Here is a 110,283-nt window from a genome sequence, read left to right as displayed (position 1 = left end):
TAACGGTGTCCGCAACAATACATAAGATGGTAGACATACATCAAATCTATGGGTGATAATAAGTTTCCTAAGGTGTAAAAACCAACTTTTACGGAATTCAATTGCACGAAAAAGTGGCGCTCAGAGGGAAGGACAGGCGTTCTAATTGATTGAAAATAATGCAAAAAAAGGCTTGACAGGTCGAATAGGATTTGTTTGCGTATTACCATTTATAATCAGTCACTTACGCTTAAATAATGTCAAAAAGATTAGATAGCTTGCAATCCACACTGATGGATAACACCGTTTTGGGAGAATGGTTCTTGCCCATGCAAAAAGCCCTAGATAAAGTTCGCTTTTCACGCCAAAAATATTCTGTACTCTCTGCTGAGTTTTTTATTTTATTAGGCTGCTTACGTCAATTTCAGGGAACAAAGATACTACGAGAACAAATTCAATCTTTATTCGACATTGATGACACCGCTGAAAAAGCCCCCTTAGCCCGCTCAACATGGTCAGATGCATTAGCCAATTCATCACGCAGCAAAATATTGAAACAGGCTGTCCAAGTCTTGGTGACTTCTGCAAGAAATGAACTGCCCGACAGGTTTTCGGGAAAAGAAGAGTTGGGGATGCGCTCTATTTTTGCCATAGATGCGAGTTATCAAAATGAATCAAGTCATTATCAACCGATTTATCCAGGCCAGGGTGGGACTGATAATAAGAAAGGGCACATGAATATGACGACCTATGATATGCGAGCAGGGATTGCCATTGATAGTCAGACAGAAACTCGCTCTATTGATGAAATGCGCTTTATCAAAGAAAGCTGGGAAGGTTCTCACTGGACTTGCAAAAAAAATGCACTTTTTGTGGTTGACCGCGCCTTTATTGAAGCGCGTTATTGGGATTTACGTAAAACAAAATACGATGTGACAGTGATTACACGAATGAAATCGACTTTCAAATATCAAATTCTTGAGGAAAGTCATGTTGAACAGTCGGCAGTTAATGAGAATATTGTGTCTGATAGGAAAATTCAACTTAATAGCTCAAAACAAGTTTGGCGATTAATACAATTCGTATCGCCTGACGGCAAAGTTTATGAATATCTCAGTAATGATTTTACATTGTCACCTGGTATGATTGCTTTTCTTTATCACCGACGCTGGGATGAAGAAAAATATTTTGATAATTACAAAACAGATATGGCTAATGCCAAAGCATGGGGGAAATCACCTATTGCTATTGAGCAACAAGCTTTATTGGCATTGGTTACACATATACTCATGCGCTTATTTCTAAATAAAAAGGGACAGGAGATGGGCTTGGAAGAAGACCATCAAACACAACAAAAACGCCATGAAGCAAAAGAAACCGCATACTGTATTGACTGGGAAGGCAATTATAATCGTGCTTTTTTTAGAAAACTATCTAAGATTACCAAACAAGCTTGGCGGTTCTTAAAAAACAATTTCCTAAAGAAAAGCGCCACATGGCTCTTTGAGCGCAAGCTCCGACCTGTTTTGATGGCATATCTGTAATAAAATGTCGGACACCGTTACCCTATTAGTGGCCAGGGCATTGTATCGCGACGGAGTTTTAATGCCGGCACAGGTAATGGAGGTGCATCCGGTATTTTAGACCCACATACTTTAGATGGCATTCGCTATCACGTAACCTATCGAGGCACCGTAAATACCCCATCAGATATTGATGAAGGCTATAGCATAGAGGTTGCTATTCCTTGGGAATTACTACCCAATACTAGCCATAACGACGGCGATAGCATTGGTATTAATACTATTATTGTTTCTGATGACAGTGGCAGTACGCGTGATTATTCTGACAATAGAAATATTAGCCCCCCTGCTTTACTCTTTACTTTACCTGTCCTGATTGATGAGTATGTAGAATTAAAACATAGCCCTCAAAGCAGTTCTCAGTCTGGCTTGAGCGGCCCTTCCGCCTATACACGATTGCTGTTTCAAACGAATAATGATGTGCAAGCTCCAAGTATGGTTGCTAACTTTATTGCCGCACACCCACGCCCATACTCTGTTAGGCTACAGTGGAATAACCCTGGCGATAGTTTTAACACAGGCATGGCTTCTGGTTTTGATATACGTTATTCAACCCAGCCTATTACTGAAGATAACTTTCAACAAGCTAGGCAGTGGCCCTTTAATCAGCAAGCCAACTTTGATTTTTATGCGACGACTAATATCCGCGTCATGGGCTTACTCCCAAGTACTCAGTATTATTTTGCTGTCCGCGCCTATGATGAAGTCAATAATTTTGGACCTATTGCTTATTCTAAGCCTTTATCTACGACCTCTATTAGCGCTTTAAAGAGTGCAATTCCAGCTGATAAATATCAAGGACTTGCCGCAATAGCCCCTGGCGGACGTTATTTTATTAAAGAAAATGGTCAGGCCTTAATTCCTATTGGTACGCAATATTTACATCAAGACGATGCTATCCGCTATCTGTACAATGACGATATCTGGACAGGCAAGCAATGTCATAATTTTACAAAAAATCCAGAGGCTAGACAAAAAGTAAGCGACTATATGGCTCAATTAAAAGCGAATGGCATTACTGTTATGCGCCTCTTTTTAGAAGATTTCTCCTTAAATGTACCCAATAATGCCCCGTTTAATCAAGCTAATTGTGCTTATTGGCTAGAAAGTCCCCGTGGTACCTTTAATGCTAAAATGGCTGATTTTATTATTGATATTTTACGCCTTAGTGCCGAAAACGGTATCTATGTATTAATTAGCCCTTTTGATACTTTTTTCTATGACAACTATTTACCGCGTACGGCTTGGCATACCAGTCAAGGCGGACCACTCACTGATATTAATAATTTCTACACTAACCCTGATGTACTCACTATGGCAAAAACGCGCTGGAGCTGGGTCATTAATACGATCAATAATAGCGGTTATGGCGATGCCGTCTTTGCTTATGAAATTTTAAATGAATGGGACTCATTTGAGTGGACTCGCCCAGATATCGATGCCAATAAAGATGCTCAAATTCGTCAAAAGTTCATTACCGAGTTAGCCGCACACGTCCGTAGCCTAGATGATGAGCACTTGCTAGTTTCTAGCTCCACCGCTCTTGATCCACGCGGGGCCTTAGGTAGCTTTATTTATGATAGCCCTACCTTTGATGCCGTATTACCGCACCTTTACCTGCCCAATAATCGTGAGCCTTGGAATAATCCTGCCTCTGACATAGGAACTGCAACGGTAACAGAGCAAGCAAATATCCTTTCTTGGTGGACAAGTAACCAGGCAAGCGCTAAGCCGGTCTTGAATGGTGAGTGGGGGCCTTCTGATGCTTGGTTGCCCAACCCTAACCAGCCGGGCTATTTTTTCGGTTTCACTCAAGAAGATGATGAACTATTAACCCGCAAACTTTGGTTTACTGAGTTAGCCAGTGGTGCAGCTGGCCCAGGCATTCGAATGCCTGGTGGTGTTCGTGGCGGCCCTGCGCTCGGCTTACATTTATCAGAGACTATGTTTAGTACCGCCAGTACAATAAGCTCATTTGTGAGTCACGGAATTGATTTTACTAACTTTACTAGTATGAACTTACAAAAATCAGTTTTCGTTAGCAATAGCCTCGCCCCTTTAATAGTAACGGGAAGTAGTGATGCTAAACAGGGCTTAATTTATATTCACCAAGACCGCAATAAAAGTACCGCAACCGTTAGCAATGCTCAACTCAATATTGGTTCTTTATTAGGCGGTGCTGCTAGACAGGCTGAATTCTGGAGTACTGCGCCCAATCAAACGCAGGCACAGCATATTGTTATGGCTAAGGCCGCAAATATAGCAACACCTAATGACAGTAACTTTACCATTCCAGACTTTAACGACGATTGGATGATTAAATTCTCGGAGCTATACAGTACACGATTAATTACTTGGCGCAATCAAGGTCAACAAGTACTTGCTTTGGCCTATGAAAACATGGATAAAGCGGGTGCTGTTGATGTTTATATTGTGTATATTCTGAACGGTGAAACATTCTCTTTAGTCAGAAATGCGCAAGGTCAACTAACGTCAGTTTCTGGTATTGCTGCTTGGCAAGTAAATGCCTCTTATAGTAGTGAGATATCTGAATTAATCAGCTTACCTATTTCAGGAAATACAAATATTGATGTCTATGTTGCGACTCTTAGTACAGGTACGCCTGTTGAGAGTCTTGACTTTAAAACACTACAATTACTAACACTGCATTTATAATGCCCAGGTGCTGACAAAGAAAATTCGAGCCAATATTGTTAGTAAGGCTTTCACTCCAAACCTTTACTTAGCTCTACGCAAAAGACTATGACTGAACTTGCAATGATTAACCATACAATTGAAAGTGCCCTTCCTATACATTGTATATTGAGTCTAGCACAACAAGGTCAGTTACCTTTAAACTGGCGCAACTTTTTGGCCCAACAATCTATGCGTATTGGGTCTGAACCTAAAGATAATAGTTTTTTTTTAAATTTTACACATTTGAATGAGCGCATACCTTGTGCGGCTCCCAATTTATTAGAACAAATGACTTGGGCATTATTGGCGCACCCTGAATATAACACAATCATCTGGCCATTATTTACGTCTATTAATATAAAATCACCCCTGCAATTATTAGCACTTGATGCACCGGCAGAGGCTATTCAACAAGGGTTTATTAGTCTTAGCCGTAAATCAGGCATAGAGTCAGAAATACATTTATCCTATAAAACACTCTGCTTTTCGCACGCACTACTGACGAGCGAGACGGCTAACACCGCTCCCCCATTATCTTTCTTACGCACACTAAAAAATAAGCTATCTTTAGAGCAAAAGTTATTTTTAAAGCGTAAAGTCGATGCGTTACGTGAGTTAGCGACTTTTCCGAAAAAAGATAAAGCCTCCTTAAATAAAAATGCTCTCGCCCTTAAAAGATCATGGCCTGCTAAATTTATACGCCCAGAACTTCACTTAAATGCAGAGGTGATTAACCATAAGCAACGCATTCCCATATTAATTGCGACACACTGGTTGGAACTGGGAGGCGCGGAAAAATTTGCGATTGATTTGATTAAGTCTCTTCCTAAAGAACATTATGCAATCTATGTTACGACGGATATTCCTTCGTTTAATCATTGGAGTAGTGAGATTGCCGATCAAGTTGAAGCTATTTTTCACTTACCAAGTTTTTTACCTCAATCAATGATGGCAATTTTTTATGAATACTTAATTCGTAGTCGACAGATTCGCCTTATGCATTTACATCATGCAGCTCAAGCATACGAAGCACTTTATCATATTCGCCGATTCCACCCACAATTACAAATACTCGATTCATTACATATTATTGAGCTACCACCTAATGAAGGGGGATATGTTGAAGCTTCCGCTAGAAATTTTGAAGCCTTTATTAATCATCATCATATTATCAGTTATTATTTAAAAAACTTTCTAATGCAGCGCTGGTGCATACCTGAGAAAAAAATTTCGGTGACCTACCTTAATGTTGATAGTGATTATTTTAATCCTGGATTAATCGAAAAAGGTCAAATGAAGAAAGCCCTAAATATTCCTGATAATGCTTGCGTTGTCGGTTTTATTGGCCGTTTTAGTGAGCAAAAACAACCTCTAGAATTTATTAAGTCGGCGCAACTGTTACAGCAACGCTGGCAAGAAACACAACAAACTCAAGCTCTTATTTTTGTCATGACCGGTAGTGGTTTATTAGAGCAAGAGATTAAGCAGGCTATCCAGCGTGCAGCAGATACCTGCATTCTATTACATCCACAGGTGAATGATACTCGCCCCATTTATCAAGACTGTGATGTCCTTATGATGCCATCGGCTAATGAAGGGCTAGCCTTAGTCAGTTATGAAGCAATGGCCATGCAAACTCCGATATTTTTTACTGATGTTGGAGCGCAAAATGAGTTATTACCCCCAGAGTTTCTCATCCCCAATACTGCGCCACTTGCTCAAAAATTTGCCGATGCTATTTGGCCTTATCTTATTGATTCTGAGAAAAGGCTACAAGCTGGCATAAATATGCGTCACTATATACGTACAAATCACCATCACCAGCAAACGTATACTGAGCTACTTGCCTTGTATCAACAGTTATTAAACTGCGAATAATGAACCTGTTTCGTAAACTTTTTTTGCGCCTAAATGATCCATTATTAAAACAATGCCTTTGGCATCGCGGCTACAATCTAAGTACTGGCAGATCAACTAGCCCCTCGTGGTTAAATAAATTAATGTATTGTGACTGCGCTTATACCGTGCAGACTTATCAAAGTGCGGATCCCAACTATACGCGCTATCTATGGAAGCATAGTTTTTTAAGTTGTATAGAAAAACGCCAGCGACAACGAAGCATTAAATATTGGTCATATAAACCCTTAATAAGCATACAGCTCACTGTTTTTAAAGTGGAAATAGAACAGCTGCACGCTTGTTTAGACTCTGTTGCAAGACAATTATACCCACATTGGCAACTTTGCATTGTAGAAGATGGTAGCGAGATGCCCGCTATCAAAGAAGCACTCACTGCCTTTAAAAATCGCTTTCCTGATCAAGTTAAATTAATTTTACGCGATGATAATCAAGGCATTACTGCCACGAGTCAAGAAGTATTTTCCCTAAGTGAGGGCGAGTATATCGCCTTACTTGATCATGATGACTATTTAGCACCTGAAGCATTATATGAGGTGGTTAAACTGCTCAATCAACAGCCTGACACTGACTGGGTTTACTCCGATAATGACAAGCTTGATAGCTCTGGCTTGCGCTGTTGTCTACATGCAAAGCCTGCTTGGTCTCCTGAATTACTGCTGACTTATAATTATATCCTGCATTTATCAGTGATTCGGCGCAGCTTAATAGAGCAAGCAGGAGGTTTTCGAATGGGTTTTGAAGGGTCTCAAGACCATGATTTATACCTACGTTTAGCAGAACTCAGCTCTAACATCAGGCATATTCCACGTATCTTATATTCATGGCGTCAATCAGCTGATTCGGTCGCTCTAAATCCTGAAAATAAAACTTATGCTTATGATGCTGCCTTACGCGCCTTGAACTCGGCACTGGTAAGACGAGATGAACATGGACTAGCAAGCCACCCTAAACATTCTTGGCTAGGTAGCTACCAAATTATTAGAGCCATAGGGAAGCCTAAGATTGATACTATTTTTCTCTCCACACAAGAAAATGCCTCACATAATCTAGCGCTACAACAAGGAGTGACGATAACATCACAGCTATCCCTACCCGCCAACGAAAAGGCGGGGTGTGCATTACATCGCCTGATTAAGCACTGCCAATCAGATTATATTTTACTGCTATCGCCTTTAGTACAGTTTACTGAGACTAAACAATTATTTAACCTGTGCAATAACTTAATCCCTTCTGGTGTCGCCTTAAGTACCGCAAAAATTAGCCACAAAAATAACCAAGTCGATCACTGTGGCTTGGCCTACCAACATAGTTTATGCTGCTACCCATTACGTGACTGGCCCAAAGATCTAGATGGTATGGGGGCTTATGGAGCATTACCCAGAAATATCTCAATCAATTCGCCATTAATCAATTTAGTTAAAGCAAAAAAAATACGCCCCTATTTAGAAAAACTTGAGCACTATGCCAGTATTCAAGCCTGGTTGATAGGGCTGGCATTAGAACTAAAAACACATCAGCTACGACTCGTGGCTGATGGCGGAATTTCCTTATTATATTTACCTATGGAACCTTACCAACTAATTTTACCTGAGAGAGATAAGGCCCTACTAATGCAAAATTATCCTTATTTTTTCACAACCCGTGACCCCTTATACCATCATCAGATGAACTAAAATAGAGGCTCCCCCTAGCGACACATCAAATACAGCCAAACCCTGGCCTTACACAAAACTTAGATAGTTAAGTCTCCTTGTGCGGGCCCTAAAATGATAGCAGCTCTACCGAAAAACTGAAAGTATGTAACTTAAGGTCTGAGAATTTTATCCCCCCAAAAAAAACTGACTTGTCTTTTTGTCGCGTTTCGGGTTTTATTTCATCCCCGGCCCTTAGAAATAAACGTAGGCTATCAGCCATACTTTAGAATTAGCCTACTTTTCTTTGCAAACTTAAAGAACAACTCTAAAACGCGAATAAATAATACACCTTATCAATTTGTCGATGAAGATACAGGCTGTTTACTAGGCTCCTCTTCCCATGGCTTTATCCTATGCTCTAAAGGCTCTGTTCTTTCTTCTTTTGTTTGAATCTCAAGCCCATCGTAACCTCTTAATAATTGACTCGCGCTAGGAGTAAACTCATCTTCATCATAATATATCCCCGTCAGTTTACGTTTAAATTCATCGGTTACTTTTCTGGCATCAAACTCATTCACGACGACCCTTGGAGTGATAACAACAATTAATTCATTTTTCTCAATCTTTTTCCCTTGCGTACCAAATAGCCAGCCTATATAAGGAATATCTTTTAAGAAAGGCACACCTGTATTAGAAAAGGTGTGTGTTTCAGAAATTAACCCACCTAAGACTACGCTTTCACCATTAACAACGGCAACAGTACTTTTTATCTCTCGCTTCAAAATAGCAGGGGAATCAATATTCGAAGCGCTATTTGTTTTCGGCGTATTCACACTTTGTTCAATCTCTAAAATAACGACGCCTGTTGCATTAACTCTTGGTTTTATTTTTAAAATAACACCTGTATCGACCATTTGAATTGGGCTAGTTTGAATGGGATTTACCCCCCCTCCATTGGTATTCGTAGACTGAGACGTTCTAATAGGGATCTGGTCTCCCACCTTAATACTTGCTTCCTGGTTATTAAGCACCATTATCGAAGGTGCGGATAAAACATTTAATTTATTATCTTCCGCTAAAGCATTAAACACCATACGAATATCATCTGTACCCCGCGTTAGACCATAAGATAAACCACCCGTAGCCGCTGCAGTAGCTCCCTGTGCAACAGTTCCTATAATACCTATCCCTTCTAGCCCATCCGGTCCACTATTTTTAAATAGCCACTTCACTCCATATTCTAAATTTTCAGTTAAATTCACAGCAACAATCGTTGCGTCCAATAAGACCTGCAAAGGCATCACATCTAAATGCTTAATTACTTTTCGTAACATCCGATATTGCTGTGGCTGAGCCATAATAATTAAAGCATTATTAGGTTCGTCTGCAATAATCGTTACGCCATCTAGTGAGGTATTGCCATTGCTACTGCTCCTTGTGACTTTTGCTACTTGCCTCGATTTTGAAGATTTATTCGTAATAGAGCCAATTCTTTGGCCAGGAGCCACGGACACTGCTTTACTTTGGGTTGGTGCGATACCACTAATCACCGAAGTGAGTGTCGTGGCCAACTCAGTTGCATCAACATGCTGTACTCGGTAAACAATAATACCGCCCTCACCAATAACACCATTTTGCTTGTCTAGTCTATCAATCCATTTTTCAGCTTCTCTTAGATACGCTTTTTGCTTGGTTATAACTAAAATTGCATTCAAATGCTTAATGCTAATAAAACGCAACATACCAGAGAGCGGGTTTTTTTCTCCTTCATTAAAAATTTTCTCTATATCGGCAACGGTACTCTCAACTTCTGTATTTTCTAAGGGGTACAAACCAAATGACATTCCCGCTATAAAATTGACATCGAATGTATTGACTAAATTAATTATTTTTTCTAATTCACTGCGTGTTCCTGCGACTAATAATAAATTACGCGCGGGATCAACTTTAATAATAGATTTACTTGGCAGAACAGGCGTAATAATCTCAGCCATATCAACGGCACCGACATATCTCAGCGGGATTATTTTTATTTGAAAACCAGCACCTATTTTTTCACTCCCTAACAAAGAGCTATCAGCTACATGAACCCCGCTAACATCAGGCTCAATTCTATAGAGCCCATCACGTTTAATAAGCACCGCACCATTGACTCGCAATAGCATTTCTAGTGTGGGTAGAAGGTCCTCTTTAAACAAAGGCTTAGTGGTTTGTAAGGTGACGGTTCCTTTCACTTTAGGACTTAGCAGATAATTCTCTTGCAGCATATCGCTAAGAATGATTTTACAAACTTCACTTAGATCAGCGGCATCAAAATTAATTGAGTACTTACCTTTACCTGCAGCTTGAATAGCGGTTTTTTTAGAGCCTTGCTTTATAAACCGACCGCTACCTATAAAGGTCTTTTTGGTAATTGTCTGTGCATCAGTTTTGATGTCGTCGCTATTATCTAATTGCGCAAATACCACCTCTTTTTTTATAGTGCTATCCGTCGCACTTGAAGATTTAGAGCGCTCTTGATCTGTTTTTTCTTCAATGGGTATTTTAATGCCTAATCTTGGTCCTAAATGAATTTTATCTAAGGTCTCACAAGCTGTTAAAGAGACACTACCAATAACTAATAGGCTGAGAAAATTTATGCGCTTTAAGGAGAAATTCATGCTTACTTTTTAGTTTGTCTATTAAAAGGGTTAGCTCTACGTCGTTTTGTTTTTTTTGCTGGCGTATGGGGGCGTGGTTTAGATAAAAGAAGCACTTTATCTTCCCCACCCGCAATAATAATAACGCGATCATTTTGTATTTCTTTAAGCTGCCAGCCGTTGATTTCATCACCTTGAGCAAGCCGCTGAAATTTTTCTGCATGGGATTTAGCTTTAGGGTTTTGGAATAAAGCGAATTCGCCTTCAGGTGTTTTGATAATACCCACTAAATCTATACCAATATCCTCAAGTGCCTCAGCCTTAGCCTTTGCTTCTTCAGCAGACTCGGCCTCAATTTCTTCAATAACAATAGGCTCTCGGCTTTTAAAAAATAAAGGACGTTGCACAATCTCAGTATAGTCACCTATCACTTTGTAGTTAAAGTGATAACTGGGGATATCCTCGACATTGAAGCCTGCGCTCGGGATATTGCGTAACTCCTCTAGTTTTTGAGCGCGGTAATTTTTTCCTAAATTAATTTGTAAGGCGATTAAGAGCAGAAATATAACTGCAAAAGTCAAAAACACGGCTGTTAACATGTATTCCCATTTTAAGCGCATTATAATGTTTCCTTCATCATATAGCCCACCACATCAAGTGTAATCGTGACTGTACCGCTTTTATCGGCACTTAGCCTTTTTCTCCCAAATCGCTTGCTACTCGGTACTATCCTAATATGTTCAATACTCATCAAAGGCTTTTCAATATCAATTTCATACAAAAGGCTGCGTAGCATTTCCATGTTTCCTACCACTTTGACTTTCACAGCAATAGAGACGAGGCCATTTTCTTCTTTCTGAGGCAAAACTTGAGTGCTACTGAGTTCACCGCCAGCATTATTAACAATTTCTTTCAGTCGTTTTTGTAATTCAGCTGCTGCTAGTGGAAATGTTTCTTGGGTATACAGATAGCCCAAGGCATGAATATCTGTACGCCCTTGCTCAATCGCGCTTAAAACTTGATCTCGGCTGGATATAACGCGCTCATAGCGTTTAATACGAAAGACTAAGTCATCAATATCTTCCATGGTTTTATTAATAGCGCCATACCAAGGAATAAAAATAGTCGCCGCAATAAGCGTAATAATACTTATTAGTAGCCCTGCCGCGACCCACCTTTGTTGCTTATCGTTCAACTTTTGCATGCGTTTGTTTTTTAATAACGTCTGTTGAAATTTGAAAGCGCTCTAAACCACTACGTCGATCTTTTGTGACGGGGGATATAAAGGTAACATTATGGAAAAAAGGAACGCCTTCTAGCGAGGCGATTAGGCTTGAAGCACTCCCTGATTGACCGGTTAATTGTAACGTTTTTTTACTATAACGTAGCTGCGATATCCAAGTATCATCGCCTAATACTTTACTCAGCGTATTAATCACTTCAATCATGGATGGCGAGCTATTTTTATGATCAATCACTTGTTGAGTGGCTTGATAAGGATAGTCTATTGCCTTTTTAGAGTCTTCAATGTCTAATGCACTTTTTTCCGCACTCCGGGCATGTTTTTTGAGTTTATCTAAACCTTCATTCCCCATTTTTAAAGGCAGTACCAGTAAGGCAATAAACAAAGCAAGCATAATAAAAAGAGAGCCTAGCATAATGAATAAAGGCTTTTTATCCGCCTTCAAACATAATGCTTTAGGTAGCAAATTATAAGCAGAACTTGCCTCAGCCAAATTGACTCTTAGTATCTCTGAATCGGCAAAAGAAGGTTTTAAACCTAAATTAAGGCATTGCTCATACATCGCATCTAATGTTGCCTTTTTCACCAAGACTAAACGAATAGGTAGCTGTACCTTATTTTTTTTAGAGCCTTGCTTAATATAAGAAAAATAAACTTCTTCCTTAGTAAAGGGGGTATAACGATCTAATTCATAGCTGATGACCTGGGCTAAGTTTGATTCAGCCGCAGCAGGTAAAACAATATCTTGAATAACGGATAAATTGTCAGGTACACGCAAGACGACTTGCGCATTTCTATATTGAGCTTTACTTTGAATTAAATTCTGCAGCTCTTCTTTTGCTAGCGCATTACACTCAAATTTACCCAGTAGCTCTTGCTGCTCACCAGACTCATAACTTACCGTCGCACTGAGACCGCTCACCTTGACGACGAGCAACCCTTTCGCTTTAAAAGCGTCACGTACTTTTTGCGGCAATAAAAATGCTAACTCCTGCCCCCACCATTTAAAAAATTGCGTTACATCAATTTCACTATCAAGTTTAAACATCTGAATTTATAATCCATTGATCATTCTCAGGCAAAAATAAAGAACGCACAGAGTAGTCCTTAACCCATTTTAAAATTTGAAAGGGCAAACCATTTTTTGCTTGTCCTTTTCTAATAACAGCCATTGTGGCTGCGGTACTACCTCTCTCTATCATGGCCTCGGAAATAATCATATAAACATTGCTAGTAGCAGTCGCAGAATTATACCAATCAGGCGCTACAACTGCTTGCTTATTACGCTGATTTTCTGCTCTTTGTTGCATATATTCATCAACTAATGCCTCGGTCGCATCAGGCAATGTGAGTAATACAGAGCGTGACGCAGTTGCGGGGTTAATAGCTGCTTTTTTAGTGTATACGCTGATCATATCTTCTATTTGTTGATATATCTTGGGGGTCATGCCCAGCACCATTTGTAATTCTTCCACGCTGTTAAATAAATTATTACGCGGTCTATATTTAAGCCCTGCATCCTTATATTGTTGTTCTTCAGCCCCATTCAACCCTATTAAATCATCTTTATCGCGCCAATCAATAATCGCATCACTTAGACTATCCGCCTGTGCCTCCTCAACTTGGGCAAAGTTTAATAAGTCTAATAATTGCTGTTTATCTGCATAATTAATATTTACTTTTCCCGATTCATCGGCGATCAGGATACGAATATTTTTACCTGCATAATTCACCTCATATAAACTATTAGTACTTTGCCATTGCTGCTCGGCATTAGTATTAAATAGCATGACAACTGCATAATTTATACCCGCTTCAGCCAAGGCTTGAGCTTCAGCCTTTTCCTTTATTCCAGAAATAATGGCACTTTCTCGCTGTATTGTTAACGCAAAACTACTGGCCATAATCGTTAATAAGGTAATCACCCACAAAACGACAATTAATGCTAAGCCTTTATTCGACTTCATGGCGAGGTAAATTTGCCATTCACAATACCAAAAGGGTTACGCCCTCTCTTTCCTACCGCAGCCCCACCCGCAGCAACGTCATCCACCTTCAATTCAACAACTATTTGTGGCCACAGCTCACCATTCATAAGCTCTATATCAACACTAATCAAGTCAGGAAGCTCAAACTTATCTAGCCACTCCTTCTGCCAGCCCGCGTCATCCTTAGTATCGTCAGCATTAAAATAGGCAAAATGAAGACGTTGCACATTCTTTAAGATAACCACCTGCTCTTCTTTCCAGCTTGTCTCATCACTTTGTCCAAAAAATGGTTTAATATCAACCATTAACTCTTTACCTTGATTGTTTTTGCTCGGTATAAGGCTGAGTTTGAATATCTGCAATCCTAGCCGTGCTGCACTTGCGGGCATGGCGGCAACAAACTCCAGTGTATTTATATCACCACTAAAGGAAAACTGTTTGCCATCTTCCGTGTCAACATCTAAAGGCAACACCGTCTGTAATTTATTGTACAAAAAAGTCTGCACAGTCGCGGCTTGGCTGACTTGGGCAATTTTTTTCTCACCAGCATTCCAGTTTTGCACGCAAACACGTAGACTTGCGAACAGTAATAACATCATAACGCTCATAATGCTCATACCAATCAACACTTCTAATAAAGTAAACCCTGTATGCCTGTATTGAGCTTTTATCATTCTTTTTTAGATAACTTAAGCGTAATCAACTCAACCAGCCGATCATTGTCTCCGGCCATCCACTGTACACGAGAAATGACTTCGTAAACCTGAACCCCCATGGCTTCAGATGCGGCAGCAACATCATCCGTATTAAGGGGCTGCATAATAAGAGACCAATTGTATTTGTCTAATACCTGCCCTTGTTTTTGTCCTTCATTCAGGGGTAATTCAACACCTGCTGCTGCCATCTTTGCTTGCGCAATTATCACCGCTTGTTGATACTCTTCAGAAACAATCGTCCGCCTTAATCCACCGGAAAAAATGTTCAATAAAATACCTAAAGACAATGCCAAGATAGAAAAAGCAATTAAAATTTCCAGCAAAGAAAACCCAGCTTGTAACTGTCGTTTACTGGTCATTTATTTCCACATGCCCTGTCAACCAATTAACATCTAGTTGTCGTTTATTACCCGCGACCTCTAAAGTAACTCGGCCCCCCGTTGATGAGCCATCAGGGAAAAAACGAATACTACCCTGTGTCTCATCAATAATCTGTGATTGTGCTAAATCTAAGGTCACTTCTATTTCTTTCGCTATCCGGTATGTTTTTGTTTTACCGGTAATCTGATAGGTATTATCTTGTAAATTAAATAAGACGCGGCTTTCTTTATGTTGGCTCAGCGCATGCCCACGAGCAAAGCGTAGCGCTGATGCAATATCCCGCATCGAACTCTTCAACTTAGCCGTTTGATTTCCAGAGCCAATATTAGGTGCCACGACTGCAGCACTGATAGCAATAATCACAATCACCAACAGTAGCTCTATTAAAGTAAACCCTTTTGTGCGCACAATACTTAAGTTTTACTCCCAGCTATTAACATCTTGATCTTCACCCTCACCACCAGGCGCATTATCAGCACCCAAAGAATAAATATCAAAACGTCCGTGCTCACCAGGAGACGCATAATGATAGTCATACACCCAAGGATCTTGAGGCACATTATTTTTGCGTAAATAAGGACCGTTCCAAGAACGTGCATTTGCAGGTTTTTCTACTAATGATTTTAAGCCTTCTTCGGTACTAGGGTAACGGCCAACATCCATACGATACATATCCAATGCACCTGCTAAATCTTCAATTTGTACTTTAGCAGCTTTAGTTTTTGAGCTACCTAAATGTTTCATTACTTGCGGTCCAACCAAACCAGCTAATAGACCTATAATTGCAAGTACCACTAATAATTCAATTAAAGTGAATCCTGACATTGGTTTTTTAAAGTGTTTCATTTTCTCTCTCAGTTTTAGGATTTGTTATTTTGTGTTAAAAGGCTAAATCATTAACACTTAGAATAGCCGATAAAATAGAAATAATAATACCCGCAATTAGCAGCCCTAAAGTAACAATTAAAATAGGCTCCAGCATCGCCAGCATACGTTCAATGGTTATTTTAAGCTGTTTATCATAAGTCTCAGCTGTCCTTGCTAACATTTCTTCCATTTTTCCCGTTTCTTCACCCATTTTGATCATTTGGGTCGCCATTTTTGGGAATTGTCCAGACTCTATTAACGCGCTGGACATATCTTTACCTTGCTTTAAATTATCCTCAGCAAGCGTCAAAGCATCAATTAACACCAAATTACTCAATGTCCCCTTAACAATGCCTAGTGCTGTTAATATAGGAACACCATTAGATAATAAGGTGCCTAAAGTACGGGTAAAATTAGTCGTGCTGGTATTACGGATAATTTCCCCAAATAAGGGCAGCGATAAAATAATACCGTCCCATTGTGCTTTTCTAGGGCCTACTGTTAATTCATAGCGCATGATAAAAAAGGTAGCAAACCCACCGATTAATAAAATCCACCAGTAGCTTTGTAGCCACTCCGCTGTGCCGACGACAATTTGGGTAGATATTGGCAACTCCTTACCCGCACTTTCAAACATCTCCGTAAATTGTGGAACCACAAAAGTCAGTAATAAAAATACCGAGCCTAAGGCCATAACAACAAGCACGGTGGGGTAAATTAATGCTGTGCTAACAGTATCTTTTAATTCCTTAGATTTCTCTAAATATTCAGATAACTGGCCTAAAACAATATCAACGCTACCACCCGCCTCACCTGCACGCAGCATATTAATATAAAAGCGTGAAAAAGCACTCGATTCAGCCTCTAAAGCATCCGCCAAGTTCACCCCACCTTTAACGCGCTCCAGCACTTTTTTAATTAAGTCATGTATTTTAGAATCAGGGTCTATTAATTCCATTAATACCACTAAAGACCTATCTAAAGGCAATCCTGCTTGCAATAAGGTCGCCAATTCTTTAGTAAATAGATTCACTTCTTTTTGTGACAGCCCTTCCTGAGACCGTTTAAAAGAAAACAAATGTGACAGACTAGAGCCTGACAAAGATATTTTGAGCGGAATTAAACCTTCAGACTGCAAATAATCAATAAGATGGGCTTCATCTTTTGCTTCTTTAGTCCCTTCTTGAACAGTGCCGTCATGTGCTACCGCCTTATAAACAAATAAAGTCATTTTAGACTTCCGTTGTGACGCGTAAAACCTCTTCTAAGGTCGTCATGCCTTTTGCTGCCTTTGCTAAGCCATCTTGATAAATACTTAACATGCCGCCTTTTACCGCTTCTTCTTGAATCAATCCCGATTCTTTATGTTCCATGACCATTTTCCTTAAAGCATCATTCATCACTAAAAACTCAATAATCGCCAAACGTCCACTATATCCAATATCACCACATTCTTTACAGCCTTTAGCATGATATAAGGTCAATTTCCCTTCTTTCAAGAACCGCGTCAAACCTTTTTCTTTAATTACTTCAGGAGGAGGCTGATAAGGCTCACGACAATGCATACACAGTTTTCTAACCAGCCTTTGCGCTAAAATACCATTCACTGTCGAAGTTAATAAATAGTCATCCAACCCCATATCTAATAAGCGTGCCAGCCCGCCAGCGGCATCATTGGTATGCAATGTAGATAAAACCATATGCCCCGTTAATGCGGACTGTACAGCAATTTTAGCCGTTTCTAAATCACGCATTTCACCAATCATAATAATATCGGGATCTTGCCGAACAATAGAGCGTAAAGCGCTGCTAAAAGTTAAGCCTATTTTAGGTTTTGCCTGAATTTGGTTAACCCCTTGCAACTGATATTCAACAGGATCTTCAACCGTGATAATTTTTTGTCCTGGCGTATTTAAGTAACTTAACGCGGTATATAAAGTCGTTGATTTACCACTACCTGTTGGCCCAGTAATTAATATAATGCCATGCGGTTTATTTAAAACCTGAATAAACTGCTTTTCATTAGCCTCTTCAAAACCTAATGATGCAAAATCAAAGACCACATTTTCTTTATCCAGTAAGCGTATCACAACACTCTCACCATACATGGTCGGCGTGGTCGATACACGTAAATCAATTTCCTTGCCTTGCATTTGTATTTTGATACGTCCATCTTGAGGCAAGCGGCGCTCTGCAATATTTAACTTTGCCATCAATTTAATTCTGGAAATGATGGCCGCTGTCGCACTAACCGAAGGACCTTCTATTTGTTGTAACACGCCATCAATACGCAAACGAATGATTAAAGCATTTTCAAAGGGTTCAAAATGAATATCCGATGCTTTACTCTCTAGTGCGCGTTGAAAGACTAAGTTCACCATACGAATAACCGGAGCTTCACTGGCTAAATCCTTTAAATGCTCGATATCATCCAGGGATTCACTGGCATCCAAATTATCAGTAATTTGTCCCATCTGTGACTTGCCGCCACCATATTGGCGCTCTATAGCTTTATCTATGTCAGATAAAAGGCCAATTTTTAGCTCTATCGGTAACTCGCATTTTAAGCTCAATGCCTGTTTAATAAAGCTATTCTCAGGATCTAAAACGGCAATAACCATTTTATGCTCATCCGCTGAAATGCCAACAACATGGAACTCCTTTAAGAAACGTAAAGAAATATCATCGGGCAATACTGGACTATCAGGATAATCAGCAGGTTCTAGGACACTTAAGTCAGACACTTTTGCTAAAGCCCCCGCGACATCTTTTTCAGAACATAACCCTAATTTCACCAAGAGTAAAGGCAACCCTGTTTCTTGCATTTGTTGCTGAATTTTATTGACTTTATTTAAGTCACTTTCACGCAATGATTGTTGCGTAATAAGGGTATTGATAAATGTCTGGTAGCTCATAAATTTTGGGGCAAATGACGTGTTTTAAATTTGTCTTTAGGCTGTAGTAAGGAAGATATGAATCATTCGGAAAGTAATTGCAGTTAATTTTGGCTATGACCTTGGTATTTAATTACTTTAATGCGAATTAAGAGCTAAATTTATAGATAATTGATATCAAAAGGTTAGGTATCAGCGCTTGCTCTTCAGTCGCTTGCAATATTCTAAGCATTTGATTTTACAATTCCGGTTTAGTTCTTAATTCATATTTTAACTGATTTATATTATGAAATGATGAATCTAAGAATTTTTAGGGGTAAGGATAGCTTGTAAAGGTACAATTTATTAAATACTTTTTAACAGGTACAAAGAGTGTCATAGGATATGCTGAAGAATAAAGCGCATCCTCTATATCAAATACCTGTGCATAATGAGAAGTTACGAGAATTATAGTACACTAACCAATATTTTATTGCATTCTCTATTCTAAAAATAGGAAGCCTGCACCCACTCAATAACCTGATATTTTTACACATAATTTGAACCAGGCCGAGGCAACCCTTGCTGCTCTTCCTCCTGTAATTAAGCACCACTTACCTGCTTCTAAATATCATAAATACGCATAGTTTTAAAGGTTGGATGTAGTTTGCAAGCAATTTAACTTAGTTTAATGATAGCTCGCTAGTAGAAATAAAAGGCATTCTTTAAAAACACCAGCTTTAGTTTATACCTACTCTAAGTGATGCTAAAATACAGCCATGCATAATTTAACCACTTTAAAATTAATTGAGCGCATCAGCACGCTACTAAGAGCTGAGCAGCGTAAAAAATATTCTGCGTTAGGGCTACAACCCGTCCATGTGCAAACGCTAGACTATTTAGCCAGTTGCAATCGGTTCAGTGACTCTCCAGCCGCTGTCACAGATTACTTAGGCTTAACTAAAGGTACCGTTTCACAAACTTTACAAGTTTTAGTGCGTAAAGGATTTATTGAAAAAAAACAAGATGATGCTGATAAACGTATCGTACACCTGAAGATCTTACCTGAGGGACAAGCGCTTTTACAAAACATTACTCCTTTTGATGTCTTTACTAAAGCAGAGCAAGCTATTGAGAATAAACAGTTTGACTCCATTAGTGCCGCACTTTATGAGGCGCTCGTTGCCTTACAAAATGTCAATGGCACCAGTAGCTTTGGCCAATGCAAAAACTGTATTACTTTCAGTGAAGAAAATGATCACTATTATTGTTTATTAATGCAGCAGCCATTGAGCCAAGCAGATATTGAAAAGATTTGTCGCGAATATGTCTCTGTTACCAATTCTGGCTTAGTTTAAGCTAAGCTTTATTTACAACACTACTGGAATTTTTTATGTTTGATCCAAAATCAATTGATGATATCGCTAGCCGTTTAAGCGATGCTATTCCTCCCGGCTTAAATAACTTTAAAGAAGACCTAGAGAAGAATTTTCGCGCTATTTTACAAAGTGCTTTGGGTAAAATGGATTTAGTGACTCGCGAGGAATTTGAAGTACAAAAAGGTGTCTTAGCTAAAACTCGCACTAAGCTAGAAGATCTAGAAAAACGTGTTGCTGAAATGGAAAAACATATTTCAAAATAGCCTCAACATCAAGCTAATAGCTTGAGCTTTCATCTCAAGCTATTTTCTTAATCCTCTCTGCAAGCCCACTAAAACGCTCAACTTTACGTTTAATTGTTTGTAAGAATACCTCTTTATTAGTCACCATTTTTAGCGTGGTTTTAGCGCGCGTTATTCCTGTATAAATAAGCTCTTTAGTTAATATTGGGTTAATCACTTCTGGTAATACCAATAACACCTCATCAAACTCTGAGCCTTGACTTTTATGTATGGTCATAGCAAAAACAGTTTCACAATAAGGCAAGCGAGCAGGTAAATACTTCCTAACAGCACCATCAGCATGTAAGAAAAAGACCATTAATTGTCCGCTATTTTCAGTATCAGGCATACAAATACCTATATCGCCATTATATAACTGCAGAACTGCATCATTTTGCGTAATCATGATAGGTCGACCGCTATACCAATCACCCGAGCTTTTGATAAGTCGTTGCTCTATCAGCGCTTGAACCACTCGAAAATTAATATCATCGACACTATATAAGCCCTCCCGCGTTGCACATAGCACTTGAAACTCACTAAAAGCTGCGTAACATTCTGTAAAGCTGGCATTTTCAGAAATAAGCTGTAAATAAGCGACTTGCTTATTAGCGATATAGTCAATTAGATCCTCTTTTAAAAAACAAACTTCTGCGTAATTCTTTGTTAATAATTCCCAAGCTAAATCAGCTTCCTGATGATTAATTGCTTCGGCGAAAGTTTTTATATGTCCAGAAAAACGGTAAGAAACTTTCAGCTCCTGCGTGTACTCAGGCAAAGCATTCGTTAAGTCAGCCAATACCGTTCCTGTTTCCACCGATGCTAGCTGATCTTTATCACCTAATAAAATAAGCCGTGCATTTACTTTTAAAGCGTTGACCAATTTAGTCATTAAAGGTAAATCAATCATCGATACTTCGTCGACCACAACAATGTCACAGGCTAGAGGTAAATCAGCATTATATTTAAAATAGGGCGATGGCGGCCTTGCTCCAAGTAAGCGATGAATCGTGACAACCTGTTCAGGAATCATTTCCTTTAACGCCTCAGAACAATCTAAATCATGTTTACTTTGCCCGATAGATTCTTGCAGCCTCATAGCAGCTTTTCCAGTAGGTGCTGCAAGCATGATATTTAAAGGAATTTCTGAAAATTCCTGTAACAAAGCTAGAATTTTAACCACTGTTGTTGTTTTTCCTGTGCCCGGCCCACCTGTTATAATAGTGAACGGATACTTTATAGCTGTAATCGCCGCTTCCTTTTGCCAATTAATACTGTCAATAACAGGAAAATATCGATCAAATACCTCAGAAGAACCACTCAGTAAAGAATCTGCCCCCATCAAACTAACTAATTTCTCCGCTAGTTGACACTCATAGCTCCAATAACGCTGTAGATATAGTTGCTTGTCTTCCAATACCAAAGGTAACGTACCAGTTTCATCAGCCATACCTGAGTTCAGCACTACAGTTAGCTCAGCTTCACTTAACTGAAAACAACTATGCCCTTGGCTCTGAGCATACGATAACTTAGCCACTATTGCTGCAAACTGTTTGCCTTGCTCATCTTTTAGTCCACTTTTCTGAGTTAAGAAGCGAGCAAAAGCATAATCTAAATGACTAAGAGTTATTTCATTTAGCATGAGCTACCTATTAATAAGTTAAGAAGATATTTAGACATTTTACCTTTCCTAGCAAAATAAAAAGTAAAAAAAAACCCAACCTATGACTAGATTGGGTTTTAGAATATGAGCTTGGCAATTCCCTACTTTCGCATGGATAAATCCACACTATCATCGGCACTAAACGGTTTCACTTCCGAGTTCGAGATGGGATCGGGTGGTTCACGCTCGCTATGGTCACCAAGCAAACTGGTTTGATTGTTACTTTCTTCCTCTTGCTTTCGCTGGATTCGTCTTGGTATCAATCGTCTCTCCTTTAGGGTTCGGCTTTAGGCCTGTTGTCTAAAGGTTTGGAAATCTGTTGTGTTTCGAGTCTCTTTCTTTGTTTCGTTCTCTCGCAGTGAAAGCGATTGTTAGCTTCACATAACACGACCTTTCTTGTGTTGATTTTCTCAACACTTGAAACGCATTTGGTGTTATATGGTCAAGCCTCACGGGCAATTAGTACAAGTTAGCTTCACACATTACTGCGCTTCCACATCTTGCCTATCAACGTTGTAGTCTTCAACAGCCCTTCAGGGAACTTTAAGTTCCAGTGAGATCTCATCTTGGGAGGGGCTTCCCGCTTAGATGCTTTCAGCGGTTATCCTGTCCGAACGTAGCTACCGGGCAATGCCATTGGCATGACAACCCGAACACCAGGGGTTCGTCCACTCCGGTCCTCTCGTACTAGGAGCAGCTTCCCTCAAATCTCAAACGCCCACGGCAGATAGGGACCGAACTGTCTCACGACGTTCTGAACCCAGCTCGCGTACCACTTTAAATGGCGAACAGCCATACCCTTGGGACCTGCTTCAGCCCCAGGATGTGATGAGCCGACATCGAGGTGCCAAACACCGCCGTCGATATGAACTCTTGGGCGGTATCAGCCTGTTATCCCCGGAGTACCTTTTATCCGTTGAGCGATGGCCCTTCCATTCAGAACCACCGGATCACTATGACCTACTTTCGTACCTGCTCGATGTGTCTATCTCGCAGTCAAGCGTGCTTTTGCCATTACACTCATTGCATGATTTCCGACCATGCTGAGCACACCTTCGTGCTCCTCCGTTACTCTTTGGGAGGAGACCGCCCCAGTCAAACTACCCACCATACACTGTCCCCAACCCCGATAAGGGGTCTAGGTTAGAACTTCAAACATACCAGGGTGGTATTTCAAGGTTGGCTCCACCACAACTAGCGTCATGGTTTCAATGCCTCCCACCTATCCTACACAAATAGGTTCAAAGTCCAGTGTAAAGCTATAGTAAAGGTTCACGGGGTCTTTCCGTCTAGCCGCGGGTATACGGCATCTTCACCGCAATTTCAATTTCACTGAGTCTCGGCTGGAGACAGTGTGGCCATCGTTACGCCATTCGTGCAGGTCGGAACTTACCCGACAAGGAATTTCGCTACCTTAGGACCGTTATAGTTACGGCCGCCGTTTACCGGGGCTTCGATCAAGAGCTTCTCCGAAGATAACCCCATCAATTAACCTTCCGGCACCGGGCAGGCGTCACACCCTATACTTCCTCTTGCGAGTTTGCAGAGTGCTGTGTTTTTGATAAACAGTCGCAGCCACCAATTTAATGCTGCCTTCTTCAGCTCCACGAGCAAGTCGCTTCACCTACAAAAGGCGTACCTTCTCCCGAAGTTACGGTACAATTTTGCCTAGTTCCTTCAGCCGAGTTCTCTCAAGCGCCTTAGAATTCTCATCCCACCCACCTGTGTCGGTTTGGGGTACGGGTCGTTATAACCTGAAGCTTAGAGGTTTTTCTTGGAAGTATGGCATCAATCACTTCGTCTCTCACGAGGAGAAACTCGTCATCACGTCTCAGAATTAACAAGAGTCCGGATTTACCTAAACTCTCTCCCTACACGCTTAAACTTACATTTCCAACCGTAAGCTGATCTAGCCTGCTCCGTCACCCCATCGCAGTTATAACAAGTACAGGAATATTAACCTGTTTTCCATCGACTACGCCTTTCGGCCTCGCCTTAGGTCCCGACTAACCCTGCGTCGATTAACGTTGCGCAGGAAACCTTGGGTTTTCGGCGAGGGGGTTTTTCACCCCCTTTATCGTTACTCATGTCAGCATTCGCACTTCCGATACCTCCAGCCAACTTCTCAATTGACCTTCGCAGGCTTACGGAACGCTCCTCTACCACCTCCGTTAATAAATTAACGTCGATCCGTAGCTTCGGTACACTACTTAGCCCCGGTAAATCTTCCGCGCAAACCGACTCGACCAGTGAGCTATTACGCTTTCTTTAAAGGATGGCTGCTTCTAAGCCAACCTCCTGGCTGTCTGGGCCTTTTCACATCGTTTCCCACTGAGTAGTGATTTTGGGACCTTAGCTGACGGTCTGGGCTGTTTCCCTTTTCACGACGGACCTTAGCACCCGCCGTGTGTCTCCCGTGCTAAAACTTGTTGGTATTCGGAGTTTGCAACGGTTTGGTAAGTCGGGATGACCCCCTAGCCGTAACAGTGCTCTACCCCCAACAGTTATACACGAGGCTCTACCTAAATAGATTTCGAGGAGAACCAGCTATCTCCGGGCTTGATTAGCCTTTCACTCCGATCCACAGCTCATCCCCGCATTTTTCAACATACGTGGGTTCGGTCCTCCAGTAGGTATTACCCCACCTTCAACCTGGCCATGGATAGATCGCCCGGTTTCGGGTCTAATCCTAGCGACTATACGCCCTATTAAGACTCGCTTTCGCTACGCCTCCCCTTCTCGGTTAAGCTTGCCACTAAGATTAAGTCGCTGACCCATTATACAAAAGGTACGCAGTCACGGAACAAGTCCGCTCCTACTGCTTGTACGCATAGGGTTTCAGGATCTATTTCACTCCCCTCTCCGGGGTTCTTTTCGCCTTTCCCTCACGGTACTAGTTCACTATCGGTCGATAAGTAGTATTTAGCCTTAGAGGATGGTCCCCCTATCTTCAGACAACGTTTCACGTGCATCGCCCTACTTAATACGTTCCTTTTTGATTTCGTGTACGGGACTATCACCCTGTATCGTCAGACTTTCCAGACTGTTCCACTATCGCAAAAGACTCGGCTATTCCCCGTTCGCTCGCCGCTACTTAGGGAATCTCGTTTGATTTCTTTTCCTCGGGGTACTTAGATGTTTCAGTTCCCCCGGTTCGCTTCTTACTCCTATGTATTCAGAGCAAGATAATCTGCTTATGCAGATTGGGTTTCCCCATTCGGAAATTCGCGGATCAAAGTTTGTTTGAAAACTCCCCGCGACTTATCGCATCCTACAACGTCCTTCATCGCCTCTTATCGCCTAGGCATTCACCCTATGCGCTTATTCACTTGACCATATAACCCAAATACGTCTTGAGTTTATGGTTTCGCTGACATTTTCGCTTTTTTCTGCTTGAGAACTCATTTTCGTTTCATTTGTGACACTTGCGTGTGACATTTGTTACGTTAACTCGTTTTTTACTATCAACAAACGCGTTTTCGGTGTTTGTTGACTTTACAGATTTCCAAATTTTTAAAGAGCTTATTAGTTAAAATCACTAATGCTATAAGTTCTGTTTTTTAACTTTAATAATGAATCATTAAAGTCTTGAACAAAATTTATAGAATTAATTTTTCTCGCTTTTGTTTTTTACTTGTTTTGTACTTGTTTTGTGCTTTCTTATTTTCTTGCTTTTCTTATTTTTACTTTTTTCTTTTCTACATCAAGTATGGTGGAGCCAAGGAGGATCGAACTCCTGACCTCCTGCGTGCAAGGCAGGCGCTCTCCCAGCTGAGCTATGGCCCCATAACTGGTTTGCGGGCTTTTACGTCCCCTGTTAAGTCTAGCTAGCTATTGAGAAACACGTTATTCCAGAAATAAAAATAAAATCTATTTTATTCTTTCTTTCCTTGTTTTCCCTCTTTATATATCTAGCTAGAATTTTGTGTTAATCAAGGAAAAATTCAATGAAGTGTGCGATAAGCACATGAGTTGAATTTTAACGAAGAGTAACGCAAAATTTGGTGGGTCTGGGTGGATTCGAACCACCGACCTCACCCTTATCAGGGGTGCGCTCTAACCAACTGAGCTACAGACCCCATAAATAGGATCAGACTCGATGTTTTTCTAATCAAAATAATTTGTTGTGGATACTTGCACAGCATTGACATGCTTTGTAAGGAGGTGATCCAGCCCCAGGTTCCCCTAGGGCTACCTTGTTACGACTTCACCCCAGTCATGAATCACAAAGTGGTGAGCGCCCTCCCGAAGGTTAGACTACCCACTTCTTTTGCAACCCACTCCCATGGTGTGACGGGCGGTGTGTACAAGGCCCGGGAACGTATTCACCGCGACATTCTGATTCGCGATTACTAGCGATTCCAACTTCATGCAGTCGAGTTGCAGACTGCAATCCGGACTAAGATCGGCTTTCTGGGATTAGCTTACTCTCGCGAGTTTGCGGCCCTCTGTACCGACCATTGTAGCACGTGTGTAGCCCTACCCATAAGGGCCATGATGACTTGACGTCGTCCCCACCTTCCTCCGGTTTATCACCGGCAGTCTCCCTAGAGTTCTCAACTTAATGGTAGCAACTAAGGATAGGGGTTGCGCTCGTTACGGGACTTAACCCAACATCTCACGACACGAGCTGACGACAGCCATGCAGCACCTGTCTCAGAGTTCCCGAAGGCACTCTACTATCTCTAACAGATTCTCTGGATGTCAAGGGTAGGTAAGGTTCTTCGCGTTGCATCGAATTAAACCACATGCTCCACCGCTTGTGCGGGCCCCCGTCAATTCATTTGAGTTTTAACCTTGCGGCCGTACTCCCCAGGCGGTCAACTTAATACGTTAGCTCCGCCACTAAGCCTATAAATAGACCCAACGGCTAGTTGACATCGTTTACGGCGTGGACTACCGGGGTATCTAATCCCGTTTGCTACCCACGCTTTCGTTCCTCAGCGTCAGTTTTAGTCCAGGAAGTCGCCTTCGCCACTGGTGTTCCTTCAGATCTCTACGCATTTCACTGCTACACCTGAAATTCCACTTCCCTCTCCTAAACTCGAGTTTGCCAGTTTTAAATGCAGTTCCCAGGTTGAGCCCGGGGCTTTCACATCTAACTTAACAAACCACCTACGAACTCTTTACGCCCAGTAATTCCGATTAACGCTCGCACCCTCCGTATTACCGCGGCTGCTGGCACGGAGTTAGCCGGTGCTTCTTCTAAAGGTAATGTCAAGAGACAGGATATTAACCTGCCTGTTTTCCTCCCAATTGAAAGTGCTTTACAACCCTCAGGCCTTCTTCACACACGCGGTATTGCTGGATCAGGCTTCCGCCCATTGTCCAATATTCCCCACTGCTGCCTCCCGTAGGAGTCTGGGCCGTGTCTCAGTCCCAGTGTGGCTGATCGTCCTCTCAGACCAGCTATAGATCGTCGCCTTGGTGAGCCTTTACCCCACCAACTAGCTAATCTAACGCAGGCTCATCTATTAGCGCGAGGTCCGAAGATCCCCCGCTTTCCCCCGTAGGGCGTATGCGGTATTAGCATGGTTTTCACCATGTTGTCCCCCACTAATAGGCAGATTCCTACGCGTTACGCACCCGTCCGCCACTCGTCAGCCAGGAGCAAGCCCCTGCTGTTACCGTTCGACTTGCATGTGTTAAGCATACCGCCAGCGTTCAATCTGAGCCATGATCAAACTCTTCAGTTTTAAATCATTTTGTGACATCATCAGATGTGCCACCAATCTTTGTTTCGATTGTCAGAATTTACGTTTGTTAATCCGAAGATTAACATGATAGATTCTTATATCGATTATTTATATCATGCACAATAATCTCTACAAGTACCCACAACAAATTATTTCGATTAAGTTTTTAAAGAGCAAGGAGGGAATCAATCATTCCGCCCTGTTGAGTCCGACCATTATACAGAGCCAACTCATTGTGTCAATCTTTATTTTTAGGAAGTTTTCAAGGCAGGCAACAATCAATCAAAGCCAAACCTGAACAACAAACGACTTTAAAACAAACACTAACTGAACCCCGAAGAGCCCACCCTCAACCGTAAATCCGTTAAGTAGCCGACCATTATAACCAGCAAAAATAAACGGTCAAGTCTTTTATTTTAATTCTAAAACTAAGGCGGTTAAATTATCTTAAACCATAAGACAAGCCATTATAAAATCGGCCAACTTAGTAACCCGCCTCGCTCTTCAGCACCGGAGCGTTGAAGAGCTGGCCATTCTACCGTTTTAGCCGGATAGGTCAAGGCTTTATTTTATTTATTTTGTATTTATTCACTTTAAACAGACTTATCCCTGCTATTCCCTGCGCTCCACACGACAGTGCAAGATCATAATCTTGTTTATCAACGCCTCCCAAGGCAAATACTGGCAGATTAATTTGCGCAACCCATTGCGAAAATTGCTGCCACCCCAAAGGATTTGCTTCAGAGTGTGAAACTGTTTTATTGACTGGCGACAAAACAACAAAATCTAAACCCAATCGTTCCGCTTGACGCAACTCCTGTAAATTATGGCAAGATGCCGCAACAACCCTTTTGCCCTCAGGCCTACGCTTTAATATCATCATATCTGATGACGTTAAATGCAGTCCTACACCACTTGTTTGTGCACCCATAATCTGTGAATTTAATAAGTACTTCAATCGCAGCACAGCGCACTCAGATTTTACTGTGTTCATTAAATTCTTAGCATCCTGTCGATTTAAATGCTTTGCCCTTATCTGTACCAAATCAACGCCTTGCGCTGATATATCATGCAAATCTTGCTTGATATTATCGCTACCTATAATGGCATACTGCCGCCCCAGTTTAATAGCTGACAATATAGCTTTATTAGCCTCCGGAAATCTATATTGATCAAGCTCGCCTTCATTAATCCACTTAAAATCCTGCCTTTCCTGAGCAATAACCTCACCAGAAAAACGACTTACTTCATAAACATGCAGGCGCACACTAACTTCCTGATAATCAAAATTTAACTCTATTAATGGGGATGTGCTTATTGGCTTTATATTTAATTCTTCAAATAACTCTCGACTCAAAGCCTCGACCGCACTCTCGCCGACCTCAAGTTTCCCTCCAGGAAACTCCCACAAACCAGCCAAATGAGCATCTGCCTTGCGCCGCGCAATAAGAATTCGACTCTGAGCATCTTGAATTATGCCAACAGCGACATTAACCCGAATCGCACCACCCTTAGGTTCTATATTCTGCATTAATACGTACATAATCATAGGAAAAATCACATGTCAGTACTCTCTGCTCCGACTTACCGCGCCCTAACACCACAGTAACTGTAATCTCTTCCTGATTCATAACCTCCTGCCCCGCCTCTTCCGTATATGCTGCAGCACAGCCACCATTTTCGACGATACACACATCACCAAGATAAATTTTTATGCGCTCCACATCTAGACACTCTACCCCCGCACGCCCAACAGCGGCCAAAATACGCCCCCAATTTGGGTCGCTGGCAAAAAAGGCTGTCTTAACTAGCGGCGAATGAGCAATAGTTTTAGCAACTTGCACTGCTTCCGCCTCATTTCCTGCTTGTTGCACATTAATTTTGATCAGCTTAGTTGCACCCTCACCATCTCTGATAATTAATTCCGCCAAATGCATGCAAGCCTCGTCAATAGCTGCTTGAAAAGCGACCATTGCATCACTACCTGTAATAATTTCAGGCAGTGTGGATTGACCGCTCGCTATCAACACGCAGGCATCATTAGTTGAAGTATCCCCATCAACTGTTATTCTATTAAAGGATTGCTCAACAGCACTAGCCAGACATTCTTGTAATGCCCCCCGTGAAACCTTCGCATCTGTAGCAATAAAACCGAGCATCGTGGCCATATTAGGCTGAATCATTCCAGCCCCTTTTGATATCCCCGTTATGGTGATTTTCTGGCCATTTATTTCAACCACTTTGGAATACCCTTTAGCAAACGTATCCGTTGTCATAATAGCCTGTGCTGCTTTACTCCAATTATCTTCAGTTAAATTTTCTTGCGCGCCTGGAAGCGCCTCAACAATTTTTACAATAGGTAACAGCTGACCAATAACGCCTGTTGAAAAAGGCAATACTTGTTCCGCAGTCACACCATTCAACTTGGCAACAGCAGCACAACTAGCTTGAGCATCAAACATTCCTTGCTGCCCCGTTCCGGCATTAGCATTGCCAGAATTAACCAGCAGCCATCGAGTTTTTTTTTGTAAATGCGCGCGCGCAACAACAACAGGTGCAGCACAAAAAGCATTTTGAGTAAAAACAGCAGCGCAAGTCGCACCTTCTGCCATTTTTATTAACAGCAAATCATCGTGCACTGCTTGCTTAATACCCGCACAAGTCGTACCCAACTTAATTCCTGGCACCGCATACATTTGCGGAAAATTCACCTTACCAACCGCCATACTTTTCTCACCTATCAATTTGCTTTAATATGATCTGCTACGCCTTAAAAAACACAACAACACTGCTAATTTTATCTACATCTTGCGCCAAAATCTGACACCGCTTCTTAATAGTTTCCACTTGCTGCGATAAGCTGAACATCGTATGCGGCAAAACTACCTCAAGCTCAACTTTACCCTTTAAATAATGAATCCTAAAACTATCAATCAACGGGTAGTTTTCCGCTAAATACTCTTTTAAATAATTATCGATATCTTGGCGTAGCAATTTATTTGCAAAAACCTGCTCATTTTCCTCACTTTCAGGGTCCACATGCACCAAAACATCTTGCACATCATCAAACTCCTCAATCAAAACATCTCTTACTACATCGGCAATCATATGCCCTTCCGAGACTGTAATTCGTGAATCAACAACAATATGCGCATCAACCAAAGCATCTTCACCCATTAATCGAGTGCGTAGCAAATGTATATCCTTGACACCATTAATAGCAATAATTTCAGAGCGAATATCCTCAACCAAACCTTCTGGCAAGCCTGTATCCACTAATTCTTTAATACTATCTGAAACTAGGTTAGTACCAATCTTGGCAACCATAATAGCCACCAAAACAGCCGCCACCGCATCCGCCCACACATAGCCCAACAAAGAGCCGGCCACGCCGATTAGTACAACAATTGATGAAATAGCATCACTACGGTGATGCCAAGCATTCGCCATGAGTAATTTTGAGCGGGTTACCATCGCAACACGTTTAGTATATTGATACAGCCACTCATTCGCTAAAATTGAAATTGCAGCAATACCCAAAGCACTAGCCTGAGGGATTAACATTCGCTCTGGATTTTGCATTCGCTCAAATATATCCCAAACAATTCCAGCCGCAATAGCAATCAAACCCAAACCTAAAACAACCGTTGCTATCGTTTCAAAACGACGATGCCCATAGGGATGATCATGATCCGCCTCGCGTGCACCTAACTTAACCGCAATTAAAACCAGCATGTCACTGGCTAAATCAGATAAAGAATGCACGCCGTCAGCAATTAATGCGGCCGACTGACCGACTATACCAAAGCCAATTTTTATGATGGTCAAAAAAACATTAACAAGCGCACCAACTATCGTGGCTCTATTTTTTGACTTAGCAATTTGTTGCGCATCATAAGTTTCAGCCATTACTCACCTACCTCTAACATAATAATATATTGATAATCATCAGCTTGAGTTTCTAGCACTTTATGTCCATTAATTCGACACCAAGCAGGAATATCCTGCATCACCCCAGGATCCGTACAGGTCACGCTTAGTACATCGCCTATCTGTAATTGCTTCACTCTATCTTGGGTACGAATCACCGGCATAGGACACAACAAGCGACGCGCATCTAATTCATACCGACTCATACAAACCACTCTTTAGGTAACTTATCTTTAGCCAATGGCTTAACTTCTAAAGTTGATTCATTGCCCGCTAAATCTCTTACCAAAACATCCACTTGCTCAGCATCCCTTCCCTGACCATAGCGAGCCACAATTTGTGCGGCCAAATATAAATCTTCCGCACTTGGGTCGCCATCAATTAGCGCTAAAGGGCCTCTATGACTAGCGCAGTTCATATTAATATAATTATTTTTATAGCCTTGCAAAAAGCGTCCTTCCCCATCCTCACGTGCAACGATCACTTTAAAATTCTGGTTCGGGCGTATATGCCGCCCAACCTTTAACAACATAACATCATCCAACTCATAATCTTTAGTGCCGCGCGCCTTCCATAAATCCACTAACTTAGCAGAATAACTTTCATCCGTTAAAAAGCAACAACCACCTGCCGGTTGTGAGTAATCGCTTAAACCATACTGCTCTGCTAATGCCATTTGTGGCTTACGCCCTCGACCACTAAAACCAAATAATTGCTCACGTTGAATCCAACCCTCACGCTCTGGCAGAGTTGCCGGCAAATTCTGACCACATAAAGGTCGCACTAAGCGGTCATCTGCACCTGATTCTGCAGAAATAATAGGCATAGTTTCACGGCGCTGCGACATGGGCCGCTGCCCCATCACTTCACCAGTAATAATAAAATCAAAATCATTTTCTTCCATCCACTGCTTAGCTTTTTTTACCATAAAAACCTTACAGTCTAGGCATGGGTTCATATTTGCACCATAGCCATGCTTAGGGTTAATTAAAACATCTTTATACTCTTCAATGATGTCAATAATATGTAACTTAATACCTAAGGTTTCAGCCACCCACAAAGAATTATTACGCTTTGGCTTATCTTTATCTTTTTGTCTAATGGCATGGGTATGGCCTTCCACACAAAAACCAGTAAAAAAATTAATGCCTTCCACATGTATGCCTTGCTCCATTATGGCTTTAGTTGCCAACATAGAATCCAGACCGCCAGAAATTAACGAAACCGCTTTTATTTGCTTCACTTTACCTTACCTAAAAATTAATTCGCACCTAAACGAGCAAGAGCTGACTTTCGGTACTTGATGACCAAAGCACCTTTAAATTAAAACCAAATTATCCCGATGAATAAGCTCATCATCATCAGCATAACCCAGAATATTTTCAAACTGACTACTAGAGCGACCTTTAATCAACTCTACTTCTTCTGCTTTATAATTCACCAAACCACGCGCGATCTCCCTTCCCTTCTCGTCCATACAAGAAACCAACTCGCCACGACTAAAACTGCCTGCTACCGACTTAATGCCCACCGCCAACAAACTTTTACCTGATGTTTTAAGTGCATTCACTGCTCCCACATCTAATACCACACTCCCTTTCACTTGCAATTGGCCTGCAAGCCAGCGTTTCCGTGCCACAATAGGTTCAATATTCGCATATAAATATGAACCCACCTGCTGACCTGCGATTACTTTAGTGATCACATCATCTAAAGAGCCTGAAGCAATCACAGTTGAGGCACCCGAGCGCGAAGCTAATTTAGCCGCACTTACCTTAGTTGCCATACCGCCACGACCTAGGCCACTACGACTGCCACCCGCCATTGTCGCTAAGCGAGAATCATCGGCACTGACCTCACTAATAAACTGCGCATTTGGGTTGACACTTGGATCAGAGTCAAACAAACCCAACTGGTCAGTCAAAATAATTAATAAATCTGCTTCCACCAGGTTCGCAACTAACGCCCCCAAGGTATCATTATCACCAAAGCGAATTTCTTCTGTTGCCACGGCATCATTTTCATTAACCACCGGCACAACATCATAACTTAACAAAGTCAATAAAGTACTACGCGCATTCAAATAACGTCTACGATCAGACAAATCATCATGCGTTAATAAAACCTGCGCAGTATGCTGATCATGTAATTGAAAATTACTTTCAAACGCCCGAACTAACCCCATTTGCCCCACCGATGCGGCAGCCTGCAATTCATGCAACACTTTAGGCCGAGTTTTTAAACCTAACCGCGCCATTCCTTCTGCAACAGAACCGGAAGAAACTAATACGACTTCAATCCCTTGCTGCTTAAGCAATGCCATTTGCTCTACCCAAACAGCAATAGCAGCCTGGTTCAAACCTTTCCCACCATCCGTCAATAAAGCACTACCAATTTTAATAACAACACGTTTTGCTGTTGCGAACTCACTCCGGCTCATCTTCTGCTTCCAACTTTGCCAGCGCTGTTTGCTCTTCTAAAAATGCCATAATATCAAACATTAATGCACGCGTTCCTTCAGATTTCAATGCTGAAATTTGATATACCGGCGCCTGCCACTGCAACTCATCAATGATGGCCTGACAACGAACTTCTTGCTCAGCACTATCCAATTTATCGATTTTATTTAAAATAAGCCAGCGCGGCTTACCCGCCAAGTCCTCACTCCATTTTTCAACTTCATTAATAATTTTTCTAGCCGCCTCAACCGGTGAATCCATTTCATCATAAGGCGCAACATCCACTAAGTGCATCAACAACTTAGTCCGTGCCAAGTGCTTTAAAAACTGCAGGCCTAAGCCCGCCCCTTCTGCCGCACCTTCAATAACTCCTGGAATATCAGCGATAACAAAACTGCGACGCTCATCCACACTCACTACACCTAAATTAGGCACTAAAGTAGTAAAAGGATAGTCCGCAACACGAGGCTTTGCTGATGATACTGCGCGTATTAAGCTTGATTTACCTGCATTTGGCATACCCAACAAACCAACATCAGCAATTAACGTTAACTCTAGCTGTAATATACGATGCTCACCCTTGGTACCCGACGATGCTTTTTGTGGCGCACGATTAATACTACTTTTATAACGCGTATTTCCTAAACCATGAAAACCACCCTGAGCAACCAGCAATGTTTCACCAACTTTAGTTAATTCACCTAGTTTTTCCTGCGTTTTTTTATCATGTACTTCGGTTCCTGGTGGCACGGGAACATAAATATCATCCCCTTTTTTACCGGTACGCTGTTGCCCCATACCATTTTGACCACGCTCTGCCCTGTGCACAGAGTGAAATCGAAAATCCACTAAGGTATTAACATTTTCCGTTGCTACCAAATATACGCTACCGCCATCTCCGGCATCCCCCCCATCAGGACCGCCTTTAGGAATATATTTTTCTCGACGAAAACCGACACAACCATTCCCACCATCACCTGCTTCGACACGAATCTCCGCTTCATCAACAAATTTCATAACCCAAAAACCTCATGTAAATAACTTTTGCGAAAAATAGGCAAAAAAAAACCCCGCCTTTATGGGCGAGGTTTTATTTATTTTACGCCAAAGCCCGACCTTAATCAGATGGACATCACCGTAAAATAATTATACTGCTAAGATACTAACAAATTTACGTTTTTTAGGACCTTTAACCTCAAAAACAACCTGTCCATCTGTTGTTGCAAATAAAGTATGATCTTTACCGCAACCTACGTTTGTTCCTGGGTGAAACCGTGTTCCACGTTGACGAACAATAATGCTACCTGAAGTAACAGTTTCGCCACCAAAACGTTTAACACCTAATCGGTTCGCATTAGAATCACGACCGTTCCTAGTACTACCACCCGCTTTTTTATGAGCCATTATAAATCCTCGTGTGTTAAGCAGAAATGCCAGTAATCTGGATTTCTGTGTAATATTGACGATGGCCCATTTGTTTCATGTGGTGCTTACGTCTTCTAAATTTAATAATCTTAACTTTCTTATGTCGACCTTGAGAAACAACCGTTGCCGTGACTTTACTGCCATCAACATAAGGTTGCCCTATTTTAACAGCATTGTCTGATTGCACCATAAGTACGTTATCGAATTCAACACTGTCGCCCATACCAAGCTCAAGTTTTTCTATTTTTAAGGTAGTACCTTCTTCTACACGGTATTGTTTACCGCCAGTTTGAATTACCGCATACATGTGCGTCAGCTCCATCAAGCAAAATTCTATTAAAAGTGAACAGAATATTATATTTATAAAATTCATTGCCGTCAACCTACAAATAAACGTAATGAATAACTTGTCATAAATTAACACAATTAAACAAATATCACCAGAGCTGTATTTTTAAATTCTATGTTCTGTTAATATAGCTTGCTGAATAACCTGCTTACAGCAAATTTTTACCATTCCATTATTAATTATAACTAAAGAACGAGTCAATGACAGCTTCGAAAAACACTGACAATAAAGCCCCCGAACCTATTGATTTTGCATCGATTCAAAGCCTAACAGAAAGCGAAGCTCAAGCAATTGATCAGTTAATTTTAGACGAACTCAGCTCTGACGTAGTACTAATCAATCAACTGGGGCACTACATCATCAATAGCGGTGGCAAGCGCCTACGCCCAATGCTACTTATCCTGACAGCAAAAGCGCTCAACTATAGCGAGAACAAGCATTTATTACTCGCTGCGGTTATTGAATTCATCCACACAGCAACATTACTACACGACGATGTTGTCGATGAATCAGATCTACGCCGCGGCAAAGAATCAGCGAACGCAGTATGGGGCAATGCAGCAAGCGTTTTAGTAGGAGATTACCTCTACTCCAGCGCTTTTGAAATGATGGTGCGCACCAATAATATGCGTGTTATGGAGATTTTATCAAAAACCACAACCGCCATTGCTGAAGGCGAAGTTCTACAATTATTAAACTGCAATAACCCTGCAACCACCGAAGCCAAATACCTTGAAGTCATTTCGCGTAAAACCGCCATTTTATTTAGTGCTGCAACTCGACTAGGCGCAGTTATTTCCGACGCCTCACCAGAAATTGAAAAAAGTCTCGCCGATTACGGACAACACCTTGGCATGGCCTTTCAGTTAATCGACGATGCTCTCGACTACACATCAAGCAAAGATGAACTAGGAAAAAATCTGGGTGACGACCTCGCCGAAGGCAAGCCGACTTTACCATTAATTTATGCGATAGAAAAAGGCACGGAAGAACAAGCTAATATAGTGATAGAAGCAATCAAAACAGGCAGTCGCGAATCATTTAATGCCGTCTATGAAATAGTGAAAGCAACTAACGCAATCAGCTACACGGAGCTACGCGCAGAAGAAGAAGCCCAAAAAGCTATAGATGCATTAAGCATACTACCTGACTCTAAATACAAAAACGCATTAGAATTACTCGCGCGTTTTTCCGTACAACGCAATTATTAAGTCGCAAAAAATGCTTATACAGCCCCTAAAATTAATTAAGCCATTAAACTATGAGAACCATTTTTTTATTTCAAATTTTCTCCAGCTTGCGAATTTAAATTTGCAAGCAATTGAAATATAATTATAAATAGATATTATGGCACTACTTAGCATAACTTTTAACCCTTGCGTTTCAATTTGTTATGCAGAATATTAGATTTAATTACTACTTTCAAAAGCTCGGTTAAAGGTTTACTGTACTAGCTAACCGCTAAGACCAATAAGCACTTTTTTTCTAGCAACAAAATATCAAAGCCAGAACCTTAATAATACTCCCCCCTCACTTTATTGCCCTTTAGGATATGAGCGACTTGTTAAAACTTCCAGCAGCAGCACTCAAATTTCAAGTTAATTCATTCGATTACAAGGCACCGGCCAACCCCAAAGGCTCTCGGGCTAACAATATTTTAGGCCAAGAACGCGCGCAATCAGCGTTAAATTTTGGTGTCGCTATGCAAAACCCAGGCTACAACATTTATGTTATGGGCGAGCCTGGTACTGGGCGCTTATCGATGATCACCGACCATCTCACCCCGCTATCGCACAAACACGATACACCACCGTCTTACGCCTATGTAGAGAATTTTGAAAACAATAGAGAGCCGGTTGCTATTGAGCTTCCCGCAGGACAAGCGCAAATATTTTGCCAGGACATCTCCACCTTAATTGATAATTTAATTGCTACCTTCCCCGCTGCATTTGAAAGCCCCAGTTTCCAACAAAAAAGAACAGCCATTGAGCGCAACTTCACCCAACGATACAACAGCGCAATTGATGCCATAGAAAAAGCCGCCAAAGAAAAAAATATCGCCCTATTCCGCGACACTGATTCAATCAGCTTTGCTCCTATACGCGAACAAAAAGTTCTGGATGAAGAGCAATTCAACCAACTCCCCCAAGACGAACGCGAAACTTTCCACAAAGAAACCGAACTTTTAGAGGATGCCTTAGCCGAGGCTTTAATTGAACTCCCACAGTGGCGGCGTGCTTTAGTCGATAAAAACCGTCAATTAGATAACGCCACCATCCGCATGGCTATATTGCCTTTATTTAAAGGATTAACAGAGCGCTACCAGAATATTGATAGTGTCATCACTTACCTCAGTGAAATCAAAAAAGACCTAAGCAAGACAATTAAAGACCTTTTTGTCTCCTCACGAACTTTAGAAGATATTAGCGACAACACCAAAAGACAATTATTAAAAAACCAATATCTACCGAACGTACTGATTAATTATAAAGAAAAAACCGGTGCGCCTGTTATTTATGAACCCAACCCAACCTTTCAAAATCTTTTTGGGCGCATTGAATATAATAGCGACCAAGGCGTACTAACAACCAATTACCAACTTATCCGCGCAGGCTCCCTACACAAGGCAAATGGCGGCTATTTAATTCTTGATGCCGATAAACTACTCAACTACCCGCTGGTTTGGGAAGGACTCAAACGCGCTTTAAAAGCAGGCTGCATTGAAATTGAATCCCCTTATTCAGAGCTAGGCATTAATACGGTCACTTTAAAGCCCGAAGTCATTCCGCTAAATATTAAAATAATTTTGGTTGGCTCCCGTGAGATTTACTATCTATTACAAGATTTAGATGACGAGTTTAATGAAATGTTTCGTATCCTTGCAGACTTCGACTACGACATCCCTCGCACGCCATCTAATATGCAAAGTTTTGCTCAATTAATGAGACAACAAGCATACGACTCTGGAGCAAAACCATTAACAGACTCTGCTATCACTAGCTTAATGGAACATAGTTGTCGCCTTGCTGAACACCAAGATCGTTTATCCGCCCATATTAATGATGCCTTAGATATTATAGGTGAAGCAAATTTTCTATGTACTGCAAAAAAAATCGAGAAAACCCATATAGAGCAGGCACTAAATGCGCGTGAATATCGGCATGGCAGACTCGCGCAAAACATTTTAGAAGAAATGCTCAATGGCACCATACTTATCAATACCTCCAATACCGCAACAGGAAAAATCAATGGCTTAACAGTGCTTGAAGTAGGAGGCACTAGCTTTGGCGCACCCTCACGCATTACCGTCACTGTTTATCCTGGCTCACGCGGCATCGTCGACATTGAGCGCGAAGCCGAATTAGGGCTTGCCATACATTCAAAAGGGGTTATGATCTTGACTGGCTATTTAGGTAGCTGCTACGCTCAAGAATTCCCACTAGCGATCTCAGCAAGTATTGCTATGGAACAATCCTACGGTCATATTGATGGTGATAGCGCCTCTCTTGCTGAATTGTGCTGCCTTATCTCCGCGCTAACACTAACACCGATCAAACAAAGCTTTGCTGTTACTGGGTCAATCAACCAATATGGCGAAGTCCAAGCTATCGGTGGGGTCAATGAAAAAATCGAAGGCTTCTTCAATCTATGCAAAGCTCGAGGGTTAACTGGCGAACAAGGCTGCATTATCCCTAAAGCCAATAGTCACAACTTAATGCTCAAACAAGAAATTATTGATGCTGTTGCCCAAAATATGTTTGCTATTTACACCGTATCTAGCGTTAATGAAGCCTTAGAGCTGCTAACTGGCGAAACCGTCGGCCACAAAGACAGTCATAACGAATACCCAGAAGGCAGCTTAAACTTTAAAGTCATTTCTAGATTAAAAGAAATTTCAGATTTAGGGCATGATAAAGATGAAGATCACGATGAAGAAAGTGAGACTTAATGCAAACAAACTATTCCTATGGGTATTATTATTAAGCCCTCTGCATCTAGCGAATGCCGACAGCAAACATAGCATAACAACCACACAAGCCCTGCTACAAGCAAATAGCCATCCTTATTTCGTTAATACTTACAACCTAAAAGAACTGAAGGCGCTACGATCACTCTACCAATTAAATGAGAATCAATTACTCTGGTTTAGTGTTAAACATCCCGTCAAAACAATTAACCAACTGCTAGATCTCTATGCAGATGCCCCCACGCAAGGACTTATCAGCGCAGATTATGCTCACCTTAAACTAAAAAAACAGTGGCGCATATTGCAACACAGTAACCCACCTTTACAACAGTTCTTAGCATTTGACACTGCCCTTAGTCTCACTTTTTTGCGCTATCTAAATGACCTACACGTTGGCCGCATCCCACCTCCACAACAAAATTTTTACTTAAAACCTAAAAGCGCTATCGACTTTGCCACTAGAACCTATACCGCAATAAAGACAGAATCAGTATTCAAACTTGCGCAAAACATAGAGCCTAAATCACACCCCTATCAACAACTTAAAATAGCCCTAAAAAAATATCGCCACCTAAACGCACAACTCAAAGAACCGGTACACTTCCACTTTGAGCGCACTTTGTACCCTGGAGATTGGTCTACTCAAATGGGAAAACTACAAAATTATTTAAACGCACTTAGCAGCCTTAACTCAGCATCAAAAATTGAATCCAACAACAAACAAAGCAAAATAAACAATACTTATACCGGCTCAATTGTGACTCAGGTACGCGGCTTACAAGCAAATTATAACTTAAATAGTGATGGGGTCATTGGCAAGCAAACCCTTGAATTATTAAATACCCCGCTAAGCAAGCGCATTGAACAAATAGAACTAGCCATGGAGCGCCTGCGTTGGTTACCTGAGCAACCACCTGGCCCTTTTGTTCTAGTCAATATTCCTGCTTTTCAATTATGGGCATTTAACACCGACAAAACACCAAATGACAACTTAAGCATGAAAGTCATCGTCGGGAAATCTTATGCTATCAATAAAGATAAAACACTAAGCTTACAAACGCCCATTTTCTCTGGCAATATGAGCTACCTGGTCTTTAGGCCCTACTGGAATATTCCTTACAGCATCCTAACAGAAGAAATTCTTCCCTTACTTGAGCACAACCCAAACTACTTAGAGCGTAACGACCTAGAAATCGTCGCAAATTTCTCGCACCAAGCGACACCTTTACCCAATACCCCAGAAAATATAAAACAACTGCATAGTAAACAATTGCACTTACGCCAACGCCCCGGACATAAAAATGCCCTAGGTCATATTAAGTTTATGTTTCCTAATAACTATAATATTTATCTACACGACACGCCTGCAACCTCGCTATTTCGCCAGAGCAAAAGAGATCTTAGTCATGGCTGTATCCGAGTTGAAAACCCTAGCGCATTAGCCTTGTTTGCTTTAAGTAATAACCCTGGCTGGACTAAGCAAAAAATAGCTGAAGCTATGTATTCTGACACACCTAGCATTGTAAATTTAAAACAAAAGATTCCTGTCCTTATTTTTTATAGCACAGCATTAGTCACGCAATCAGGGGTTTCTTTTTACCCTGATATCTATGCTCACGATAGCGCTTTAAAATTAGCAATAACTGAACGTAGTCAAAACCTTGCGCTACACAAGCACATTGCTACCAACTTCTAACCCTACCAGTATCAATATGCACAAAATTAGAGCGGGGGTAATGCCCTACCCCTCCGCGGCCTAAACTCAGTGCTGCCGACCGGATTACCTTAGAGTCAATACCCTCAACACGAATATCAACGGCCTTACCTTGCATATGAAAACTTTTCTTGGCTACCCCGCCCCCCCTCTTACGCAAATAAGCATTTGTTTTTGGGGAGCGATAACCAGAAATAATCTGAAAAGGCCGCTCAGTACCTAGCACGCCTTTTAAATCATAGAGAAAATCAATCAAATGTGGATCCATCGCCAAAATATCACCCGTTCTAAAATCACGTAATAAATAACTAATATCACGTAAAGCTTCAGTGACATAGGCACCATTTTCAAAATAACTAAGCGCTATTTTTTCTTCAGTATGTAAGTTATATAGACTTAAGTCTTTAACCGATACGGCAGGCATTTTTACGCCTGCATAAATTGCTTGTGGTAAACAAGCGACTGCAGTTGCTCTCATTGCACAGCGTAAAAAGCTACGGCGTGTTATATTTTTTGACATTTGATTTATACCGCTTAAATTTGATGACTTTCAACTACTGACAACCTAGATGACTACTACATTTAATAACTCATTTCACAGCAACTTATAACAGTATAGTATAGCATTTCAGTCCTCAACCCCATACTTCAGTTTATTCATATAAGACTATAGATTACTGCACTAACTCCTCAGCTGGCATAGGACGATAAAAATAATAGCCCTGATACCTCTCGCAGCCTTTCTCATACAAAAATTGCATCTGCTCTTTGGTTTCCACCCCTTCAGCAATAACCTCTAAACCTAATTTGTGTGCGAGCGCAATAATAGCTTCAACAATGACCTCATCAGAGGCATCTACATTAATATCACGCACAAAACTTTGATCTATTTTAAGCTGGCTTAACGGTAACTCTTTTAAATATGCCAAGGAGGAGTAACCTGTGCCAAAATCATCAATAGAAATAGCAATGCCCATCGCTTGTAACTGCAGCATTTTATCAATCGTGACCTGAATGTCTTCAATCACGATCCCCTCCGTTAACTCAACCATCAAATACTTTGCATCAATACCTGAGTCAGCAATAGCCGCTGCTACTTGTTGGACAAAATTATCCTGTCTGAACTGACGCGGACTAATATTAACCGCTACGTGATCAAGATAAAACCCCGTATTCTGCCACACTTTAATTTGTCGACACACCTCATGTAAAACCCAACTTCCTATCTCCACAATAAGATCGCTGCCTTCAGCCACCGGAATAAACTCAGCAGGTGACACCATGCCTTGCTCAGGATGAATCCAGCGCAACAAAGCTTCAGCACTTAACATTTTTCCATCTGAATTAGTTTGCCCTTGGTAATAAACAACAAACTGCTGTTCACTTAAAGCACTGTGTAGCATACGCTCTAAACTAGACTTTCTATTATGCTCCTCTTGCATTTGTGCGCTAAAAAAGCTAACTTTATTACGCCCCATATGCTTAGACCGATACATGGCCGTATCCGCTTGCTCTAATATCTCCTCCGGCAGAATTGCCTTATCAGGAAAGACCGAAACTCCAATACTGGTTGAAAATGACCGCATACCTCCTGAGAGTTCAAAAGGCTGATTAATCTTATTGCGTATTTTTTCAGCAATCAAAGCTGCATGCTCTATCATTTCATTCAAGCTGGTATCAGATCTCGAGATTATTAGCACAACGAACTCATCGCCACCTAAACGACAAGCTGTATCCTCTGTTCTTATAGCACCTTCAAGACGTTGCGCTACTTGGATTAACAGCTCATCTCCTATCTGGTGCCCCAAAGTATCGTTTAAGGATTTAAAGTAATCTAAGTCCATATAGATAACCGCACCAAAATTATTATGGCGCTTTGTGCTTATAACTGCCTGTTCTAGTCGGTCAAGCAATAATCTGCGATTAGGTAAACCCGTTAATGGATCATAAAATGCAAGCCTCTCAATTTCTTCTTCACTTGCTTTTTTCTCGCTAATATCCGAAAAAATCCCCACATAATGAGAGATTTCCTCACCATTATAAACAGCCGTAATAATCATTCTTTCAGGGTAAATATCGCCACTTTTACGTCGATTCCAAATTTCACCTTCCCATAGGCCTTTTTCAGTTAAACTAGCAAACATGTCTCGAAAAAAGTCTTTATCATGTCGCCCAGAGCTTAATAAGCTTGAATTTTTACCTATCACTTCCGCAGCTGAATAACCGGTAATATTGGTATAAGCTTGGTTTACTCGCATGACTGTACCTTGCACATCAGTAATCACGACAGCATCATGCGATTGAAAGGTGGTGGCGGCAATACGCAATTCATCTTCAGCTTGTTTGTGCTCTATCGTAATAGCCGTTAGGCTCGCCATACGCTTAATAAAATCTAAATCACTCTGGTCTGGTTTCTTAGCTTCTCGATAATAAATAGCAAATGCGCCAAGTACCTGGCCTTTAGATGAAATGATAGGTTCCGACCAGCAAGCATACAGGCCGGCTCGCTTAGCAAGACCAGTAAAAGATGCCCAATAAGGATGTGTCATAATATCTTCAACGATGACCTGCTGCCCTATATAAGCTGCCGTACCGCAAGAGCCAACTCCTTGGCCTATTGCCAAGCCATTAACCGCCTCATTATAAAAATCAGGTAAATGATTAGCAGCGCCTTGAATTAAATGCTTACCTGATTCATCAAGCAATAAAATCGAACACAAGCTTTCAGGGTATAGTTTTTCCGCACCGAGAATAACTTCAGCTAAAATGTCAGCACATGCCTCACCTTTGGCTAACCTCTCTAAAACACGATTACGTGTCAACTGCTCTAACTCCAACTGCTGACGTAATATACTTTCTTCCTTTAGCTGCTGATTAACATGCGTTAAATCTCGAGTTTTAAGTTTAACCTGCTCAGTTATATGCGCCGTTCTTCCTGTTAAAACCAACAAACCCACAGTAGCAAAACAAGTAAAAACAAATCCTCCTAACATAACCCACCAAACATGCCAAGTGATTTGATTTGAGAAAAACTGTTCAGAGGGACGATAAGTTACTTGCCAAGTATTTCCCGCAGAATGCATCGTTTTACTTGTTTGCAGTGAAACAAAAGAAATAGGCGCCAATCTCTGATCAGAAAAATTACTATAAAACAACTCATCATTACTAGTGATTTTAATGCGTAACTGATTATCGACCAAGGCAGATAAAGTATTTGTACGCAAGTCTTCAATAGTAAACACAACAGCAACAATACCCAAAATATAATCCGCTTTCACCGTGACATTCTCGGTTGGCATATTTTTCTGATAAACAGGTGCATAAACCACCGATGCCACTCGATAATGTTCACTATCTTGAAATAAATGAATTAAACCTGTAGACAGTGCTTTCCCCGTATTTATGGCTTTGTTAAGAGTCTTCAAAGCCACAGTATTCTGTGTAATATCAAAACCAATTACTCGCTTATTCGGCTCGTAAGGCTCTACATATTGTATTGGAAAACGTACTTTTCTTTCTCCCAATTCAGAATATTCTATAGTGCGCGGGATCCACTCTATCGCGATCAGGCCGGGATGTTGCTTTAAAATGGATCGAGCCATCACTCTAAATTCAGCAGCGGTAACGACATAACTTGCATTAAAAATCCCCACCACATTTTCAGCTATATTTTTATAGGTATTAACCTCACCTTCCAAGATATGTTGGACACGCTCCACTCGATGCTCAAATAAGCGATTAATCCGTTCTTTCTCTTGCTGCTGGCTATAAAAAAATACAAAGACTAAGCACAACAACAATAGGCTTAGGGGAAGTGCAACTGTAAATCGACGCGGCCGCCAAATAGCCTCGGGTTGAGCAAAAAAAGCAAGGACTATAGGCGTAAAAATAAACACACCAACAGCATCGCCAACCCACCAGGTTAACCAAGCAAAAAAGAAATCACCCGCACTTAAAATATTTTGCAGATAAAAAACACTAATGCAAATTGTCGGCGCAACCAAACTACTCAATAATGCACCATACAAAAAGAAGCGTAACACCTCGGACAAATCTAGCAAAACATCTTGCTTACCAACAAAATGCCGAATCAGCATTGCTCCTACCATTGCTTGTAAGCATGAAGCAATAGACTTAATGAGAGTGAGAATAAAAGAGGCAGCAGTAACACTATCCGGACCAAAACTAATGTATATTTGCGTGCCAAATACACCAACAAATAAACCGGGTAATATACGCCGCCCATAAATAAGCACGACAGCTAAAGCAATTCCTGCTGCAGGCCAGACTGGCGAAGAGTTACTAGGTTCAAGCGCTAACAAAGAGCCAATAACCCCGCCCAAAAAATAAGCTAAAGCGACCAGGCTATTTAAATAAAAACTTTTGATAAAATGCACTTGCTCCCCTAACAATATAAGTATTTCCTATTAATTAAATATAGTCGATTTTTCTTTAAGCTCAAACTTGCCTTATCCGTGCCGCCGTGAAAAAGTCTTATGACTCGTAAATTGCCTAGAAATATCAATAACCTCTTCTAAGCCTTTACGCCTTCGGTCACCCTTCCTGCGCTCTTGAGCATTACTCACATGCTCTAGGCGTGGATCATTATGCCAGTCTCGACGATGATATTCATGCACAGCGATATGCTTACCTAAAAATACCTTTCTATTCAGTGCCAGTATAGCTTTTGCCCCCACTTTATCCGGCTCTACTCCTACTACACCGTGAAATTCTGAAGTTTCGGCACGTGGATCTTTTAATTGCATCACTTTGACACCAACAATTTCGCCTCTTTTCTGAAACCATCTTTTTTTAATAGCCGGCTCAACAAAGGCAATGATATTGCTATGCTTTGTATTCTCTGGAATATTTCTTAAGAAAATAATCATACTATCCTCCATTTGGTTCATCTTGATTGCTACAACATATTAAGCCTATTTTTCTATTTAGGAAACACGCAATAAGAAGCTATCTATATTGCGCAGGAGACGGGTAAAAAGAGCGGCAAGGTGAAAGAGTTATTTATTGCAAATTTACTGAACACCAAGAAAAACTACTGGAGAAAAATATAAATATGCTAGTACAGCAACCCTTTAAATTTAAAACATAAAAGGCTAGTGCTTTCTTTTAAAGCATGACTATTCTCAATGTTTTATAGCTTACTTCAAGACTGCTGTACTCGTCTAATACCCAGATTACACTCTACCCCCTCCTTAACTTATTCTTTCAGCTTCCAATAACTGAATTAGCTCCGCACTGGCAGGGCGTACACCACGCCAAAGGTAAAAAGCCTCTGCTGCTTGTTCGACTAGCATACCCAAGCCATCTAAACTTTTAAGCGCACCTTGCTCACGCGCCCACCGCACAAAGATGGTTGGCTTATTGGCATACGCTAAATCATAGCAACAACCTTGATCCTTTAATATATTGGCAGCTAATGGCGGTAAGTCGTCTGTTAAGCTCGCTGAGGTCGCATTAATAATCAAATCAAATGACAGCCCAGCTAAATCTTCATAAGCACTGGCGACAATAGGTCCTTTATGTGCAAATTCAGCCACTAAATTCCGTGCTTTTTCTACCGTACGATTAGCAATAGTAATCGACTCAGGAAGTTCATCTTGAATAGGCCCAACAATGCCGCGACTAGCACCACCAGCACCTAAAATAAGAATTCTTTTATCTTTTAATTGAACTGCATTATTCTTTTTTAGATCAGTCACTAAACCTATACCATCGGTATTATCACCTAAGATACTACCATCGTCTTGCAAAGCGAGCGTGTTCACTGCCTTGCTTAATTCAGCTCGCTCAGTTTTCTTATTCGCATACATCCAAGCCAACTCTTTAAGCGGTACAGTACAATTAAGTCCGCGCCCACCTTTTGCAAAAAACTCTTTTACGGCTACCTCAAACTGTTCAGCGGGTACTAATACCGCACGATATTCTAAAGATTGTTGCGTTTGCTCAGCAAAAAACTGATGAATACGTGGCGATTTACTATGCTCTATCGGTGAACCAAAGACCGCATAATGATCTTTATCAGTCATTACCCCTGCTCCTTTAGCCATAGCGCAACTGATTTAGCATAATAAGTTAAAATAGCATCACTACCGGCACGCTTAAATGACAACAGAGACTCTAACACTACTTGCCGCTCATCTAACCAACCATTCTGACTTGCCGCTTTGAGCATCGCATACTCACCACTGACTTGATAAGCAAAAACAGGCACAGAAAACTCACTTTTGACACGGCGAATAATATCTAAGTAAGGCATCCCCGGCTTAACCATGACCATATCCGCACCTTCCTGTAAATCTAGCTTTACTTCGCGCAAGGCTTCACCTGAATTAGCGGGGTCCATTTGGTAGCTATATTTATTGCCTCCACCTAAATTGCTCGCAGAACCAACTGCATCTCTAAAAGGCCCATAAAAGCTAGATGCATATTTAGCAGAGTACGCTAAAATTAAAGTATTCACATAGCCAGCATATTCCAATGCTGCACGAATATCACCAATCCGACCATCCATCATATCCGATGGCGCAACAACATCAGCACCTGCTTGTGCATGTGATAGTGCTTGCTTCACTAAGACTTCTACTGTTTCATCATTCAGCACATAGCCTTGGTTATTAATTAAGCCATCTTGGCCATGCAAGGTAAATGGATCCAGCGCTACATCTGTCATCACGCCTAATTCAGGGCATGCCGCTTTTATTGCTCGTACTGCTCGCTGCGCTAATCCATCTGAATTATAAGCTTCAGCAGCATCATCAGACTTAGCACTTTCAGGTGTCACAGGAAATAGCGCAACCATAGGAATACCTAAGTCATAACTCGCTTGTGCTTCTTGCACTAATAAATCAATAGATAAGCGTTCTACCCCAGGCATAGAAGCAACTGACTCACGCTTATTTTCACCTTCAATAACAAATAAAGGATAGATTAAATCAGCACTACTTAACTGGCTTTCTGCCATCAAGCGTCTGGAAAAATCATGCGCTCGCATACGACGCATACGTGTTTTAGGGAAATTAATACTATTATTCATAACGTTTATTTATAATAAGCTAATATTTACTTAATCTATTTTATAAGTACTGCAAATCTGTATTGTACAGAAAATTGATTCCTTTACTAAAACAGCCTAACCATGAAAATTCGACTATTAACTCACACTTTACTACTTACTTTTTGCTTATTTATAAGCAATGGCACCAGTGCTGCAACAAGTCATTTACTAGCACCTCAACTCGTTATTGAAAATACTTCACACGCACTACAAGAAAAGTTAAAAGATCCTGATTTTGCCAAAAATAAAACTGAAATCCGTCATTTTGTGGATGAAAAAATTTTTCCTCATGTCGATACCGTTCGTATGTCAGCATTGGTTTTAGGAAAACATTGGCGTAAAGCAACTAAAGCACAAAAAATAAAATTTATTGCTGCATTCAAGGATCTGCTAATTAACACCTATTCTGCAACCTTTAGTGAGCAATTTCAAAATTGGAGTATTGAGTATTTACCATTAAACATCTCAGCCAATGCTAAATCTGTCACAGTGAAAACAATCGTGCATCAACCGGGAAAAGCTGATGCAAAAATTGATTACTCCATGATTCTACGTAAAGGTAAGTGGTTAATCTATGACCTTAAAGTAGAAGGTATTAGTCTCATCATCAGTAACCGAGACACCTTTAACCAAATGATGAAAAATAACGGCTCATTAGATGCGGTTATTGCCAAGTTAGAAGAAAAAAATAGCCTGTAGCCTTAATGGGTGAGTGGCGATTGCCACTCACCGTCATTGCTATCCGTTACTCCATCAACCAGTCATGTGCTTGCAAATAATGATCATACAAAACTGCCTCCGGACTTCCTGCCTCTGGATGCCAGTTATACTTCCAGTGGACAACAGGCGGCATAGACATTAAAATTGATTCCGTACGCCCGCCAGTTTGCAAGCCAAACAAAGTACCACGATCAAAAACTAAATTAAATTCCACATAACGACCACGGCGGTACAGTTGAAAATCACGTTCCCGCTCACCAAATTCCATCGCTTTACGTTTACTGACAACCGGTAAATAGGCTGGTAAATAATGTTCACCGACACTTTGCATAAAAGCAAAGCTTTTTTCAAAGCCCCATTCATTTAAATCATCAAAAAATAAGCCGCCAACACCACGCGTTTCATCTCTATGTTTTAAATAAAAATACTCATCACACCATTTTTTGTACTTTGCATAGACATCATCACCAAAAGGCTCACAAGCTGCTTTTGATACTTGATGCCAACTAATAACGTCCTCTTTGAAAGGATAAAAAGGCGTTAAATCAAAACCACCACCAAACCACCAGATTGGCTCTTCACCCTCTTTTTCAGCAATAAAAAATCGTACATTAGCATGTGATGTAGGCACATAAGGGTTATTAGCATGAATCACTAAAGAAACGCCCATCGCTTGAAAGTCTCGACCTTCTAATTCAGGCCGTTTAGCTGTTGCCGAGGGCGGCAATTTATGCCCAAAAACATGGGAAAAATTAACCCCAGCCTGCTCAAAAACATGACCATTCGTTAATATACGAGAACGGCCACCGCCGCCTTCGACCCTATCCCATGAGTCTTCAACAAAAACTGCACCACCATCTTCATCTTGCAATCCTGTGCAAATACTATCCTGTAAGCCCAGTAAAAAGGCTTTGACCCGCTCTATTTCAATATTACTTATTTCTGCCACCGTCTCGTCTCCTTAAAAAGATAGGTTAATTCAGTATTTCTGCGTACAAGTAAGCTAATTTTGAGTAAAATTAGCCTTCTATTTTTATATTTACCTAAATGAACTCACAAAAAGATACTTTATACGCAAGCCCACTGGGTGATGTTGACTGTTTTAAATTCGACAACAGCGTAGTCGATGTTTTCCCTGATATGATACAACGTTCCGTTCCAGGTTACAGTGCTATTATATCGGCCATAGGCTTGCTGGCTAGTCGCTTTGCTCAAGATAATAGCACTTGTTATGATTTAGGTTGTTCGCTAGGTGCGGCAACACTATCCATGCGCCATAAAATCACCGCAAAAAATTGCGCTATTATTGCGGTTGATAACTCACCTGCTATGCTGACTCGTTGCCAGAAAATAATAGATCGAGATACAGCAACTATCCCTGTTGAACTTATTTGTCGTGACATTCAAGAAATGGATATCGGCAACGCTTCTATTGTCGTGCTAAATTTTACATTACAATTTATCCCCGTCACCGATCGAGATGCCTTTATAAAAAAAATATATGCTGGATTAAAGCCTGGCGGTTTACTCATTTTGTCAGAAAAGCTGATGTTTACTGACCCAAGGCAACAAGAACTACAAACAGAAATGCATCATGCCTTTAAAAAGGCCAACGGCTATAGTGATATGGAAATTAGCCAAAAACGTGCATCAATAGAGAACGTGCTGATTCCCGAAACCTTCGCTCAACATAAAAACCGCTTACTAAACTCTGGTTTTAATAATACTGAAGTCTGGTTCCAATATTTTAATTTTGCTTCTATGCTTGCTTTGAAATGATTAACTATCAACCTTTATACGACACACTCATTGAAGCAAATGCTGAGCATTGGGCAACCGTACTACCGGAACAAATTCATCAGGCACTCAATCCTGAAGCGCATGGCAATTTTTCCATGTGGAATGCTGCTGTTGAACAACTGCCTATTCCCCAAAATCATAGCATTCAACTGGACAGTCAAAGCTTTAGCATAGGCCAAGAAGATCAATTGCTAGAGACAGAAAGAAAGCTCATGGAACAGGGCTTAAAAAACTTATTTCCTTGGCGCAAAGGTCCATATGATTTATTTGGTTTACATCTTAATACAGAGTGGCGTTCAGACTGGAAGTGGGAACGCATTAAAGATCATATTAGTCTATTAAATAATCGACTAGTTTTAGATGTGGGCTGTGGCAATGGCTATCATTGTTGGCGAATCTTAGGTGCTGGAGCAAGAATGGTAGTGGGAGTGGACCCCGTGCAATTACATGTTTTACAGTTTCAAGCAATACGCCACCTGTATGGCAAGGAAGTCCCCATCTATGTATTACCTTTAACACTAGAAGAAATTCCAGAAAAAACCAATATCTTTGATACCGTATTTTCTATGGGCGTTCTGTATCACCGCCGCTCTCCCATTGACCATTTAATGGATTTACGTAACCGCTTGCGCAGTGGCGGAGAATTGGTATTAGAAACACTAGTCATTAAGGGAGAAAAAGGCGAAGTATTAGTACCCGAGGGCCGCTATGCGCGAATGCGTAATGTTTGGTTCTTACCAAGCTGTGCAACCTTAGTCAGTTGGATGACCCGCTGTGGTTTTATTGATATTCGAGTGGTTGATATAAATCAAACTAGCACCGAAGAACAGCGTTCAACACCTTGGATGACATTCAATTCACTGCAAGATTTTTTAGATCCTAACAATTCAAACCTAACGATTGAAGGCCACCCTGCACCAATACGGGCAACGATTATTGCAACGGTAAAATAAGCGTCCCCAATCTCATGCCATTAATTTAAGGCCTCTCCCTATGGGGAAGGCTTTAAGGCTTATACAAATTCCTATGCACTCAAATCAAGATGAGAAATACCTTAATGCAAGGCACTTACGCTTTTTATAACTTCATTCGATGCCAGCTCTAAACCAAGCTTAAAACATTCACTTGCTCGCTCTTGATCACCTTCTTCTAATAAGTAATTACCCAGTACCCGGTAAGCCTCAACCGTAGGTTCAACACCTATACTTTTAGCTAAGTATTTTTTGGCTTTATCTGCAAACTCACACTTGATTGCAATTTTCCCCAATACACATAATAAAATAGGATCATTACCATGCTCTAGCAACCACTTTTCAGCCACTTCCAACTGCGCTCGAAAATCAATGGATTGCACGCTACCAAATAGAGATAATAGGGTCATATCCCACTTATCATTTAAAGCGCGAACTAAATCCTTCTCAATTTTAGCACCAGCACCAGAATCAATCATTGCGGCAAAATAAATAGCGAGAATCCCTGGCATAGCTTGAACATATTTCGGAATACTTTCCCAAAGTTGCTGTATTTCTTGGGCATTACTTGTCTCAGCCGCTTCTTTCAATAAAAGACTAAATGTCTCGACTTCCAGCAGTTTAATCTCTGCTTCCATAAAAACTTTATTCTCATGAAAGGCCGGCAATAGCTTACGGATCGCTTGCCAATCACCTAGCTGTCGATAAGTTTCATGGAGCATTTTTAAAACACTAGCATGCGAAGAATCTAAAGTATGTAATTTAGTCAGTGTTTCTAATGCTTGGTCAAACTGTTTTTGTGATAAGTGCAGTTCGGCACGAGTTAAGCCAACAGCCACCTCAGACCCTGGTGCATTTTTTGTTGCTCGGGTTAAATATTCATCACGTTTCTCAAGCGCGCCGCGAGAATGCGCAGCACGTGCAGCCGTTAAATAATGAATTAAAGGGGCACCACTATTTGAAGCATGTCTAATTAAAGTTTTTTCTGCCCGCTCCCAGTTACCTTCTGCTGAGTCAACTAAACCAGAAATCAACGCATCTTGTGAGCGATTAAATTTAACCGATTTACCACGCATTCTAATTTTACCAGGAAGTCGTATTAACCAACCTAACCACCTAAAAAAAACATAAAAAATAAAAAAACCAATAATTAAAGCCACGGCAAAAACAATTAAAGATGTCTCTAATGCCCAATGCCCAATGCCAATCAATACATAACCAGGATCATCATATTGAGACAACCATTCATGAACAAGAAAGGCAAAAAATAGCGCAGTTACTAACGCCCCTAGAAAAAACAATATATTCTTCACTTAGCCAACCTCTTATTATTCAGCTTGTACATCAGGCAGTTGTAATGCTTTATCTGTTTCTAATCTTAATTTAGTAATATCTCTCAACATTTTAAGTGACCCACTGATGTCAGGAAAATTACTACGAATCTGAATAGCTTTTAATCGTTCCAATTCAAGTACAAATTGCTTATAAGCTGCATTTTTGGTGAAATTACTCTTTAGCCATTGGAGAACATCATTAATACTCGCTTGGTATAGTGCGTCATCCTGCTGCACTAAAGCCAACTTAACAATAACAAGCTTAGTACTCAATTGCTCGGTAATGAAGGCTTTTTGTTCTGGCGTAATAACTGAAGTCACTGGGTTATCTAAGCGTCTAATAGTAACAATTCCTTCTATAGCGACCAAAGCATTATCAAGCTTAGCATTAATATCATTTTCAGCTGAAGATTTAGCCTTAGCTTTAGCTATACTGTCATCTGAAGACAAGCCTTTTCCCGCATAAGGAAGAAATACATTAAGTTTGGCAACATCTTCTTCTAACATTTCTAAAGTAGAATAAATACCCACTACATCAGCTAATTGCACCTTTTGGACTGCTGCAATTTCTTTAGCAATTTGCCCTCGCACTTTAAATGCTGCCGTATCACCGCTTTCACGTAAACGCTGATCAGCGGCCTTTAATGCCTCAATAGTTGTATCTACATCTCCCATCAAGTGCAATCGACGATTAGCGACGCTTAGCAAATATTCTGCATCCGCGACCAACCAATCACCACGTGTTTTACCTAGTTGCCTTTGAATTCGTAATATCGATTCATTGATACGTCCCGAGGTATTCTCTAAACGCTCTGTATGCAAGGCGCTAAGTTCATTTAGCTTAGCTTCAAAATTAGACTCTTTACTGCCTACTTCAGCGTTTAAACTAGATAATTGATTTTGAATAGCAACTAACTGTTCTTGATACCCCGAAATCTGCTTAGTCAACTCAAACATTTGCTGAGTATCTTTACCAAGTTCGCCAACCAAATCTTGTTGTTTATCACGCACCTGCTGTAATAAAAGGTATCCAGCCCCAGCGAGACCAATGACAATTAATAAAATGACTACATCAAACCAAACACCACTCTTAGATTCTTTAGCCTTAGGTTTTGACAATGTTTCTTTCTGATCTATATTTTCAGTTACTTCCGCCACAGTTTTCCCCATTATTTAATGCATTTATCATTGCTGCATCAGTCGCTTCATTGGCAATAACAACTTTCGTAAAACCAATATCTTTGGCCGCAGCATAGACTCGCCGACTAATTACAAGCAATGGAATTAGCAATAAGTTATTTTTTTTATTACCCTCAACAGCAAGTTGTACAAGGTTATGTAAAGCTTCAACACTATAAATGACCACAACATCCAAATTGCCATCAGCAAAAGCTAAGTTAACTGATTCTCTAGGATAAGAAACAGGCTCTCTAGTATAAACTTCCATATAGTCAACTAGGGCTCCTCTTGCACGTAAAGTATTTGCCAATAATTTACGCCCACCGACCCCGCGGATGATTAAACAAGACTGACCATCTAAATCTTGTAAATCAGGAATAGCTAGAATACCTTCAGAATTAAACCCTGCATCAGGCAACAGTATATTAGTAATACCAAACTGCACTAACTTACTGTATGTCGCTAATCCAACAGCAATGCACTTTACATGTTTTAAGTATTCAAAATCTTGATTTAATATTTCATATGCAAAATTTACGGCATTAACGCTAATAAAAAATACATATTGATATTGTTCAATATGCTGCAAAAAAAAGCATTCCTTTGCAGATAAAGCCTTACTTCGAATCTCAATAACTGGAAATTTTATCGCCTGCCAACCCTGCCCCTCTATAAGGTTACATAAATTAGCGCTTTGTTTATAAGGTCTAGTGACTAATATTCGTTTACCCATCAGAAACAACTAGAAAAATAAAATACTAAGACACTTATGCATACAATTCACGCAAGATTTCACCAGCTCCACTTGCAAGCAGCTCATCAGCTACTGCACGCCCTATTACTTCGGCTTCAGATGCAGATCCCGTTTTCTCCGACCTATAGATAAGAGAACCATCTGGCTTACCGACTAAGCCACGCATAAATAAGTGATCACCTTTTAATTCAGCAAAACCAGCAATAGGCACCTGACACCCGCCATTTAGACGATTATTCATAGCGCGCTCAGCCCCAACAGTAATACAACTATCTTTATCTTGTAATACTGCAAGCAATTGATTTATCTCAACATCATCTACACGGCATTCTATGCCAACAGCACCTTGTCCAACCGCAGGCAAACTCACGGAAGTATCAAGTCTTTGTGTAATCCTATCAGTAAAGTCTAAACGCATCAATCCAGCAGTAGCAAGAATAATCGCATCATAATCACCTGCATCTAGCTTTGCTAAACGTGTATTCACATTGCCTCTTAAAGATAAAACTTGCGCACCCGGAAAGCGTGCTGATATCTGGCATTGCCTGCGTAAGCTAGAAGTCCCTATCTTTGCATTAGCAGGTAAATCTTCAAGACTACTGTATTTATTAGATACAAAGGCATCAGAAGGATCCTCACGAGGCAAAATAACCGACAAATGTAAGCCCTCAGGAAAATCCATCGGCACGTCTTTCATAGAATGAACAGCTATATCAGCTACACCATCAAGCATACCCTGCTCTAGCTCTTTAACAAACAGCCCTTTACCGCCAACCTTTGCTAATGGCGCATCTAAAATTTTATCGCCTTTAGTTAGCATTTTTACTAATTCCGTTTGAATATCGGGATACGCTTGCTTTAGTCTCGTTGCAACGTATTCAGCTTGCCATAAGGCCAAGGCACTTTGCCGAGTTGCAATTTTAATAATTCGCTGTGTCACTACATTATCCAAATAAAAGTTATCGAGGTTATATTGTACCTTTATTATGCATCTAAACGACCAAATTTATCAGATTATATACAGAGAATGCGCTATAAATGTAGTATAAAACCAATCATTAAACGGTTACTTAACCCAGCTTTCGAAAATAGTGATTAAACCTGATATTCTGCACAATAAAATGAAAAGCAAGGATCAAACAATCACGCAAAAACATGCTAAGCAAAGTCATAACCTCTAGTTATGCATATATTCCAATTACCTATAAACTCAAAATCTAAGTCAAGGAAATAATAAAGACAAAATACAACGAGCACAAAAAAACCAGCCGCAGCTGGTTTTTTAAACTTTATAAGCCAAAAGCTATTAATCTTCAGCTGCACCCAATTCTGGGCGATCAACTAATTCAACATATGCCATAGGAGCTTTATCACCAGTACGGAATCCACACTTCATGATACGTAAATATCCCCCAGGACGCGCTTGGTAACGTGGACCAAGCTCATTGAATAATTTAGTAACCATATCACGATCTCTTAATTTAGCAAAAGCTAAACGACGATTAGCAACAGAATCGTTTTTAGATAAAGTAATAAGTGGCTCAGCAATTGAACGTAATTCTTTTGCTTTAGGTAAAGTAGTTCTAATTAATTCTTCTTTAAATAAAGAAGTAGCCATATTGCTAAACATAGCTTTTCTATGACTACTATTTCTATTTAATTGTCTACCAGACTTACGATGTCTCATACAAATAAACCTTTTATTTTATAAAATCGCTTGAGATTGCTCAGCTAAATTTTCAGGTGGCCAGTTCTCTAAGCGCATTCCCAAAGAAAGTCCTTTCAGAGCTAACACATCTTTTATCTCAGTTAACGACTTTCTACCTAGATTAGGTGTTTTCAACAATTCAAACTCAGTTCGTTGAATAAGATCACCAATGTAATATATATTTTCTGCTTTAAGACAGTTAGCAGATCGAACTGTAAGTTCCAAGTCATCTACAGGTCGTAGAAGAGTTGGATCTATATGCTCTACTGGCTCTACAACTGGCTCATCAATTGGGTCATTTACTTTTTCAAAGTCAACAAACACTGACAATTGATCATGTAAAATTGTTGCAGCTAACTTAATAGTAGATTCAGGATCAACAGTACCGTTAGTTTCTAATTCAATAATAAGTTTATCGAGATTAGTTCGCTGCTCAACACGAGTTGACTCTACTTTATAAGCGACCTTATTAATAGGCGTATAAGAAGCATCAACCTGCAAAGCCCCGACAACACCGACACCCAACCCTTCAGTACGCGTATTAGAAGGCTCATAGCCCCTACCGCGCTGAATATTAATCTTCATAGACAAGGCACCTTCTTCAGTTAAGTTAGCAATAACTAAATCAGGATTAATAACTTCAACATCATGTGGTAGCTGAATATCAGCAGCAGTAATAGGACCTGAACCACTTTTACTTAAACTTAGCGTAACTTCATTGCCTGAATGCAAAACAACAGCAAGCTGCTTTAAGTTTAACAAGATATCAATTACATCTTCATGAGCACCATCAATAACAGAATATTCATGCTCTACATTATCTATTTCAACACTAACAACAGCACAGCCAGGAATAGAAGACAATAAAACTCTTCTTAACGCATTCCCAAGAGAGTGCCCAAAACCACGCTCTAATGGTTCAATAACTATTCTTGAATGATTCAGTGATTTACTAACAACCTCAACAAGCTGAGGCTTTAACAAACCAGTAACAGCACTATGCATTTAAAACCCCAACAATATTATTTAGAATATAACTCAACAACTAACTGCTCATTAATATCAGAACCTAGATCAGCACGATCAGGTAAAGAATTAAAAGAACCAGTAAATTCCTTAGGATTTACTTCTAGCCACGCAGGAAAACCATATTGATCAGCAACAGTAAGCGAATCAATAATACGAACCTGTTTCTTAGATTTCTCTCTTATAGAAATCTTATCACCAACATTCACCTGCGCAGAAGGGATATTCAAAATGCTATCATTTAATAAAATAGATTTATGACTAACAAGCTGTCTTGCTTCCGCTCTAGTAGCTGCAAAGCCCATTCTATAAACAACATTATCTAATCTAGATTCTAAAAGATTTAACAGGTTTAAACCAGTTGCTCCTTTCTGCAATTCTGCTGCTTTATAATAATTTCTAAATTGTTTTTCAAGCACACCATAAATACGTCTGATACGCTGTTTAGCTCTAAGCTGCGAAGCATAGTTAGAGTCACGAGCCCTCTTAGTTCCATGCTGACCAGGGCGCTGATCTAACTTACATTTACCTTCTAGGGACTTTCCTCTACTTTTCAGAAAAAGATCAGTACCTTCACGACGACTTAACTTACAAGTTGGTCCTAAATATCTTGCCATTTTATACTCCTATCTATACCCTACGTTTCTTAGGCGGACGACAACCATTATGGGGGATAGGCGTAACATCAACGATATTGCCAATTTTGAACCCTAGGTTATTAAATGATCTTACTGCAGACTCACGACCAGGACCAGGTCCTTTAATCATAACATCTAAGTTTTTCATTCCGTATTCTTGAGCTACTTTTCCTGCGCGCTCTGCTGCTACTTGAGCAGCAAAAGGCGTACTTTTTCTAGAGCCTCTAAAACCAGAACCGCCAGAAGTCGCCCAAGATAGAGCATTTCCTTTTCGATCAGTAATTGTTACTATTGTATTATTAAAAGTTGCATGGATATGTGCTATACCGTCAGCAACTTCTTTTTTTATCTTTTTCTTTGTAGTACGATTTGAACTAGCCATTTTTATTAACTCTACTTATTATTTTCTAATAGGTTTACGAGGCCCTTTTCTAGTACGAGCATTTGTTCTCGTCCTCTGACCGCGCAATGGTAGTCCACGTCTATGGCGAATACCACGATAGCAACCAAGATCCATTAAACGCTTAATGTTCATTGACACTTCGCGTCGTAGATCACCTTCAACAACAATCTTTCCAATTGTTTCACGAATAGCATCTAACTGCTCTTCACTCAACTCTTTAATTTTAATTGTCCGTTCTATACCAACTTCTTTACAGATATTAATTGCAGTTGGCTTACCTATGCCATAAACTGCAGTTAAAGCGATATCTGCATGTTTATGATCTGGTACATTAATTCCGGCAATTCGTGCCATCTAGTTACTCCCCATACGTTACTCGAAAGTTAAGCAGCTAATTATAGCACTTAAACCTTTCAAAGCAATAAAAAATTACCCTTGGCGCTGCTTATGACGCCCATCTTTACAAATCACTCTAATAACTCCAGATCTTTTAATGACCTTACAGTTACGACATATTTTCTTTACAGAAGCTCGTACTTTCACAGCTTACCCCTTAATTTTGTAATTTATTTATTTTTCTTTAAATTTGCTTTATCCATCAGCCCTTCATATTTTTGCGACATCAAATGGGTTTGCATTTGCGAAACAAAATCCATAACAACCACAACAATAATAAGCAGCGATGTTCCACCAAAGTAAAAAGGTACATTCCAGTAAACAATCAAGAACTCTGGCAACAGACAAACCGCCGTTATATAAAAAGCACCGATCAACGTCAAGCGCGTCATAACTTTATCAATATAAGTTGCAGTTTGCTCGCCCGGTCTTATTCCCGGCAAAAAAGCACCTGACTTCTTTAAGTTTTCAGCTGTTTCTTTTGAGTTGAATACTAATGCTGTATAGAAAAAACAAAAGAATACAATTGCAACAGTATACAACATTACATACAGTGGCTGACCAGGCGACAAGGTAGTAGAAATATCCTGCAACCAAGAGAAACCCTCCGCACTACTGAACCAACCAGCTATAGTAGCAGGAAACAAAATTATACTAGAAGCAAAAATAGGCGGAATAACACCTGCCATATTCAACTTAAGCGGTAAAAAACTACTTTGTCCAGCATACATCCTTTTACCTTGCTGACGTTTCGGATAGTTAATTACAATCCGACGCTGGCCACGCTCAACAAACACAACAAGCGCAGTAACCGCCATACTTAATAAAAACAATAGCACAATAAATGCACCATTCAGTTCACCAGTACGCGCTAACTCGAGCGTACCACCTATTGCAGAAGGCAAACCAGCAACAATACCAGCAAAAATAATCAATGAAATACCATTACCAAGACCACGCTCAGTAATTTGCTCACCTAACCACATAAGAAAAACAGTACCCGTCACCAAAGTTATAGCAGTAATAACTATAAATTGAATCCCAGGATTAATAACAACAGATAATCCGCCTGCGGTTTGATTTTGTAACGCAATAGATACACCGATAGCCTGAAATGTCGCCAAAAACACAGTACCATACCTAGTGTACTGTGAAATTTTACGTCTACCCGCTTCACCTTCTTTTTTGACCTGCTCCAATGCTGGAATTACGATAGTCATCAACTGCATAATAATAGATGCAGAAATGTATGGCATAATTCCAAGCGCAAAAAGACTCAGCCTCTTCAACGCTCCACCTGAGAACATGTTGAACATATCCAAGATAGAACCTTCTTGCTGCTTAAACATTAAAGCTAAAGCTTGGGGGTCAATACCTGGAACAGGTATATGAGCCCCAACCCTGTAAACAAAAAAAGCACCTAGAACGAACATTAATCTTGAAAACAACTCAGAAGTATTGCCCAGTTGCTCTTTCATTTGCGTGCTTGATCTACTCACAATTAGTCCTCTATAGTTCCGCCAGCTGCTTCAATTAAAGCTTTAGCACCAACAGTCACTTTCAACCCCTTCAAAGTAACGGCAGATGTAATTTCACCTGATTTTATTACTTTCACAACTTTAGTAAAAGCTGGAACAATATTAGATTTGATTAAATCATCCAACGTAACTACAGCTAAGCTTAATTTTGCAATTTCATTAAGTCTTACTTCAGAAGTAAATTTAGATTTTCTGGCCGTAAAACCAACTTTAGGCAAACGGCGTTGTAAAGGCATCTGACCACCTTCAAAACCAACTTTATGAAAACCACCACTACGTGATTTTTGGCCTTTGTGCCCACGACCACAAGTTTTACCTAGAGTAGATCCAATACCACGACCAACTCTTTTACGTACTTTTTTCGAACCTTCAGCAGGCTTGATTGTATTTAAATACATTAGACTTCCTCTACTGTAACCATATAGGAGACTTTATTAATCATCCCTCTATTTTCAGCAGTATCAATAACTTCAACAGTATGTCTGATACGTTTCAAACCTAGGCCAATCAAACACGCCTTATGGCTCTTCAAGCGACCAATACTACTTTTTATCATTGTAACGCGTAATTTTTTATCTGCCATTTCAATTACCCTGTAATGTCTTCAACTGACAAGCCACGCTTAGCAGCAATTTGTGCAGCATTATTCATATTAGCCAGCCCATCAATAGTCGCTCTTACTACATTAATTGGATTGGTTGTACCAATACATTTTGCCAGCACATTATGTACTCCAACAGCCTCAAAAACAGCCCTCATTGAAGCACCAGCAATAATACCTGTACCTTCAGTAGCTGGCTGCATAAATACTTTTGCAGCACCGACTTCTGACATAATTGAATACTGCAAAGTATCGCCTTTAAGCGCTACTTTATGCATATTTTTTCTAGCTTGCTCAAGTGACTTTTGAATTGCAATAGGTACTTCTTTAGCTTTACTAACGCCATACCCTACATTCCCATCTCCATCACCAACCACAGTTAATGCAGTAAAACCAAAAACTCTACCGCCCTTTACAACTTTTGCGACTCGTCTAACAGAAACTAGCTTTTCTTGTAAACCGTCAGTGCTCGCTTGTTGAGGTGCATTTGCCATATATTTCCCCTAGAACTTTAAACCGGCTTCGCGCGCAGCATCAGCTAATGCCTTCACACGACCGTGATATTTAAAACCAGAACGGTCAAAAGTAACTTCAGTAATTCCTGCAGCTATTGCTTTATCCGCAACTAATTTACCCACTAAAACTGCAGATTCTACATTTCCAGTACTCTTTACAGCAGATTTAATTTCAGCCTGAGTAGTAGATGCACTTGCAACTGTAACAGTTCCATTTTCTGAAATAACTTGGGCATAAATATGTTTTGAGGTTTTATGTACCGTTAAACGATTACTTCCAAGCTTTCTAATATTTGCTCTAAGCTTTAACGCTCTCTTCATTCGAGATGCTTTTTTATTCATTTTGATAGCCTATTTTTTCTTAGCGTCTTTTCTGACTATTTGCTCATCAGCATACTTAACACCTTTGCCTTTATAAGGCTCAGGTGGCCTGTAGGCTCTAATTTCAGCAGATACCGCACCAACAAGTTGTTTATTCATACCTTTTACAACAACTTCAGTTTGCGATGGTGCCTCGATATCAATCCCTTCAGGTATTGCATAATCTACAGGATGAGAAAAACCAAGACTTAGATTAAGTACACGGCCCTTAACCTGCGCTCTGTAACCTACGCCAACCAAATTTAATTTTTTTTCAAAGCCAGTAGTAACACCTGTAATCATGTTAGCAATAAGTGCACGCATGGTACCAGCCAAGGCCGTCGCTTTTTGATTACTTTGATCCCATTTCATTTTGATTTGTTCGGCACTCATATCAAGCTCAACCTGGGCATGCAGAGGCATACTCAACTGACCTTTAGAGCCTTTGACCAAAACAACTGAGTCAACAAGCTTTATTTCAACACCTGTAGGTATAACTATAGGGTTTTTTGCGATTCTAGACATAAATTCACCCTATCCTTAACAAACTGTACATAGTACTTCGCCACCATGACCAATTGCGCGTGCAGCACGATCAGTCATAACACCTTTTGAAGTAGATACAATAGCTACACCCAAGCCACCTAAAACCTTAGGCAACTCATCTTTAGACTTATATATACGCAGGCCTGGCTTGCTTATACGTTTAACCTTGTCGATTACAGGCTTTCCATTATAGTATTTTAATTCAACAGACATAGATACATGCGCACCATTTGTTTCTGTTGAATAGTTGCTAATATAACCTTCTTCTTTCAAAACTTTTGCAATTGCAACTTTAAGTTTAGAAGATGGCATTTTAACGTTTATTTTTCCTGCAGACTGCCCATTTCTTATGCGCGTAAGCATGTCTGCTACTGGATCTGTCATGCTCATATTATTTTCTCCAAATATATAACTAGTCGATTACCAACTGGCTTTTGTCAAGCCTGGAACATCTCCGCGCATCGTGGCTTGTCTAAGCATATTTCTGCTCAAGCCAAATTTGCGATAAAAACCATGTGGACGACCTGTTATGTTACATCTATTACGTACTCTTGACGCGCTCGAATCACGCGGTAATTTTTGTAATGCAAGATGCGCCTCATCCTTATCCTGGATAGAAGCATTTGGATCTCTAATAATTTCTTTTAAAGAAGCTCTTTTTACTTCAAATTTACTTACTAATTTAACTCGCTTTGCTTCGCGAGCTATCATTGATTTTTTAGCCATAATTCTAGCTCTTAAATGGAAAATTAAACTGCTTCAACAAGGCTAGGCCTTCTTCATTAGTTTTAGCGGTAGTAGTGATACAAATATCTAAGCCGCGCAAAGTGTCTATCTTATCATAATCGATTTCAGGAAAGATAATTTGCTCGGTAACGCCCATACTAAAATTACCACGTCCATCAAAACTTTTAGGGCTCAAGCCTCTAAAATCACGAATACGAGGAATTGAAATACTTATAAGCCGATCAAGAAATTCATACATTCTTTCCTGCCTAAGCGTAACCTTACACCCAATCGGCATATCATCACGTATTTTAAAGCCCGCAATTGATTTACGCGAAAGAGTTATGACAGCTTTTTGACCACTGATTTTTTCCATATCGCTAACAGCTGACTGTACAACTTTTTTATCAGCAACAGCTTCACCTAAACCCATGTTTAGTGTGATTTTTGTAATTTTCGGTACTTGCATTACTGATGTGTAACCAAATTGTTCCATCAATGCAGGTAATATTTTTTCTTTATAATCTTCTTGTAATCTAGCCATGATTATACCTACACATCAATAATTTCATTATTAGACTTAAAATAACGGACTTTATTTCCATTATCTAAAGCCTTAAAGCCCACTTTATCTGCTTTTTTAGTAGCAGAATTATATAAAGCTATATTAGACTTGTGAATCGGCATTTCTTTTTCAATTATGCCACCTTGTACACCAGCATTTGGATTTGGTTTTTGGTGCTTTTTAACTCTATTAACACCCTCAACCAAAACTTTCTCGTGCATAAATTTACTGATTCGTCCTCGTTTGCCCTTATCTTTTCCAATAAGAACGATGACTTCGTCACCTTGTTTAAGTTTTTGCATTTTTAGCTCCTTACAATACTTCTGGCGCTAGAGAAATAATTTTCATAAATTTCTCATTTCGTAATTCACGTGTCACTGGACCAAAAATTCGAGTGCCAAGTGGCTGATGATTAGCATTTAAAATTACAGCAGCATTACCATCAAATCTTATAAGTGAACCATCTGATCTACGCACACCTTTTTTAGTGCGTACAACCAATGCATTATAAACTTCGCCCTTCTTAACTCTTCCGCGCGGGATAGCATCTTTAATACTAACCTTAATAATATCCCCAATCGCAGCATACCTTCTGTGCGATCCGCCGAGAACTTTGATACACATGACCTTTTTTGCGCCGCTATTATCAGCAACGTCAAGGTTAGTTTGCATCTGAATCATTTTTATTACCTAATTTACTTAAAGTAGTAATTTAATTAACGTGCTTTTGACTGCACATCAACTAATATAAAAGATTTATTTTTTGAATAAGGACGACAAGATGTAATTGTTATTACATCTCCTTCATTACATACGTTATTTTCATCATGCGCAAATAACTTAGTAGATCGTCTAATATATTTACCGTACACAGGGTGCTTAATAAGGCGCTCTACTAGTACTGTAACTGTCTTATCCATTTTATTACTAACTACGCGACCTGTAATGGTGCGTACTTGATCTGTATTTTTACTCATTATGCTTGTCTCGCCATTTCATTCACGACAGTTTTAACACGCGCAATATTTCTTCTAACTTTTTTTACTTGGTCAGACTTAGATAATTGGCCCGTATTTTTTTGCATACGTAAATTAAATTGTTCACGACCTAATTCAACTAATGTTGAGTTTAGCTCCGTTACAGTTTTTTGACGTAATTCACTAACTTTCATTACATTACCGTCCTAATAATAAACTTAGTTTTAATAGGCAGTTTAGCTGCAGCCAATGCAAAAGCTTCTCTAGCCAAAGTCTCCGGCACGCCTTGTAATTCATACAGCATAGTGCCTGGCTTAATTTGAGCAATCCAGTACTCCACACCACCTTTACCTTTACCCATTCTAGTTGCTAATGGCTTATTGGTAATTGGCTTGTCTGGGAATACTCTAATCCAAAGCTTGCCATCACGTTTACAATGTCTTGTGATTGTTCTACGTGCCGCTTCAATTTGACGGGCTGTTAACCTACCTCTGTCCATTGATTTAAGGCCAAATTCACCAAAGCTAACTGATGAACCTCGAACAGCAATACCAGAATTTCTTAATTTATGTTGTTTACGAAATTTCGTTCTTTTAGGTTGAAGCATATTATTTTCCCTTCACCTATTTCTTAGATTTTGAAGTTTCAGAATTTTGCTGTGCAGGGTCTATATTAAAAACCTCACCTTTAAAAATCCAAACTTTGATACCAATAATACCGTACGTAGTATTTGCTTCAGCAACACCATAGTCGATATCAGCCCTTAAGGTATGCAGAGGAACACGCCCCTCTCTGTACCACTCACTACGAGCAATTTCAGCGCCATTCAAACGACCACCAAGATTAATCTTGATGCCTTCAGCGCCTAATCTCATAGAATTGGTAACCGCACGCTTCATAGCGCGGCGATACATAATTCTTTTCTCTAATTGTTGCGCAACACTTTCCGCAACTAATTTAGCATCTAACTCAGGTTTTCTAATCTCTTCTACATTGACTTGTACCGGAATACCCATCATTTTAGAGACTTCTTTACGCAACACATCAATATCTTCGCCTTTTTTACCGATTACGATACCAGGGCGTGCTGTATGAATTGTTATGTGTGCATTATTTGCCGGACGATTAATTTGAATCCGACTTACAGATGCATGAGCTAATTTCTTTTGAATATACTCACGAACCGTTAAATCTTGATGCAAGAAAACCGGATAATCTTTGCTATTTGCATACCATCTAGAAGTAAAGTCTTTAACTATACCTAGACGTATTCCTGTTGGATGTACCTTTTGACCCATTTCTCTGCCCCTACTCGAACTCTGCGACTTTAACGGTGATATGACAAGTACGCTTCAAAATGTGATTTGCACGACCTTTAGCTCTTGCCCTAAATCTCTTTAGAGTTGGCGCCTCATCTACAAATACACTAGAAACCTTTAACTCATCAATATCTGCACTTTCATTATGCTCCGCATTCGCAACAGCTGATTCAAGTACTTTCTTCATAATCTCAGCAGCTTTCTTAGTACTGAATTTCAATACATTTAAAGCTTCTTCGACTTTTAAACCTCTAATCTGGTCTGCAACTAATCGTGCTTTTTGAGCAGATAAAGGTGCATTGCTTAATTTAGCTAAAACTTCCATTGCCCCCCCTTATCTTGATTTCTTGTCAGCCAAATGGCCTTTATATGTACGAGTTGGCGAAAACTCGCCTAACTTATGACCTACCATATTTTCCGAGACTAAAACAGGGACGTGCTGGCGACCGTTATGCACAGCTATTGTAAGCCCTAACATTTCAGGCGTTATCATTGATCGTCTAGACCAAGTCTTAATTGGTTTCCTGCTATTGCTACTTACTGCATCATCAATTTTTTTCTGCAAATGATGATCAATAAAAGGACCTTTTTTAATTGAACGTGGCACTTAATTATTCCTCTCTAACGCTTGTTACGACGCCTAACAATCATTTTGTCAGTACGTTTGTTCTTTCTAGTTTTATAGCCTTTAGTTGGCATACCCCATGGAGAAACTGGATGTCTACCACCCGATGTTCTTCCTTCACCACCACCATGTGGGTGATCAACTGGGTTCATAACAACACCTCGAACAGTAGGACGAACTCCACGCCACCTTGACGCGCCAGCCTTACCTAATGAAGTAAGATTATGCTCTGAATTAGAAACCTCACCAATAACCGCTTTACAGTCAGCTAATACTTTACGCATTTCGCCAGAACGCAATCGCAAGGTTACATGGGCTCCATCTTTAGCAATTAATTGAGCCGATGTACCAGCGCTTCGAGCAATTTGCGCTCCTTTTCCTGGCTTAAGCTCAATACAATGAACAACAGATCCCGTTGGCATATTACGTAGAGACATGCAATTACCAACTTTCACTGGAGCATTCTCTGAAGCAATAATTTCCTGACCAGCAACAACACCTTTAGGTGCAATTATATATTTACGCTCTCCATCTTTATATAAGACCAGAGCTATATTAGCGGTTCTATTTGGATCATACTCTAAACGCTCAACAATACCTGGAATATCAGTTTTGTTACGTTTAAAGTCTATAACACGGTAGGATTGCTTATGACCACCACCGATATGACGAGTTGTAATTCGCCCATTATTATTACGCCCACCACTTTTACTTTTCTTACTTAGCAAAGGCCCAAAAGGTTTACCTTTATGTAAGCCTTCATGCTTTACTCTTACGACAAACCTAGAACCTGGCGATGTCGGTTTTGATTTTACAATAGCCATTTACCCTACCGATTATATTCTTTTACTTTCCAATTATGCTGCTGAGAAATCAATATCATTACCTGGCTTAAGCTTAACATAAGCCTTTTTCCAGTTAGATCTCTTACCCATAAAGCGCCCAAATCTTTTAGTTTTTCCTTTAACATTTAATAATTGAACCTTTTCCACTTCAACATTAAACATTAATTCAACAGATTTTTTTACTTGCAACTTAGTTGCTTCGCTAGCCACTTTAAAGACAAATCTATTTTGATTTTCTGCCGCAACAGTACTCTTTTCAGATATTACTGGTGCCTTTATTACATTCGAAAGATTAAATTCTATACTCATAACAACTGCGCCTCAATCGCTTTCAATGCTGCGGGGGTAGCAATTACATTTTCTGCAGCAATTAACATAACAGCATCAAGTTCGTTTGCAGTAGTAACTTCTAGTCGTGCAATATTTCTTGAAGATAAGTATATATTTTCATCTAGCTCATCAGCAACGATCAGCACCCGAGAACTACCAAAATCTTTCAATTTTGCCGCCAACTCTTTAGTTTTAGGCGTCGTAGGAATGATATCAGAGCTTACCAACAAACGATTTGAACGCAATAATTCAGACAAAATAGAACGAATTCCTGCGCGATACATCTTTTTGTTTAACTTTTGATCAAATGATCTTGGCCGAGCAGCAAATGTCGCACCACCACCTTTCCAAAGTGGACTGCGTATTGTACCAGATCTTGCACGACCAGCACCTTTTTGTTTCCAAGGCTTAGCTCCACCACCACTCACATCAGCTCTATTTTTTTGAGCTTTTGTTCCTGAGCGCTGACCAGCCATAGTCTTGACAACCAACTGATGAATTAGGGCTTCATTGTAATCTTTCCCAAAAACACCCTCACTAACCTCTACCTCACCGGCAGAGTCTGCACTATTTAGTGCCGGTACTTTCAAACTCATGACTTATCCTTTATTTTTTTTCTTTGCTGCAGGAGTCAAAATAACATCCCCACCTTTAGCTCCTGGAATCGAACCTTTCACTAATACAAGGCCTCTTTCAGTATCTATTGAATGGATTGTTAGATTTTGAGTTGTAACTTTCTCAGCACCCATATGTCCAGACATTTTCTTGCCTTTAAATACTCTACCTGGCGTCTGACACATACCAATAGATCCATTTGATCTATGTGATAGCGAGTTACCATGTGTTGCATCTTGCATACCGAAGTTATGACGCTTAATACCACCAGCAAAACCCTTACCTATGCTTGTGCCTTGAACATCTACAACCTGACCATTAGAAAACAACTCAACAGTTAACTCAGAACCCACTTTCAATTCTTCGCCTTCACCATCACCTAATCTGAACTCCCACAAACCACGACCAGCAGTCATATTTGCCGCAGCATAATGACCAGCCATTGCTTTATTTACTTTTGATGATTTCTTTTCGCCAGCAGCAACTTGTACCGCACGATAACCATCAACCTCAAGACCTTTAACTTGAGAAACTCTATTTGACTCAACTTGTATTACTGAGACTGGAACTGAAGTTCCATCTTCCAAAAATACACGAGTCATTCCACATTTACGACCAATTAGACCTAATGCCATAGTTAAACCCTCTTATTACACAAAGCTTAAATAAGCTTTATTTTAACGTCAACACCTGCCGCTAGATCTAATTTCATCAGCGTATCTACTGTTTTATCAGTAGGCTCGATAATATCGAGTAGACGTTTATATGTTCTCAATTCATACTGATCACGCGCATCTTTATTTACATGCGGAGAAGTTAGAATTGTAAAACGCTCATGTTTTGTTGGTAGCGGAATAGGACCCTTAACTTGTGCCCCAGTTCTTTTTGCTGTCTCAACAATCTCACCTGCAGACTGATCAATCAATTTATGATCAAATGCTTTCAGGCTTATTCTAATGGTTTGGCTAGACATATTTCTTACTCAATAATTTTTGCAACAACACCCGCACCAACCGTACGACCACCCTCACGAATCGCAAAACGCAACCCTTCTTCCATTGCGATTGGCGCAATTAAGGTTACTTCTACAGAAACGTTATCACCAGGCATTACCATTTCAGTACCTTCTGGCAACTCAACAGCACCCGTTACATCTGTCGTTCTAAAGTAAAACTGAGGACGGTAGCCGTTAAAGAATGGTGTATGACGCCCTCCTTCATCTTTCGATAATACGTAAATTTCTGATGCAAATTTTGTATGTGGCTTAATTGACCCAACATGCGCTAATACTTGACCACGCTCAACATCTTCACGCTTCGTGCCTCTTAACAGAATACCAACATTATCGCCGGCTTCCCCTTGATCCAACAACTTACGGAACATTTCAACACCCGTACACGTTGTTTTTACTGTATCTTTAATTCCTACGATTTCAATTTCTTCGCCAACCTTAACAACTCCACGTTCAATACGCCCTGTTACTACTGTTCCACGACCTGAAATTGAGAATACATCCTCAATCGGCATAATAAATGCCCCTTCTATCGCTCGAACAGGCTCAGGAATATACTCATCAAGTGCTGCGACTAGCTTTAAGATTGATGGCACACCTAGTTCACTTGTATCACCTTCTAATCCTTTTAACGCTGAACCAACAATAATTGGCGTATCGTCTCCAGGAAATTCGTACAAGTCTAATAACTCACGAAGCTCCATTTCAACCAATTCAAGCATTTCGTTATACTCTTCCGTACCAACACCACCACAGTCTTCTGCTAGCAAGTCAGCTTTATTTAAGAAGACAACAATATAAGGCACGCCTACTTGGCGAGATAACAAGATATGCTCTCTTGTTTGCGGCATAGGACCATCAGTCGCACCACAAACTAAAATCGCCCCATCCATCTGTGCGGCACCAGTAATCATGTTTTTCACATAATCCGCGTGACCCGGACAGTCAACGTGCGCATAATGACGTGTTTCTGATTCATACTCAACATGTGATGTTGCAATTGTAATACCACGCTCACGCTCTTCAGGTGCATTATCAATTTGATCAAATGCTTTTACCTCACCGCCCATTTTTTCAGCCATAACTTTCGTTAAAGCAGCAGTTAGAGTTGTTTTACCATGATCAACGTGACCAATTGTCCCTACGTTAACATGTGGTTTATTACGTTCAAATTTTTCTTTAGCCATTAGCCAATACCTTTATTTAATATCAATTCTTATGAAGTTTTATCAATAATTGCACTTGCAACATTTGCAGGTGTCTCATTATATTTTTCAAATTGCATACTGTAAGTAGCACGACCTTGAGTTGCAGAACGCAGGTCGTTTGCATAACCAAACATTTCAGCTAACGGCACTTCGCAGTTAATTGTCTTACCTGTTGGCGTATCATCCATGCCCAATACAATACCTCTACGCCGATTTATATCTCCCACTACATCCCCCATATAATCTTCAGGAGTCATGATTTCCACTTTCATTATAGGCTCAAGCAATACCGGCTTAGCCCGCTTTGTGCCATCACGAAAAGCCATGGACCCAGCAATCGAAAACGCCATCTCACTAGAGTCTACATCATGATAAGAACCATCAAGCAAAGTCACCATAACATCCACAACAGGAAACCCGCCGAGAACACCATTTTTCATTTGCTCCTGAATCCCATGATCTATAGCAGAGATATATTCTTTTGGAATAGATCCACCCGCAATCTTATTTACAAAAGAATAACCAGAACCCAATTCCATTGGCTCCAGCTTAAGCACCACATGCCCGTACTGCCCTTTACCCCCCGACTGACGGACAAACTTACCTTCCTGCTCAATCGAGCCCTTTATGCTCTCACGATAAGAAACCTGAGGTGAACCTACATTCACCCCCACACCAAACTCCCTTTTCATGCGATCTACAATAATTTCCAAGTGCAACTCACCCATCCCTGAAATTATCACTTGCCCCGATTCTTCGTCCGAGGCAACGCGAAACGATGGATCTTCCTTAGCCAGCCTATCTAGTGCATCAGCTAATTTATCTTGATCCGCCTTCGTCCTAGGCTCGACTGCAATCGAAATGACTGGCTCTGGAAAATCCATTTTCTCCAAAATTATTTTTGCACCTTCATCACACAATGTTTCACCGGTCGTAACATCCTTAAAGCCGACAGCCGCAGCAATATCTCCAGCCCTAACCTCGACAATATCCTCTCGACTATTGGCATGCATCTGCAATAAGCGCCCTACTCGCTCGCGCTTACCTTTAAGCACATTATAGACAACACTGCCAGACTGCAACACCCCGGAATAGACCCTAAAAAAGGTCAAAACCCCGACAAATGGATCTGTTGCAATTTTAAATGCCAAAGCAGAAAAAGGCTCATCATCAGAAGCCTTTCTAACTAGCTCACCACCCGATTCATCATGACCTATTATAGGCTTAACTTCAGCGGGGGAAGGCAGATACTCAATTACGCCATCAAGAACATTCTGCACACCCTTATTCTTAAAAGCGGAACCACAATAAACAGGGGCTATTTCGTTTGCTAATGTTCTTAGCCTTAGCCCAGACTTAATTTCTGTAAGACTAAGCTCACCGGAATTAAGATATTTTTCCATCAAATCATCATTAGCCTCAGCCGCTGCCTCAACCAACCTTTCACGCCACTCCATTGCCGTTTCTTGCAAATTTTCGGGAATCTCTTCTTCAGTGAAAGCCATCCCCATATCAGCCGAGCGCCAATATATCGCTTTCATTTTCAACAAATCTACAACACCAGAAAACTCATCTTCAGAGCCAACCGGGATTTGCATTACAACAGGATGTCCCGCCAATCTTGATGCAATTTGAGCAACCACCCTAAAGTAGTCAGCTCCAATACGATCCATTTTATTTATAAAAACAATTCTTGGCACAGCATATTTATTTGCCTGCCGCCAAACAGTTTCTGACTGCGGCTCAACACCACCAACCGCACAAAACACAGCACAAACACCATCTAGAACCCTCAGCGAGCGCTCGACCTCAATCGTGAAATCAACATGCCCCGGAGTATCTATAATGTTAATGCGATGCTTATCAAACTGACCCTCCATGCCAGACCAAAAACAAGTTGTTGCCGCAGAAGTAATAGTAATTCCACGTTCTTGCTCTTGCTCCATCCAATCCATAACAGCAGAACCATCATGAACCTCACCAATCTTATGTGACACACCTGTATAATATAAAATTCGCTCTGTCGTTGTGGTTTTACCCGCATCAATGTGAGCCATAATACCTATATTCCGATATTTCTCAATCGGCGTTATACGTGCCACCCTAAGATCCTACCTTACCAACGATAATGAGAGAATGCTTTATTTGCTTCAGCCATTCTGTGCGTATCTTCACGCTTTTTAGAGGCCGACCCACGACCTTCAACAGCATCCATCATTTCACCAGCCAATTTCAATGGCATATTTTTTTCATTTCTCTTACGCGAAGCATCGATCAACCAACGCATAGCCAATGCGACACGACGAGTTGGCCTAACTTCGACAGGAACCTGATAAGTTGCTCCACCCACACGTCTTGATTTAACTTCAACACGAGGCTGAATATTTTCTAAAGCCTTAGTGAAAACCTCTAATGGCTCAGCATGACCTTTACTTTCAATCGCTTCAAGTGCACCGTATACAATTTTTTCAGCAACTGATTTCTTACCATCAACCATAACCATGTTCATAAACTTAGTTAAGGTAGTACTTCCATATCTTGGATCTTGTAAAACGTTGCGTTTTATCGCCGCTCTTCTTCTTGACATTTAATTCACCAACTTATTTCTTAGGTTTTTTTGTGCCGTACTTAGAACGACCACATTTACGACTAGCCACACCTGAAGTATCTAAACTTCCGCGAACTACGTGATAACGAACACCCGGCAAATCTTTCACTCTTCCACCGCGTATCAACACAACACTATGCTCTTGCAAATTATGCCCTTCACCGCCAATATAACTACTAACCTCTGCCCCACTAGTTAGTCTTACACGAGCTACTTTACGTAAAGCTGAATTTGGTTTTTTTGGTGTTGTTGTATAAACTCGCGTACAAACGCCCCGTCTTTGAGGACAAGCCTCAAGCGCAGGTACATTGCTTTTTTCTGCCTTTCTAGCGCGCGGCTTACGAACCAACTGGTTAATGGTAGCCATAAGTTAAATTACTCCGTCTTGCATATTTCTGCCGAGTACGCACATAAGCGTACTACAATTATTTATAATAACTCTATTGAGCAGGACATTTTATATGCCCTGCTCATGTAAAGTCAAGATTTATATTACTATTCCGCATTTAAGGCTTGTTTTAATGCCTCTTCTGCATCTACAACCGCATCTGAAGTTTTCACTTCCTCCGAAGCATTCATCGACACTTCTTGCTTTAATTGACGTTTTCTTCTTGCTTCATGAAATGCTAGTCCTGTTCCTGCAGGAATTAAACGCCCTACAATTACATTTTCTTTAAGTCCATATAGCGGATCTTTCAATCCTCGAACAGCCGCATCAGTTAAGACCCTAGTTGTTTCTTGAAAAGATGCTGCAGATATAAATGATTCCGTTGCTAAAGATGCTTTAGTAATACCTAATAAAATAGGATCATAACTAGCAGGAACTTTCCCATCCGCCTCTAACTGATCATTTATGACCTTAACAGCCGCTTTCTCAACTTGATCACCTTTCGTATAATTACTATCTCCTGCTGCTGTAATCTCAACTTTACGCAGCATTTGACGAATAATCGCCTCGATGTGCTTGTCATTAATTTTCACACCTTGTAAACGATATACATCCTGTATCTCTTTTACTAAGTATGTTGTTAACTCGGTCACACCACGCAAACGCAAAATATCATGCGGCGTTAACTCACCCTCAGCAATAGTCTCGCCCTTATCAACAAATTCACCCTCAAATACCGTAATATGTCGCCATTTAGGCACTAAAGTCTCATATTGCTCGCCTTCAGAGTCAGTAATAATAACTCTTTGCTTACCTTTTGTTTCCTTACCGAAACTAACCGCACCGGTTGCTTCAGCCAAAATAGCAGGATCCTTAGTTTTTCTCGCTTCAAATAAGTCTGCAACTCTTGGTAAACCCCCTGTAATATCACGCGTTTTACTGGATGCTTGAGGAATTCTTCCCAATACATCACCGACCTGAATTTCAGCACCGTTCTTTACCGCAACAATGGAACCGGATGGCAACACATATTGCGCAGTTAAGTCAGTATTCGGCAACATAATTTCTTCGCCATCATCTGTAACCAGCCTAACTAATGGACGCAAATCCTTCCCTGCACTTACACGCTGCTTAGGATCCAACACAGTAACTGAACTTACCCCTGTCACTTCATCTGAGACCTCCTGAACAGATAGTCCAGGCTCAAAATCTATCAACTGCACGAACCCAGCAACTTCTGAGACAACCGGATGAACATGCGGATCCCAACTAACAACAATATCACCAGCTTTTACTTCACTGCCATCGCGGCAAGTTAACTCAGCTCCATACGGAATCTTGTATTTCTCTTTCTCACGACCATATTCATCCATAACCCCTACTTCCCCTGACCTCGAAACGGCGATTAGATTTCCTTCGCGATTCTCTACAGTTTTTAGGTTGTGCAATTTAATTAAACCATTAGATTTAACCTGAACATTACTAATCGCAACTTGTCGAGATGCAGCACCACCAATATGGAAAGTACGCATAGTTAACTGTGTACCTGGCTCGCCAATAGACTGTGCAGCGATAACACCAACCGCCTCACCACTATTAACCATCTGACCACGACCTAAGTCACGACCATAACATTTAGCACAAACGCCATGCCGATTATCACAAGTGATAATCGAGCGAATATACACATCATCAATACTATTTTTTTCTAAGTCAGCAACATATTGCTCATCTAATAAAGTACCATCAGCGACAACCAACTCACCGGTCATTGCATTTAATACATCACCAATAACAACTCGCCCTAAGACTCGCTCCGACAATGACTCAACAACATCTCCACCTTCAATGATTGGCGCCATTAACATACCATTAGTCGTACCGCAGTCAACGCCATTGATAACTAAATCTTGAGCAACATCAACCAACCTACGCGTCAAATAACCTGAATTCGCTGTTTTAAGTGCCGTATCAGCCAAGCCTTTACGCGCACCATGTGTTGAAATAAAGTACTGCAACACATCTAAACCTTCTCTAAAGTTCGCTGTAATAGGTGTTTCAATAATAGAGCCATCTGGCTTCGCCATCAAACCACGCATACCTGCAAGCTGACGAATCTGCGCCGCAGATCCTCTAGCCCCTGATTCAGCCATCATAAATACTGAGTTAAATGATTTTTGCTTTAAAACAACACCATCATCATCAATTACTTCATCCGTCCCTAAAGCATCCATCATCACTTTAGCGACCTTCTCATTGGCATGCGACCAAATATCAACAACTTTATTATAGCGTTCCCCATCCGTCACCAAACCAGATGCATATTGACTCTGGATTTCAATAACCTCCTTTTCAGCCTCCGATAGAATTTGCGACTTCTCTGCCGGAATCTCCATATCATTAATACCGAATGAAATACCTGAACGCGTTGCATATTTAAAACCAAGATACATAATCTGGTCTGCCAGAACAACCGTACTTTTATTACCTAAATGACGATAACTATAATCTAGCAAGCGCGAGATATTCTTCTTAGTCATATCGCAGTTAACAACATCAAATGGCATACCATCAGGTACAACATTCCAAATTAAAACTCGGCCTACTGTTGTTTCAATACGCGTAATACTGGGTTCCAACTCACCGGCATCATTCTTAACTTGCTCAGTAATTCTTACGAGAATCTTTGATTGCAGCTCAACAGCTTTAGCATCAAGCGCCCTCATTACCTCATCTGCATTACTAAAATAAGACCCATCACCTTTAGCTTTTAATTTTTCACGGCTCATATAATACAAACCTAATACGACATCCTGAGATGGATTAATAATTGGCTCACCATTCGCTGGGGACAGAATATTATTAGTCGCCATCATTAAGGTGCGACATTCAATCTGAGCTTCAATTGATAGTGGTACATGTACCGCCATCTGATCCCCATCAAAATCAGCATTAAATGCACTACATACTAATGGGTGTAAATTAATCGCCTTACCTTCAATTAAGGTAGGCTCAAACGCCTGAATGCCTAGTCTGTGAAGAGTTGGCGCTCTATTAAGCATAATTGGATGCTCATGAATAACCTCTTCAAGAATATCCCAAACCTCAGCACTCTCACTTTCTACCATTTTCTTGGCAGCTTTAATTGTCGTCGCTAAACCACGCAATTGTAACTTACTAAAAATAAAAGGCTTAAATAACTCTAATGCCATTTTTTTAGGTAAGCCACACTGGTGCAATCTTAAAGTCGGCCCAACAACAATAACTGAACGCCCTGAGTAATCAACTCGCTTACCTAATAAGTTCTGCCTAAAGCGCCCTTGCTTGCCTTTAATCATATCGGCAAGCGATTTCAACGGTCGCCTATTGGTACCCGTGATCGCACGACCACGCCGACCGTTATCCAACAGCGCATCAACTGATTCTTGCAGCATTCTCTTTTCATTACGGATAATGATATCAGGCGCACTCAAGTCTAATAAACGATGCAATCGATTATTTCTATTAATAACACGTCTATATAAATCATTTAAATCAGACGTTGCAAAACGTCCACCATCCAATGGAACTAACGGCCTTAATTCAGGCGGCAATACCGGCAATACATTCATTACCATCCACTCAGGGCGGTTAGAAGAACCTAGCAATGACTCAAGAACTTTCAATCGCTTAGAATACTTCTTAATCTTAGTCTCTGAGTTAGTGCTATTAATATCTTCCCTTAACTGATCGACCTCAGCCTTAATATCGATTGACTTTAATAATTCATAGATAGCTTCCGCACCCATTTTGGCTATGAAATCATCACCATACTCCTCAAAGGCATCTAGATATTCTTCATCGGTCATTAATTTCTTTCTTTCTAAAGGCGTCATACCCTCATCAAGAATTACAAAGGACTCAAAATACAAAACACGCTCAATTTCGCGCAGTGTCATATCTAATAGCAGTGCAATGCGCGAAGGCAGGGACTTCAAAAACCAAATATGTGCAACTGGACTTGCTAGCTCAATATGTCCCATGCGCTCACGACGCACTTTGGATAAAGTCACTTCTACGCCACATTTCTCGCAAATTACACCACGATGTTTCAATCGCTTGTATTTACCACATAAGCACTCGTAATCACTGACTGGGCCAAAAATTTTGGCACAAAACAAACCATCACGCTCTGGCTTGAAAGTACGGTAATTGATTGTTTCTGGCTTCTTTACTTCACCATAAGACCACGATCTAATTTGATTTGGTGACGCTAAACCTATGCTGATTTCATCAAAATCAGCAGATTTATTTTGGCGTTTTAAGAAATTTAATAAATCTTTCAAGAGCTTATCCCCTTAGTTTGTTATCTGGCCTAACCAGAACTCGTTAACCATTCTTTACTTAATAAAATAAGTGCTATTGCACTTCAATATTAATAGCTAATGAGCGAATTTCTTTAAGTAATACATTAAATGATTCAGGCATACCTGCCTCCATTTGATGATTACCATCTACAATGTTTTTATACATGCGAGTACGACCTGTCACATCATCAGACTTAACGGTTAACATTTCTTGCAAGGTATAAGCCGCCCCATAAGCCTCAAGCGCCCAGACCTCCATTTCACCAAAACGCTGACCACCAAACTGAGCTTTACCACCTAAGGGCTGCTGAGTAACTAAGCTATATGGCCCTGTTGAGCGCGCATGCATTTTATCGTCAACTAAATGGTTCAACTTTAGCATATGCATATACCCCACCGTCACATCACGCTCAAATGCATCACCAGTTAAACCATCATACAAAGTTGTCTGGCCGCTTTCTGGTAAGTCAGCGAGTTTAAGCATATAGCGAATTTCCTCTTCACTTGCACCATCAAAAACAGGCGACGCCATTGGCACACCGGCAACAAGATTTTTTGCCATCTCAATAATTTCAGCATCCGAGAAAGAATCTAAATCTTCACTTTGACCACTACTGTTATAGATTTTATCCAAATAATCTCTTATATCTTTGACCGCTGCTTGGGCCTCGAGCATTTTACCAATTTTAATGCCCAGTCCTTTAGCTGCCCAGCCTAAATGAGTCTCCAGTACTTGCCCTACGTTCATTCGCGAAGGCACACCTAATGGGTTCAAAACAATATCAATCGGCGTTCCATCAGCTGTAAACGGCATATCTTCAATAGGGTTAATTCTTGAAATAACCCCTTTATTTCCATGTCGTCCGGCCATTTTATCACCCGGCTGAATACGTTTTTTAACAGCTAAATAGACCTTAACCATTTTCAATACACCCGGTGCTAAATCATCGCCCATAGTGATTTTTTTACGCTTTACCTCAAACCTTTCATCAAATTCTTTACGTAACTTAACGATTTGCGCATTCAGACCTTCAAGCTGCACATTAAGTTCTTCACCCTCCATTTTGATATTCGGCCACTCAGAATGCTTAACTGAATTTAAATACTCTTGAGTTATAACCGTTCCAGATTTCAGGCTATTAGGCCCTGACAATGCTTTTTCACCGATAATCAATGTAGCTGTACGCTGATAAATATCTTTCTCTACAATAGCTAACTGATCATTTAAATCTTTCTTATAACTTTTGATCGCAGCTGCTTCATTAGCTAAAGCACGCTTATCTTTTTCTACGCCATCCCGCGTAAAGACTTGTACATCAATAACCGTGGCACGAATACTACCTGGCACTCGCAACGACGTATCTTTAACATCGGCTGCTTTTTCACCAAAGATTGCTCTGAGTAACTTTTCCTCCGGTGTAAGTTGCGACTCACCTTTAGGGGTAACTTTACCTACTAGGATGTCACCGCCTTTAACTTCAGCACCGACATAAACAATACCTGACTCATCCAATTTAGATAAAGCTTCTTCACTTACATTAGGAATATCCGCAGTAATTTCTTCTGGACTATGTTTTGTATCACGTGCAATACAGGTTTTTTCTTCAATATGAATCGAAGTAAAACGATCTTCTTTGACGACACGCTCTGAAACAAGGATTGAATCCTCGAAGTTATAGCCATTCCAAGGCATAAAGGCAATCAGCATGTTTTGTCCTAATGCCAACTCCCCCATATCAGTAGAAGGTCCGTCAGCCATAATATCACCAGCGGCAACAATATCACCCGGCTTAACGAGTGGCTTTTGATTAATACATGTATTTTGATTTGAACGCACATATTTAATTAAATTATAAATATCTACGCCCGCTTCACCAGTTTCAGTTTCAGCATCACTTACACGCACTACGATTCGGCTCGCATCGACAGTTTCAATACGTCCACCACGTGCTGCAACAACTGTTACCCCTGAATCTTTAGCAACCGTACGCTCCATTCCTGTTCCGACAATTGGCTTTTCTGCTCTTAAAACAGGTACTGCTTGACGCTGCATATTAGACCCCATCAAGGCTCTGTTTGCATCATCATGCTCTAAAAACGGTACGATTGATGCGGCTACAGATACAATCTGCTTTGCCGATACATCCATATACTGCACAGAGTCAGAGGACAATAAAGTAAACTCATCTCTATAGCGACAAGATACCAAACCCTCAACTAACCTACCATTATCGTCTACCGGAACACTGGCCTGAGCAATAACAAAGGTACCTTCTTCAATTGCTGACAAATAGTCAACTTGCTGAGTAACTAGACCATCGACCACTTTACGATAAGGAGTTTCCAAAAATCCATATTCATTAGTACGTGCATAAACAGCCAAAGAGTTAATCAAACCAATATTTGGTCCCTCTGGCGTTTCAATTGGGCATACTCGCCCATAATGAGTTGTATGCACATCTCGAACTTCAAATCCAGCTCTCTCTCTCGCCAAACCGCCAGGTCCTAAAGCCGATACACGTCGCTTATGAGTTACCTGAGACAATGGATTATTTTGATCCATAAACTGTGACAACTGACTAGAACCGAAAAATTCTTTTACGGCTGCAGAAACAGGCTTAGCATTAATAATTTCTTGTGGCATCAACCCCTCAGAGTCAGCCAAAGTCAAACGTTCCCTTACCGCTCTTTCAACTCTAACCAAACCAACTCTAAATTGGTTTTCAATCATTTCACCCACTGATCTCACTCGGCGATTACCTAAGTGATCAATATCATCAACAACACCATTACCATTTCTAATGGCAATTAATTCATGCAATACAGCAATAATATCTTCTTTACTTAAAGTGCCAGCACCAACATCACCTGCAATATTTAAACGGCGATTAAATTTCATTCGCCCTACAGCTGATAAGTCATACCTTTCCTCCGTAAAAAACAAGTTATTAAACAGGTTTTCTGCTGAGTCTTTTGTTGGCGGCTCGCCAGGACGCATCATACGGTATATTTCAATCAACGCCTCTAAACGATTAGTCGTAGAATCTAAACGCATCGCATCTGATATATATGCACCACGATCTAAATCATTTACATAAAGTGTCTGAATTTCAGTAACACCTTCCGCAATTAACTTATCTAGTAATTCTTCTGTTATTTCGTCATTTACCTTGGCAATTAACTCGCCGGATGACTCATCTATGATATTAGTTGCTAGGACACTACCTAGCAAATAATGCCTAGGAACATCTAAACGCTCAATATTAGCCTTATCCATTTTTCTAATATGTTTTGCAGTAATTCTTCTCCCTTCTTCAACTAGCACTACGCCGTCATGCTTAAGGTCAAATGTTGCTATCTCACCTTTTAACCTTTCAGGAATTAAATGCAATTTGATTTCTTCACTACCAATACTATAAGTATTAAATTCAAAGAACATTTTAATGATTTGTTCATTGTCATAACCCAATGCACGCAATAAAATTGTTGCAGGGATTTTACGACGACGATCGATTCTAACGAAAATACAATCCTTATGATCAAATTCAAAATCTAACCATGAACCACGATATGGAATCACTCGTGCATTGAGTAGTAACTTTCCTGAAGAGTGTGTTTTACCCTTATCATGGTCAAAAAATACACCTGGGCTACGGTGCAACTGAGAAACGATAACTCGTTCTGTACCATTGATTACAAAGGTGCCATTTTCCGTCATTAACGGTAATTCACCCATGTAAACTTCTTGTTCCCTGATATCTTTAACAACCTTCGTACTACCTGGTGCGTCTTTATCATAAATAACCAAACGCGCAACAACTCGTAACGGCGCAGCAAAAGTTGCACCACGCTGCTGACACTCACGCACATCAAATACAGGTTCGCCTAAATTGTATTTAACATATTCTAAAACAGCATATCCAGAATGACTCTCAATCGGAAATACACTGGAAAATGCCGCATGTAAACCAGCATCCTGTCTTTTTGCTGGCTTTACGCCTGTCTGTAGAAAGCCTTCATAGGATTTGATTTGCGTTTCAAGCAAATAAGGAACTTCTAATGCCTCGTTTGCTTTTCCAAAATTATTTCTGAGGCGTTTTTTTTCAGTAAAAGAGTAAGCCATATTACTTCCTTATCCTTTTCAAGTGTAGGTGTTGAATTCAGGTCATTAAAAACAGTAAAAGGCCGATGACTACTTAAGTAATCACCAGCCCATATCACAGTTACTGCTTAGAGTATTTTATCAAAATTATTTAATTTCGACAGAAGCTCCCGCTTCTTCTAACTGAGCTTTAACTGCTTCAGCATCTTCTTTGCTTACACCTTCTTTTAATACAGTAGGACAACCTTCAACTGCACCTTTTGCTTCTTTCAAGCCAAGGCCTGTAATTGCACGTACTGCTTTAATAACAGTAACTTTATTAGCACCAAAAGATGTCATAACAACATCAAAATCAGTTTTTTCTTCTGCAGCTGCAGCATCACCACCAGCCGCTGGGCCTGCAGCAAGAGCTGCCGCTGATACGCCAAATTTCTCTTCCATTGCAGAAATCAAATCAACGATTTCCATTACAGTCATATTAGATACTGCTTCCAAGATATCTTCTTGTGAGATAGCCATTCGTAATTCCTCAAATATTAAGTTGTAAACTGGTTATAAAAGCTTATTCTGCCGCTTCTGACACTACTTCTGTTTCACTTTCTGCACTTACCGACCCTTCTTCACGCTGCTCTTTTAAAGCAACTAAAGTACGAGCTAGTTTTCCTACAGGAGCTAACATCAACGCCATAATCATACTAATACCTTGATCACGCGTTGGTAGACTTGCTAGTCGTGCCAATTCAGAACCATCGTATGCTTGGCCATCAATTGATACAATTTTAGCTATCAGCTTTTCATTTGTTTTCGCAAAATCATTGATTAAACGACCTGCAGATCCCGGATCTTCCATCGAAAAAGCTAGAATTAATGGTCCAACCATTTTTTCTTGCATGCATTCAAATTGAGTTCCAGCAACCGCACGTTTTGCCAATGTATTTTTAACTACACGCAAATAAACACCTGTTTCTCTTGCAACTACCCGTAACTGAGTTAATTCAGCTACAGTTAGCCCACGATATTCAGCTGCAACAGCAGAATGCGCTTTAGCAGCGTATGGAGCAACTTCCTCTACGACAGCTTTTTTGCCATCTAATGCTAAGGCCACAATTTTCTCCGTTCTTACTGATTTTCATCAGTTTTATAAAACACATCTTAGTAGATGCACCCCAACGGGTTCTTCACCAGTTTCCTAGTTACAGCTCCCATCTACGTAGGCGTTTATTTAAGCATTACGCACCTACGGTCTTTGATGGCTACCAACAAAGCTGGCAACCAAAACTTTTACTTCAGGAATGAGGGTTTTATAACTTATTCATTCTGACTTATTTTTTATCTGTACTCTGTTTTCGCGCCTTAAATACAAACAAAAATCCTGTATCATAATGCCTAAGTTATTCTCCTCCACTCCTTAACATTCAATACTACTTAAATCTAAAGTCACACCAGGCCCCATCGTAGTCGACAAGCTGATTTTCTTTAAATAAATACCCTTAGCTGCACTAGGTTTAGCTTTTACTAAATCAGCCACAACTGCTTCCAGGTTTGTTTTGATGTCTTCTGCGGTAAAATCAATCTTACCTACTGAACAATGAATAATACCAGCTTTGTCAGTACGGTAACGAGCTTGGCCTGATTTCGCATTACGCACTGCACCTGCTACGTCTGGCGTCACAGTACCAACCTTAGGGTTGGGCATTAGACCTCTTGGTCCTAATACTTGGCCTAATTGACCAACAACACGCATTGCATCAGGAGAAGCAATAACAACATCAAAGTCCATTTGACCTTTTTTAACTAGATCAGCCAAATCCTCCATACCAACAATATCTGCACCTGCTTCTTTTGCAGCTTCAGCGTTTGGACCTTGCGTAAAAACCGCTACTCTCACTGTCTTTCCTGAGCCTTTAGGCAATACAGTTGCACCTCTAACATTTTGATCAGATTTTCTTGCATCAATACCTAAATTAACACTTAGGTCAACAGACTCAGAAAATTTAACTGTTGAAAGTTCTTTTAATAATTTAATCGCTTCAGCGAAAGGGTATTGACGTGTTGGATCAACTTTTTCTATAGCAATTTTTGCTCTTTTAGATAACTTAGTCATTATAAACCTTCCACAACAAGGCCCATACTACGGGCGCTACCAGCAATTATTTTTACTGCAGTTTCAAGATTTGTAGCATTCAAATCTTCCATTTTAGTTTTCGCAATGTCTTCTACTTGAGCAAGAGTTACCGTGCCTACTTTTGTCTTATTAGGGACTGCACTACCACTAGTAATACCTGCTGCTTTTTTCAATAAAATTGAAGCTGGTGGTGTTTTAGTAATGAACGTGAAACTTTTGTCACTGTAAACAGAAATTACAACTGGAATTGGTAACCCTTTCTCGATATCTGCAGTTTTTGCATTAAATGCTTTACAAAACTCCATAATATTCACACCATGCTGACCTAATGCAGGCCCTACTGGTGGACTAGGATTTGCTTCGCCTGCTTTAACTTGCAGCTTGATATATGCTGAGACTTCTTTAGCCATTATATGCTCCTACTCGGGTACTAGCGCCTTTCAGCTCCCCATAGATAAAAAATCCCCATCATTATGATGAGGACCGTTTTGATTTTCAATACACGTGGATGCTTAAACTTTTTCTACTTCATTAAATCCGAGCTCTACTGAAGTCGACCTTCCAAAAATTAAAACTGAAATTTTTAATTTGTTTTTTTCGTAGTTAATTTCTTCGATTTCACCATTAAAATCTTTAAATGGCCCATCATTAACTCGAACAACTTCACCAACCTCAAATAAAACTTTAGGTCTAGGCTTATTAACACCCTCTTCTACCCTATTTAAAATCCTTTCCGCTTCTTGGTTTGATATAGGAGCAGGCCGTTCTGAAGTACCACCAATAAAACCTAAAACTCTAGGCTCATCCTTAACTAAATGCCATGTTTCATCAGTTAATTCCATTTGCACCAATACGTAGCCAGGGAAAAACTTTCTTTCACTTTTCCTTTGCTGACCCATGCGCATTTCAACTACTTCTTCAGTCGGAACTAGAATTTTACCAAAAAATCCTTCTAAACCTTCTCTTTGAATTTTCTCTTCTAGTGACTGCTTTACTTTCTTTTCATAATTTGAATATGCATGAACAACATACCAACGAATGGCCATTCTTTAACCTCTTTAACTTGTCAGCGATGTTATCGACCAAAATAAAAACGTATCCAGTATCCACATAATAAAGCCAACAATGATTACCATTGCAAATACCATTAATGTGGTTTGGGTTGTTTCAGACCGTGACGGCCAAACCACCTTCCTCACCTCTTGTTTCGCCTCACGCGCAAATGCTAAAGACCTTTGCCCTATAGATGTAGTCAGCATAATAGCTAATGACATTGCCACAACTGCCACTACCCCAAGAACTCTATATAACTGCAGATACTCTGAGAAATAATAAAAAGCGACTACACCCGCACATAATAGTACAAGAGACAAGAAATATTTAAGTACATCTCCGCCAGATGTAGCTTCATTTGCCTGAATATTCATTTACTGGATTTTATTTGAGAAATACTTTGAAATATAAGTTATGCGTGTGGCAGGCCAGGAGGGACTCGAACCCACAACCCGCGGTTTTGGAGACCGCTACTCTACCAATTGAGCCACTGACCTACATGCACAAACCTTTGAACGAATAATTATAACTTACTTCCTACAATTACTCAATAATTTTCGCAACAACACCCGCACCAACCGTACGACCACCCTCACGAATCGCAAAACGCAACCCTTCTTCCATTGCGATTGGCGCAATTAAGGTTACTTCTACAGAAATTTTACCATGATCAACGTGACCAATTGTCCCTACGTTAACATGTGGTTTATTACGTTCAAATTTTTCTTTAGCCATTTTATCAAGGACCTTTTGTTAAATTTAATGTTTGCAACAATCAGCAGTACTGGAGCCCATAGCTGGAATTGAACCGGCGACCTCTTCCTTACCAAGGAAGTGCTCTACCCCTGAGCTATATGGGCTTGTTTTTTTTGGAGCGGGTGATGGGAATCGAACCCACGTGATCAGCTTGGAAGGCTGGAGTTCTACCATTGAACTACACCCGCAGAATTCTTTTCTGAATGGTGGAGGGGGGAGGATTCGAACCTCCGAAGGCAGAGCCGTCAGATTTACAGTCTGATCCCTTTGGCCGCTCGGGAACCCCTCCATACAGAAACACTATTATGCTAGATATAAATTATTGTGTCAACCTTTTTTAAAGGTTTCTTATTGTGAATGCAACTCATGCATTGCAGATTCAACATTCCCAGCCAACAACAAAGGCATCAGCACAAGAAAACTTGCAAACTTAGACACTAGCAGCTCAAAATCCAGCCTAGAAAAGTCCGACAAGACATAATCAGCGATAGCTCGCGACCCTTGCGGCCGACCAATCCCAACTCTAAGCCTTAAAAAACCTTTAGAGCCCGTTGCTGCAATAATATCCCTAAGCCCATTATGGCCACCATGCCCACCACCAAGCTTAAGTTTAAGCACTCCCAGCTCAAAATCTAACTCATCATGCACCACTAAAACCTCTTCCATCTGAATCTTATAGTATTTCATTACCGCAGAAACAGACCGCCCACTACGATTCATAAAAGTAGTAGGCTTTAACAAATAGAGCTTCCTTTCCCCCACCTTCATCTCCGCCAACTCACCAAAAAAACGACTTTGCGGAGAAAAAACAGCATCCCCTGTACATATCAATTCATCCAACAGCAAAAACCCGGCATTATGCCGGGTTTTTGCATACTTTTGACCTGGGTTACCCAGACCAACAACAAGCTTAATCACTACTCACTCGCCACTTCTTCTTCAGTCGCCGCACCATCATCACCCTCAGCAGCAGCTGCATCTTCATCAGTTGCCCCTTTAGACTTCATAACCTGAGCCACAGGCAAATCATGATCTTCTCCATGAGTTAAAGCAATTATCTCAAGCCCATCAACCAAAACAAGCTGCGATAAATGAATAGACTCACCAATCTGCAACCCAGTTAAGTCGACCTCTATATACTCAGGAATATTCCCAGGCAGACACTCAATCTCAACTTCAGTCATTGAATGCATAACAACACCCCCTTCTTTAACACCAGGAGACAATTCTTCATTAATGAAATGCAAAGGTACATTTAACTTTAACTTTTCACTCATGACAACACGCATAAAATCCATATGTAAAATCTGGGTTTTTGCAGGATGCCTTTGCATATCCTTTAAGATTGCATTCTCGATCTTACCACCAACATTTAACTTCAAGATATGCGAATAAACTGCTTCATTCGCCAAACTCTTAACCACTGCATTGTGATTTAACTCAATTAATTCTGGCTCACTATTACCACCATAAATAACAGCAGGAATATTACCATTTCTACGACTAGCTTTAGCAGAGCCCGTTCCAGCAGCCACTCGACTTACAGCATTAAACTCAAATACGTTAGACATCTAACTTCTCCACACCCTACAACAACTTTAAAATACTAATCAACATACAGCGAACTAACCGACTCACCAACGGCTATCCTTCTAATTGTTTCAGCCAACATATCTGCAACACTTAACTGCCGTATCTTCCCCAGCGCTTCCGCCTCCTTATTCAGCGGAATCGTATCAGTCACCACCAACTCATCTAATTCAGAGTTACGTAAATTTTCTATCGCCCTTCCTGACAGTACCGGATGGGTACAATATGCAACCACCTTAACCGCACCTTGCTTTTTCAAAGCAGAAGCCGCACTACACAGCGTCCCAGCCGTATCTACTAAATCATCAATCATAACGCAAGTTTTACCACTTACATCACCAATTATATGCATCACCTCAGCAACATTAGCTCTAGGTCTGCGCTTATCTATAATTGCTAAATCCGCATCATCCAAACGCTTCGCCAAAGCTCTCGCCCTAACTACACCGCCCACATCAGGAGAAACAACAATTAAATCTTTATAGTTTTGACGCCAAACATCACCCAGCAATAGTGGTGACGCATAAACATTATCAACCGGTATATCGAAAAAACCTTGAATCTGGTCCGCATGCAAATCAACAGTTAACACTCTATCTGCCCCTGAAACACCGACCATTTTAGCAACTAGTTTTGCACTAATCGCCACTCGAGCCGAACGCGACCGCCTATCTTGACGAGCATAACCATAATACGGCATAACCGCAGTAATTCTAGATGCCGAAGCCCTCTTAAGAGCATCAATCATAACCAACAATTCCATCAAATTTTCATTTGTCGGAGCACAAGTCGGCTGAATAATAAAAACATCTTTATCTCTTACATTTTCCTCAATTTCCACCATAACTTCGCCATCACTAAAGCGACCCACAGTAGCCATCCCTAAACGCATACTTAATCTCCGCGCTATATCTTTCGACAGCACTAAGTTAGCATTTCCAGAAAAAACCATCATTGAAGCGTCACTCATTGAAGCATTACTCATTCAGAACACCCCACATATATGGAGTTGATTTAATACGGAAGATAAATGGCTGGGCTGCCAGGATTCGAACCTGGGTATGCGGAGATCAAAACCCCGTGCCTTACCGCTTGGCGACAGCCCATTATTTAGAAATTAAAGAGTTCACTCATTTGTTTTTGCAATGGTGAAATTGCCAATCCTTTAGCCAAATAAACTTCTCTCTTTGAATTAAGTTTATTATAAGCATCCTCTGCCGACAATTTATCATCAAATTGGACAAATACACAAGCACCCGTCCCTGTCAGCCTTGAATTACCATATTGAGATAGCTCAGCCAGAGCTTCTTTTACTTCGCCATGGATTTTCTCTACCACTTCCTGACAGTCATTTTTAACCTGCCCCGATTGGAATTCCGACATTTTGATTGATTTACTATCTCTTGTCAAACCTTTTGTCGAAAATATTTTCCTGGTGTTCACGTGGCAATCTGGCTTAACAATAATAAACCAAGCCTCAGGCAAATTTATTTCAGTTAATTGCTCGCCGACTCCCTCAGCCCAAACACTAGCGCCATTAACAAACACCGGTACATCAGCGCCTAATTTTACGCCTAACCCCATCAATCTTTGTTTAGACAATCCCAATTGCCAAAGTTGATTCAATACCACCAAAACTGTTGCCGCATCAGAGCTCCCTCCCCCTAGCCCGCCCCCCATGGGCAAGTTTTTTTCAATATCAATACAAACACCTCCTTGATAACCCGTCTCATTTTTTAGCATATTTGCTGCACGAACCGTCAAATCATCCTCTTCCTTAATACCAGGAATGGCCCTCTGTAGGCGCACTCGCCCATCGTTTGTTTTATGAAAAACCAACCCATCATCAATATCAATAATTTGAAAAACTGTCTGCAATAGGTGATAACCGTCCTCTCGCCGACCAACTATGCGCAGCATTAAGTTCAACTTTGCAGGCGCTGACCACCTTACCCCCCAACCCAACTCTGAATCTATCTGCTTGCTCATTCAAATTCCCAATTATCTACAACTAATTTCAAGTTAATTTTATCTTTTACAATCTTTACTTTATGTGGCATTTTACCCACCCGCGTAGACATAAATGAACTATATATTACTTGCCATCCCAATTGCTCAAAACCATCATCAAACCATACCACTGGCACACCCATAATCGGCACACCCACAACCCACCAACGCAAAGCCGTCACCGGCACGGCAAAACCAATTTGCTGCGCAATAAATGTATCTACATCCATAGAGGTCTGTTTGTCACCGTAACCTTTATCTATAAGTATGCCTTGCTCATTAAGCTCAATATAAATAGCTCCCAAGCCCAAAGTACCGGCTAGCTTTAATTTATCGACTGCCGACTTATGCTGCCAATTAATATTAGCCGTCATCACTTCTTGACCTTTAATTAATATGCGCCCACTCATTGTCCAGGCCGGTAAGTCTATCGAGCCCCTATTTTTTAATGCCCCCGGACGCGTACGATAAGTTTCAATTGATGAACAAGCAACTAAGCTGAACAACAACAAACCAGCTAAAACTTTGAGCATCAATTATTACCAAGCAAACGTTCTTTCACTTCAATTAACAAGCTATCACTAGGATTTTTTTGCAGCGCATCAGATAAAATTGCTCTTGCATCTCTTTGCTCCCCCATGACCCATAAGACATCTACTAAATGCGCGGCTATTTCAGCCTGAGGCTCTAAATCATATGCGCGCCGCAAATATTGATATGCCTCAGATACCTTATTAAGCTTAAATAACAACCAACCATAACTATCCATTATGATTGCATCATTTGGCTTCAGCGCCATCGCCTTATCCAAGTACACCTTAGCTTCCGCATAACGATTGGTTTTATCTGCCAAGGTATAACCCAACGCATTCAATGCACTGACATTATTTGGATTTTTCTCTAAAATATACTTTAAATCATCCTCAAGAACGTCAAGCTTATCCAATTTCTCCGCAATCAACGCTCGCGCATAAAGAATTTTATGATTATCAGCATCCTCCAGTAAAGCTGTAGTCAGTACATCAAAGGCCTTTGCATAAGCCTGCATTTGACTATAAATCTCCGACTCAATCAGCACTAAATCACTTTTTTTCTGCGGATACTCAGTTTGCATGCGCTGCACTCTAAGTAGCCCTTTTTTAAACCGTTGCTCATCCATTAAAATTAAAATTGAACTAATTCCAGCCTCATATTTATATGGGTCCGTACCAATGCCATCAAACCATTCCAATGCCTCTTTGGCATGCCTTGCCTTAGCCTCAATTCTACCTAGGTAAAATGCTGCTCTATCTCTATACGCAGGATCATCAACCAAAGCCTCTAAAATATCGCGCGCCTCCGCCTCTTTATCTACCTGCAAATACACTAAAGCTAGTTTAAACTTTAATTCATTATTTTCAGGTGCTTGCACAATTAAATCCTGCAAAACATCTTGCGCCTCATCAAAGCGCCCTTGCTGCATCAATAACTGCGCTATTTGCTCTCTTATCTGCATGCGCGGCTTTTCCGTATCAGCGCGCTGTAAAAGTTCGGTCGCTTCTGCCAACTTGCCCTGAACAATATATAGCTGCGCCTGTAATAATAAAGCCTTAACCCAATTTGGCTCAAGCACTAGCGCCTTGGCAATTTTTAACTGTGCCTGTCTATTACGTTTGCCTTGCACATCCATTAACGCTTGCACAAAATATAATTTTTCATTGCCAGGATACTTGATACTTAACGCTTCAAAAACCTGATAAGCCAAGGCTAACTCTGCCGGTTTCTGCAAGCCTTTAAGCATAGCTAAAGTATTACTCTCAAAATCACTATCATCCCGAGCTAGAATAAAGTCTAAGCTTTCAATTGCACGTGACTTATTACCTGATTTTATTGCCTCAATAGCCAGTAAATAATGGGCTTCCAAATTATCTGGATCAACCTCCATCCACAACTGCAAAGACCGCTCTAACTTAGGCATGTCTTGTAAATATACTGCAATTTTAGCTGCTCGCTTAATAACCTCGACATCCTTAATTTTATTTGCAGCCCGTAAATACCCATCTAATGCCAGTGCATACTGTCCACGCTGCCCAGCAATCTCAGCCGTCATCAACAAAAACAAGACATCTGGGTCAATTGCCGTCTTTATCTCTGGTATTTTTTTCAACTCAACCTGCGCAGCAGGCTCTATCGTTTGCTCAGCACTAGGTTGATTTTCTGGCTGCATAGCTGCACAAGCAGCAAGCATTAACGCACTAACAATCGTTACTACCTTTAAAACTATCAATGAAATTTCCTTAATTTTGAATTGCCATAACCCAACAAACGTCGTAAAACAAATTTGCTCAACGACTCAGCCACCGCTTACTGTACATATTATACGAACAATTATGCAACTTTTTTTAAAGCTTGAACCTAAAAAATAACTAACTTTATAATTTAATAAATGGGACCAATGATTTATTCCATTTGGCTAAACTCATAAAGTTCCTTAGAATAGACTATTCACTTATGATTTCAAGCTTATCCTCTAACTTTAAGAATTAACTGGCATAAATGACATTTCTCGCATTAGGTATTAATTATACAACAGCGCCGGTTTCAGTCCGAGAGCGCCTTGCGTTCCCTGCTGAAATATTAAGCGACGCAGTTAAAGAGCTTTGGCAGCAACAAACTATATCTGAGGCAGCAATTTTATCGACCTGTAATCGCACCGAAATTTACTGTACAACTCAAGATAGCGATATTTTACCTGTAGTCAATTGGATTGCCCACAATCGTCAACTAAATCAAACTGAATTTCAACCCTACTTATACGCGCATACTGACAACGCATTTATTCGCCATATGTTTCGTGTTGCTAGTGGCCTTGAATCAATGATTTTAGGCGAACCTCAAATTCTAGGGCAAATGAAAACCGCCTACCAAACAGCAAGTCAAGCAGGCACTTTAGGTAAAGAACTAGATAAACTCTTTCAGCATACCTTTTCTACAGCAAAAAAAGTACGCACTGATACGACTATTGGCTCTAGCTCCGTTTCTGTTGCCTTTGCCGCCGTACAACTAAGTAAGCAGATTTTTGATAATCTTAGCGAACAAACAGCCATCTTAATCGGTGCAGGTGAAACAATTGAACTTACGGCACGCCATTTACATCAAAACGGCATAGGTCGCATTATCATTGCCAACCGCACTTTTGATAAAGCTCATGCCCTAGCGAGTCAGTTTGATGGCTATGCTATCGCCCTATCGGAATTACCACTGCATATTGCCGAAGCGGATATTATTGTATCCTCAACAGCAAGCCAATTACCCATTTTAGGCAAGGGCTTAGTAGAAAGCGCCATTAAAAAACGCAAACATAAGCCTATTTTTATGGTTGACCTTGCCGTTCCGCGAGATATTGAGCCTGAAGTTAAAAAACTTAATGATGTTTACCTCTATACTGTTGATGACTTGCAAAATATCATTAGCGATAACCTCAATTCACGCCGCGAGGCTGCAGAACAAGCCGAAGAAATCATCGATACTAATGTCGAGCACTTTTTGTCTTGGATGAAAGTGCAAAATGTGCAGTCAACCATTGTTGATTACCGCAAACAAGCTGAACAATTGCAACAAGAAAGCTTAACTAAAGCACTTGCCGCATTACAAAACGGCGGCAACCCTGAACAAATTATGCAGCAATTAGCCCATACCCTAACCAATAAATTAACACACACTCCCTGTGTCCAGTTACGCAAAGCCAGCCAAAATGATCGCCATGACCTCATTGCCGCTGCTCGTGAAATATTCAAACTACAGAACCAGCAATGAAAGCTTCAATAAAAAATAAATTAGAAAATCTAGCAGATCGCTTTGATGAAATTGCCGCCTTACTTTCCCAACCAGAAATACAAAGTGATCAAAATAAATTTCGTGCGCTAAGCCAAGAATATTCACAAATAACCCCTCTAGTTGACTGTTATAAAAAATTTACTGATTGTGAGGAATCAATCAACGCTGCACAAGAAATGCTCAGCGAAGACGATGCGGAAATGCGCGCTATGGCAAAAGAAGAAATTGACGATGCCGAACAACAACAAAGGAAAATTGAACAAGACCTACAAATCTTATTATTACCTCGCGACCCTAACGATAACCGCAATATATTTATGGAAATTAGGGCAGGTACAGGCGGCGATGAGGCCGCGCTTTTCTCTGGTGATTTAGCACGGATGTATATGCGCTATGCAGAAAATCAGGGCTGGCAAATAGAAACCGCAAGTGAAACTCGCGGCGAACACGGTGGTTATAAAGAAATTATTTTACGTATTGCTGGACAGGACGTTTATTCCCAGCTTAAATTTGAGGCAGGCACACACCGCGTTCAACGAGTCCCCGAAACTGAATCACAAGGTCGCGTACATACATCGGCATGCACTGTCGCCATCATGCCAGAAGCGACTGAAATTGATAATATCGATATTAACCCTAGTGACTTACGCATCGACACCTTTCGCGCATCAGGCTCAGGTGGGCAGCATGTCAATAAAACTGACTCTGCAGTGCGTATTACCCATATACCAACAGGCACCGTTGTGGAATGCCAAGATCAACGTTCGCAGCATAAAAATAAAGCACAAGCGATGTCGGTATTACAATCACGTTTACTCTCAACTGAACAAGAAAAACAACACGCAGAAAACTCTGAAAACAGAAAATTACAAGTGGGTAGTGGCGATCGCTCTGAACGTATTCGCACTTATAATTACCCTCAAGGAAGAATCACTGATCATCGAATTAACCTTACTTTATATAAACTAGATGAAATTATGCAGGGCGCGCTTAATCATATTATTCAACCACTGATTAACGAACACCAAGCTGAACTACTCACTCAGCTTGGCGAAGAAGAGTAAATATATGCAAGACCTTCAATCTGTCCTGGCACGCTCCGCCAGCACCTTACAAACCATTTCTGACTCAGCCACCCTAGATGCAGAGGTCTTACTATGTCACGTCTTAGAAAAAAATCGCAGTTATCTACGTACTTGGCCAGAAAAGCGGCTTACCAATGAGCAGCTAAGGCAATTCTCTCGCTTACTGGAGCGACGCCAACAAGGGCAACCTATTGCCTATATTACTGGCACTCGAGAATTTTGGTCACGTGATTTCATAGTCAATCCCAGCGTATTAATTCCACGCCCTGATACCGAAACATTAATCGAAGTCTGCCTACAATTACTCGAATCTAAACCCGGTGCAAAACTCATTGATTTAGGGACTGGATCGGGTATTATCGCCATTACACTTGCCGCTGAATACTCGCAGCTCAAAGTGACAGCTGTCGACAATAGCACAGAAGCGTTAGATACAGCTCAAAACAATGCCCAACTAAATCATACGCCAAATATTCGCTTCCTAAACAGCAATTGGTTAGCTGAAGTTCCTCAAGAAAAATTCGACTTCATCGTTAGCAATCCACCTTATATAGATGTAAACGACCCTCATTTAAGTAAAGGGGATGTGCGCTTTGAGCCTAATAGCGCCCTTATTGCAGAGCAACAAGGACTACAAGACATTCTTGATATTAGCCAACAAAGCCATCAACACCTAAGTCATGGCGGTTACCTTATTTTTGAGCATGGCTACAATCAAAAACAAGCCGTACATGACCTACTTGAACAGCAGCAATATCAAAATATTCATTGCGTACACGACTTATCGGGGCACCCTCGTGTTAGCTACGCACAATGGTTACCTCAACTTTAAGCAGCATAATTACCATGGCAGAAAAAATTACTGAAATTGTAATCCCTAGGAAAATAGTACAAAATCTCCTGCATCACGCCCAGCAAACACCAGAACAAGAAGTCTGTGGGTTAATCAGCAGCCGTGATAACACACCCTATCGCAGCTATCCAGTTAAAAACAATGCACCAGAACCAGCAAGATTTTTTAACTTAGATGCCCAGCAACAAATTCAAGTTATGGCAAAGATGCGTGATAATAATGAGCAGCTATTTGCTATCTATCATTCACACCCTACAGCACCGGCTATTCCTTCAAATACTGACTTAGCACAAGCAAATTACCCTGAAGCACTCTATTTAATTATTTCCCTTAATACCAAAGGTATTCTGGAAATACGCGGCTACCACATACAGAGTGCGAAATTTGTTGAAGTCTCACTCTGCTTAACTTAGCCATCAACATAACAGCACAACTAAAGTCAAATCTGATAAAACATATTCAGAAAATAAAATTGAGCATTGATTAACAGCCCCTTCTACACCGAAAACTGACGGCATACCGAGTGAAACTGACAGCTACTTTGGACTGAGAATCTTATACTCCCCCCGAAACTGACTCATCTTTTTGTCCAGTTTCGGGATTCATTTCATCCTCAGCCCTTAGCTATACGTTTACGCTTACCTTTTCTAACAAACAAACGCGAGAACAATAGACCTGCTTCAAATAATAACCAAATCGGGACAGCCAATAAAGTCTGGGAAATAGCATCAGGTGGCGTTAAAAACATACCAATAACAAAAGCGCCGACAATGACATAAGGGCGTTTATCAGCAAGCTGTTGCGGCGTCATAATTCCAGCCCAAACTAAAACTATAGTGACAATAGGCACTTCAAAAGCCATCCCAAAAGCAAAAAACATCGTCAGAACAAAATCCAGATATTTGGCAATATCTGTCATCACTGTAACGCCTTCTGGCGCAGCAGACGTTAAAAAACCAAAAACCAAGGGAAAGACTACAAAATAGGCAAAGACCATGCCTAGCGCAAATAATAAAGTACTTGCCACTAATAAAGGCGCAATCATGCGCTTTTCATGGGAGTAGAGTCCAGGCGCAACAAACGCCCAAAATTGATACAAAATAATTGGCACTGAAATAAATATAGCCGCCACAAGTACCAATTTAAACGGTGTTAAAAAAGGAGAAACGACATCAATAGCAACCATAGAGCTATTTTCTGGCAAAAAATGCATTAAAGGCTGGGCTAAAAAATTATAAATCTCATTAGCAAAAGGCGTCATTGCTAAAAAAACCACCAACACACTAAGCACCACCCGCAATAAGCGGTTACGTAACTCTATAAGATGGGAAATAAATGGCTGCTCTACTTCATCATTTTCCGACATCTGACTCTTTATCCGTTTTGTCTTTGGCATCTAAAAAGTGCTCAGCTCGCTTATTTAAGTCCAAGCCCTTAGTCATATCATCTAGTTGTGCTTGCTGTTCTTTCAACAGTTGCCTTAACTCCTCTTCCTTTAGCTCTTCTTTAATCTCTTCTTTAACAGAAGCAACGATATGCCGCGTTTTACCCACCCAAAAGCCAGCAATACGAGCAAGCTTAGGTAGCTTCTCTGGCCCTATAACCAACAAGCTAACAACAGCAATTAAGCAAAGCTCCCAGAATCCGACATCAAACATGATTTAAGCTTTATCTTTATCTTTTTCAGTGACTTCAACATCGATAACATCGCCACCTTTATCTGATAAGTTTTTGTCTTCTTCACCCTCTTTCATAGCCGAACGAAAACCTTTAATTGCACCCCCTAAATCGCCGCCCATATTACGTAACCGTTTAGTGCCAAATAAAACCAAAACAATGACTAAAACAATGACTAATTGAGTAATACTAATTCCCATAATAAAATCCTCTTACTTTATATGTATTATTTATTGCGTTGTGCTTTTTCTGTTAAACCAGACAAACCAAAGCGACGCTGCAATTCATTCAAAACATCGTCAGGGCTTAATTCTTGATCGGCCAACATAACCATACAATGAAACCATAAATCAGCTGTTTCATAAACAATCTGTTCTTTATTGCCGTCTTTTGCAGCAATAACTGTCTCTGTGGCTTCTTCGCCTATTTTCTTTAAAATAGCGTCTAAACCTTTCGCATATAAACTAGCTACATAAGAGCTATCGGCAGACTCTTGTTTGCGCTGCTCTAAAATAGCAGCTAATTCAGTTAAAACGTCACTCATGCTCGATATTCCATAAATTATATTAGCGGACTAAAGCCCGCCCTACAGTCGCTATTATTTTTTATACATTTCAGCGGGATCTTTTAATACGGGTGAATTTTCTTGCCAAACACCTCGCTCTAAAGTCCGATAAAAACAACTTTCTCTGCCCGTATGACAAGAAATACCGCCCTCTTGCTCTATACTCAATAAGATAACATCTTCATCACAATCTACAGAAATCGCTAAAACTTTCTGCCTATTGCCTGACTCTTCGCCTTTGCGCCATAATTTATTGCGTGAACGGGACCAATACACCGCATAGCCACACTCATTAGTAAGCGCCAAAGACTCACGGTTCATCCATGCGAACATCACGACTTTACCCGTACCTGCTTGCTGGGCGATAACGGGGACTAGACCATCATCTGTCCAACGAATTTCATCCAACCAAGTTCCGCTCATGCTAAGCGCACTTCTATGCCTTGGCTTGCCATATGCTCTTTAGCTTCCTGAACACTATATTCGGCAAAATGAAAAATACTCGCGGCTAATACAGCATCCGCTTTACCTTGAGTAACGCCGTCAGCTAAGTGCTGTAAATTACCAACACCACCAGAAGCAATAACTGGCACAGTTACCGCTTCACTAATAGTCCGCGTTAAATCTAAATCAAAACCTTCACGCGTGCCATCACGATCCATACTAGTCAATAATATCTCACCAGCGCCGTAATCAACCATTTTCTTTGCCCATTCGATGGCATTAATCCCTGTTTCTTTGCGGCCTCCGTGAGTAAAAATCTCCCAGCGGTTAGCTTCACCGACACGACTAACTTTCTTCGCATCTATAGCGACAACAATACATTGTGAACCAAATTTTTCTGCGGCTTCACGGACAAACTCAGGATTAAATACAGCCGCGCTATTAATACCCACTTTATCCGCACCGGCATTGAGCATGCACCGAATATCTTCCAGCTTTCTGATGCCGCCACCAACCGTTAAAGGTATAAACACCTCACTAGCGACCTGCTCAACCACATGTACGATGGTATCACGGTCATGGTGCGTTGCAGTAATATCTAAAAAAGTAATTTCATCAGCACCTTCGCGGTCATATCGGCGCGCGACTTCTACCGGATCTCCGGCATCACGAATATCAACAAATTTTACGCCTTTAACAACGCGACCATTATCAACATCAAGACACGGAATAATTCGTTTAGCTAAACTCATAGTGTCCTTTAGGAAAAGATTGCGCCAGTTTTTCTGCTTCAGCAAAATCTAAAGTCCCCTCATAGATAGCACGACCGGTAATAGCTCCCATAATACCGTCTTCCGCAGCTAGAGCTAAAGCTTTAATATCCTCTATGTCAGTAATCCCCCCTGAAGCGATAACGGGAATATTAATCGCGTCTGCCAATTTAGCAGTCGCCTCAACATTCACTCCATTCATCATGCCATCACGAGAAATATCAGTATAAATAATGGCCTCTACCCCATAAGACTCAAACTTCAGGGCCATATCAATAACATCATGACGTGATAATTTAGACCAGCCATCAACCGCAACTTTACCGTCTTTAGCATCTAAACCCACAATAATATGCCCAGGATAAGCCATTGCTAACTCACGCACAAACAGAGGATCACTTACCGCTTTAGTACCAATAATGACATATTGCACACCCGCCTCTAAATAAGCCTGCACCGTTTCTTCGTCACGTATACCACCGCCAATCTGTACAGGTACATCAGGGTAAGTGGCAACAATCTCATGAATAATTTCAGCGTTTTTTGGCTTACCAGCAAAAGCACCATCTAAATCGACCAAATGAATGCGTCGTGCTCCTGCGGCCACCCAGCGCCCTGCAACTTCAACAGGGTTATCTGAAAATACTGTGTCATCATCCATACGCCCTTGGCGTAAACGAACACATTTACCATCTTTTAGATCAATGGCGGGTATTAACAACATTTTTTTAGCCTCAAATAGAGTGAAATAGAATTAGGGAGGTCGCTTTGTAAGCCTAGCCATCCCAATGTAAAAAATTATTAAGTAGCTGCAAGCCAGCTGTTTGACTTTTTTCAGGGTGAAACTGCACAGCAAAGATATTATCTTTCGCTAAAGCGCAGGCAAAATTTTCAGGGTATTCAGTGGTTCCAGCAACGATAACAGAGCTATCAGGTTGTGCGTAATAACTATGCACAAAATAGAACCGGCTATTTTGTGGAACACCTTTCCAAAGCGGGTGAGCGTGTTGCTCCACCTGATTCCACCCCATATGCGGAATTTTTAAGCGCTCGCCATTGGCGGCACGTAAATCTTCCGGAAAGTGCTTAACTTGACCAGGCAGGATATTCAAACATTCAACACCCCCATTTTCTTCGCTGTTAGTCAGTAAAGCTTGCATCCCCAAACAAATACCTAGTAATGGTCGAGTTTGCGCAACTTGAGCTATGACTTGATTTAATTCAGTTTCTTGCAAGGCATGCATACAGTCACGCATAGCTCCCACGCCCGGGAAGACTACGCGATCAGCTGATAATATGGATTTTAGATCAGAAACAACACGGACATCAACATCAGGTGCTGCGTGTTGCAAAGCTTTGGCAATGGAATGGAGGTTACCCATACCATAATCTATCACGGCTACGGAAGACATTTTAATGGTTTAGATATATCAATTAAAAAACGAGGGTTGCTAACTTACAAAACACCCTTAGTGGAAGGCATTATACCCGCCATACGCGGATCTTCAGCAACAGCCATACGCAAGGCACGCCCCATCGCTTTAAAAACAGTTTCAGCAATATGATGCGCATTCACACCTTTCAAGTTATCGATATGCAAGCTAACACCGGCATGATTAACAAATCCTTGGAAAAACTCACGCAATAAATCAACATCAAACGCACCGATCATAGCTCGCGAAAAGTGCACTTCATAATACAAGCCTGGGCGGCCTGAAAAATCAATAACAACACGTGACAAAGATTCATCTAAAGGCACATAAGCATGGCCATAACGAACCAAGCCTTTTTTATTACCCAATGCCTTTGCAAAAGCCTTGCCTAGCGTGATACCTATATCTTCAACGGTATGGTGATCATCGATTTGCAAATCACCTTTGCAGGTTACATCCATATCAATCATACCATGCCGCGCAATTTGATCTAGCATATGCTCTAAAAAAGGTACGCCAGTATCAAACTTAGCTTTACCTGTGCCATCTAGGTTAATGCTAATACTAATTTGCGTCTCCAGTGTATTACGTTCAATACTTGCGGTTCTATTGGTCATTTTTTTATATTGTTAATAAATGGAAATGAAATAACTTGTGCATTCTGACTCAGAATTTGTGCTTGTCTTCAAGGCGCATAGCAAACTATGTAACTATTATACCGCGGAGAGACGCGCAAAAAGACAAGTTATAAAATTTTCATTCCTAAATATAAGGGGCGAGCATCACCCGCCCCAAGATACTCTTACTTAGCGCGCTTACGCTCATTTTCAGTTAATAATATTTTACGTAGCCGAATTGACTCAGGCGTCACTTCAACGAGCTCATCATCCGCAATAAACTCTAAAGCTTGCTCTAAAGTCATTTTCTGAATTCTTGCACAAGTTAAACTTTCATCTGTACCTGATGCACGAACGTTAGTTAATGGCTTTGGTTTAGTTGGATTAACCACTAAGTCATTCGTACGTGAATGAATTCCAACTAATTGACCTTCATAGATTTCATCACCATTAACAACCAACAATTCACCACGCGCTTGTAGCGGGTATAAAGAATAATCGACGGCTTTACCTTTAGACATTGAAATGAGTACACCACGAACTCGATTACCCACAGCTCCCTCTTTTACTGCGCCGTAATGATCAAATACGTGATAGAACAAACCTGAACCAGAAGTTGCAGTTAAAAATTCTGTTTGAAAGCCCAGTAATCCACGAGAAGGCACAACATATTCCAGACGAATACGCCCTTTACCATCTGGAACCATATCTTTTAGCTCTCCTTTACGATCACCTAATTTTTCCATGATCGTGCCTTGGTGCTGCTCTTCAACTTCAATGGTTACATTTTCATAAGGCTCTGATTTAACGCCATCAATTTCTCTAATAATAACTTGCGGCCGAGAAACGCCCATCTCATAGCCTTCTCGACGCATATTTTCAATTAAAACCGATAAATGCAACTCACCACGACCTGATACTTTAAACTTATCAGGATCATCCGTTATCTCAACACGTAAAGCAACATTGTGCTGTAATTCTTTTTGTAAACGATCATAAATTTGACGTGTGGTAATAAACTTACCTTCTTTTCCTGCAAACGGAGAGTTGTTTACTTGGAAAGTCATACTCACCGTTGGCTCATCAATTGATAGAGCTGGCAATCCATCAACATGATCAGGGTGACATAAAGTTTCAGATATTTGTAAATTTTCAATACCACAGAAAGCGATAATATCTCCTGCTTGTGCAGAATCTACTTCAACGCGTTCTAAGCCACTAAAACCATAAATCTTCAACATACGCCCATTACGCGTATTTCCTTCAGCATCAACTAAAGTTAATGGCTGATTTCTCTTTACTGTACCGCGCTGTATACGCCCAACACCGATAACACCCACATAAGAATTATAATCTAAGCTGATAACCTGCATCTGAAAAGGCGCATCAACATCAACAGGAGGTGGTGTTACTTTATCAATAATCGTTTGAAATAATGGTGTCATATCACCACCCGAAACATCCTCCTCTAAACCCGCAAAGCCATTTAAGGCAGACGCATAAATAATTGGAAAATCCAACTGCTCATCCGTTGCTCCCAAGTTATCAAATAAATCAAATGTTTGGTCAACCACCCAATCAGGGCGAGCGCCAGGACGATCAACCTTGTTAATAACAACGATAGGCTTTAAACCCAAAGCAAACGCTTTTTTGGTTACAAAACGTGTTTGTGGCATAGGTCCATCAACAGCATCAACCAATAACAACACAGAGTCAACCATAGATAAAACACGCTCAACCTCACCACCGAAGTCAGCATGTCCTGGTGTATCTACAATATTAATGTGATAGCCATTCCAGTCAATTGCAGTATTTTTTGCCAGAATAGTAATGCCACGCTCTTTTTCAAGGTCGTTAGAATCCATCATCCTTTCAGTGGTCTTTTCATGTGCTGAAAAAGTACCTGACTGCTCTAATAATTTATCAACCAAAGTTGTTTTACCATGGTCAACGTGCGCAATAATTGCTATATTTCTTAATTTATCTATCACTTTATTTGTACGGTTAATTTAAAAATCAGGGTATGTTTGATCAAACAGTGTAATTATTAACTTTGTTCCCAAGGTAGTTGGCAATAGCGCCAGCCACTAAGATTGCCTCGATGTTTATTATCATCTAAAGCACCTTCAAAGCCATCCAGTATATTAATTGAATGCGCAAAACCAGCTTCATTTAAGGCTTGTGCCGCATCAAGAGAGCGCTGACCACTACGACATAAAAGTAACACAGGCCTTGTTACATCATTATTAACAGCTACTTTTACTTGCTCAACAAATTGCGTATTAACTTGCCAATCTGGAAACTCTTTCCAAGGTATATGCACTGCCGCTAAGGGATGTCCCACAAAACCATGCTCAACTTTAGTTCTGACATCAATCATTACTGCAGAAGGATTTTCCTGCATATATGTCCAAGACTGCTGGGGTGTTAAATTCTCTATCATACGTTCACTCTATGAGTTTATAGGCAATTAACTTAAAGCAATTAGCCACGCTTTTGCCCAATAAACTGCGCTTCATTCCTCAAACCTTGCCTTGTATCACCTACGGCACTATTTTCACGATAATAAATAACCTTCATCGGGGAAAATAAACTTAACAACTCATTATCTGCAAGTAAAAATTTTGGATTTTTAGGCCCATGCAGATAAACTTTATGTTGCGTATAAGTTTGATAAAAAAGCAAGCCATTCGGCTTTAAACATTCCATTATCGCATTACAAATCGAACGGTCAAGAAATCGCCCTACAACGACGACATCAAAACTGTTTTTAGAAAAACTATACGGAGTGATTTCTTTGGTGAATGTCTTAACTGCTAAGGCTTCAGTGCTTGCCTGCACTTGTAATTTTTGCAAGGCAAGCGTGGAAATATCCCATGCCTGCACAGTCATACCCTGCTGAGCTAACAATAGAGCATTAGCACCCAAACCACAAGCCAAATCCAATGCATTCCCTGCCTGAGGCAATAAGTAAAGGTTATCGCTTAAAACCTTACTAGCAATAGCCTCCGACATAATACTCTCAGAATAAATAGTATTCCATTTCTCAACCAGCGCCTTATTCACGAACTGCAGATTTTGTTTTCAGCCACTCTTCAAGAAACACTAAAAAAGTACGTACTTTAGCAGACAAATATTTTCGATGTGGATAAAGCGCATGAATCTTCATAGGTTCTACTGCATAATCATCTAAAACAACCTGTAAATAACCTTTTTCGATATCTCGAGCAACAATATATTCAGGCAACATCACTAAACCTAAGCCTTTTTTGGCAGCGATACGAATCGGATCTGCCGCATTAGCTTGCATTCGCCCAGAAACAAGCACCTCTTTTTTACCTTCTAAGCCCCTAAAAATCCATTTATTACGTGGAGGTATAGCCCAATTCACCAAACAACCATGATGCAATAAATCATCTGGCACCAGAGGTTTACCCTGTTTTTTAAAATAAGCCGGAGACCCACAAACCAATAAAGGCGAGCTAGCGAGCTTTTTAGCAATATGGCTGGTATCCTCTAAGCCACCAAAGGTAATCGCAATATCAATGCCCTCATCAACCAAGTCACCCACACTACTCTGTAACACTAAATTAACCGATAAGTCTTTATGCATTGCCAAAAACTCAGTAACGGCAGGGGCAATATATAAAGCACCAATAATAGGTGGAGCGCTGATTTTTAACTTTCCTCTAGGTTCAGTATGCAGTTGTGTGACTGCATCTTCCATTTCATCAATCTCAGCAAGAATGATTCGACACCGCTGCAAATAAGCCGCACCGACATCCGTTAAGCTTAAGCTACGTGTGGTCCGGTTAAATAAGCGAGCGCCTAAATAGCCCTCCAAGTGCCCAATATGCTTGGTTGCCATCGCCCGAGAGATAGACATTTCTTTTGCACCACCAACAAAGCTCCCAGCCTTGGCAACACTGGTAAACACCTTCATTCCCGTTAATTTATCCATAGAACTACCTCAAACTTTTAGCTTAAGCAGCAAAAATCAATAATACTCCGAAAGTACTGCTAGAACGACATATCTTAAATTTCGAGTTTTAAAAATATATATCCCCTTAATTAGCCACCATAACCCAAGTTAGCACAGTACCTCTGAAGTAAGCCATAAAACGATGAGACTAATAATAATTAAAGAACAAGCAATTATATCGTTTTTTGTAACGTCTCATTATCCGCTGGCAGCGACCACAGGGTCAATGCATTAAAAGAAATTTAAATATGACAAGATAGCTATCATATTATTTTTATTGCTGATGTCATTATAAATTGTAGCTTAGTGGAGCACTTTTCCACATTAACAGACTCACGAATTATATAGTGCCCCCCCAATATTTAAGCCAATACTTACGTTGGATTAGTATAGCTAAAACCCGCGCATCATCCCAAGCTATCGCCTGTAATGGCATAAATAAGATTAGGTAAAAAGTGGATTTTATAAACATAGTTTTAATTTTGTTCATACAATAATTAATTTTTGTTATATCAAAATACAATAAACAAAACAACAAAGTTAAATCATTGATTTAAAAACCAAAAAGCATTACGATTAAATTATTACTTATGGAGGACAGCACAATGCACGTAACCAGTAAAGGCCAGGTAACTATTCCCAAAGGTGTACGGGAAAGTATGGGGATTATTCCAGCTCAAACCGAAGTTGAGTTTTTACAAGATGAAAACGGTCGCTGGTATCTTGCCAAAGCTAAATCCTCAGATAAAACAGTAAGTCGCTTTAGAACGGCTCACAAAACCGGAAAACTCACGATGAGCACCGATGAAATCATGGCTTTAACGCGGGATGAAGCATGGCCATCATCTTAATTGATACTTGTGTGGTCACTGATTTAGCCGACCCCAAAAGCGCTTGGTTTGAATGGAGTGCATCTACACTTGAAAAATTAGATCAAAACAATACTTTCGTGATTAACCCTATCATCTATGCTGAGTGTTCAGTAGGGACAGTTGGACATGGCTTGGCTATAGTGCTTAGCGTGGAATAGCGTCAGTACTTTCCAGCATTAGTAACAAGCCAATCTACCGGCAGCAACAATTAATACTCCAAGAAAACGACGCTATCCCAACATACGAGTTTTTATTAAAAATAATTACACTCGTTTTATTCTTGCTCAACCACAAGCCCTCCAGTTGGCAGTCTCACCTTATACGCTATTCCTAATTCACCTTCTTGCATCGTGGAATCAACAATAGTATTTGTATCTTCTAAACTTCCACTAACTTCAACACCGCCCTTGACCTTAGTTATAAACGGCAGACCTCCTTCTGCTTCAGCATAGACCTTACCTCCTTTCGTCACTTTCTCACTACTACTAATTGCTTGAATTGCACCTTGCTTACTAGTAGATATAATTGTGTACTCTTTAGATGCTGGTGCTATTTTGAAAACCAAAGGGCCATTATCATTAGGAATAGTAAATGTCTCATTACCTTTATAGGGGAAGCTTTCATCAATATCATCTGATGCAAATGCTGGCTTATAAGGATTTTTTGCCGAGAGGAATTCCACATGTAACTGGCCTCTTGCTCCAGATTGTATATCCATTTCTACCGTCACAGTTGATAGTCCACGATTGACAAAAAACGTAGGTAATATCTCTTTTTCAGCGTCTGGGAGAAGGAGTTTTATATCTGCATTTATCAGCCCGTGCATTGGTAACGCTGCACTATCAGCAATATTAAAAGCAATAACTAATTTTTTCTTTTCAATTTTCTTTGCTCTTGGTTTGCTCCTGTTGGATTTTGTACTTATTGTGCCTGCTTTTTTATCTACCACAACATCAACCTTGCTAGCATCAGAGGCTTTAGCAACCTCTTCTATTTCCTTTGTAGTTATTGGTTTTTCTTCATTCTTTGTGACACTTTTTGCAGCATCCGTATAGGAATCCAATACTTTTTTAATTTGTTCGTTGGTTTCCTCATCATTCAAATATCCATCTTTATTTAATTTTTTTATCTGCTCTATTTGTTTAGCACCATCTTTTTTCTGATTCGCCATAACTGCAAGACCAGCAAAATCTTTAGAAATATTAGCAAGATCAGTAACACTTTTTGAGGTTGTTTGCAATGCGCCTAAAGCATTGGCCTGAGTACCTGCTAAGCCCGTTAAATCATTAAAGGAATCTCCCTTACCAAGAAGCCCAAAAGCGGCTGAAAGACCTGTTGGGTTAGGCGCTGAAGGTGCTGTTTGCAGATTAATAATATTAGCAGGTAAATCTTTAACCTGTAAGTTGCCTGGATCACTACGCCTACTTGCGGTAGAGATCGGGTCTATAGCTGTCGGTTTAGTACCGCAAGGCTCGTCATTAAATCGCCAATGTCTCGTTTCATCGATCTCTTCACAACTATTACACTGTCCCATAACTGCTTCAGCATAGACCCCTTTGGTTGGCACACTGACTCTAAAAGGATCTGGTTTTGTAGTAGGTTTATAATACTCTAAAAGATTTTCTACGCCTTTAAATACTGGATCAAGCCGCTCACCCGGAATAACTTTTAGAACCAAGTTATTGCCTACAATACCCATTACTTTGTTTTCTACGACACTCGCAACACTTTTACCGCCACTATAGGGTGCAATAAACCCATCAAGCAAACCAAATAGACGACTGGCATCCATACTGGACCAAATCATTTTATGTGACATTTCCATATGCTCGTTTAAAAAACTAACTAATGTAGATGCTGCATCCTGGTCTTCTTTTCTAGGGTTTCTTATTTCTCTATCATTTAAAGGCGCATACATTAAGGCAGCATCTGTTACTGTAATTAGGCCACCTAAAATTGAAGCGTTTATAATATCGTTATTAACACGACTATTACGCACAATATATTCACTTAAATGTTTTGTTCTATAATGTAAATATACTGAACGCAAAATTATTTTTGAAGAAGCCTTAACATCTGTATTGGCTCTAAAACGTAAGTGTTTAATTTGTGCCCGAGAAATATTTTGTTTTGCCTTGCTGGCAATACTCACCCTAAGAACTGCTCCTTTTCTATAATTTGAAAGAAGTGTTACATCAAGTTCTAGTTTCTCTTCTCGTCCATCATCAGCAATGGCATCCACTTGTAGCCTGTCTATAAAAGATCTGACGATATCCGGCACATATTGCTCTTCAAATATAATATCTTTTTCGGCCTCTGTTAGCGGCACGTCTCTTTCTAAATGGAAAACCATCCGCCCAGAAAACCAAGGAAAAGGGACTGAAAGATCGTACTCCTCCGTTTTAGTTGCTTCATCTATAGATTTTATGAACGGTCTTGTCAATTCAAAAGAAATGGTAAAATACCCAGAAAACTCTTCAATTACTTCATTAGCATAACTACCAGCAGGAAGGTCTGAATTAACATAGTTTGATTCAATACGTTCAATTGCATCAAAACCTCTTCTCAGCTTTCGTCCATAGATCGTTTTTTGTAGGGTATTTTTCCAGCGTAGTACCTTTTTATGATCAAAATGACTCATAGGCATTGGCACAAAAAGACATTCCTGCACATCAACAAGTTGTTGTTCTATTGCGTAATGCCTTAGTACTTCAAAATACTCTATCGTCATGGCATGACAATGATTATTATTTTTGATCACTTCAGTTTGCGCACTAACAGACTCATTTTGCGCTACCGCTTGAATAACTGTACTTCTTTGGCTTCGTAAACTAGATGCCGATTGGGATGTACTGTCTTGCATCCTATTAAGGGAGCTTGCTGATATATTCCTAGATGAATTTTGCGTTGCTGTTGAGTTTGATGATGCGCCTGAATGCGATACTCCTCCAACAACACCAAAAATAGCCTTACCAATAAATCCCCCTATACCTGCTGCAATACCCGCACTAGTTGAACTAGTGCTATTTGTAGATGATGCGTTAATAGATTCACCAAAAGATGAGTTTATTATTTCTGTAATATCTCTATCTCTCGATATATCAGCCTGAAGTTCATCAACAGCTATTGATGCTTCTGCTCTACTTCCTTGTTCTTTTCTATCCCAATCAATAATAGCAATCTGTTTTTCTTGACAAGGAGCCAAGGGCAAGCTGTAAAGGCAGTCTCCTAGAGAAAATCCAGCCGCTTTCCATTTTTGCTTAAAATGTAAAATATGACCGTTTGCAATGGTTGTATTTTCATAAATGGTAGGCGTTTCATCCCAATCAATACTATTTTCAACACTTAGGTTAACTCGACCAGGATGATTTAAAACATAAGCTCTTTCTATCTCTTCAACCTTGTTAATAGCCCAATAAATCTGGCGTTTTAGAGATGTTAAAGTACTTTTAATTTCATCATATTGGGTATAAAAATAATCATCCCCTAGCTCTGTTGCGAAATTTGTGCTGGTCGCATAAAAAGAATAAAACTCATCTAACAAGATAATAAATGAAGAAATGCTTTCTAAAAAAATAGTGTAATAGGAACGTATCTCTAATATTTCTCCTAGAGACAGAATTGCTGTATTTCTAAGCGTTTCTTTTATTTCTCTAAATTTTTGTATAAGACACATAATGCCCATTGTTTCTGTTTTTCCAGAAGGCAAACAAGGCTCATAATTTACACTATTACCTTCAATTGCAGTCGCTAGTTCAATCATAATCCTTCGCAAAAAACCCAACATATTCTCTTGCGCTTGTGATTCTTTGGTATTTTGATCTACAGCTCTAATTAATTGTTCAACTTTTTCACCAACTACTTTAATGAACTCCCTTTTAGCATGCTGTTTATTTGTAACCGTCAATTAAACCCACCTAGCCAAACCATTCCATTTACTTTAAAGGCGGAATTTTTTCAGTCATTACCCAGGGTAAAAACTGATCTAATGCTTCTGGTTCATAATGTCGCCCCAGTTTAGG

General features: G+C 40.4%; 109 protein-coding genes, 7 tRNA genes, 3 rRNA genes and 1 pseudogene. 18 read left to right on the top strand and 102 right to left on the bottom strand.

What is annotated here, in order from left to right; genetic code table 11:
- Positions 1-236 precede the first annotated feature (236 nt).
- From BQ7314_RS06030 to BQ7314_RS06015, 4 genes are all read left to right on the top strand, one after another.
- Positions 237-1,523 carry a transposase gene (locus BQ7314_RS06030; RefSeq protein ID WP_174482200.1) on the top strand — a complete coding sequence of 429 codons (1,287 nt, stop codon included), beginning with the start codon at positions 237-239 and terminating at the stop codon, positions 1,521-1,523.
- Between the two features lie 408 nt (positions 1,524-1,931).
- Positions 1,932-4,238, top strand: a complete 2,307-nt coding sequence (locus tag BQ7314_RS06025; protein WP_174482798.1) for a fibronectin type III domain-containing protein — start codon at positions 1,932-1,934, stop codon at positions 4,236-4,238.
- Between the two features lie 87 nt (positions 4,239-4,325).
- Positions 4,326-6,137, top strand: a complete 1,812-nt coding sequence (locus BQ7314_RS06020; protein ID WP_174482797.1) for a glycosyltransferase — start codon at positions 4,326-4,328, stop codon at positions 6,135-6,137.
- A gap of 122 nt (positions 6,138-6,259) precedes the next feature.
- Positions 6,260-7,852: a glycosyltransferase family 2 protein gene (locus BQ7314_RS06015; RefSeq protein ID WP_174482796.1), complete on the top strand. Its 1,593-nt coding sequence runs from the start codon at positions 6,260-6,262 to the stop codon at positions 7,850-7,852.
- A 314-nt stretch (positions 7,853-8,166) separates the two neighbouring features.
- Here BQ7314_RS06015 and gspD read toward each other — a convergent pair whose 3' ends face one another.
- The 11 genes from gspD to gspE are packed head-to-tail and all read right to left on the bottom strand — an operon-like array spanning position 8,167 to position 18,562.
- Positions 8,167-10,473 carry a type II secretion system secretin GspD gene (gene gspD / locus BQ7314_RS06010; RefSeq protein ID WP_174482795.1) on the bottom strand — a complete coding sequence of 769 codons (2,307 nt, stop codon included), beginning with the start codon at positions 10,471-10,473 and terminating at the stop codon, positions 8,167-8,169.
- A gap of 2 nt (positions 10,474-10,475) precedes the next feature.
- On the bottom strand, positions 10,476-11,072 hold the full coding sequence (locus tag BQ7314_RS06005; protein ID WP_174482794.1) for a hypothetical protein: 597 nt from the start codon (positions 11,070-11,072) through the stop codon (positions 10,476-10,478).
- The gene (gene gspM, locus BQ7314_RS06000; RefSeq protein WP_174482793.1) at positions 11,072-11,656 is read right to left on the bottom strand and encodes a type II secretion system protein GspM; all 585 of its coding nucleotides are present in this window, start codon (positions 11,654-11,656) and stop codon (positions 11,072-11,074) included. The genes BQ7314_RS06005 and gspM overlap by 1 nt, the downstream gene beginning before the upstream one ends.
- Positions 11,637-12,743: a PilN domain-containing protein gene (locus tag BQ7314_RS05995; RefSeq protein WP_174482792.1), complete on the bottom strand. Its 1,107-nt coding sequence runs from the start codon at positions 12,741-12,743 to the stop codon at positions 11,637-11,639. Before BQ7314_RS05995 ends, gspM begins: the two co-directional genes overlap by 20 nt.
- Entirely contained in the window at positions 12,736-13,662 is a 927-nt protein-coding gene (locus tag BQ7314_RS05990; protein ID WP_174482791.1) for a type II secretion system minor pseudopilin, read from the bottom strand. The genes BQ7314_RS05995 and BQ7314_RS05990 overlap by 8 nt, the downstream gene beginning before the upstream one ends.
- Complete coding sequence (locus BQ7314_RS05985) at positions 13,659-14,357, bottom strand: prepilin-type N-terminal cleavage/methylation domain-containing protein (RefSeq protein WP_174482790.1); 699 nt, start codon at positions 14,355-14,357, stop codon at positions 13,659-13,661. Before BQ7314_RS05985 ends, BQ7314_RS05990 begins: the two co-directional genes overlap by 4 nt.
- Positions 14,354-14,758: a type IV pilus modification PilV family protein gene (locus BQ7314_RS05980; RefSeq protein WP_174482789.1), complete on the bottom strand. Its 405-nt coding sequence runs from the start codon at positions 14,756-14,758 to the stop codon at positions 14,354-14,356. The genes BQ7314_RS05985 and BQ7314_RS05980 overlap by 4 nt, the downstream gene beginning before the upstream one ends.
- On the bottom strand, positions 14,748-15,188 hold the full coding sequence (locus tag BQ7314_RS05975; protein WP_245394924.1) for a GspH/FimT family pseudopilin: 441 nt from the start codon (positions 15,186-15,188) through the stop codon (positions 14,748-14,750). Before BQ7314_RS05975 ends, BQ7314_RS05980 begins: the two co-directional genes overlap by 11 nt.
- A 12-nt stretch (positions 15,189-15,200) precedes the next feature.
- On the bottom strand, positions 15,201-15,626 hold the full coding sequence (gene gspG, locus BQ7314_RS05970; protein WP_174482788.1) for a type II secretion system major pseudopilin GspG: 426 nt from the start codon (positions 15,624-15,626) through the stop codon (positions 15,201-15,203).
- A 34-nt stretch (positions 15,627-15,660) separates the two neighbouring features.
- Positions 15,661-16,878: a type II secretion system F family protein gene (locus BQ7314_RS05965; protein ID WP_174482787.1), complete on the bottom strand. Its 1,218-nt coding sequence runs from the start codon at positions 16,876-16,878 to the stop codon at positions 15,661-15,663.
- 1 nt (position 16,879) lies between these two features.
- Positions 16,880-18,562 carry a type II secretion system ATPase GspE gene (gspE, locus tag BQ7314_RS05960; protein WP_174482786.1) on the bottom strand — a complete coding sequence of 561 codons (1,683 nt, stop codon included), beginning with the start codon at positions 18,560-18,562 and terminating at the stop codon, positions 16,880-16,882.
- Positions 18,563-19,299: 737 nt separating this feature from the next.
- Between gspE and BQ7314_RS05955 the strand changes: the two genes are divergently transcribed.
- Together BQ7314_RS05955 and ubiK are read left to right on the top strand one after the other, a co-directional pair.
- Positions 19,300-19,878 carry a MarR family winged helix-turn-helix transcriptional regulator gene (locus tag BQ7314_RS05955; protein ID WP_174482785.1) on the top strand — a complete coding sequence of 193 codons (579 nt, stop codon included), beginning with the start codon at positions 19,300-19,302 and terminating at the stop codon, positions 19,876-19,878.
- 35 nt (positions 19,879-19,913) lie between these two features.
- Positions 19,914-20,162 carry a ubiquinone biosynthesis accessory factor UbiK gene (gene ubiK, locus BQ7314_RS05950; protein WP_174482784.1) on the top strand — a complete coding sequence of 83 codons (249 nt, stop codon included), beginning with the start codon at positions 19,914-19,916 and terminating at the stop codon, positions 20,160-20,162.
- 34 nt (positions 20,163-20,196) lie between these two features.
- On the opposite strand, the gene recD is transcribed toward ubiK, so the two are convergent.
- The 15 genes from recD to rplU all read right to left on the bottom strand — a co-directional run bounded on the left by recD (position 20,197) and on the right by rplU (position 35,660).
- Entirely contained in the window at positions 20,197-21,822 is a 1,626-nt protein-coding gene (gene recD / locus BQ7314_RS05945; RefSeq protein ID WP_174482783.1) for an exodeoxyribonuclease V subunit alpha, read from the bottom strand.
- A gap of 109 nt (positions 21,823-21,931) precedes the next feature.
- A 5S ribosomal RNA gene (gene rrf / locus BQ7314_RS05940) occupies positions 21,932-22,046 on the bottom strand.
- Between the two features lie 235 nt (positions 22,047-22,281).
- Positions 22,282-25,178: ribosomal RNA gene (locus BQ7314_RS05935) — 23S ribosomal RNA — on the bottom strand.
- Positions 25,179-25,553: 375 nt separating this feature from the next.
- Positions 25,554-25,629: transfer RNA gene (locus BQ7314_RS05930), tRNA-Ala, on the bottom strand.
- Positions 25,630-25,845: 216 nt separating this feature from the next.
- Positions 25,846-25,922 (bottom strand) — tRNA-Ile (locus BQ7314_RS05925).
- Positions 25,923-26,000: 78 nt separating this feature from the next.
- Positions 26,001-27,539 (bottom strand): 16S ribosomal RNA (locus tag BQ7314_RS05920).
- The 16S, 23S and 5S rRNA genes sit together here with 2 tRNA genes alongside, the layout of an rRNA operon.
- A gap of 556 nt (positions 27,540-28,095) precedes the next feature.
- Positions 28,096-29,070 carry a Nudix family hydrolase gene (locus tag BQ7314_RS05915; protein ID WP_174482782.1) on the bottom strand — a complete coding sequence of 325 codons (975 nt, stop codon included), beginning with the start codon at positions 29,068-29,070 and terminating at the stop codon, positions 28,096-28,098.
- Positions 29,051-30,265: a bifunctional glutamate N-acetyltransferase/amino-acid acetyltransferase ArgJ gene (gene argJ, locus BQ7314_RS05910; protein WP_174482781.1), complete on the bottom strand. Its 1,215-nt coding sequence runs from the start codon at positions 30,263-30,265 to the stop codon at positions 29,051-29,053. The genes BQ7314_RS05915 and argJ overlap by 20 nt, the downstream gene beginning before the upstream one ends.
- Positions 30,266-30,302: 37 nt before the next feature.
- On the bottom strand, positions 30,303-31,448 hold the full coding sequence (locus BQ7314_RS05905) for a cation diffusion facilitator family transporter (protein ID WP_174482780.1): 1,146 nt from the start codon (positions 31,446-31,448) through the stop codon (positions 30,303-30,305).
- Positions 31,448-31,675, bottom strand: coding sequence for a sulfurtransferase TusA family protein (locus BQ7314_RS05900; RefSeq protein WP_174482779.1), 228 nt, complete (start codon positions 31,673-31,675; stop codon positions 31,448-31,450). The genes BQ7314_RS05905 and BQ7314_RS05900 overlap by 1 nt, the downstream gene beginning before the upstream one ends.
- Positions 31,672-32,664, bottom strand: coding sequence for a tRNA (5-methylaminomethyl-2-thiouridylate)-methyltransferase (locus tag BQ7314_RS05895; protein ID WP_174482810.1), 993 nt, complete (start codon positions 32,662-32,664; stop codon positions 31,672-31,674). Before BQ7314_RS05895 ends, BQ7314_RS05900 begins: the two co-directional genes overlap by 4 nt.
- A 123-nt stretch (positions 32,665-32,787) precedes the next feature.
- Positions 32,788-33,909 carry a glutamate 5-kinase gene (proB, locus tag BQ7314_RS05890; RefSeq protein ID WP_174482778.1) on the bottom strand — a complete coding sequence of 374 codons (1,122 nt, stop codon included), beginning with the start codon at positions 33,907-33,909 and terminating at the stop codon, positions 32,788-32,790.
- A complete protein-coding gene (gene cgtA, locus BQ7314_RS05885; RefSeq protein WP_174482777.1) occupies positions 33,896-34,945 on the bottom strand; it encodes an Obg family GTPase CgtA in 1,050 nt (349 codons plus the stop codon). The genes proB and cgtA overlap by 14 nt, the downstream gene beginning before the upstream one ends.
- Before the next feature lie 129 nt (positions 34,946-35,074).
- Positions 35,075-35,332 carry a 50S ribosomal protein L27 gene (gene rpmA, locus BQ7314_RS05880; RefSeq protein WP_174482776.1) on the bottom strand — a complete coding sequence of 86 codons (258 nt, stop codon included), beginning with the start codon at positions 35,330-35,332 and terminating at the stop codon, positions 35,075-35,077.
- A gap of 16 nt (positions 35,333-35,348) precedes the next feature.
- Positions 35,349-35,660, bottom strand: coding sequence for a 50S ribosomal protein L21 (gene rplU, locus BQ7314_RS05875; RefSeq protein ID WP_174482775.1), 312 nt, complete (start codon positions 35,658-35,660; stop codon positions 35,349-35,351).
- A gap of 242 nt (positions 35,661-35,902) precedes the next feature.
- Here rplU and ispB point away from each other — a divergent pair, with 242 nt between their 5' ends.
- The 3 genes from ispB to BQ7314_RS05860 all read left to right on the top strand — a co-directional run bounded on the left by ispB (position 35,903) and on the right by BQ7314_RS05860 (position 41,365).
- Positions 35,903-36,913, top strand: a complete 1,011-nt coding sequence (ispB, locus tag BQ7314_RS05870) for an octaprenyl diphosphate synthase (RefSeq protein ID WP_174482774.1) — start codon at positions 35,903-35,905, stop codon at positions 36,911-36,913.
- A 341-nt stretch (positions 36,914-37,254) separates the two neighbouring features.
- On the top strand, positions 37,255-39,651 hold the full coding sequence (locus BQ7314_RS05865) for a Lon protease family protein (RefSeq protein ID WP_174482773.1): 2,397 nt from the start codon (positions 37,255-37,257) through the stop codon (positions 39,649-39,651).
- The gene (locus BQ7314_RS05860) at positions 39,620-41,365 is read left to right on the top strand and encodes a L,D-transpeptidase family protein (protein ID WP_174482772.1); all 1,746 of its coding nucleotides are present in this window, start codon (positions 39,620-39,622) and stop codon (positions 41,363-41,365) included. The genes BQ7314_RS05865 and BQ7314_RS05860 overlap by 32 nt, the downstream gene beginning before the upstream one ends.
- Here BQ7314_RS05860 and mepK read toward each other — a convergent pair.
- From mepK to hemB, 5 genes are all read right to left on the bottom strand, one after another.
- Positions 41,352-41,903, bottom strand: a complete 552-nt coding sequence (gene mepK, locus BQ7314_RS05855) for a peptidoglycan L,D-endopeptidase MepK (RefSeq protein ID WP_245394923.1) — start codon at positions 41,901-41,903, stop codon at positions 41,352-41,354. The two genes, BQ7314_RS05860 and mepK, sit on opposite strands and share 14 nt — an antisense overlap.
- 154 nt (positions 41,904-42,057) lie before the next feature.
- Positions 42,058-45,780, bottom strand: a complete 3,723-nt coding sequence (locus tag BQ7314_RS05850) for an EAL domain-containing protein (protein WP_174482771.1) — start codon at positions 45,778-45,780, stop codon at positions 42,058-42,060.
- Positions 45,781-45,852: 72 nt separating this feature from the next.
- Positions 45,853-46,293, bottom strand: a complete 441-nt coding sequence (locus BQ7314_RS05845; protein ID WP_174482770.1) for an RNA-binding protein — start codon at positions 46,291-46,293, stop codon at positions 45,853-45,855.
- A 303-nt stretch (positions 46,294-46,596) separates the two neighbouring features.
- Positions 46,597-47,430, bottom strand: a complete 834-nt coding sequence (aroE, locus tag BQ7314_RS05840) for a shikimate dehydrogenase (protein WP_174482769.1) — start codon at positions 47,428-47,430, stop codon at positions 46,597-46,599.
- A complete protein-coding gene (gene hemB / locus BQ7314_RS05835; protein ID WP_174482768.1) occupies positions 47,430-48,437 on the bottom strand; it encodes a porphobilinogen synthase in 1,008 nt (335 codons plus the stop codon). The genes aroE and hemB overlap by 1 nt, the downstream gene beginning before the upstream one ends.
- Positions 48,438-48,539: 102 nt before the next feature.
- On the opposite strand from hemB, the gene BQ7314_RS05830 reads away from it, so the two are divergent.
- Positions 48,540-49,157, top strand: coding sequence for an MlaC/ttg2D family ABC transporter substrate-binding protein (locus tag BQ7314_RS05830; protein ID WP_174482767.1), 618 nt, complete (start codon positions 48,540-48,542; stop codon positions 49,155-49,157).
- 46 nt (positions 49,158-49,203) lie between these two features.
- Here the strand turns inward: BQ7314_RS05830 and hemF are convergent, their stop codons facing one another.
- Positions 49,204-50,118, bottom strand: a complete 915-nt coding sequence (gene hemF, locus BQ7314_RS05825; RefSeq protein ID WP_174482808.1) for an oxygen-dependent coproporphyrinogen oxidase — start codon at positions 50,116-50,118, stop codon at positions 49,204-49,206.
- Between the two features lie 107 nt (positions 50,119-50,225).
- Here hemF and cmoA point away from each other — a divergent pair, with 107 nt between their 5' ends.
- Positions 50,226-50,957 (top strand): carboxy-S-adenosyl-L-methionine synthase CmoA, encoded by a 732-nt coding sequence (gene cmoA / locus BQ7314_RS05820; protein ID WP_174482766.1) that lies wholly within the window; start codon positions 50,226-50,228, stop codon positions 50,955-50,957.
- On the top strand, positions 50,954-51,931 hold the full coding sequence (gene cmoB, locus BQ7314_RS05815) for a tRNA 5-methoxyuridine(34)/uridine 5-oxyacetic acid(34) synthase CmoB (protein WP_174482765.1): 978 nt from the start codon (positions 50,954-50,956) through the stop codon (positions 51,929-51,931). Before cmoA ends, cmoB begins: the two co-directional genes overlap by 4 nt.
- 101 nt (positions 51,932-52,032) lie before the next feature.
- Here the strand turns inward: cmoB and BQ7314_RS05810 are convergent, their stop codons facing one another.
- From BQ7314_RS05810 to BQ7314_RS05535, 56 genes and pseudogenes are all read right to left on the bottom strand, one after another.
- Positions 52,033-53,262 carry a heme biosynthesis HemY N-terminal domain-containing protein gene (locus BQ7314_RS05810; RefSeq protein WP_174482764.1) on the bottom strand — a complete coding sequence of 410 codons (1,230 nt, stop codon included), beginning with the start codon at positions 53,260-53,262 and terminating at the stop codon, positions 52,033-52,035.
- Positions 53,263-53,277: 15 nt separating this feature from the next.
- Complete coding sequence (locus tag BQ7314_RS05805) at positions 53,278-54,441, bottom strand: uroporphyrinogen-III C-methyltransferase (RefSeq protein WP_245394922.1); 1,164 nt, start codon at positions 54,439-54,441, stop codon at positions 53,278-53,280.
- The gene (locus BQ7314_RS05800) at positions 54,425-55,195 is read right to left on the bottom strand and encodes a uroporphyrinogen-III synthase (protein WP_174482762.1); all 771 of its coding nucleotides are present in this window, start codon (positions 55,193-55,195) and stop codon (positions 54,425-54,427) included. The genes BQ7314_RS05805 and BQ7314_RS05800 overlap by 17 nt, the downstream gene beginning before the upstream one ends.
- Positions 55,196-55,229: 34 nt before the next feature.
- The gene (hemC, locus tag BQ7314_RS05795; RefSeq protein ID WP_174482761.1) at positions 55,230-56,156 is read right to left on the bottom strand and encodes a hydroxymethylbilane synthase; all 927 of its coding nucleotides are present in this window, start codon (positions 56,154-56,156) and stop codon (positions 55,230-55,232) included.
- A 366-nt stretch (positions 56,157-56,522) separates the two neighbouring features.
- Positions 56,523-56,903 carry a 50S ribosomal protein L17 gene (gene rplQ, locus BQ7314_RS05790; protein ID WP_174482760.1) on the bottom strand — a complete coding sequence of 127 codons (381 nt, stop codon included), beginning with the start codon at positions 56,901-56,903 and terminating at the stop codon, positions 56,523-56,525.
- A gap of 18 nt (positions 56,904-56,921) precedes the next feature.
- Complete coding sequence (locus BQ7314_RS05785) at positions 56,922-57,929, bottom strand: DNA-directed RNA polymerase subunit alpha (RefSeq protein ID WP_174482759.1); 1,008 nt, start codon at positions 57,927-57,929, stop codon at positions 56,922-56,924.
- Positions 57,930-57,946: 17 nt separating this feature from the next.
- Complete coding sequence (rpsD, locus tag BQ7314_RS05780; RefSeq protein ID WP_174482758.1) at positions 57,947-58,567, bottom strand: 30S ribosomal protein S4; 621 nt, start codon at positions 58,565-58,567, stop codon at positions 57,947-57,949.
- Between the two features lie 13 nt (positions 58,568-58,580).
- Entirely contained in the window at positions 58,581-58,970 is a 390-nt protein-coding gene (rpsK, locus tag BQ7314_RS05775) for a 30S ribosomal protein S11 (RefSeq protein ID WP_174482757.1), read from the bottom strand.
- 18 nt (positions 58,971-58,988) lie between these two features.
- Complete coding sequence (gene rpsM / locus BQ7314_RS05770; RefSeq protein WP_174482756.1) at positions 58,989-59,345, bottom strand: 30S ribosomal protein S13; 357 nt, start codon at positions 59,343-59,345, stop codon at positions 58,989-58,991.
- A gap of 75 nt (positions 59,346-59,420) precedes the next feature.
- Entirely contained in the window at positions 59,421-59,534 is a 114-nt protein-coding gene (gene rpmJ / locus BQ7314_RS05765) for a 50S ribosomal protein L36 (RefSeq protein WP_174482755.1), read from the bottom strand.
- Positions 59,535-59,557: 23 nt separating this feature from the next.
- Positions 59,558-60,865 (bottom strand): preprotein translocase subunit SecY, encoded by a 1,308-nt coding sequence (gene secY / locus BQ7314_RS05760; protein ID WP_174482807.1) that lies wholly within the window; start codon positions 60,863-60,865, stop codon positions 59,558-59,560.
- 23 nt (positions 60,866-60,888) lie between these two features.
- A complete protein-coding gene (gene rplO, locus BQ7314_RS05755; RefSeq protein ID WP_174482754.1) occupies positions 60,889-61,323 on the bottom strand; it encodes a 50S ribosomal protein L15 in 435 nt (144 codons plus the stop codon).
- Entirely contained in the window at positions 61,323-61,508 is a 186-nt protein-coding gene (gene rpmD / locus BQ7314_RS05750) for a 50S ribosomal protein L30 (RefSeq protein ID WP_174482753.1), read from the bottom strand. Before rpmD ends, rplO begins: the two co-directional genes overlap by 1 nt.
- 5 nt (positions 61,509-61,513) lie before the next feature.
- Positions 61,514-62,020: a 30S ribosomal protein S5 gene (gene rpsE, locus BQ7314_RS05745; RefSeq protein ID WP_174482752.1), complete on the bottom strand. Its 507-nt coding sequence runs from the start codon at positions 62,018-62,020 to the stop codon at positions 61,514-61,516.
- Between the two features lie 9 nt (positions 62,021-62,029).
- Positions 62,030-62,383, bottom strand: a complete 354-nt coding sequence (gene rplR, locus BQ7314_RS05740; protein WP_174482751.1) for a 50S ribosomal protein L18 — start codon at positions 62,381-62,383, stop codon at positions 62,030-62,032.
- 9 nt (positions 62,384-62,392) lie between these two features.
- Positions 62,393-62,926 (bottom strand): 50S ribosomal protein L6, encoded by a 534-nt coding sequence (gene rplF, locus BQ7314_RS05735; RefSeq protein ID WP_174482750.1) that lies wholly within the window; start codon positions 62,924-62,926, stop codon positions 62,393-62,395.
- 15 nt (positions 62,927-62,941) lie between these two features.
- Positions 62,942-63,337, bottom strand: coding sequence for a 30S ribosomal protein S8 (rpsH, locus tag BQ7314_RS05730; RefSeq protein ID WP_174482749.1), 396 nt, complete (start codon positions 63,335-63,337; stop codon positions 62,942-62,944).
- Between the two features lie 30 nt (positions 63,338-63,367).
- Positions 63,368-63,673, bottom strand: coding sequence for a 30S ribosomal protein S14 (gene rpsN, locus BQ7314_RS05725; protein ID WP_174482748.1), 306 nt, complete (start codon positions 63,671-63,673; stop codon positions 63,368-63,370).
- A gap of 4 nt (positions 63,674-63,677) precedes the next feature.
- Entirely contained in the window at positions 63,678-64,217 is a 540-nt protein-coding gene (rplE, locus tag BQ7314_RS05720) for a 50S ribosomal protein L5 (RefSeq protein ID WP_174482747.1), read from the bottom strand.
- Positions 64,218-64,225: 8 nt separating this feature from the next.
- Complete coding sequence (rplX, locus tag BQ7314_RS05715) at positions 64,226-64,540, bottom strand: 50S ribosomal protein L24 (protein WP_174482746.1); 315 nt, start codon at positions 64,538-64,540, stop codon at positions 64,226-64,228.
- A gap of 10 nt (positions 64,541-64,550) precedes the next feature.
- Positions 64,551-64,919, bottom strand: coding sequence for a 50S ribosomal protein L14 (gene rplN / locus BQ7314_RS05710; protein WP_174482745.1), 369 nt, complete (start codon positions 64,917-64,919; stop codon positions 64,551-64,553).
- Positions 64,920-64,954: 35 nt separating this feature from the next.
- Positions 64,955-65,215: a 30S ribosomal protein S17 gene (rpsQ, locus tag BQ7314_RS05705; RefSeq protein ID WP_174482744.1), complete on the bottom strand. Its 261-nt coding sequence runs from the start codon at positions 65,213-65,215 to the stop codon at positions 64,955-64,957.
- Positions 65,215-65,409, bottom strand: coding sequence for a 50S ribosomal protein L29 (gene rpmC, locus BQ7314_RS05700; protein WP_174482743.1), 195 nt, complete (start codon positions 65,407-65,409; stop codon positions 65,215-65,217). Before rpmC ends, rpsQ begins: the two co-directional genes overlap by 1 nt.
- On the bottom strand, positions 65,409-65,822 hold the full coding sequence (gene rplP / locus BQ7314_RS05695) for a 50S ribosomal protein L16 (RefSeq protein ID WP_174482742.1): 414 nt from the start codon (positions 65,820-65,822) through the stop codon (positions 65,409-65,411). The genes rpmC and rplP overlap by 1 nt, the downstream gene beginning before the upstream one ends.
- 16 nt (positions 65,823-65,838) lie before the next feature.
- The gene (rpsC, locus tag BQ7314_RS05690; RefSeq protein WP_174482741.1) at positions 65,839-66,513 is read right to left on the bottom strand and encodes a 30S ribosomal protein S3; all 675 of its coding nucleotides are present in this window, start codon (positions 66,511-66,513) and stop codon (positions 65,839-65,841) included.
- A 10-nt stretch (positions 66,514-66,523) separates the two neighbouring features.
- Positions 66,524-66,859, bottom strand: coding sequence for a 50S ribosomal protein L22 (gene rplV, locus BQ7314_RS05685; RefSeq protein WP_174482740.1), 336 nt, complete (start codon positions 66,857-66,859; stop codon positions 66,524-66,526).
- Between the two features lie 9 nt (positions 66,860-66,868).
- Positions 66,869-67,141: a 30S ribosomal protein S19 gene (gene rpsS, locus BQ7314_RS05680; protein WP_174482739.1), complete on the bottom strand. Its 273-nt coding sequence runs from the start codon at positions 67,139-67,141 to the stop codon at positions 66,869-66,871.
- A 14-nt stretch (positions 67,142-67,155) separates the two neighbouring features.
- On the bottom strand, positions 67,156-67,983 hold the full coding sequence (gene rplB, locus BQ7314_RS05675; protein ID WP_174482738.1) for a 50S ribosomal protein L2: 828 nt from the start codon (positions 67,981-67,983) through the stop codon (positions 67,156-67,158).
- A gap of 33 nt (positions 67,984-68,016) precedes the next feature.
- Entirely contained in the window at positions 68,017-68,313 is a 297-nt protein-coding gene (rplW, locus tag BQ7314_RS05670; protein ID WP_174482737.1) for a 50S ribosomal protein L23, read from the bottom strand.
- Positions 68,310-68,930, bottom strand: coding sequence for a 50S ribosomal protein L4 (rplD, locus tag BQ7314_RS05665; RefSeq protein ID WP_174482736.1), 621 nt, complete (start codon positions 68,928-68,930; stop codon positions 68,310-68,312). The genes rplW and rplD overlap by 4 nt, the downstream gene beginning before the upstream one ends.
- A gap of 3 nt (positions 68,931-68,933) precedes the next feature.
- Positions 68,934-69,584, bottom strand: a complete 651-nt coding sequence (gene rplC, locus BQ7314_RS05660) for a 50S ribosomal protein L3 (RefSeq protein WP_174482735.1) — start codon at positions 69,582-69,584, stop codon at positions 68,934-68,936.
- Between the two features lie 26 nt (positions 69,585-69,610).
- Complete coding sequence (gene rpsJ / locus BQ7314_RS05655; RefSeq protein WP_080524450.1) at positions 69,611-69,922, bottom strand: 30S ribosomal protein S10; 312 nt, start codon at positions 69,920-69,922, stop codon at positions 69,611-69,613.
- Positions 69,923-69,927: 5 nt separating this feature from the next.
- Positions 69,928-71,148: an elongation factor Tu gene (gene tuf, locus BQ7314_RS05650; protein WP_174482734.1), complete on the bottom strand. Its 1,221-nt coding sequence runs from the start codon at positions 71,146-71,148 to the stop codon at positions 69,928-69,930.
- A gap of 29 nt (positions 71,149-71,177) precedes the next feature.
- Complete coding sequence (fusA, locus tag BQ7314_RS05645; protein ID WP_174482733.1) at positions 71,178-73,271, bottom strand: elongation factor G; 2,094 nt, start codon at positions 73,269-73,271, stop codon at positions 71,178-71,180.
- A 14-nt stretch (positions 73,272-73,285) separates the two neighbouring features.
- Positions 73,286-73,756, bottom strand: a complete 471-nt coding sequence (rpsG, locus tag BQ7314_RS05640) for a 30S ribosomal protein S7 (protein ID WP_174482732.1) — start codon at positions 73,754-73,756, stop codon at positions 73,286-73,288.
- A 13-nt stretch (positions 73,757-73,769) separates the two neighbouring features.
- Positions 73,770-74,144, bottom strand: coding sequence for a 30S ribosomal protein S12 (rpsL, locus tag BQ7314_RS05635; RefSeq protein ID WP_174482731.1), 375 nt, complete (start codon positions 74,142-74,144; stop codon positions 73,770-73,772).
- Positions 74,145-74,272: 128 nt separating this feature from the next.
- Positions 74,273-78,490: a DNA-directed RNA polymerase subunit beta' gene (gene rpoC / locus BQ7314_RS05630; RefSeq protein WP_174482730.1), complete on the bottom strand. Its 4,218-nt coding sequence runs from the start codon at positions 78,488-78,490 to the stop codon at positions 74,273-74,275.
- A gap of 73 nt (positions 78,491-78,563) precedes the next feature.
- Positions 78,564-82,634 (bottom strand): DNA-directed RNA polymerase subunit beta, encoded by a 4,071-nt coding sequence (gene rpoB, locus BQ7314_RS05625; protein ID WP_174482729.1) that lies wholly within the window; start codon positions 82,632-82,634, stop codon positions 78,564-78,566.
- Between the two features lie 126 nt (positions 82,635-82,760).
- Positions 82,761-83,132 carry a 50S ribosomal protein L7/L12 gene (gene rplL / locus BQ7314_RS05620; RefSeq protein WP_217423830.1) on the bottom strand — a complete coding sequence of 124 codons (372 nt, stop codon included), beginning with the start codon at positions 83,130-83,132 and terminating at the stop codon, positions 82,761-82,763.
- Between the two features lie 43 nt (positions 83,133-83,175).
- Positions 83,176-83,718 (bottom strand): 50S ribosomal protein L10, encoded by a 543-nt coding sequence (rplJ, locus tag BQ7314_RS05615; protein ID WP_174482728.1) that lies wholly within the window; start codon positions 83,716-83,718, stop codon positions 83,176-83,178.
- 303 nt (positions 83,719-84,021) lie between these two features.
- Positions 84,022-84,717, bottom strand: coding sequence for a 50S ribosomal protein L1 (gene rplA, locus BQ7314_RS05610; RefSeq protein WP_174482727.1), 696 nt, complete (start codon positions 84,715-84,717; stop codon positions 84,022-84,024).
- Positions 84,717-85,148 carry a 50S ribosomal protein L11 gene (gene rplK, locus BQ7314_RS05605; protein WP_174482726.1) on the bottom strand — a complete coding sequence of 144 codons (432 nt, stop codon included), beginning with the start codon at positions 85,146-85,148 and terminating at the stop codon, positions 84,717-84,719. The genes rplA and rplK overlap by 1 nt, the downstream gene beginning before the upstream one ends.
- A gap of 102 nt (positions 85,149-85,250) precedes the next feature.
- Positions 85,251-85,784, bottom strand: coding sequence for a transcription termination/antitermination protein NusG (gene nusG, locus BQ7314_RS05600; RefSeq protein WP_174482725.1), 534 nt, complete (start codon positions 85,782-85,784; stop codon positions 85,251-85,253).
- A 12-nt stretch (positions 85,785-85,796) separates the two neighbouring features.
- Complete coding sequence (gene secE, locus BQ7314_RS05595; protein WP_174482724.1) at positions 85,797-86,165, bottom strand: preprotein translocase subunit SecE; 369 nt, start codon at positions 86,163-86,165, stop codon at positions 85,797-85,799.
- Between the two features lie 47 nt (positions 86,166-86,212).
- Positions 86,213-86,288: transfer RNA gene (locus tag BQ7314_RS05590), tRNA-Trp, on the bottom strand.
- A 46-nt stretch (positions 86,289-86,334) separates the two neighbouring features.
- Positions 86,335-86,451 (bottom strand): annotated as a pseudogene (locus BQ7314_RS15770) (EF-Tu C-terminal domain-related protein); the annotation flags it as partial.
- A 125-nt stretch (positions 86,452-86,576) separates the two neighbouring features.
- Positions 86,577-86,651, bottom strand: a tRNA-Thr gene (locus BQ7314_RS05580).
- A 10-nt stretch (positions 86,652-86,661) separates the two neighbouring features.
- A tRNA-Gly gene (locus tag BQ7314_RS05575) sits at positions 86,662-86,735 on the bottom strand.
- A 16-nt stretch (positions 86,736-86,751) separates the two neighbouring features.
- Positions 86,752-86,836 (bottom strand) — tRNA-Tyr (locus tag BQ7314_RS05570).
- 59 nt (positions 86,837-86,895) lie between these two features.
- Positions 86,896-87,465 (bottom strand): aminoacyl-tRNA hydrolase, encoded by a 570-nt coding sequence (pth, locus tag BQ7314_RS05565; protein ID WP_174482722.1) that lies wholly within the window; start codon positions 87,463-87,465, stop codon positions 86,896-86,898.
- Positions 87,465-88,118, bottom strand: a complete 654-nt coding sequence (locus BQ7314_RS05560; RefSeq protein ID WP_174482721.1) for a 50S ribosomal protein L25/general stress protein Ctc — start codon at positions 88,116-88,118, stop codon at positions 87,465-87,467. Before BQ7314_RS05560 ends, pth begins: the two co-directional genes overlap by 1 nt.
- Before the next feature lie 35 nt (positions 88,119-88,153).
- Complete coding sequence (locus tag BQ7314_RS05555) at positions 88,154-89,107, bottom strand: ribose-phosphate diphosphokinase (RefSeq protein WP_174482805.1); 954 nt, start codon at positions 89,105-89,107, stop codon at positions 88,154-88,156.
- Positions 89,108-89,168: 61 nt separating this feature from the next.
- A tRNA-Gln gene (locus tag BQ7314_RS05550) sits at positions 89,169-89,243 on the bottom strand.
- Positions 89,244-89,247: 4 nt separating this feature from the next.
- Complete coding sequence (ispE, locus tag BQ7314_RS05545; protein WP_174482720.1) at positions 89,248-90,126, bottom strand: 4-(cytidine 5'-diphospho)-2-C-methyl-D-erythritol kinase; 879 nt, start codon at positions 90,124-90,126, stop codon at positions 89,248-89,250.
- The gene (gene lolB / locus BQ7314_RS05540; RefSeq protein WP_174482719.1) at positions 90,123-90,680 is read right to left on the bottom strand and encodes a lipoprotein insertase outer membrane protein LolB; all 558 of its coding nucleotides are present in this window, start codon (positions 90,678-90,680) and stop codon (positions 90,123-90,125) included. Before lolB ends, ispE begins: the two co-directional genes overlap by 4 nt.
- Positions 90,680-92,413 (bottom strand): tetratricopeptide repeat protein, encoded by a 1,734-nt coding sequence (locus BQ7314_RS05535; protein ID WP_174482718.1) that lies wholly within the window; start codon positions 92,411-92,413, stop codon positions 90,680-90,682. The genes lolB and BQ7314_RS05535 overlap by 1 nt, the downstream gene beginning before the upstream one ends.
- A gap of 269 nt (positions 92,414-92,682) precedes the next feature.
- Here BQ7314_RS05535 and hemA point away from each other — a divergent pair, with 269 nt between their 5' ends.
- From hemA to BQ7314_RS05515, 4 genes are read left to right on the top strand one after another with little or no spacing between them, the layout of a single operon-like run.
- Positions 92,683-93,942, top strand: coding sequence for a glutamyl-tRNA reductase (gene hemA / locus BQ7314_RS05530; protein WP_174482717.1), 1,260 nt, complete (start codon positions 92,683-92,685; stop codon positions 93,940-93,942).
- A complete protein-coding gene (prfA, locus tag BQ7314_RS05525) occupies positions 93,939-95,027 on the top strand; it encodes a peptide chain release factor 1 (protein ID WP_174482716.1) in 1,089 nt (362 codons plus the stop codon). Before hemA ends, prfA begins: the two co-directional genes overlap by 4 nt.
- Before the next feature lie 4 nt (positions 95,028-95,031).
- A complete protein-coding gene (gene prmC / locus BQ7314_RS05520; RefSeq protein WP_174482715.1) occupies positions 95,032-95,880 on the top strand; it encodes a peptide chain release factor N(5)-glutamine methyltransferase in 849 nt (282 codons plus the stop codon).
- Between the two features lie 14 nt (positions 95,881-95,894).
- Positions 95,895-96,314: a M67 family metallopeptidase gene (locus BQ7314_RS05515; RefSeq protein WP_174482714.1), complete on the top strand. Its 420-nt coding sequence runs from the start codon at positions 95,895-95,897 to the stop codon at positions 96,312-96,314.
- 200 nt (positions 96,315-96,514) lie between these two features.
- Here BQ7314_RS05515 and tatC read toward each other — a convergent pair whose 3' ends face one another.
- The 13 genes from tatC to BQ7314_RS05450 all read right to left on the bottom strand — a co-directional run bounded on the left by tatC (position 96,515) and on the right by BQ7314_RS05450 (position 105,368).
- Positions 96,515-97,267 carry a twin-arginine translocase subunit TatC gene (tatC, locus tag BQ7314_RS05510; protein WP_174482713.1) on the bottom strand — a complete coding sequence of 251 codons (753 nt, stop codon included), beginning with the start codon at positions 97,265-97,267 and terminating at the stop codon, positions 96,515-96,517.
- On the bottom strand, positions 97,254-97,559 hold the full coding sequence (gene tatB, locus BQ7314_RS05505; RefSeq protein WP_174482712.1) for a Sec-independent protein translocase protein TatB: 306 nt from the start codon (positions 97,557-97,559) through the stop codon (positions 97,254-97,256). Before tatB ends, tatC begins: the two co-directional genes overlap by 14 nt.
- A gap of 3 nt (positions 97,560-97,562) precedes the next feature.
- Entirely contained in the window at positions 97,563-97,778 is a 216-nt protein-coding gene (gene tatA / locus BQ7314_RS05500; protein WP_174482711.1) for a twin-arginine translocase TatA/TatE family subunit, read from the bottom strand.
- Positions 97,779-97,804: 26 nt separating this feature from the next.
- The gene (locus tag BQ7314_RS05495) at positions 97,805-98,122 is read right to left on the bottom strand and encodes a phosphoribosyl-ATP diphosphatase (protein WP_174482710.1); all 318 of its coding nucleotides are present in this window, start codon (positions 98,120-98,122) and stop codon (positions 97,805-97,807) included.
- A 54-nt stretch (positions 98,123-98,176) separates the two neighbouring features.
- Positions 98,177-98,566, bottom strand: coding sequence for a phosphoribosyl-AMP cyclohydrolase (hisI, locus tag BQ7314_RS05490; RefSeq protein ID WP_174482709.1), 390 nt, complete (start codon positions 98,564-98,566; stop codon positions 98,177-98,179).
- Positions 98,563-99,339 carry an imidazole glycerol phosphate synthase subunit HisF gene (hisF, locus tag BQ7314_RS05485; RefSeq protein ID WP_174482708.1) on the bottom strand — a complete coding sequence of 259 codons (777 nt, stop codon included), beginning with the start codon at positions 99,337-99,339 and terminating at the stop codon, positions 98,563-98,565. Before hisF ends, hisI begins: the two co-directional genes overlap by 4 nt.
- Entirely contained in the window at positions 99,326-100,081 is a 756-nt protein-coding gene (hisA, locus tag BQ7314_RS05480; protein WP_174482707.1) for a 1-(5-phosphoribosyl)-5-[(5-phosphoribosylamino)methylideneamino]imidazole-4-carboxamide isomerase, read from the bottom strand. Before hisA ends, hisF begins: the two co-directional genes overlap by 14 nt.
- A 52-nt stretch (positions 100,082-100,133) precedes the next feature.
- The gene (gene hisH, locus BQ7314_RS05475) at positions 100,134-100,769 is read right to left on the bottom strand and encodes an imidazole glycerol phosphate synthase subunit HisH (RefSeq protein WP_174482706.1); all 636 of its coding nucleotides are present in this window, start codon (positions 100,767-100,769) and stop codon (positions 100,134-100,136) included.
- Between the two features lie 44 nt (positions 100,770-100,813).
- Positions 100,814-101,407 carry an imidazoleglycerol-phosphate dehydratase HisB gene (hisB, locus tag BQ7314_RS05470; protein ID WP_174482705.1) on the bottom strand — a complete coding sequence of 198 codons (594 nt, stop codon included), beginning with the start codon at positions 101,405-101,407 and terminating at the stop codon, positions 100,814-100,816.
- 185 nt (positions 101,408-101,592) lie between these two features.
- A complete protein-coding gene (gene typA / locus BQ7314_RS05465; RefSeq protein ID WP_174482704.1) occupies positions 101,593-103,398 on the bottom strand; it encodes a translational GTPase TypA in 1,806 nt (601 codons plus the stop codon).
- A 56-nt stretch (positions 103,399-103,454) separates the two neighbouring features.
- The gene (locus tag BQ7314_RS05460) at positions 103,455-103,850 is read right to left on the bottom strand and encodes a rhodanese-like domain-containing protein (RefSeq protein ID WP_174482703.1); all 396 of its coding nucleotides are present in this window, start codon (positions 103,848-103,850) and stop codon (positions 103,455-103,457) included.
- Between the two features lie 41 nt (positions 103,851-103,891).
- The gene (locus BQ7314_RS05455) at positions 103,892-104,422 is read right to left on the bottom strand and encodes a class I SAM-dependent methyltransferase (protein ID WP_174482702.1); all 531 of its coding nucleotides are present in this window, start codon (positions 104,420-104,422) and stop codon (positions 103,892-103,894) included.
- 43 nt (positions 104,423-104,465) lie between these two features.
- Positions 104,466-105,368: a LysR family transcriptional regulator gene (locus tag BQ7314_RS05450; protein ID WP_174482701.1), complete on the bottom strand. Its 903-nt coding sequence runs from the start codon at positions 105,366-105,368 to the stop codon at positions 104,466-104,468.
- A 626-nt stretch (positions 105,369-105,994) separates the two neighbouring features.
- On the opposite strand from BQ7314_RS05450, the gene BQ7314_RS05445 reads away from it, so the two are divergent.
- Positions 105,995-106,240 (top strand): AbrB/MazE/SpoVT family DNA-binding domain-containing protein, encoded by a 246-nt coding sequence (locus tag BQ7314_RS05445; protein WP_174482700.1) that lies wholly within the window; start codon positions 105,995-105,997, stop codon positions 106,238-106,240.
- A complete protein-coding gene (locus tag BQ7314_RS05440) occupies positions 106,225-106,419 on the top strand; it encodes a hypothetical protein (RefSeq protein ID WP_245394921.1) in 195 nt (64 codons plus the stop codon). Before BQ7314_RS05445 ends, BQ7314_RS05440 begins: the two co-directional genes overlap by 16 nt.
- Before the next feature lie 116 nt (positions 106,420-106,535).
- Here the strand turns inward: BQ7314_RS05440 and BQ7314_RS05435 are convergent, their stop codons facing one another.
- Positions 106,536-110,168 carry a hypothetical protein gene (locus BQ7314_RS05435; protein WP_174482699.1) on the bottom strand — a complete coding sequence of 1,211 codons (3,633 nt, stop codon included), beginning with the start codon at positions 110,166-110,168 and terminating at the stop codon, positions 106,536-106,538.
- Positions 110,169-110,283: the final 115 nt, after the last annotated feature.

The organism is methanotrophic endosymbiont of Bathymodiolus puteoserpentis (Logatchev) (assembly GCF_900128525.1).
In the GTDB taxonomy this organism is placed as follows: Bacteria; Pseudomonadota; Gammaproteobacteria; order Methylococcales; family Methylomonadaceae; genus Methyloprofundus.
This window is presented reverse-complemented; position numbering and strand designations above follow the sequence as displayed.

Bases quoted from the DNA above. Each gene is read 5' to 3' on its own strand.
- aroE (WP_174482769.1), bottom strand. From the start codon at position 47,430: ATGACTGATAAAGATCATTATGCGGTCTTTGGTTCACCGATAGAGCAT.
- lolB (WP_174482719.1), bottom strand. From the start codon at position 90,680: ATGCTCAAAGTTTTAGCTGGTTTGTTGTTGTTCAGCTTAGTTGCTTGT.
- rpsD (WP_174482758.1), bottom strand. From the start codon at position 58,567: ATGGCAAGATATTTAGGACCAACTTGTAAGTTAAGTCGTCGTGAAGGT.
- hisH (WP_174482706.1), bottom strand. From the start codon at position 100,769: ATGTCTTCCGTAGCCGTGATAGATTATGGTATGGGTAACCTCCATTCC.
- BQ7314_RS05995 (WP_174482792.1), bottom strand. From the start codon at position 12,743: ATGTTTAAACTTGATAGTGAAATTGATGTAACGCAATTTTTTAAATGG.
- nusG (WP_174482725.1), bottom strand. From the start codon at position 85,784: ATGGCCATTCGTTGGTATGTTGTTCATGCATATTCAAATTATGAAAAG.
- rplF (WP_174482750.1), bottom strand. From the start codon at position 62,926: ATGTCTAGAATCGCAAAAAACCCTATAGTTATACCTACAGGTGTTGAA.
- rplL (WP_217423830.1), bottom strand. From the start codon at position 83,132: ATGGCTATCTCACAAGAAGATATCTTGGAAGCAGTATCTAATATGACT.
- secY (WP_174482807.1), bottom strand. From the start codon at position 60,865: ATGAAAGAGCAACTGGGCAATACTTCTGAGTTGTTTTCAAGATTAATG.
- BQ7314_RS05445 (WP_174482700.1), top strand. From the start codon at position 105,995: ATGCACGTAACCAGTAAAGGCCAGGTAACTATTCCCAAAGGTGTACGG.
- prmC (WP_174482715.1), top strand. From the start codon at position 95,032: ATGCAAGACCTTCAATCTGTCCTGGCACGCTCCGCCAGCACCTTACAA.
- proB (WP_174482778.1), bottom strand. From the start codon at position 33,909: ATGAGCCGGAGTGAGTTCGCAACAGCAAAACGTGTTGTTATTAAAATT.
- hisF (WP_174482708.1), bottom strand. From the start codon at position 99,339: ATGAGTTTAGCTAAACGAATTATTCCGTGTCTTGATGTTGATAATGGT.
- BQ7314_RS05915 (WP_174482782.1), bottom strand. From the start codon at position 29,070: ATGCAGAATATAGAACCTAAGGGTGGTGCGATTCGGGTTAATGTCGCT.
- rpsH (WP_174482749.1), bottom strand. From the start codon at position 63,337: ATGAGCATGACAGATCCAGTAGCAGACATGCTTACGCGCATAAGAAAT.
- rpmC (WP_174482743.1), bottom strand. From the start codon at position 65,409: ATGAAAGTTAGTGAATTACGTCAAAAAACTGTAACGGAGCTAAACTCA.
- gspM (WP_174482793.1), bottom strand. From the start codon at position 11,656: ATGCAAAAGTTGAACGATAAGCAACAAAGGTGGGTCGCGGCAGGGCTA.
- rpsL (WP_174482731.1), bottom strand. From the start codon at position 74,144: ATGGCTACCATTAACCAGTTGGTTCGTAAGCCGCGCGCTAGAAAGGCA.
- rplC (WP_174482735.1), bottom strand. From the start codon at position 69,584: ATGGCATTAGGTCTAATTGGTCGTAAATGTGGAATGACTCGTGTATTT.
- recD (WP_174482783.1), bottom strand. From the start codon at position 21,822: ATGCTAAATGAAATAACTCTTAGTCATTTAGATTATGCTTTTGCTCGC.
- rpsK (WP_174482757.1), bottom strand. From the start codon at position 58,970: ATGGCTAGTTCAAATCGTACTACAAAGAAAAAGATAAAAAAAGAAGTT.
- ispB (WP_174482774.1), top strand. From the start codon at position 35,903: ATGACAGCTTCGAAAAACACTGACAATAAAGCCCCCGAACCTATTGAT.
- rplD (WP_174482736.1), bottom strand. From the start codon at position 68,930: ATGAGTTTGAAAGTACCGGCACTAAATAGTGCAGACTCTGCCGGTGAG.
- cmoA (WP_174482766.1), top strand. From the start codon at position 50,226: ATGAACTCACAAAAAGATACTTTATACGCAAGCCCACTGGGTGATGTT.
- BQ7314_RS05900 (WP_174482779.1), bottom strand. From the start codon at position 31,675: ATGAGTCGGTATGAATTAGATGCGCGTCGCTTGTTGTGTCCTATGCCG.
- rplE (WP_174482747.1), bottom strand. From the start codon at position 64,217: ATGGCTAGATTACAAGAAGATTATAAAGAAAAAATATTACCTGCATTG.
- mepK (WP_245394923.1), bottom strand. From the start codon at position 41,903: ATGTCAAAAAATATAACACGCCGTAGCTTTTTACGCTGTGCAATGAGA.
- cmoB (WP_174482765.1), top strand. From the start codon at position 50,954: ATGATTAACTATCAACCTTTATACGACACACTCATTGAAGCAAATGCT.
- rpsJ (WP_080524450.1), bottom strand. From the start codon at position 69,922: ATGTCTAGCCAAACCATTAGAATAAGCCTGAAAGCATTTGATCATAAA.
- BQ7314_RS05965 (WP_174482787.1), bottom strand. From the start codon at position 16,878: ATGACTTTATTTGTTTATAAGGCGGTAGCACATGACGGCACTGTTCAA.
- BQ7314_RS05895 (WP_174482810.1), bottom strand. From the start codon at position 32,664: ATGTTGGCAACTAAAGCCATAATGGAGCAAGGCATACATGTGGAAGGC.
- rplV (WP_174482740.1), bottom strand. From the start codon at position 66,859: ATGGAAGTTTTAGCTAAATTAAGCAATGCACCTTTATCTGCTCAAAAA.
- BQ7314_RS05450 (WP_174482701.1), bottom strand. From the start codon at position 105,368: ATGGATAAATTAACGGGAATGAAGGTGTTTACCAGTGTTGCCAAGGCT.
- hisB (WP_174482705.1), bottom strand. From the start codon at position 101,407: ATGACCAATAGAACCGCAAGTATTGAACGTAATACACTGGAGACGCAA.
- secE (WP_174482724.1), bottom strand. From the start codon at position 86,165: ATGAATATTCAGGCAAATGAAGCTACATCTGGCGGAGATGTACTTAAA.
- BQ7314_RS05860 (WP_174482772.1), top strand. From the start codon at position 39,620: ATGAAGATCACGATGAAGAAAGTGAGACTTAATGCAAACAAACTATTC.
- rplP (WP_174482742.1), bottom strand. From the start codon at position 65,822: ATGCTTCAACCTAAAAGAACGAAATTTCGTAAACAACATAAATTAAGA.
- tuf (WP_174482734.1), bottom strand. From the start codon at position 71,148: ATGGCTAAAGAAAAATTTGAACGTAATAAACCACATGTTAACGTAGGG.
- rpoB (WP_174482729.1), bottom strand. From the start codon at position 82,634: ATGGCTTACTCTTTTACTGAAAAAAAACGCCTCAGAAATAATTTTGGA.
- rplW (WP_174482737.1), bottom strand. From the start codon at position 68,313: ATGAGTATAGAATTTAATCTTTCGAATGTAATAAAGGCACCAGTAATA.
- BQ7314_RS05460 (WP_174482703.1), bottom strand. From the start codon at position 103,850: ATGATAGAGAATTTAACACCCCAGCAGTCTTGGACATATATGCAGGAA.
- gspD (WP_174482795.1), bottom strand. From the start codon at position 10,473: ATGAATTTCTCCTTAAAGCGCATAAATTTTCTCAGCCTATTAGTTATT.
- rplR (WP_174482751.1), bottom strand. From the start codon at position 62,383: ATGAATAAAAAAGCATCTCGAATGAAGAGAGCGTTAAAGCTTAGAGCA.
- rplQ (WP_174482760.1), bottom strand. From the start codon at position 56,903: ATGAGACATCGTAAGTCTGGTAGACAATTAAATAGAAATAGTAGTCAT.
- BQ7314_RS06030 (WP_174482200.1), top strand. From the start codon at position 237: ATGTCAAAAAGATTAGATAGCTTGCAATCCACACTGATGGATAACACC.
- BQ7314_RS05495 (WP_174482710.1), bottom strand. From the start codon at position 98,122: ATGAGTGACGTTTTAACTGAATTAGCTGCTATTTTAGAGCAGCGCAAA.
- prfA (WP_174482716.1), top strand. From the start codon at position 93,939: ATGAAAGCTTCAATAAAAAATAAATTAGAAAATCTAGCAGATCGCTTT.
- BQ7314_RS05515 (WP_174482714.1), top strand. From the start codon at position 95,895: ATGGCAGAAAAAATTACTGAAATTGTAATCCCTAGGAAAATAGTACAA.
- rplN (WP_174482745.1), bottom strand. From the start codon at position 64,919: ATGATTCAGATGCAAACTAACCTTGACGTTGCTGATAATAGCGGCGCA.
- tatC (WP_174482713.1), bottom strand. From the start codon at position 97,267: ATGTCGGAAAATGATGAAGTAGAGCAGCCATTTATTTCCCATCTTATA.
- BQ7314_RS05785 (WP_174482759.1), bottom strand. From the start codon at position 57,929: ATGCATAGTGCTGTTACTGGTTTGTTAAAGCCTCAGCTTGTTGAGGTT.
- hemB (WP_174482768.1), bottom strand. From the start codon at position 48,437: ATGAATAATAGTATTAATTTCCCTAAAACACGTATGCGTCGTATGCGA.
- rplB (WP_174482738.1), bottom strand. From the start codon at position 67,983: ATGGCTATTGTAAAATCAAAACCGACATCGCCAGGTTCTAGGTTTGTC.
- rpmA (WP_174482776.1), bottom strand. From the start codon at position 35,332: ATGGCTCATAAAAAAGCGGGTGGTAGTACTAGGAACGGTCGTGATTCT.
- rpsE (WP_174482752.1), bottom strand. From the start codon at position 62,020: ATGGCAAATGCACCTCAACAAGCGAGCACTGACGGTTTACAAGAAAAG.
- BQ7314_RS05845 (WP_174482770.1), bottom strand. From the start codon at position 46,293: ATGAACCAAATGGAGGATAGTATGATTATTTTCTTAAGAAATATTCCA.
- hisI (WP_174482709.1), bottom strand. From the start codon at position 98,566: ATGAGCGGAACTTGGTTGGATGAAATTCGTTGGACAGATGATGGTCTA.
- BQ7314_RS05560 (WP_174482721.1), bottom strand. From the start codon at position 88,118: ATGTCTAACGTATTTGAGTTTAATGCTGTAAGTCGAGTGGCTGCTGGA.
- rpmD (WP_174482753.1), bottom strand. From the start codon at position 61,508: ATGGCAGATAAAAAATTACGCGTTACAATGATAAAAAGTAGTATTGGT.
- rpsG (WP_174482732.1), bottom strand. From the start codon at position 73,756: ATGTCAAGAAGAAGAGCGGCGATAAAACGCAACGTTTTACAAGATCCA.
- gspE (WP_174482786.1), bottom strand. From the start codon at position 18,562: ATGAGCTACCAGACATTTATCAATACCCTTATTACGCAACAATCATTG.
- rpsM (WP_174482756.1), bottom strand. From the start codon at position 59,345: ATGGCACGAATTGCCGGAATTAATGTACCAGATCATAAACATGCAGAT.
- rplO (WP_174482754.1), bottom strand. From the start codon at position 61,323: ATGTATTTAAATACAATCAAGCCTGCTGAAGGTTCGAAAAAAGTACGT.
- BQ7314_RS05830 (WP_174482767.1), top strand. From the start codon at position 48,540: ATGAAAATTCGACTATTAACTCACACTTTACTACTTACTTTTTGCTTA.
- BQ7314_RS05455 (WP_174482702.1), bottom strand. From the start codon at position 104,422: ATGTCGGAGGCTATTGCTAGTAAGGTTTTAAGCGATAACCTTTACTTA.
- BQ7314_RS05555 (WP_174482805.1), bottom strand. From the start codon at position 89,107: ATGAGTGACGCTTCAATGATGGTTTTTTCTGGAAATGCTAACTTAGTG.
- BQ7314_RS06020 (WP_174482797.1), top strand. From the start codon at position 4,326: ATGACTGAACTTGCAATGATTAACCATACAATTGAAAGTGCCCTTCCT.
- BQ7314_RS05990 (WP_174482791.1), bottom strand. From the start codon at position 13,662: ATGAAGTCGAATAAAGGCTTAGCATTAATTGTCGTTTTGTGGGTGATT.
- BQ7314_RS05980 (WP_174482789.1), bottom strand. From the start codon at position 14,758: ATGACCAGTAAACGACAGTTACAAGCTGGGTTTTCTTTGCTGGAAATT.
- argJ (WP_174482781.1), bottom strand. From the start codon at position 30,265: ATGGCGGTTGGTAAGGTGAATTTTCCGCAAATGTATGCGGTGCCAGGA.
- rpsC (WP_174482741.1), bottom strand. From the start codon at position 66,513: ATGGGTCAAAAGGTACATCCAACAGGAATACGTCTAGGTATAGTTAAA.
- BQ7314_RS05985 (WP_174482790.1), bottom strand. From the start codon at position 14,357: ATGATAAAAGCTCAATACAGGCATACAGGGTTTACTTTATTAGAAGTG.
- rplA (WP_174482727.1), bottom strand. From the start codon at position 84,717: ATGACTAAGTTATCTAAAAGAGCAAAAATTGCTATAGAAAAAGTTGAT.
- BQ7314_RS05865 (WP_174482773.1), top strand. From the start codon at position 37,255: ATGAGCGACTTGTTAAAACTTCCAGCAGCAGCACTCAAATTTCAAGTT.
- BQ7314_RS06005 (WP_174482794.1), bottom strand. From the start codon at position 11,072: ATGCGCTTAAAATGGGAATACATGTTAACAGCCGTGTTTTTGACTTTT.
- rplX (WP_174482746.1), bottom strand. From the start codon at position 64,540: ATGCAAAAACTTAAACAAGGTGACGAAGTCATCGTTCTTATTGGAAAA.
- ubiK (WP_174482784.1), top strand. From the start codon at position 19,914: ATGTTTGATCCAAAATCAATTGATGATATCGCTAGCCGTTTAAGCGAT.
- BQ7314_RS06015 (WP_174482796.1), top strand. From the start codon at position 6,260: ATGTATTGTGACTGCGCTTATACCGTGCAGACTTATCAAAGTGCGGAT.
- BQ7314_RS05440 (WP_245394921.1), top strand. From the start codon at position 106,225: ATGGCCATCATCTTAATTGATACTTGTGTGGTCACTGATTTAGCCGAC.
- hisA (WP_174482707.1), bottom strand. From the start codon at position 100,081: ATGTTGTTAATACCCGCCATTGATCTAAAAGATGGTAAATGTGTTCGT.
- BQ7314_RS05800 (WP_174482762.1), bottom strand. From the start codon at position 55,195: ATGGGTAAACGAATATTAGTCACTAGACCTTATAAACAAAGCGCTAAT.
- rplU (WP_174482775.1), bottom strand. From the start codon at position 35,660: ATGTATGCGGTAATTCAAACTGGCGGTAAACAATACCGTGTAGAAGAA.
- BQ7314_RS05905 (WP_174482780.1), bottom strand. From the start codon at position 31,448: ATGGCTGAAACTTATGATGCGCAACAAATTGCTAAGTCAAAAAATAGA.
- cgtA (WP_174482777.1), bottom strand. From the start codon at position 34,945: ATGAAATTTGTTGATGAAGCGGAGATTCGTGTCGAAGCAGGTGATGGT.
- hemA (WP_174482717.1), top strand. From the start codon at position 92,683: ATGACATTTCTCGCATTAGGTATTAATTATACAACAGCGCCGGTTTCA.
- ispE (WP_174482720.1), bottom strand. From the start codon at position 90,126: ATGAGCAAGCAGATAGATTCAGAGTTGGGTTGGGGGGTAAGGTGGTCA.
- rplK (WP_174482726.1), bottom strand. From the start codon at position 85,148: ATGGCTAAAGAAGTCTCAGCATATATCAAGCTGCAAGTTAAAGCAGGC.
- BQ7314_RS05955 (WP_174482785.1), top strand. From the start codon at position 19,300: ATGCATAATTTAACCACTTTAAAATTAATTGAGCGCATCAGCACGCTA.
- gspG (WP_174482788.1), bottom strand. From the start codon at position 15,626: ATGAAACACTTTAAAAAACCAATGTCAGGATTCACTTTAATTGAATTA.
- tatA (WP_174482711.1), bottom strand. From the start codon at position 97,778: ATGGGAATTAGTATTACTCAATTAGTCATTGTTTTAGTCATTGTTTTG.
- rpsN (WP_174482748.1), bottom strand. From the start codon at position 63,673: ATGGCTAAAAAATCAATGATAGCTCGCGAAGCAAAGCGAGTTAAATTA.
- tatB (WP_174482712.1), bottom strand. From the start codon at position 97,559: ATGTTTGATGTCGGATTCTGGGAGCTTTGCTTAATTGCTGTTGTTAGC.
- rpsQ (WP_174482744.1), bottom strand. From the start codon at position 65,215: ATGAGTAAAAATACAGATCAAGTACGCACCATTACAGGTCGCGTAGTT.